Genomic DNA, 115,343 nt, shown 5'->3' with positions numbered 1-115,343 from the left:
ACGCCGTTCACCTGGCCGTTCCAAAGTTATCACCGGCGGAAATTTTCTGGCGTTTACATTTTGCTATCGGCACTTTTGTGTTCACCATGGCATCAAGTAAAGCGCTCAGCGAGATTGCCCTGGCTGATTATCATCAAGACGTTACGGTGCAGGGCATTATTGCCCGACTGATGCCTTACATCTCTGCGGGGGTGGGAGCTCAGGTTGCTGAAACGTCCGTTAATCCATTATTGGATATTGCTTAATAGAAGGTGCAGTCATGTCTATTTTACTGATTTTACTGGTTGTACTCGCCATTGTACTTGGCGTGACAGATATCAGGCGTAACCTGATAACCAAGCCGGTTTTCCAGATCTTTAAGAAAATTCTGCCCCCCATGTCCAGCACTGAACGTGAGGCCATGGAAGCGGGCTCTATTTGGTGGGAAGGGGAGTTGTTCCGTGGTAAACCCGACTGGAACAAACTACATGGCTATGCTAAACCGGCATTGAATGAAGAAGAGCAGGCGTTTCTTGATAATCAGGTTGAAACCCTGCTGAAAATGCTGGATGACTATAAAATCGTCCACGAAGACAAAGACCTGCCTAAGGAAGTCTGGGAATATCTGCGTAAAGAAGGCTTCTTTGCGATGATCATTCCTAAATCTTTTGGGGGTAAAGAGTTCTCGGCTATTGCCAACTCAACCATAGTGTCTCGTATCTCTACCCGGTCATTGAGTGTGGCGGTAACCGTTATGGTACCTAACTCTTTGGGCCCCGGTGAACTTCTGATGCATTACGGTACAGAAGCGCAAAAAGATTACTGGTTGCCTCGCTTGGCAGATGGCACGGATATTCCCTGCTTTGCCCTGACTGGTCCTGAAGCGGGTTCAGACGCAGGTGCCATTCCAGATACCGGTATTGTATGCAAAGGCATGCATGACGGGCAGGAGGTCTTGGGCCTTAAACTGAGCTGGGATAAGCGTTATATCACATTGGCCCCGGTTGCCACTGTGCTTGGCCTTGCGTTTAAAATGTACGATCCGGATGGCTTGCTCGGTGATAAGAAAGACCTGGGTATTACCTGTGCGCTTATTCCCACGTCTCACCCTGGCGTAAATGTTGGCGACCGTCACTTCCCAGTTGCGATGGCCTTTATGAATGGCACCACAAGCGGTGAAGACGTATTTATACCGCTGGATTGGATTATTGGTGGGCCAGATTATGCGGGACGCGGCTGGCGTATGCTGGTGGAGTGCTTGTCTGCAGGACGGGGTATTTCACTGCCGGCACTCGCAACTGCAAACGGTCACTTATCTGCGCGAACCACAGGTGCGTATGCCGCTGTGCGTAAGCAGTTTGGTCTGTCTATCGGCAAGTTTGAAGGTATTCAGGAGGCCATGGGCCGAATCGGTGGTCTGACTTATACCCTGGAAGCCATGCGTACCATGACTGCAGGTGCTATAGACCTGGGTGAGAGCCCTTCTGTTGTAACTGCCATTGCCAAATATCATATGACCGAGATGTCTCGCGAAGTGATCAACGACGCCATGGATATTCATGCGGGTAAAGGTGTGCAGTTAGGGCCTAAAAACTATCTGGCTCACCAATATTTTGGTACACCTGTGGCTATTACAGTGGAAGGGGCAAATATCCTTACCCGCAACCTGATGATCTTTGGCCAGGGGGCCACCCGTTGTCATCCTTATGTATTTGATGAAATGGAAGCAGCAGCCAATCCTGATGCCGAACAAGGTCTGAAAGACTTTGACCAACTGCTGGTTAAACATGTTGCGTTTGCCACGGGTAACTTTTTCGGTTCACTGTGGCAAGGCTTGACTGCCGGTGTTTTCAATCGTGCGCCAGTATCGGGTGAAACGGGTGAGTATTACCAGCAGCTGTCTCGCATGTCTAAAGGTTTGGCCCTTTGCGCAGACTTCTCCATGTTAATCCTGGGGGGCGATCTCAAGCGTAAAGAGATGATTTCTGCTCGATTGGGTGACGTACTCAGTCAGTTGTATATTGCCTCTGCGGTATTACGTCGTTATGAGTCAGATGGCCGTCAGGTAGCTGACCTGGCATTTGTTCACTACGCGCTGCAGCGTTGTCTGCATCGTATTGGTGTGGCGTTTGATGGCTTCTTCCAAAACTTCCCCAGCCGGGTTGTGGCGGTGCTGTTGAAACGGGTCGTTTTCCCTTGGGGTATCAATTACCGCATGCCGCATGATGAGATTACACAGAAGGTTAGCGACAGCTTGATGCAGCCCGGTGTGATGCGCGATCGTTTAACCCACTTGTGCTATATCGGTGAAAGAACAGATGATCCGGTAGGTATGGTGGAAAACGCCTTTATCGCTATGCACGAAGTCGTGCCAATTGAGAAGAAGATCCTCAAAGCACAGAAACAGAAAGTAATTCCGCGTAAGCTTCCTTTCGCAACTACCTTAGCCTTGGCGCTGAAAGAAGGGGTTATCTCTGAGCATGAAGCTGAACAGCTCAAGCGAACAGATGCATTGCGCAAAGAGGCATTAAGTGTCGATAGCTTTGCACTAGGCGAGCTGGAAGGCAAAAATGTGTCTTCCACAAAGGCAAAATCAGTCGCCTGATAAGTGCCTAATGTATTAAAAAAGCCGGTGTAAACCGGCTTTTTTATTGTCTGTAACCCGTCCTAAATAAGGTTGACACTTTCCTAAGCCCGAAAAGGAAAGTGTTTGCTTTGTCATCGGATAACTTCAAGGTATTAGCTAACAAGCTTTTTTTATTGTAAGTACCACACAAACCTTTTTACTCTTGGTGAGAATTTTCAGCCCTTACGGAGTGCCTCTATGCCACGCTTATACCTTCCCCTTGCAGCAATTCTTTGTGGGCTTACATCAGCTAGCGCTAATGCGGACCTCTCTGAGGTACAGAAAAACAAAGTTGATGAGATCTTGAATGTCACGCAATGGGTTTCAGAGCCGGGTTGTAGCGCGGGGGTGTTCAGACAAGGGGAGCTGATTTACCAAACAGCCAGCGGCCTGGCAGATTTAACCACAGGCAGAGCATTAGACCAGAACTCGCGCTTCTATGCCGCGTCGCTTTCAAAGCAGTTCACCGTACTGGGCATTATGAAATTGGTGGAGCAGGGGAAACTTAAGCTTAATGAGACTGTTCAGCAATATTTTCCTGCTTTCCCAACTTATAGCAAACCCATCACTATTAGCATGCTTATCCACCATACCTCAGGTGTCCGTGATGCGCTGGGATTAATGCGCCTTGCTGGTGTTCCGGTTCTAAGCAAAACTAATTTGCAAACTGCCTTAGATTTAATGATGCGTCAGCAAGCCACCGACTTTACCCCCGGTAGCCAATATGCCTATTCCAATGGTGGTTATCTATTATTGGCCGGCATCATCGAACGGGTATCTGGGTTGCCTTTTCAGGATTACATGCGGGATACCATTCTAGCCCCATTGGGCATGCACAATAGTTTTTTTGCAGCCGCACCTATCCCTGATGGGTTTACGGTAAATGGGTATCTTAATGACGATGGTCGCTTTGCTCAGCAGAATGATTTCCCAGCTTTTAGTGGTTCCGGAGGGTTGATTACCTCACTAAGTGATCTGGCTAAATATGAATACGACATTGCTCAGGGACACAAGGTGTGGACCGATACGACCCGACAGGCAATGCAAGAACCAGCCACATTTAATGATGGTCAGGTGGTGCGCGAGCAACATGGTTTGATTTATGGTGGCGGGGTAAAATTCGGTTTTCAGAAAGGGCGCGAATGGATGCAGCATACCGGCGCCTCATCCACCTTTAAGTCTGCTTACGGCCGTTTGCTGGACAGTGGCTACAGCTTTATTGTGTTGTGTAATCGCAGTGATGGTAAACCGGCGGATAAGATGTATGCGCTGGCCGACCTGCTTGGAAACACGGCAGACGAACGCTCAGATGAAAGTAAACGTAGCCATAAAAATCTGCCTGCGCCACAGCCTGGTGATATACCGCCTGCTGGCGATTATTACTCTAAAGAGCTGGATGTGATCTACAAGATAAAGCCTATTGACACTAAGAGCGCCGAAGTCACTATGATCTCAACCTGGCCTGGTCATCAGGAGCCTCCGGCAAAACTGCAATTGGCCAAAGATAAAGAAGGGCTGTTACGGGATGGTAGCCTGATTGTCGAATATCATCAGGGTGACAACGGCTTTAGTGTGAGCCGCGGCAACATTCACGGTATTCGTTTTGTGCTTCAATAAAGATTGTAAGTAAACTATCAATATCTTGGATCCCGGCAGCTAAGGCCGGGATTTTAGTTTGAATGCACTAGGGTAGTGGGGTTACGTTGAATGAAATGCCGCAGGTAGTCGCGCAGACATTTGGCTTTTTCATTCAGTAGGCGACCACTTGGCCACACCAGATAAATTTCACGTTTGTCTCCTTGCCAATCCGGTAAAACTTGTTGGAGCTCCCCTCGCTGCAATTCCTGCTGTACCTCTGTTAACGGCAGCATACTGATCCCTTGTCCATCACAGGCCAGGTGTTTCATCATGGCGGTGTCATTAAACAAGGATTGAAAGCGAGGGAAGAGCTCAAGCGTCTGTTCATTTTGCTTATTGATTAGCAGCCACTTGGTCCAAAGTGTTGTGCCAATTAACCGATGTTCTTTTAATTGCGTTGGATGCTCGGGCTTACCGGCTTGCTGCAGGTAAGCTGGTGAAGCCACCAGAAGTTTGTCTATTTCCCCCAGTTTAAGTTGATAAAGGGTCGAATCGGGTTGTGGGCCGACACGAATGGCTAAATCTGCCTTACTCTTAATGAGATCTTCGCGCTGATTGGCAAGCACCAATTCGAGTTGAATCTGCGGATAGTCTCGGCAGAAGCCCAGCCACATGGGACGCAGATATCCATGGGAAATATTAATGGGAGCCAAGACCTTTAGCTTCCCGTGCAAGTGTTGGTGTGCCTCGCTAAGTTGGCGCTGAGTTTGCTCAAACTGCTCAACCAGATCCGCATAGGCTTGATAATAGATTTCCCCTTCCTGACTTAACACGCATTGGCGCGCTGAGCGATGTAGTAACTTACAACCAAGTTGCTGTTCCAGTTTCTGCAGACGTCGGGTGACAGTTGCTGGCGGAAGGTTGAGGTAGCTGGCTGCTCCAGACAGTCCCCCTTGCTGTACGATATGTATAAAGAGTTGCAGGTCATCTAACATAATTGCGAAAATGGAATTATATATTCGAAATGTGCTTGTATTTTAACTTATGAAACTATCTTAATATCAATCTACCTAGATTGCTGGGGATTTTTTTAGACCAATAGTGCTTGAGGAGAAAAGAATGATACATGCCAAATACAGCCCTTATGTTTTCTCATTTTTTATGGCGTTGCTGATGTCCGGCATAATGTCGCTAGTGATCACCTTGTTTAACATAGGATTGGTGGAGGCTATTGTGGTGCTGTGGCTAAAGGCTTGGTTGTTTGCATTTAGTGTGGCGTTTCCCACTATTATTTTGGTCACTCCCTTGGTGCGACGATTAGTGGCTTTGGTAATACGTCAAGATGCATTAGTTAACTAATAGGGAAGAGCTATGAAAACGGATTTGCTGTTGGATGCAATTATCATAGGTGTTGGAGCGACTGCGGTGATGGATATCTGGGCGTTTTTTCTCAAACGTGCGATGAATATTGCTTCTTTGAATTTTTGTATGGTGGGGCGGTGGCTATGCCATATGCCAGAAGGTCGTTTTACTCATACTGCGATTGGCAAAGCAGAAGCTCGTGACGCTGAATGTTTGGTGGGGTGGGCGGCGCATTATCTTATCGGTGTACTGTTTGCCTTTGTGTGGCTGCTTTGTATAAACGGGATCATACAGATGTCACTGTTTTCTGCGCTACTTTTTGGCGCGGTCACTGTGCTAATCCCCTACTTTATTATGCAACCTGCGCTGGGGATGGGATTCATGGCGTCAAATGCTCCAACCCCGTGGAGGGCCAGGGGAAAAAGCCTAATTACACATCTGGTCTTTGGGTTGGGTATGTATTTATCAGCGCTTATTATTAGGGGAGTTTAGGGGCTGCTTGTTGTGTTTTTAGTGCTTCTGCCGCCAACTTTTGCAAAACAACAGAGAGCTGTTCATCATTAATCTTCCCTTGCTGATATTGCACTTCAATGTCGATAACCCCCAACAAAGAAAATGCCAAAATTGCAAAAACATACAGCATGATAAAAGTCGCTTTCGCGGAAAGGTGAATACAATCGGCGCTGAGTCTAACTGATTTAGTTGCTGTAGGTGATGGCAAGATAACAGGCCGGCACGAGACCGGCCTGCAAAGGTATTTAGCCTGTATTGCGCATGCCAACAGCTATACCTGCAATGGCTACCATCATGGCGCGCTCCAGGATTGGGTTATCCAGCTCAGATTTACGCACCCTGTCTAACAGCTCAATCTGCAGCAGATGCAACGGCTCTAGATAAGCGGCCCGGATCTGCATTGATTCACGCCCTTGTGGATCCTGCTCCAGCGCACTGCTTTGTTTCATTAACTTGAAGATCATCGCTTGGCTTTGTGCCAGCTCTTCTCGCAGGGCTTCGCCAAAGTATTGCAGTGACTCTGGAACTAAGCGCTTATCGTACTCGGCACTGATACGAGGGTCTGCTTTAGCAAACACCATGTCGAGCATGGATAGACGGGTCTTGAAGAATGGCCAGTCATTGATCATCTCTTCCAGCACCACTTGTTTCTTATCGCCATCGAGCGCATGGTCTACCGCCTTCATAACACCCAGCCAGGAAGGCAATACCAGGCGGTTTTGTGCCCAGGCGAAAATCCAGGGAATAGCTCGTAAGCTTTCTACTCCGCCATCTGGCTTGCGTTTAGAAGGACGGCTACCTAAGGGTAATTTGCCTAGTTCCTCTTCCGGTGTAGCGGCTCTGAAATAAGGAACGAAGTTGGCATCTTGGCGCACCACCTGCCGATAGTTATCGCAGCCACGGGAGGCCATTTCATTCATTAAACTTCGCCACTCGGCTTTGGGAGCCGGTGGAGGCAGCAAAATGGCTTCAAGTATGGCGCTGGCGTAAAGTTTCAGGCTTCGATTCGCCAGTGCCGACATGCCAAATTTATAGCGGATGGTTTCCCCTTGTTCTGTTACCCGGAAACCGCCTTTCAGTGAGCCAGGTGGCTGGGAAAGAATAGCAGCATGCGCCGGTAACCCGCCGCGACCTATGGTTCCGCCCCGACCATGGAATAGGGTCAACTCGATACCACGACTATCGGCCAGGGCAACCAGTTTTTCCTGAGATTGATATTGTCCCCAGCCTGCGGCCAGCGCGCCTGCATCCTTGGCAGAATCAGAATAACCAATCATCACGTACTGACGTCCCTGGATATAGCCTCTGTACCAGTCAATATCCAGCAGCTTGGTGGTGACGTCTGCTGCATTATTAAGGTCATCCAGGGTTTCAAACAGTGGGGCAACCGGCATAGGCCAGTTAATACCAGCTTCTTGCAACAACAACTGTACCGCCAACACGTCTGATGGCTGGCTGGCCATGGAGATAATATAGATACCAAAACCATCCTGGCTCTGTGAGGCGATTACTGAGCAGGTATCCAACACCTCCTGAACATCCTGACTGGGTTGCCACTTTCTGGGGAGAAGTGGACGGCGCGAGGCTAATTCACGCAGCAGGAACGACTGTTTGTCCTCTTCGCTCCAACTAAGATAATCACCTATACCCAGATAACGGGTCAGCTCGCTTAGTACCTGACCATGACGCTCCGAATGTTGTCTGACATCCAGCTTAAGCAAGTGAATACCAAAGCAGTGCGCTCGGCGTATAGTATCCAGAAGCTCTGCATCGGCAATGCTCTTTAAGCCTGTTTCACAAAGCGAGTGATAGCAAAGTAGCAGGGGGTTAAGCAGCTCTTCCTGAGATGCTATCCAACGTTGTGGGTTTGCATTGCGGCCATGTAAATAATCATCAATGCCGTCATGGGTTTCTTCCAGTCTGTCACGCAAGGTACGCAGGATTTTGCGATAAGGCTCGCGATCCTGCTCAGCTGCTTTCATCAGCTCGTCTGTACCAACACTCATGGAAAGTTCCACCTGCAGGCGGTTAACATCATTGAAGAACAATCGTGCAGCGCGCTTTCTGGCCAGCAGCAAGACCTGCTCTGTTACTTTGGCGGTGACAAATGGGTTGCCATCACGATCACCACCCATCCAAGAGGAAAATCTGACCGGACAGGCGTCAAGCGGCATGGCCTGGTCAAATTGACTGCGAAATTTATCATCCATTTCACGCAGAAACTGGGGCACGGCATCCCAGAGTGAATTTTCAATCACCGAGAAGCCCCATTGAGCCTCATCAACGGGTGTTGGTCTGACCGAACGGATCTCTTCGGTATGCCAAGCTTGGCAGATAAGCGCAGAAATACGCTTAAGTAGCTGGGCTCGCTCGGTACTCGTCAGGTTGTAGCCGTGTATGGTGGCCAAACAATGGGCCAGTTCGCTGTATTTATGGATCAGAGTGCGGCGTGTGACTTCCGTCGGGTGTGCTGTCAATACCAGATCGATGCGAAGTTGTTGCAGTGCTTGCTGGAAGGTTTTCCCTGCCAGATTGTTTTGCTTTAGCTTGTCACTTAGCTGATCCAGGGGGTCTTCCGAAGGTTGTGAGCTATTAAACTCCTGCTCGGCAATATTGGCCAGGTTTAAAAATTGAGCGAAAGCTCTACCTACAGTAAGCAGGTCGGCGTCATCCAAATCGGCAAATAATGCCTGAAGTTCCTGACCCGCCTTTTCATCCCCTTGTGATGCACTGCGGCCGTGCTTTCTTATGGTCTCAATCCTGTCTAACCAATCTTTACCCAACTGAGCTTCAATGGTTTCGCCTAAGATGCTACCAAGCTCCCTTACTGTATCCATCAATTGATGATCGATTGGCGCTGACATGAGGTCCTCCAACGTGTTGCTGATTTTCGGGATGTCCCGTTAGTTTTTGTAATTTTATTACAATAACCTGATTCGTATCGCTTGTCGAAACTTTGACTTAGAACGGTCGGTTATATAAGAACGGCGGAACATCTTAGATATTCCCCTAAGCATTATGGGGTAAGGGCTTTACGGCAAAGCCCTTACCCCTGAAAGGCGGGCTAGACGGCGATAACGGAGTTATCTTCCAGGCTGAGAGGTGAGGGAACATAGGTATCTGCATCCCAGTCATTCTCCCATACTTTGTCATCAAGCAGATAACGAAACTGGTACTGACTGTCCTTTGGCAGCTCCAATGTGGCAGTAAAGTCCCCATTTTTCAATTTTTTCATGGGCGTTGCGGCGCTATCCCATGCATTGAAATCTCCCAGCAAACGTACGCTTTGGGCATGCCGGGCTTCCTGTTTGGACAATTTGAAGGTCACCTTACAAACGGGTTTAGACTTCAGATATTGCTTCTTGAAACTCATGACGAATGCTCCTTGTTGTTTGTAATTAAATTACATGACGCATAGGCGTACCTATCATCTATACCAGAGATGAGTAAAAATTCACCCATCAACACGGAATATACTGATAACTGCCGGGCATATGCAGTATGAGAGCCCTAGTTTGGCAGACTGGTGTCACATCAACAAAGAGTGTAGCGCTTCTTAGGTCACATGCCTTATTGCTTTGCTGAAACAAGGATGAGAGCACTAACTTGCAAAGAGGGGGATTGAAGAACACAAATAATAAAAAAGCCCCATTTGCAGGGGCTTAATTTCAGCGCAATATCAGAGAATGCTCTCTGATTGTCACTTCTTGTAATTAGAAGCGACCACGGCTGTTAGAGTGACCACCTGTTCTTGGCTTGGGTGGACGAGCTTCGTTAACAACCAGAGCACGACCGGAAACTTCTTTACCGTTCAGACTCTCGATGGCAGCTTCAGCCTCAGCACGATTTTCGAACTCGACAAAACCAAAGCCTTTAGAGCGATTGGTTTCACGGTCTGTGATGATTTTGGCGGAGCTAACGGCACCGAACGCAGCGAATGCTGCTTCCAAATCAGCGTCTGTCATTTGATATGACAAGTTTCCAACATATAGTTTCATTGCAAGTTTTCTCACGGCTGTTAAGTATCTACGCCATCAAGGGAGCCAACAGCCAGAATCGCCCGATGTCGTGCAGCAAGCAACCATTGCTTACTACTTAGTTCAACTCTAGTGTGAGGCAAACAACTCATAAGAGCAACAAAGATTTACGTAAAATCTGATTATTTACTGTGCAATTCAGATTGGCCCAAAAAATTTATCTGCTCAAAGAGGAAATTCAACGCTCTGATTCGGTGATAACTTCGCTTTCCTGCTTGGCATCTTCATACCATTGACGCAGCGGGTGCAACGATAGAACTTGTTCCTGATAACGGCGCAGACGAGCGTTTCTTAACGTCACGCCATAAGTCTTAAAGCGGGTAACCACCGGGGCAAACATCGCGTCCACAATACCAAACTCACCAAACAAAAACGGCCCCGGTTGGTCATGAAGGCAATTTTCCCAGATGTCTTGTATGCGCGTGATATCTTGTTCAAGGTGACTGGTAATATCTATATGCACATGCTGTCGGCGGCAGTTCATTGGCATCTGCTGGCGCAATGTTGAAAATCCACTATGCATTTCAGCGCTTAGGCTACGGGCTCTGGCCCTGGCTTTTTGATCCTGAGGCCAGGCGTGAATGGCCGGGAAGAGTTCGGCCAGATATTCCATAATGGCCAGTGAATCCCAAACAACCAAATCCTGATGATAAAGAATCGGCACCAAGCCAGCTGGCGAACGGGCTAATAAATCCTGTTTGCTGTGTGCTTGATAAAGCGGAACTTGCACTTCATCAAAGGCGATATCGTGCATTCGCATCAGCAACCAGGGGCGAAGGGACCAGGACGAGTAATTCTTGTTGCCAATAACCAGGGTTAAGTTTGCCATTGCTATCTCCATTGCAAGAAGGGGGGAAACAGTATGTCAGCTTTGCTTTGTACTTTGAATGAAACAGCAGTCTACTTTTAGATGGTCAGTGGATACGCCAGTTTGGCTGATTTCTCTGATGCCTGTCCTTGTAAAGGAAGCATCTGCAAAATCCGCACGAATGATGTAGTCTTTGAAATGGCCGAGGGGCGTGGTTAGGTTGTTTCAGTTCTCTTGTCCAATCAATATATGGTGATTTAAGCGGTTTCATCATGGGCGTTGGGATGCGCCCTGTGATAATGATGCTTTGGGACAGCATCAGTGCAGGGTAGTCCTGCAGTACTGAATAAAAACGTAGTGACTCATCATGCTCGACCATGCTTCTTTCTACCGCAGCTTCCTGCAATTTATGCAACGTTCCTGTGAACCTATGCTGTTGCTTAGGCAAGGGCAACTACTAGCTTCAAATCAAGCCTTGCTGGATGTTTTGGGCTATCAGAATGATTTGCTATTACAACAAGTGCCGCTTAGTTCCCTTTGCCGGTCAGCAGAAGGCGATACTCAGATGCATTTCGCGGCTTGTCTTGATGCTGGGCAAGGAAGTTGCAACTGTCAGTGGCGTGCTCTCAACGGTGAATGGTTGGAAGCACAATGCCACTTTACCCGGCTTGCAGATGGTAACGAGGACATCTTGCATGTCAGTCTGCGTTTTCAGGACCAATTTGGTCCTAGTGCCAATGTGCAATTGCAGTTGTATGAACAGGTATTTGATTCCTCCAATGAGGCTGTCGTAATAACAGATAAACACCAGAAAATAGTGTATGCCAATAGAGCATTTTGTGATTTATCCGGCTATACGGTGAACGAATTGGTCAGCCAAGATATTCGCTTGCTACGTTCAGGCAAGCATGATGACGATTTCTTTTTGAATATAACCCTACAACTGATGGAAAAAGGGTTCTGGAGTGGTGAGCTGTGGGATAGAAATAAGCAGGGGCAAGATTTTCTCTGCCAAGTTCGTCTCAGTGCCATTTTGGATGAATACCGCCGGCCTTGTTATTTCGTTGGTGTGTATTCAGATGCCGGTAGTCATACTGGCTCCCTACACCAACTTCGGACACTGGCCTACCAGGATGAATTAACCGGGCTGCCCAACCGTGCCTTGCTGATGCAGTTGATCCCACACCAAATCAACCAATGCCGCCGTGAGGGAGGGAGTTTTGGTCTGATGTTTCTCGATTTGGACAGATTTAAACAGGTAAACGATAGCATGGGGCACGAGGCAGGCGATATGTTACTGCGCATGGTAGCCGAGCGTTTCAGCGCCGTACTGCGCACTAGTGACACTGTGGCTCGCCTCGGAGGCGATGAATTTGTGGTATTAGTGAGTCATGCCAGTGGCCCAGAGTCTGTATCCCGAGTCGCAGAGAAAATTATTCAATGCCTGGAGAAACCATTCCTCATCAGAGGTCAGGCTGTTGAGGTGGGGGCAAGCATTGGTATCAGCCTGTTTCCACAAAATACTGAGCAGGCGGCCGAGCTATTGCATCAGGCCGATATTGCTATGTACAGAGCCAAAAAATCGCCAGAGTCATCTTTTGTATTTTTTTGCGAAGATCTCAATCAGGAATTGGTCCATTACAAACAGGTCGAACAGCAAATCCGTGAAGGCCTGAAACGCGGCGAGTTTATTCCTTATTACCAGCCGCAGGTTGATAGTCTGACCGGACAGTTTGTCGGTGTTGAATGTCTGGCGCGTTGGCGGCATACCTCGAGAGGAATCATTCCAGCCACCGAGTTTATATCGGTCGCTGAGCGCTCGGGGTTGATTCAAGAGGTTTTCTTGCAAGTGCTGGGGCAGGCGATCGCGCATATCGGTCTCTGGAAACAGATGTACGACAGGCAAATTCAAGTGTCAGTCAATATATCCGGGCACCAGTTTTGTGATTACCAGAATATCGAACAGATGTCGGAACTGCTTAAAGAGTCAGGTTTAGCACCGGGATCGGTTAAAACCGAAATCACAGAGAGCTCCCTGATGGACAACGGACAATACTTATTGGAGCGTTTGGCCTGGGTGAAAACAGCCGGATTCAGTATTGCTCTGGATGACTTCGGCAGCGGTTACTCGTCGTTGCGCCAGCTCAATATTCTGCCGGTAGAAACCCTGAAAATTGATCGCTCATATATGTCCAATATGGAAGATGAACCTGGTGACCGCCTTATTATTAAAGCGATTATCCAACTATCTAAGACCCTGGGAATCGGTGTGGTGGCACAAGGGGTGGAACGTCAGGAGCAAGTGACGTTCCTGCAGGAAAATGGTTGTCACGTGATGCAGGGGTATCATTTCAGCAAGCCCTTGCCAGCCGCTGAATTTGAACGCTTACTGGCCACGCAGGCTGGCTGACTGAGGGCGGAATTTATCTACCCACATGGCGGTCGCGCCGCAAATGGCCACCGGCATCACTAAAAAGTTAACAATGGGCACCATGGCAAATAACGTGACAGCCAGACCAAAAGAAAATGCCGTACCCTTTTTGTCACTCAACTGTGCACGCATCACTGGAAAAGGTACCTTGTGATTGTCAAAAGGGTAGTCGCAATATTGAATGGCCATCATCCAGGCCGTAAACAAAAACCAGATAACCTGACCAAAAACTGGCAGCAAAAAGAAAATAATTAAAAAGCCAAGGGCGCGGGGAATATAGTAAACCAGCTTAGTCCATTCCCGGCCCAGAGTGCGTGGTACGTCTTTAAGTATTGCCGTGAATCCACCGTCATCAAAACGCTGACCGGTTAAATGCTGTTCTACACGTTCTGCCAGTAACCCGTTAAAAGGGGCGGCAAGCCAATTGGCGATACTGGAAAAAATAAAGGAAAAGGTGACCAGAATAATAACCACGGCCAAAGGCCAGAGTATCACGCTTAACCAGTCCCGCAGCCAGGACAGCCATTCAGGCACTAAGTCCATCACCCATATGATGGCACCATCAATTTGTTGCAATAAGAAGTAAAATGCCACGGAAAACAGCAGCAAATTGACCATCAGCGGAATAAAAACAAAACGTTTCAGTCCCTTGGTCTGGATAAGTTGAAAACCCTGGAAAAAGTAAGCGACACCGCTTTTGGGCTGTTGGCCTTGCATGAGTCTCCCGGCAGCTTTTATCTTTGAGATAAATAGGTTACCGCAATTGATTGATGGACAGAATTCCTTAATTGTTACACATCTTGAGTTTTGGTAGAGTCGAACCGCGCCTAAGAAGCTACAACAATAATAGGACCCATGCGCTTAAAGAAAATCAAACTGGCCGGATTCAAATCCTTCGTGGATCCTACCAGTATTCCCTTTCCAGACGATATGACAGCCATTGTGGGTCCCAATGGCTGTGGTAAGTCCAATGTAATCGACGCGGTGCGCTGGGTACTGGGTGAAAGCTCGGCTAAAAACCTGCGTGGCGATGCGATGACCGACGTTATTTTTAACGGTTCAACCGCCAGAAAACCGGTTTCCCAATGCAGTGTTGAACTGGTTTTTGATAACAGCAGTGGCCGCATTCAGGGTGAGTACGCCAAGTACAATGAATTGTCGGTCAAGCGCCTGGTCACCCGTGACGGGCAATCGAATTATTTCCTTAATGCCTCTAAATGTCGCCGACGCGACGTAACGGATCTGTTCTTGGGCACCGGCCTTGGGCCGCGCAGTTACGCCATTATTGAACAAGGCATGATATCCCGCCTCATTGAGTCCAAGCCGCAGGAGCTGCGTATCTTTATAGAAGAGGCGGCCGGTATCTCCAAATACAAGGAACGACGCCGTGAAACCGAGACTCGTATCCGCCATTGCCGGGACAATCTGGAGCGGTTAAATGATGTGCGCGGTGAACTGGGACAGCAGTTGGAAAAGTTGCAACGTCAGGCCGCAGCGGCGAAACGATACAAAGAACTCAAGGCTAAGGAACGTAAGTTAAAGGCGGAGTTAGCTGCGCTGCGCTGGCTTAAACACTCGTCCCAGATCACTGAACTTGAACAGGCTATTGCCCAGCGTGAGACCGAAATAGAAGAAGTCGTCGCCAGGCAGCGTGGTGATGAGCGGGGAATAGCTGGCTATCAGGAGAAAGTTGCGGATATCAAACAGCAATTGGCAGATGTACAGCAGCAGGTTTTTCAGGTGGGTAATCAGATTACCCGGTTGGAACAAACACAAATTCATGCTCGCCAGCGCCAACAGCAAATAGCCCAGGAGCTTGAACAGCTTCAGCACAGTTTGCAGCAATTGCAGCAAGAACGCGGGCAGGAACAGGAAAGCCTGGAGCTTATTAGTGCCAGCCTGAGTGAGCTTGAACCCGAGCAGGAACTTCTGCTCGAGCAGCAACATCAGGCACAGCTCGTGCTGCATGATGCCGAGCAACAATGGCAAGACCAGCAGGACACATGGCGACGCCAGGAACAAGATATCTTTGCCCTTAAGCAGCAGGTACAAAGCCGTCAGACACAAATTCAGTCGTTGCAAACCTTGTATGAACGAGAACAGCAGCGTTTAGCCGAGATGCAACGATCGCTGGCTGAGTTACAGGAAAGTAACCAAGATACAGAGCTACAACAACAAGAGAAGATTTTGCTTGAAAGCAAAGCCGCTTTGGAACAAGCCGGACTGCAACTGTCTGAGGCCGAGAAGGCCAAAGATGACGCTGATGTAAAAGTGCAAGAACACAAACAGATGCAGTTAACCCTGTCTGGGCAGCAACAACATTTGCAGGCCAATTTGTCTGCATTGACGGCCATGCAGCAAAGTAGTGGTGGGCGGGATAATGCTGTTCAGGCTTGGTTAGCTGAGCTGCCTGAACAACCCAAATCAGCCTGGCAATGGCTGGAGGTTGAGCAAGGATGGGAAAAGGCCCTGGAAACCGTGATGGGGGACTGGCTCGCGGCTAGTGTTATCGAAGACGGTAAGTATCCTGACATTGACGGCAGTGCGTGGTTGCTGGCGCAGCACATGACCACAGATAAACCCGTGGGTACACTGGCCAGCAAGATCAAAAGTGAGCGGGTGCCGGATTGGTTGACACGGGTACAGATTGCAGATGAAAACCGCGCGCTTGAGTCGCAGCTTGATGGGCTTGCCGAGGGCTATAGCCTGATTAACAAGCAAGGACATTGGTTGGGACTGGGCTGGGTGAGTATAGGCAGCAGAAGCAATCAGCAAGGTATTCTTGACAGAGCAAAACAGATTCAACAGTTGCAAGACGAGTTGAATGCACTGCGGATAAACGCAGAGCAGCATGAAAATGAAATGGCCGAAGCACAGCAAGCGCTGCTTTTGCACCGCGAACAAAGTGAACAGGCTAAACGCTTATACCGTCAATTGGAACGGGATTGTATTGAACTTGAACAGCGTCACCGGCTGTTAATAGAGCAGCGTGAGCTGCGATCTAGCCAAACGCACAGATTGCAGGGCCAGATTGTCCAACTTGAAGAGCAGTTGGATGAAGATAAGATCAAACAAGAAACGCTGGCGGCCGAGCTTGAAGAGTTGCAATTGCAACTGGACTCACAGAGCGACAGTGAACAGGACAACCTAAAGCATCGAGAGGATCTGCAGCGGCAGTTGTCTGTGCAGCGTGCTCAGGTTGATGAGCTGCGCAGCAAGGTGCATCAGATGGCGTTGCAGGTACAAGGCTTACAAAGCCGCCAGCAACATGCTCAGCAAAATTCAAATCGCCTGAACCAGGCGTTGCAAAGTGCCGAACAGCGAAGAGTTGCGCTGATAGAAGAACAAATGCATTGGCAATCCCCCTTTGAGGAGCAGACTGAGCAACTGCAGGAACTGTTAGCTCAGCGTCTGTTGCTTGAAGATCAGCAAGCTGACCTATCTGCGCAATTACAAAATGCCCAGGCCGAACTTGAACAGGTGCAAAAAGGGCAGCAGGGGATCACGGAGCGGATAGGGCAGTTACGCGAGGTTCAACAAAGCCTGAAATTGGAAGCCGAAGGGGCCAAAGTGCGGGCCAATGCAGTGCTGGAGCAATTGCAGGAAATGAACCAGCCTCTTAAGCCTGTACTCGAAACTCTGGATGAGGCGGCGGATGAGAAAGTGTGGCAGGAAGAACTGGATAAAACGCAGGCTTCGGTGTCCCGACTTGGTGCTGTCAACCTGGCAGCAGTGGAAGAGTACGACATTCAATCCGAACGTAAACAGCACCTGGATGAGCAACATGAGGATCTAACCGGTGCCTTGGATACCTTGGAAGGGGCTATCCGCAAGATAGATAAAGAAACCCGCGGTCGTTTCCGGGATACCTTTGATAAGGTTAATGAAGACCTGAAAATGCTGTTTCCTAAAGTGTTTGGTGGGGGTTCTGCCTATCTGGAACTTACCGATGATGATTTACTCGAAACTGGCGTAACTATCATGGCGCGGCCACCCGGCAAGAAAAATAGCACCATTCATCTGCTTAGCGGTGGAGAAAAAGCCCTGACCGCTTTATCATTGGTGTTTGCTATTTTCAGGCTGAATCCGGCACCCTTTTGTTTGCTGGACGAAGTGGATGCACCCTTGGACGATGCGAACGTGGGACGTTTTTGCAAACTGGTTTCAGAGATGTCCAAGACAGTGCAGTTTATTTATATCACCCATAACAAGATTGCGATGGAAATGGCGTCACATCTTACCGGTGTTACTATGGCGGAACCTGGTGTTTCACGTATGGTAGCGGTGGATGTGGATGAAGCTGTCGCGCTTGCGGAATTATAAAAAGATAAGATGGAAGAATTACGTCTGACTTTTCTCGTTTTTGGTGCCCTGGCCATTGCAGGGATCTTAGTTCATGGCCTATGGACGGTTAGGAAGAAAAATGCCAAGAAACGCCAGGACAAACCCGCTTTTTTAGATTATCAAGCGCGTCAGCAAGCTGAACCTCAGTTTGATGGCGATTCGGATTTTGATCCCGACGCCGTTCGCAGTGAACCCCAGTTAAACGACTTTGACGAGCTTGGCTTAGGGCCTGTCAGGGTGGTGAAAAGTGCTGAGAAAAAGGCACCGGAACCTGCCAGCCAGGAACCGCAAGCGCCAGCACCAGAGCCTGTCATTGATGAGGTGGTGATTGCCTGTGACAAACCCGAGTCTGTGCGCGAGGAGTCGCGCGATCAGCACCTTGTACCTGAGCCGCCTAGCTCATTATTACGCAAAGATTTGGCAAAAATTGATCAAGACCTTGCGCAAAGTGCAACTGCTCAACCTGTCAGACAAGAGCCTGTATTAGAACCGCAGATAAGGGTGTCAGAAGCACCTGAAGATAATGTCAATGTCGAGCAACCTGTGGTTGAAACCCCGCCGCTGAAGCCTGGTTTTGCGGAACAGGCACGTAATTTGGTGATGGGCAAAAAGCCTGATGCCACGCCAAAGCGTCGTGAACCGCAGATGCGTAACAGTAAATTGCGTGAAGATCAGATGCGCATCGATTTTGACGATGAACCCGCCGTAGAGCCCAAACCTGAAACCGCTCCAGCTCAGCCTGCCAAGCCGGTTAATCAGGAAGTCTTGGTGCTGAATATTAAGTCACCGGATAACAAACCTATCTCGGGTGCCAGCTTGCTACCGGCCTTGCTTACCCTCGGGTTTAAGTTTGGTGAGCAGGATATTTTCCATCGACACGTAAACAGTAATGGTAAAGGGCCAGTACTGTTTAGTCTGGCTAATATGTTTAAACCTGGCGTGTTTGATGTAGACAATTTGGAAACCTTTTCTACCCAAGGCTTGTCGCTGTTTATGATTCTGCCTATTGAAGGTGATCCACATCAGGTGTTTAACATGATGCATAATGCAGCCCGGAAGCTAGCCGATGAGTTTGGTGCGCAAGTGCTGGACGGTCGAAGAGCTGTGTTAACAAAGCAAAGTTTGCAGCAATACGTAGAGAAAATTCGCGAGTTCGAAAGAAAACGCATGATTAGAAAAGCGAACTGAGCCTAGCTTCGTTTCCAATTGGCCGGTATTGCGTTTTAGAACATCGCAATACCGGTGTGCGGTGGCGGGCCACCATCCATCCTGTACTTCGCTTGTGTGAATAACACTGGCTTAACGCTTCCTGAGATCCTGTGGTGAGAGACAATGCAAAACTCAGTTACTCAACGCCTGGCTGAACTTCGGGCTACCCTCAACGATTACAACTACCAATATTATGTACTGGACGATCCTAGCGTACCCGATGCTGAATACGACAGGGTAATGCAGGAGTTAAAAGCGCTGGAGACTCAGCACCCAGATCTGATTACCCCAGACTCACCCAGCCAGAAAGTCGGTGGGGAGCCCGTTTCCGCCTTTGGTGAAGTGACCCATGAAGTGCCTATGCTGTCTTTGGACAACGCCTTTGATGACCAGGATTTTCAGGCTTTTGTTAAACGGGCTCAGGACAGATTAAAGCGCCCCTTAAACTCAGGTTTTTGCTGTGAACCCAAACTGGATGGCTTGGCGGTTAGTTTACTGTATGAGAATGGCCAGTTAGTCAGGGGCGCGACTCGCGGTGATGGGCGGACCGGTGAGAATATTACCGCCAATGTCAAAACCATAGGTAATCTGCCGCTGGCGTTAAGGGGGAAAGGCTATCCGGCGCGCTTGGAAGTGCGTGGCGAAGTGTTTATGCGCCGTGACGGCTTTGAAAAGCTCAATCAGATGCAGGCTGAGCAGGGTAAAAAGCAGTTTGCTAATCCGCGCAATGCGGCGGCGGGGAGTTTACGCCAGTTAGACTCGCGCATTACTGCCTCAAGACCACTGACATTTTATGCTTATTCTGTGGGCCTGGTGGAAGACGATGTAGAAGAATTGGCCGATACCCACTATGGCCGTTTACAGCAGCTAAAAGCCTGGGGACTCCCCTTATGCCCTGAAATCAGGCTGGTTGATGATAGCCAAGCCTGCAGCGATTTTTACCAGCAGATTCTGCAGAAACGCGATGCGCTGGCCTATGAGATTGATGGTGTGGTCATCAAAATTGACGACCTTGGCGTTCAGCAGGAACTGGGTTTTGTGGCAAGAGCGCCGCGCTGGGCAATTGCCTGGAAGTTTCCTGCCCAGGAAGAGATGACCAAACTTTTGGATGTAGAATTTCAGGTTGGCCGCACTGGTGCTATTACGCCGGTAGCCAGGTTGCAGCCGGTGTTTGTGGGTGGGGTTACGGTTTCCAACGCCACCTTGCACAATCAGGATGAAATTCAGCGTTTGGGCATCAAGATTGGTGATACCGTGGTAATTCGCCGCGCTGGTGATGTTATCCCGCAAGTCGTGTCAGTGGTTGAGGCGAAACGCCCCGACAATGCTCGCGATATTCAATTCCCAGAGCATTGCCCTATCTGTGACTCTCAGGTTGAAAAACTCGAATCCGAAGCTGTGGCACGCTGCACCGGCGGATTGGTCTGTGCGGCGCAGCGTAAAGAAGCGCTTAAGCATTTTGCCTCAAGAAAGGCGTTGGACGTGGATGGCCTGGGCGATAAGCTTATCGAACAGCTTGTGGATATGGACTGGATCCATACGCCCGCGGATTTATTCCGCTTGGATTTGGCTAAGTTGTCCTCTTTGGAGCGCATGGGTGAAAAGTCAGCAGCCAATTTGGTTAACGCGCTGGAGCAGGCCAAACAAACCACCCTACCAAGATTTTTGTACTCCCTTGGGATCCGAGAAGTGGGCGAGGCCACGGCAGCCAACCTGGCGCAGCACTTTTTAACCTTGCCTGCGCTGCGAGAGGCCAGCCTGGAGGCGTTACAACTCGTCCCTGACGTGGGAGAAGTGGTTGCTACCCATATCGTCAATTTCTTTGCCGAGCCGCACAATCAGCAAGTGGTTGATGCGTTGATTGAAGTGGGGATTAATTGGCCAGCCATAGAGGTAAAAGATGCATCTGAATTGCCGTTAGATGGCCAGACCTTTGTGATTACTGGTACTTTGACCAACATGGATAGAAACGAAGCCAAGGCTAAGCTGCAAAGTCTAGGAGCTAAAGTGGCGGGCAGTGTGTCAGCCAAAACCCATTGCTTGGTGGCGGGTGAAAAAGCTGGCTCTAAACTGGCTAAGGCCAGTGAACTGGGTGTGAAAGTGATGAACGAAGAAGAGATGCTGGCGTTATTTGCCGAGCATAACGTTTAAGTTATTCGGTCAGTTAATAGCTTGCCGCGAGAGCGAGAAGAATATGCAGGATATGTTGTTGCAAGTGACACGCTGGTTGTCGCCTTATCTGGCTGAAATTGCCATGACCTTAGTGGCCACTATTCTGGTGGTGTATGGCGATGTGGCCAACAAGCAAATAAAAGCCTTGCTCAGCCCTTACCATTTTGTACTTCGTACCCTGGTGTTTGTGCTGATTTGTGCCTTTGGCTACGGTGCTTTTATCTTGTTTGTGACGCCCTTTATCAAGGATTTACTGGTCATGATCCCAAGTTTGTACCGTGGTGTAGTGATCATTTCGAGCTTCTTGTTACTGGGCTATCTGGCTGAGCAGCGCCGTTACATTTGATGAAGCAGTACAAGGCAATCTTGCCCCTCAAATATTACGACAATGAGGGGCGCATTAAGCCTAGCTGGCCTGTATTTGTTAGCCTTCTAGTGTTAATGCGGGCGTTTTTGGTGTTTATCGCTTCGATTAGCTACCGACCCGACACTGGTTTATTGTTGTCCTTATTCTATCCCGACCGGCATTATTTTTATGCCAGTATGCTGGTTGGGTTACCAGCGTTGTTGGTTATGTCGGCGGTATTGTGGCGCCATTGGTTAAGAGAACATTGGCGCGGGGGATTTTTGCTGCTCAAACCTTTGGTGATGCTGGCCCTGTTGGCTGATTTGCTATTGCACGTGCATATGGCCAACCATGGCCACTGGGCATTTTCATGGTTATTGGCTGTCACTATTCTTGCTGACATGCTGATGCTCATGTATTGGCTGCGCAGCCGTACATTACGAATGATGTTACAGGACTGGCAAAAGATCTGAGATATACCTTCTTGCAGCCGGTTATCCTTGGAACCTTGTAACGGAGAATGCAGTGCCGCTATATCAGTTGTGTGATAAGCCCAACGCGTCCCTTGTTAACATGGCTGACAGACTATTCAAGCTGGTGCCAATAACAGCTACTGTACATTATTGCTCACAGCTTGATCAAAGTAACTTTTCACGCTGATCTGGCTGTCATTTACCAAGCGTTGATAACAAATGCCGGCAAAAGCGTAGGTGTGACCTGCATATTCCAACACTATATAAGGGGCTTCTGGATTGCTTTGGTCGTAGTGCCAGCTTCCACCCACGAGCTTTCTGAAAATTTCACCTACATAGGCACCATAGAGATTACAGACGGTGAATACAATATTGTTTTCCAATGCGGATTCCTGATATTTCTCCAGCCACTTCAGAATCACCACGTCAACTAACGCGACACTTTGCGGGCTGTGATCAAGTTCAATACCGAATTCTTCACGGGTGGTGAGTACCGCATTGTGCGCGGTATCAGACATTAAGCTTGCCAGCTCATCTTTAGTCATTTGCATTATTATTCCTCGGGTCTTGCCCTGAATCTGGGGCTTTCAATTGGCGGTGAGCCAGAATGAGTTCCTGAAGCAATCTGGTGCCAGGGCCCGAGGTATCCGGGCGCGGCAAAACTAACCAATTAATATGTTTACGAAAACTGCTATGGCGTATGGACAGACGAACCAGCTTGCCTTGCTTAACTAAATCTCTTACTTCATGGCAAGGCAGCCAGCAAAAGCCAATACCCTGACAGAGTAAGTCAATGGCAGTTTGAAACTGACTGACGGTCCAGCGTAACTCAGATTTTAGCCAGCCCTGTTTTTCCTGTGGGCTGGCAGACGTGTCTTTAATGACCAGCTGCAAGTGATGCTCCAGTTCATTGGAATCAAGTGGGGAAGGCATCTGTGCCAGAGGATGCGAAGGATGGCATACCGCTTCAAAATATATTTCGCCAATGGCCTCACCCAAATAGCCACGAGGTACACTGCCGCCAATGACCAAGTCTGCCCATCCTTGGGTAATGGCATCTTCGGTACCTGTCAATACGGTATCCAATAGTTTCACCCGGCTGCCGCGACTTTGTGGCAAAAAGTCCGCCAACACTGGGTAAAGCAAAGCTCTGGGGTAGGCTAAATCAACAGCCAGGGTAATCTCCGGCTCCCAGTCCTGGTTGATGCTCTCCGCCAGTGCTTCCAGTTCTTCAACATCCTGAGTAAGGTGGCGGGAGCGGCGCAGCATCACTTCACCGGCTTCGGTTAAGAAGGCTTTGCGTCCCTTAACTTCCAAAAGTTGCACGTTCAACAAGCCCTGCAGTTTGGCAACTGCATGGTTTAGCGAAGACTGGCTTTTGTTCAATTTAGTGGCTGCCTGCGCATATCCACCGTAATCAACAACCGCTTGCAGTATCCGCCACTGTTCTAACGTGGTTTTGGGCCGGTACATGGCTGAATTTTCTATTTTTTAGATAGGTTCCCTATGCTAGTGCTGCATCAGGGGAAAAGCAATGCCATCGAGGCTGAATGAATCACTTCGCCCACACCATTAGTGCAGGCGAAGTAAAGCGCTCAGGGTAGGGAAGGTAACTCGAGATCCGGCGTTTGCGCTGATGGTTGCCTGTCAAACCGGCTATCTGGTGTAGTTTGAGGATAAATAAAGCCACCATTTCTTAGATAGAAAACCTCATTCGTGCTGCCCCCCTGAAAATCCAGACGATTTTCATCGCGCCCTGTAGCATCCACACTAAAGCGCGCGTGGGTCAGCTCATGCCACTGTTCATTGGTATCCCTCACCCATTGATTCTGATACGAGGCTGAGCGGGGTTGATCGCCGTATTGGGTCAGAAAGTTTTCTAAAAAACTATGTAAACGGGTGGCATAGGTGGAGGTTTGTGGTCGTTTGAAGCTCGCGACAAACTGCCATTGGGTTTCTGATGCCACTTTAAACCAGGCACTATAGTCCGTACTGTTGTCCTGATTTGGACTGACGCGTAATAAGAAACTGTAAGTGCTATCAGCCTGCCAATAATGTTTCAAATAGCTTTGTCCACCGGCGCCTTCATTGCCAAACTCACCTGTGTAAACACCATCGCCTTTGGCTAACAGCTGTATACGTTGGTCGGCTGGGATCTGGCTAGGATCATCGGTTTGAAAGGGACTCCAGACCGAGAACAGAACTCGTCGCTCTACGTCAGAATTTACCTGAATACCAAAGTAACCTTCGGCAAAGCCATTGGCCATAAAATACGAGCCAGGTATATCCTGACCGGACGGCACGGTTATTTCTGAATAAAACCATTCAATATCGGCATTTTGAGGCGTGTCATAGTTTAGATGCACTGAGGGACCTCGCCGTCCCCAATAAGGGTTGCTGTGCTCGAGAAAGTTCACTCGGGTTGCGCTATTCGCTGGCCAAAGCCTGAAACTATGCAACTGTGGCGGTGGTGTACCTGCTGTTTCTTTGCTCAGAATACGCACTTTGTGATAACCCGCTGGTAGAGACAATTCCAGCAATGGATAAAGCATGTTGCTGTGTAATGTTACTGGAATGGTGTTGCCGGCGATTTCAATTGCGACCTTGTGTGGGGAGCTACTGTCAGCCTCCAATGCCAGAATCACAGTGTCGCTTCTGTCGGTTGCAAAATAATTGTTCAAAATCTGCTGGTTGTCTTTCCAATCAAGTGTCTCAGGATGGCTGTCATCAACTAATTTCTGGCTTTGTGAGGGGGATGATTCAACCCAGGTATTGTAGCTGATGGGCACCTCAATACCCTGGCTGTCAGGCAGGATCAGCGAGTTGGGTTGTTCAAGTGGTTGCTCAGTATTATCGCTGTTACTTCCACAGCCACTTAGCAAAGCAGAAATGAATAAAACACCGGTTAACAATAGTTTCATGTAATGTCCATATGCGGTTGAAAAAGGCCCGCTTTCGCGGGCCAACAAGGGGATCAGAAGCTGGCTCTTACACCAACCGCGATTTGCCGGCCAAATCTGCTTAAGTAACTGATTTGGTCTTCCACTTTGGTGTATGCCCAATAGCGCTCATTGGTGAGGTTACTGGCCTCTGCAAATACACTGAAGTTGTCATTGAAGTCATAGCTGAAGCTGGCATCCCATTGACCATAGTCAGAGATCCACTCCGGACCACCCCAGGCTTCAGGTTCATTCATATATTTGCTGCGCCAGTTATAGGCAATACGTGCCTGCACGCCATACTGTTCATAGTAGAGTACCGCGTTATAGGAGTTTTTAGACATCCCCCTGAACGGTAAACCTTGCTCTTTTCGCGCAGGATCGTCATAGCTGCTATCTACATAGGTGTAGTTAAATTGCATACCCAGTCCATTGAAGGGTTCGGGTAACCATTCTTCCAGTGACTGCTGGTAGGACAATTCCACCCCTTTGATGCTCGCGCCATACTGGCTCTTAACAGGTCGGTTACCGTAATAACTGATACCATCCACTTCGATAGGGGCTTTTTGATCCTCCAGGAAAGACTGAATGTCTTTAACGAAGATACCTCCGCTTAAAGCACTGCTGTCGCCAAAGTACCATTCCAGAGTTAGATCCGCCTGATTTGCCTCCTCCGGTGTGGAAGCCGGATCTCCCATGTTGATGGTCGGCAGGCCATTTTCCAGCGAGGTAAAGTTAACCGAACGCCAGGGACGCAGATCGTTCAGGCTGGGACGGCTGATGACCTGTGCAGCAGACACCCTGAAAAGCAACTCATCGGTCAGGCTGAGTTTAAAGTTCATGCTCGGTAATACGTTAGAATAATCGGCGCTGTAGTTCACATCGACCGGGGTATCCCATCCGTTGTTAAGCGGCTTACCTTGTTCATCCAATTCAATCAGATCCAAGCGATACACGGAGCCAATGGAGTGAGTTTGGGTTTGTGAAGCGCGTAGACCCAAATTGAGCTTATAGGGCAATTCAAATAGCTCATCTTCAAGAAAGACTTGTACATAAGCGGTTTTCACTTCTTCTTCGATAGTGTAGCTACCGGCTTTGCTTTTCGACGCTATGATGTAATCATTAGCTGCATCGGCGTTGATACCGCGATAGAAGTCAAGCAGGGCATCATAGTCAAAACTTGGCCAAGGATCCGGAGTCTTACTTTTTTCACCGTCCAGGAAGTTATCGAAGTTGGCCGGTCTGAATACAGACTGCGGGATGCGGAACAGCTCAAAGTCTCCTGTGGTAAATACCGAGCTGTTATCAAAGGCATAGCCATCACGGTTCAGGTAGAAGCCTCCTCGACTGAACATGCTGGGATTGCGGGAGGAATACTCATCACGAGTTTTTGATTGCTTCAGGTAGGACGCACCAAACTCGATTCTATTGATGATGCTGTCATCCAGGCGGTATTCGGCAAAGAGTTTGGCATCATCGATTTTATCTTCCACGCCTACGCCGGTGTTACGGCTGTAGTGTGCGCCATAGGGTTGATCAGCCGTTAAACCCGGCGAAAGCGAAACGTCCGGCAGCATATTGCCGGTGTCGTGGTCAATACGAATACTATCAATAAAGCCGCGGGCGACCACAAAGCGGTTGTCACCGGCATTTTCATTTTTAGCTTTAGAGGTGGCGATGTCTGCCACAACGGTTAAGGCATCTGATGCCTGCCATTTGCTGTTGAAAGCCAACTGATAGGTATCGGTTTTACGTGGCTCGGTCAGGTTGAGCAGTTCCACCATGGTATTACCGGTTTGCGTCATGGCCACCACCCGGCCTTGATCATCAAAACTGGCATCGGTGAACACCGGTGTTCCTGGTGTCCACGACTCGTCGTAGTTTACAAACCCAATTTGATAACGATGGCCGTCGGTGTTGTAACGGGAGTAAAGTGCATCAAAGTTGATATCCCATTCATCGCCCGGACGCCATTGAATGGCTAAGGTAGCACCCAGTCGTTCACGGGTATCCTGGGCGTTAGTGAAGTACATATAACTTGGGATCTTTGAGGCGAAAGTTTCATTGTCGTCAATCACCCCATTGCCATTGACGTCAACAGGGACGCCAGCGCTGTCTTCGTCCCAGCCTTCATCAGGGTCAAAAAAGCCCCCGGCTGAATATTCGTCTTCGCGTAGGGTTTTCTTTGAGTAGGCACCGGAGAACAAAATACCGAAGGTTTCGTCCTGATTTTTATCACCTATGATGAACGACCCATGAGGGTTAATATCTTCGGTTCTTGACTCATAGATGCCTTTGGTTGAGGCGCGCAAGGTAAAACCTTCCAGATCCAGAGGTTTACGTGTCTGGATATTCACTATGGCACCTATACCACCTTCGATAAGCCGGGCTTCAGGAGACTTATACACTTCAAGAACATTCACCAGTTCAGAGGCGATGGTATCGTAGTTAAAATCACGGCCTGCGTTGTCTGATGCCAGTTTGCGGCCGTTCAGGGTAGTAATGTTGTAACCGTCCCCCAGGCCCCGGACCAGTATATTCTGACCTTCGCCACCGTTACGGGTAATGGTAATACCGGGTATTCTTTGCAAGGCTTCAGCAAGGTTTTCATCGGGAAATTTACCAATATCATCGGCAATGATTAGGTCGACTACGCTATCGGCATTTTGCTTTTGAAACAGCGACTCGCTAATGCTGCTGCGTAATCCTCTTACCTGAATTTTCTCAACGTCCTGCCCTCTGGCTTGCGTTTCTTCCTGCTCCTGCGAGTCGGCTTGTTGCGCAGCTGTTGGCAAGGCGGTGCCCAACAGAGTGGCGAGTGCCAGCGCAAGTTTGTTGTATCTGGTTTTCATTATTGTCTTGTCCCCTAGATTGACTATTTATTTACCTCAATCAAACGAAGCATTCCGAAACTTGCGAATGGCTTTCGTTGTTTAAATAAAACGCTCTTTTTGTTAATTGATCAAGTAGAAATGAAAAAAAACTTTTAAATGCTTTCGAAGTTGTGCATGATGAATAACAAGTTAGCCCGGCTGCCTCCCTGGGGTAGGAAGCTATCTCACTGAATTTTGGTTGTTTTCTGTATCTGATGCTGACAAAAAGGATTTGCTTTCGTTATCTTTTGAAAGCTTCTGGCTCATGGTAGATTGCTGCCTTGAGTTACAAATGAAAGGAGCGATACATAGTGGATGCGTTCAATAGCATTGAAAGGCAACAAGAGATTCTGCGCATGACACAAGCGCAGGGCAAAGTGTCGGTAAAAGAGCTGGCTGAGCAGTTCAATGTGTCGGAAGTCACGATTCGAAATGATCTCAGTATTCTGGATCGCAAAAAGTTGCTGGTGCGCAGCCGGGGCGGGGCGATGGTCAATAGCCAATTGGGGCGAGAGCTGTCACTTAAGGAAAAAAGTCACCAGAACTCACTGTTGAAGCGCCGTCTGGGGAAGGTGGTTGCAGACCTGGTGCTCGAGGGAGAGCGGATTTTACTGGATTCAGGTACTACTACCCAGGAAGTGGCAGCTTGTTTGGTGGATCGCGAGGACCTGGTGGTAATGACCAACGGCTTGAACATCGCCACTGAGCTGGCCCGCTCGGAATCGGTGGAAGTCATGATGACAGGCGGCTCGCTGCGAAAGAAGTCGATGTCATTTTACGGGGCTGTCGCTGAGCGCAGCTTGCAAAATTATAACTTTAGCAAGCTGATTCTTGGGGTGGATGGTTTTGACCTCCGTACCGGCATAGGCACACATTTTGAAAAAGAAGCCATTCTCAATCGTTTAATGTGTGAGATGGCAGAGGAAGTGGTGGTGGTGACTGATTCGTCAAAGTTTGACAAGCGGGCCTTTCACGTTATTTGTGCGGTGAAGGAAATCCACACCTTGGTTACCGATTCTGGGATCCCCCAGAACTACATTGAAGAGTTGGATAAGTTAGGCATCAACCTGCATATCGTTGAGCGTACTGATCAATAGGAGTAACACTTATGTCTGAGTTTAATCGTCGATATTTTCTTAAAGCTGCCGCTGCTACTGCAGCAGCAGGCGCAGTAGCAGCCTGTAGCAGCACGGGTAAAAGTGCCAACACACCAAAGGCCCTGGGCAAAAGCGTTATGGGGCTGACTGTCGCGCCAATGCAAACCGTGCGCGCCGCGATTATCGGTGTAGGCCAGCGAGGTGTTGGTTTTGTCCGCCACTTATGCAATATCGACGGTGTTGAACTTAAGGCAGTGTGTGATATTGATAGTGAAGTCACAGCGCGTGCGGTGAAACTTGCCGTCGAAGAAGGGCGTCCGGCCCCGGATGTGTATGGTAAAAATGATTTTCACTATCGGGACATGTTAGCCCGAGATGATTTGGACATAGTGATTATTGCCACGCCCTGGCGTTGGCACCACCCTATGGCCAAGGACACTATGTTGGCCGGTAAACATGCTTTCGTGGAAGTGCCTATGGCTACCACTATGGAAGACCTTTGGGATCTGGTGGATACCTCAGAGGCGACCCAGAAAAACTGCATGATGATGGAAAACGTCTGCTACGGTCGCGATGAATTGATGGTACTGAACATGGTACGTCAGGGCGTATTTGGTGACTTATTGCACGGTGAAGCGGCATACATTCACGAACTGCGCTGGCAGATGAAGGAAATTGACCGTAAGACAGGTTCATGGCGCACTTATCACCATACCCGTACCAATGGTAATTTATATCCCACTCATGGTTTAGGCCCGGTTGCACAGTACATGAACATTAACCGTGGCGACAAATTTGAGTATATGAGCTCCATGAGTTCGCCAGCCCTGGGCCGCGCTGCTTATGCTAAACGCGAGTTCGCTGCAGATCATGAGCGTAATCAACTGCATTATATTACCGGCGATATCAATACCAGTATTATAAAGACCCACCTGGGCCGCACTATCATGGTTCAGCATGACACCACTACACCTCGCCCCTACACGCGTTTGAATCTGATTCAGGGCACCAATGGTGTATTTGCCGGCTTCCCGAATCGAATAGCGCTAGAGCAGGGCGGGTCGGGCAGCTTCCATGAATGGGACTACGATATGGAGAAATGGTACAAAAAGTACGACCACCCACTTTGGACCCGCATGGGACAGGAAGCTGAGCGTAACGGCGGTCATGGCGGAATGGACTTCCTGATGGTATGGAGGATGATTTATTGTCTGCGTAATGGCGTACCTTTAGACCAGGATGTTTACGACGGTGCTGCCTGGTCGGCAGTGTTCCCGCTATCGAAAGAGTCGGTGGCCGACCGCGGTAATTCCAAAGACTTCCCTGACTTTACCCGCGGCCAGTGGCAGCATGGCAAGCCACTGGGTATCGTAAGCTGATATTTCTTAATCCGGTTAGTTGTGGCTGACCGGCTATCGCTAGTTTTCTAAGTGCTGCAATGGCATACAGGCTGTTGCAGCCGGTTTTTACTCAGAAATGAGGAAGGTTTTCATGCGTCTTCTCCGTGAACTTTTTGCTGCCAACCGTGGTGGGAAAGCGTGCGGTATCTATTCAGTGTGCAGCGCACATCCGCTTGTGCTTAAAGCTGCCATACTGCAGGCCAAAAAGGACAACTCTCTGTTGCTTGTAGAAGCAACAGCTAATCAGGTTAACCAGTTCGGTGGCTATACTGGTATGCAGCCGGCTGATTTCATCAAATTTGTTCGAGATATGGCTGATGAGCTGGATCTTAGTCCTGAACGGCTGGTTTTTGGTGGTGATCATTTAGGGCCGGTATGCTGGACAGATAAGCCCGCGGATGAAGCCATGCAGCTGTGTGAGGGATTGATTCAAAGCTATGTGGAAGCGGGCTTTGAGAAGATACATTTGGATACCAGCATGCCATGTGCGGACGACCCTGAGGCTCTGAGCGACGATACTATTGCCTCGCGTGCGGCAAGATTATGCCAAGTAGCGGAGCAGGTTTCTTCACAGTTAGGGCGAGACCTTTGTTATGTGGTGGGAACCGAAGTGCCGCCGCCGGGAGGGGTCGATGAGCTTGAAGAACATTTAGCGCCCACTCCCGTTGCCAATGTTATGCATACTCTGGCGGCGCACAAAGAGGCATTTACGGCCAGGGGACTGAAAGAGTCTACTTGGGACAAAGTGGTCGCCATCGTGGTACAACCTGGCGTGGAGTTCGATAACAGCAAAGTGCATGATTTTGCTGCTGGTCTCGCATCTGACTTGTCCGGGGCCATTGAATCCGTACCTTCATTAGTTTACGAGGCTCACTCTACCGATTATCAATCTCAGTGCGCACTTTGCAAACTGGTCCAAGGCCATTTTGCCATTCTTAAAGTGGGGCCGGCCTTGACCTTTTCCCTGCGTGAGGGATTGTTTGCTTTATCTCATATAGAAGATGCCTTAATTGCCCCTGAGAAGCGCTCTAATCTAAGAGAAAAGTGTGCAGAACAGATGCAGGAGCAGCCCAAATACTGGCAGAAGTTTTATCCCAATGCCGTGCAGCAGCCCTGGCTGCGTTTTTTCAGCTACAGTGACAGAATTCGCTATTACTGGAGCCAACCGGATTTGCAAACCGCGCTGAGTCAGCTTATTGCTAACCTTTCTGACGTGGTAATTCCTTTGCCTCTCCTAAGCCAATATTTGCCTTGTCAATATCAGGCTGTGCGCAGCGGCCAGTTAAATGCTGAGCCCGAAGCGTTGTTGTTACATAAAATTGCTGATGTGCTGAATGATTACGCGCAGGCATGCCATTTCCAGAATTAAGTAGGAAGTACTATGACCGACCAGGTTTATCTCGGCTTTACCCACGCAGAGCTTGAGCAAAAAAACGCCGTCTGGACTGCAAAAGAAATCAGCCAGCAGCCTATGCTGTGGCAGGTGTTATCTGAAATCTTTGCCCAGCGTAGAACGCAGTTAGATAGCTGGCTTGCGCCAATCCTGGCGGAGCCTGCGCTTAGGATCATTATGACAGGGGCTGGCACCTCTGCTTACATAGGCGAAGCGCTGCAGCCGCATCTGCAAAAGTACATGCCGTTAAGCCCAGGGCAAAGGGTCGAGGCGGTGAGTACCACTGATATCCTCAGTAACCCTGACATGTATCTGCAAAGTGATGTTCCGACCTTACTGGTCTCTTATGGTCGTTCAGGCAATAGCCCTGAGAGTAAAGCGGCGGTGCAACTTACCAATCAGTTAGTGGACAAATGCTGGCATTTAGTGGTGAGTTGTAATGCCCAAGGAGCATTGGCAAAAGCCTGTGAGGGAAATGATCGTTATCAGCTAATGTTAATGCCGGATGAAGCGCACGATCAAAGTTTTGCCATGACCAGTAGCTTCACCTGCATGATGTTATCGACACTCATGCTGTTTGCACCTGACCAACATCAGTTTGAGCGTATGCTTGCGCTATCCTCAGGGATTTTACGTGAGGATGTAAGCGCCATTAGCCAATTAGCTGAACTTGCTACAGAACGCTTGGTTTTTCTCGGTGCTGGTCCGCTACAGGCCATTGCCAGAGAAGCCGCACTTAAGGTGCTGGAGCTTACGGCCGGACAACTGCCCAGTTTCTACGAAACCCCACTGGGGTTCAGGCATGGCCCGAAGTCGTTAATCAACTCTGCTACTCAGGTGGTATTGCTACCCTCGGCCAATCCTTATACCAGCCGTTACGACACCGACCTGCGCCTGGAACTGGAGAAAGATGCCCAGGCCTTAGATATCGGTATACCACTGCCTTTGTCAGAAATTCAGCAACTTGAAGATGCCTGGCTTGGCTTTCCGTACATTTTGTATTGCCAGATCCTGGGCTTTTTCAAAGCATTGAAATATGGAATAAGCCCGGATAATCCATGCCCAACGGGTGAGGTTAATCGTGTCGTTCAAGGTGTCACGCTTTACCCTTTTACTCGGGACTGATTATGCATTACGGCTTGGATATTGGTGGAACCAAGATGGAGTTGGCGGTATTTGATGCCAGCTTTGTGTGCTTGGAACGAATACGCCGTGAAACACCTACCGATGATTATCCAGCATTTCTGCAGGCGATTGCAGAACTCGTGGAAACAGCGGACAGCAAGTTTTCATGCAATGGCTCTGTGGGCATTGGATTACCCGGTATTGTCAGTACAGATGGATTAGCCTTATCCAGCAATGTCCCTTGCCTGACTGGTCAGGCTGTCGCAGCAGACTTGACCCTGACCTTGAACCGTCCCGTGGCGCTGGGAAACGATTGTCGTTGTTTTGCGCTTTCAGAGGCAGTTCTTGGTGCAGGGAAGGACTACTCAAGGGTGTTAGGGGTGATTATCGGCACGGGGCTTGGCGGAGGTCTTTGTGTTGATGGAAGACTTTACGCCCCAAATAGTCAGTTGGCCGGTGAATTTGGTCACCTGGGTTTACATGCCGCCGTGGTAGCGCGCTGGCAGTTGCCGATTATTCAATGTGGCTGCGGGCTGAGTGGCTGTGCGGAAACTTTTGTGTCCGGCACTGGGCTGGGCAGGCTGTATCAGCACTTTGGCGGTCTTACCTGTGACACCTATCAGTGGCTGAGCGCCTATCGGCAAAGTGAACAACAGGCAATAAGCACCTTTGATTGTTTTATCGATGCCTTAGGCTCAGTGATCGCCGGACAAATGTTAAGCCTGGATCCAGATGTCATCGTATTAGGTGGTGGTTTGTCGAGCATTGATGAAATTCGCACCCAACTGCCAGGGGCGGTCCAAAAACATTTATTCGCTAATGCCCCCATGGCGCCAGTTAGGGTTGCCGAGGGTGGCCCATCCAGTGGCGTACGCGGTGCTGCGCTGCTTGGCGCTGAGCTAGTCAAAGGACAATGTCTATGAACCCAGATAACTGTTGGCTGGCTGCCGAGAAAGCCTTGATTGGTAGCGCATGGCAAAGCTCGGTTTACCTGCATATTGTTGATGGATGCATTGAGGCTATCCGTCATCAACCGCCCGCCGAGGGACATGTGCAACCTGCAGGCGAGGGCGTACTAGTGCCCGGTTTTATTGATGTTCAAGTTAACGGCGGTGGCGGGGTGTTACTTAATGATAGCCCGTCCCTTGAGGGCATTCGCCAGATCTTTGCAGCGCACGCGCAGTTTGGCACCACGGCCATGCTGCCGACGTTAATTACCGACAGTGTCGAGGTGATGCAGCAAACCGCCGAGGCAATTGCGGCAGCGATTGCCAGCAACGAACCCGGCATAGTCGGTGTGCACTTTGAAGGGCCACATATGTCGCTGGCAAAGCGCGGGGTGCATTCACCCGAGCATTTGCGCGCGCTAAGCGATGCAGAAATGGCGGTGTTTGCCCGTCAGGATCTGGGTGTAAAGGTCATCACTGTGGCGCCAGAAGTGGTCAGCCCCGAGCAAATCCGTCAGTTGGTTGGTCTGGGTGTACGGGTCTGTCTGGGCCACTCCGATGCCACTGCCCAGCAGGTACAGGCAGCACTAACTGCCGGTGCCAGCGGCTTCACCCATCTGTACAACGGCATGTCGGCCTTGACCTCTCGCGAACCCGGTATGGTGGGGACGGCACTGGCCGATGAGCACAGTTGGAGCGGCCTGATTCTGGATGGCCATCACGTCCATCCGCTGTCCGCCAGACTAGCGATTCGCGCTAAGGGCATAGAGAAGATTATGTTAGTCACTGATGCCATGCCGCCGGTGGGAACTACACAGTCCGATTTTGCCTTCTACGGTGAGCGAGTTGTGCGCCATGGCACTAAGCTAATCGCGCCCTCGGGCTCCTTGGCAGGCTCGGTATTGGATATGGCGGGGGCAGTGCGGTATGCGGTGCAAACCTTGCAGCTGCCGCTTAGTGAGGCCGTACAAATGGCATCGGCCAGTCCAGCGGCCTTTTTGGGGCTGAGCGCAAAATTAGGCTCGCTGGAGATAGGCAAACGGGCAGATATGCTACTGCTTGACGACGACCTTAACGTCAAAGGCTACTGGCTAGCTGGCCGCCCATTTAACTGAGGATTTGCGTATGAATAAACCGTCCAACACCGGCAACCAGCAGATTTGGTTGCCCATGCTGATTATATCCATTCTGTTTTTCCTGTTCGGTTTTGTGACCTGGTTAAATGGCTCACTCATTCCCTTCTTACGCATTGTCTGTGAGCTAAATGAGTTTCAGGCGCTGTTGGTGACTTTTGCCTTTTATATTGCCTATGTGGTGATGGCCTTACCCATGTCGGCTTTACTGGATCGCATTGGTTACAAAAACGGCATGGTGGCTGGGCTGGCTATTATGATTGCAGGTGCGCTGGCCTTTATTCCGGCCGCGCTGAGTGCGCAGTTCGGCTTGTTTCTGATTGCACTTTTTGTGCTGGGTACTGGCCTGACTATCTTGCAAACAGCATCTAATCCTTATTTGGTGTTGCTGGGGCCGCCACAAAGCGCTGCCATGCGCATCTGTGTCATGGGCCTGCTGAATAAAGGCGCAGGTTTTATTGTTCCCATCATTTTTACCGCCATTATTCTGACCGGCATGGACAGTTATACCCCGGATGCCCTGGCCGGACTATCTGACGCCGAACGCGAAGTGGCGCTGGATAAACTGGCCCATCGTTTAGTTGATCCCTACTTATGGATGGCAGGCATGCTGCTGCTTTTGACCCTGATGGTAAAATTCGCGCCGCTCCCCGAGCCGGGTGAAGAACTGCGGGGGGGAGAAGGGCATAAGGTGCGTCGTCGCGAGGTATTGGCTCACCCACAGCTTGTTCTGGGGGTTATCGCGCTATTTTTCTATGTCGGTGTTGAGGTGATAGCCGGGGATACCATTGGCCTGTTTGGCCAGCAGTTGGGTGTTAGCCACTTCGGCGCGCTAACCTCCTATACTATGGCCTTTATGATGCTTGGCTATGTGTTGGGTGTGGTGACCATTCCCCGTTTATTGACTCAGGCTCAGGGCCTGCAGCTATCGGCCGTGGCCGGTGTGGCACTAAGCGTGGCGGTGGTGACCTCTGACCCGGCTTCACCGACGGTATCTCTGCTATTACTGGGCTGGCTGGGTGTGCCAGCCGTGCCTGACCCGGTATTTTATGTAGCCCTGCTGGGCCTGGCCAATGCCTTGGTCTGGCCCACAGTATGGCCTTTGGCGTTGCAAGGGCTTGGTAGACATACCGCTACAGGCTCTGCGCTGCTGATTATGGGCATTGCCGGAGGCGCGCTATTGCCCCTGGCTTACGGTTATCTGGCCCATCATGAATTTGGCAGTCAAAATGCCTATCTACTGCTGATCCCTTGTTATGGTTTTATTCTCTACTATGCGTTTAAAGGCCACAGCTTAAGAAGCTGGAAATGAGCGAGCTGGGGCCTAGTGCCCCCGAAAGCTTCTAATCGAATTTTATAATTCGATGGATTGAATCAATCAATTATCAAGATTAAATTGCATTGGCTACACTTCTCCTCGTCTTCAAGGCAATCTTTTTAAACAATGGAGAATTCATCAATGAGTCAATCACTTATCAACACTAAAATCCTGCCTTTCAATGCTACTGCTTACCACAATGGCGAGTTTGTACCTGTTTCTGATAAAGATCTGGCAGGCAAGTGGGCTGTAGTGATGTTCTACCCGGCTGACTTTACCTTTGTATGTCCGACCGAACTGGGTGATCTGGCTGATTACTACGACAGACTGCAAGCCTTGGGTGTGGAAGTATACTCAGTATCTACCGATACACACTTCACGCACAAAGCCTGGCACGATGCGTCTGAGACTATCAAGAAAATCAAGTTCCCTATGATTGGTGACCCAACTGGCCGCATCAGCCGTAACTTTGGTGTGATGATCGAAGAAGAAGGTCTGGCCCTGCGTGGTACTTTTGTGATTAACCCAGAAGGTGAAATCAAAGTGGCTGAAGTGCATGACCTGGGTATTGGCCGTAGCGCCGCTGAATTGTTCCGTAAGGTACAAGCTGCACAATATGTTGCCAGCCATGACGGTGAAGTATGTCCAGCTAAATGGCAGCCAGGTGAAGAAACCCTGTCTCCTTCTTTGGATCTGGTTGGCAAAATCTAAGCCCTGATCCCGGGGCCTGCATCAGGCCCCTTACTTTCCCTATATGTTGAACTGCACGGGCATCCTTATGCCGGTGACAGGATAGTTTTGCCCAGTGACTGTCGAGGTAAAGATGTTAGACAATAATTTAAAAGACCAACTAAAAACCTATTTAGCCAACCTGAAGCGCCCGGTGGAGTTGGTTTTGGCCACCGACGACAGCGAAAAATCCCAACAACTGTTGGCGCTGGCGCGGGACATTGAAGAATTATCCGATCTGGTGAGCTACAGCCAGATTAGCGACGCTGCCCGTATACCCTCTATGCAGGTCACCAGCCCTGACACAGGCACATCCATGACCTTTGCTGGTCTGCCCATGGGCCATGAGTTTACCTCGCTGGTATTGGCGCTATTGCATAGCGGTGGACACCCAATTAAACAAGAGCAGGCCATTTTAGATCAGATTAAAGCGCTGCCTGGTCCACTGCACTTTGAAACTTACGTGTCGCTGAGCTGCCAGACCTGCCCAGGCGTGGTACAGGCGCTTAATCTGATGGCGGCAGTTAATCCTCAGATCACCCATGTGATGGTAGATGGTGCGCTTTTCCAGGATGAAGTCAGCCAACGTAATGTGATGGCCGTTCCCAGTGTATTTTTAAATGGTGAGAGCTTTTCTCAAGGCGCTATTAACTTAGAGAAGATCCTCTCTAAAGTGGATACTAATGCGGCTGCACGTCAGGCCGAAGTGTTAAAAGACAAAGCGCCATTTGATCTGTTGGTTGTCGGTGGTGGCCCTGCCGGGGCTTCGGCGGCAATCTATGCAGCACGAAAAGGTATTCGTACTGGCCTGGTGGCCGACCGCTTTGGTGGTCAGGTGGCAGACACTGTCGGTATTGAGAACTTTATTTCGGTTAAGAAAACCGAAGGCCCGAAACTGGTGGCCAGCCTTGAAGAGCATGTGCGTGATTATGACGTAGACATTATGGCCAACCAGCGCGTGGTGAATGTGCGAGAAGGGGACATCCTGGAGATTACCCTGGAAAACGGCGCCGTGTTGAAAAGTAAGAGTTTAGTGTTAGCCACTGGCGCCCGCTGGCGTGAAATGAATGTGCCTGGCGAGCGTGAATACCGAGGTAAAGGCGTGGCTTACTGCCCACACTGTGACGGCCCGTTGTTTAAAGGCAAAAAAGTTGCGGTTATCGGTGGCGGTAACTCGGGCATTGAGGCTGCCATTGATCTGGCTAACATAGTAGAGCATGTCACTGTACTGGAATTTGACAGCAAGCTGCGCGCCGATGAAGTACTAGTGCGCAAGGCCCGCTCTATGGCCAATATCAACATTATATTGAATGCGCAGACCACGGCCGTAAATGGCGACGGGCAGCGTGTAAACGGCCTGAGCTATAAAGACAGGGTATCCGGCGAAGACAAACAGTTGGAACTGGCAGGTATCTTTGTGCAAATCGGTCTGGTGCCCAATACCGAATGGCTAAAAGGCAGCGGCGTTGAGCTAACCGCCCGGGGTGAAATTATTACTGCTGCAAATGGCGAAACCTCGTTAAAAGGCGTGTTTGCTGCCGGTGATGCCACCACAGCACCCTTTAAGCAAATCATTATTGCTATGGGCAGCGGCGCGACGGCCAGCCTTGGGGCCTTTGATTACCTGATGCGCTCCTCTGCACCGGCTTGATAGCCATACCAATAGAAAAGGGCCTTTGTTGGGCCCTTTTTCGTTAACCGTTGTAAATAGGCCCACCGCGGGCGAGGTAGTCGGTTAATACTGCTTGGGCTTCTGACCTTAATATCTGTCGGTCTACTTGAATACCGCCTTTTTGAAGATAGTCATAGCTTTGTGCAAACACTGGTCCTTCGTCAAAGCCAATGGCTCTGGCATCGTCACCTGTGGCAGCACATACCAGACGCTTCACACCGCTCCAGAATATGGCCCCTAAGCACATGGCACAAGGTTCACAGGAGGTGAAAAGCTCGCGGCGTGCATGATTATCTGACAAACAAAAAGATTTAAGGCGTTTCTCTGCCAGCATAATGGCCATCACCTCAGCATGCAGACAGGAGTTGCGGGCTGCCATCACCTGATTTACGCCCACTGACAGCAGCTGGCCGCTATCCATATCAAAAATGGCCGAGCCAAACGGGCCACCAGTGCTACGTTGGACATTTTGTCTGGCCAGTTCCACGGCCAGGGCCATTTTGTCTTCATCACTATGATAAGGTGTTGACCATTCCAGGCTATGCATTGCCCAGTCTGGCAGTTGGATCTCTGTACTTGGTTCTGCGACGCAGGACACCCAATGCGGTTTGCTCATTTTACCTCCATGCTCAGTCACAGCTTAGGTAACATCCGTTGCTGCGTAAAGTGGCCAAAAGTGGCATAATGCGCGCCCGCTACTCAACAAGAGAAAAACATGTCTATAGAACAAGCCCTGACTGAGCGCGCTGGCGCCAAGTGTGAATTATGTGCCGCTACCGATAATCTACAAAGTGTGGCCGTGCCACCTATTGATCAGGTCAGGGTAGATAACCATATTCTGGTTTGTCAGACCTGTAAGTCTCAAATTGAGGGCGCTGAATTGGATACCAACCACTGGCGCTGTTTGAATGACAGCATGTGGAGCCAAGTACCCGCGGTGCAAGTGATGGCCTGGCGAATGCTCAAACGCTTATCCTCTGAAACCTGGGCACAGGATTTGTTAGATATGTTGTATCTTGACGAAGAAACCAGCACCTGGGCGCAAAAAGGCGATGACTCAGATCGGGAACCGACCCTGGATAGCAACGGTGCCGTGCTAAGTGCTGGCGATACCGTGGTATTGATTAAAGACCTGGACGTGAAAGGCGGGGGCTTTACCGCTAAACGTGGCACAGCGGTGCGTGGCATCAGTCTCACAGACAACCCTAAACATGTGGAAGGACGGGTTAATGGCGTGAGGATTGTGCTGGTGGCAGAGTACCTGAAAAAAGCCTGATTTTAATAGCGACTGGCGGCGCAGTTAATCTGTTGATGTCTCACTTGCGTGACACGGTTTTCTGCGCTGTCTCTATTGGCAAATAGGGCTTATGTCCAACCAGCCCATCTGTGGTATTTGCTGTCTTTCTAAGAGAATAATCTTTTAATTCAAGACAACCTTATTGTGATAAATAGGTCGCTAGCCGTTAGGGTTAAAAGCTAAATCATCCGTAACGCGTAACGTCAAAAATGCCTTACCTAAGCTTTTTCGTATCGGTAGAACCTAAGTGCCTGAAAAAACAGTAAATGTCAGCCTCAGGCCCGCTTGCGTAAATTATCAATGCGCACTGGTGCAGCCGGCATACAAGCAGAGTAACACTAAGACTGTGTTACTCAGGGTAGGTTATCTCGGCGTCAGTGTCGGGAAGGCGGTAGTCAAATACATAGCTATGCCGTCCTGACGTTATGTTGATTAGCATGCGACCCGTTAGGCCTTGCAATTCACCGGTAGCTGAATGGGGCAGCACTTCCAGTACCAGATGTTGGTTAGCGCCTTGCATGGTGCCGTAATGCTGCATCACAAAACTGCCTTCGCGCCCATCCAGGGTGCCACTAATCTGTTCAATGGCCACATAACCGGCAGAGCTCTTATCGGAATTCTTGGCACTGAGCATTTCGCCTTTGCTTTTTCCCTCCAGACCGCCACTAAAGACCTTATCGATGGACATTCTGCCCAGGCTTACACCTTCTTTACCTTGTGTGTAGCTAGGTAGAGACTGAACCCTGACCTCAAATTCCCCTCTGGCTTGCATGTTGTTTTCCTTGAAAACTTTCTTGTTGTTTTGAATAAGTTAATCGGAAAATTTCCGCGATTTTTGCCCATGTTAACAATGCCAAGGGGGAAATGACATGCTTTAAATTTGCTCAGCCAAATTCCTTATGCTTGCCCTCACATCTGGAAAGTCTCTATGATTCATTGAGGTACATAGAAGAGTAACTGGCATGCAGCATGTGGTGTTTGGTGCAGGATTAATTGGGGGTTATCTGGGCGGTGTACTCGCTCATCGCTCACAGAGTGTTAGCTTGGTTGTGCGTGATTCAGCGCGCGAGCGCTGGCAGCAAGGGGTGAGACTCAGTGACTATCAGGGTCACCAGGCTGGGCCCTTATATCCCCGGCTACTCGGTAGCAATTGGCGCGCTGATGCTAAACCCTGCGATGTGCTTTGGTTAACCGTGAAATGCACGCAACTTGCGCAGGCTGCAATGGATGCTCAGCCGTTGATTGGCCCGCAGACAAAGATTTTTTGTTGCCAGAATGGCGTAGGAAGTGAGTCCCTGGTCAAAGCCATTTATCCTCACAATCAGGTACGAAGGGTGATTGTTCCTTTCAACGTAGTGGAGTCTGCACCTGGTTGCCTGCATCGGGGTTCCGAAGGGCAGCTCACGCTGGAATGTCTGTCTGAGAAAGATGAGATTGGCGAACTGGTCACGTTGCTGGACTGCGCCCTGATGCCAGCGGGGAGTGCCGAGGACATGCTGGCCCTGCAGTGGGCGAAATTGCAGTTAAACCTTGGCAACGCGGTTAATGCACTGGCCGATATACCGGTAAAATCCATGCTGGAAGAGCAGGGGTATCGGCTAATATTGGCGGCACTTATGGATGAGTTGCTGTCGGTTTGTAAAGCCAGGCAGCTACGGCTGCCCAAGCTAACCAAGGTGCCAGCGCGGTGGTTGCCATTTGTTCTTCGTTTACCTAACTGGTTATTTTTGCGTGTTGCATCGGCAATGCTGGAGATAGATCCTGGCGTGCGCACTTCAATGTGGTGGGATCTGAAACAAGGAAAGGACTCAGAAATTGCTTATCTCAACGGCGCAGTAATAGAGCAAGCGCTTAGCTTAGGGCTGGATTGTAAGGTGAATCAGGTTATTGTGATGCTGGTTCATCAGGTAGAGCAGGGTAAGCTTAAGATAGGTATGTCTGCACAGCAGTTACAGGAATGCATTGGGTTAAAAGGCGGTCGCTCACACTGAAGGCCAGCGTTTAACCTGGTTTAGATTAAGGACGATACCAGTAGCGCTCCTGCTCAAGTGGGGTGAGTTGTGGCAATAGGGGGTTCCACAGCGGTAACACTTTTCGCTCGAACAGTCTGGCCTTATCGATGGCCTGTTGATGATAGGCCGTAAACAAACGATCGAATTCGCCGTTTGCCAGCATCTGCTTTAAGCCTGATTTTATCCCAGCAGCTAGCACAGTATCTGTAGGTCGGAAGAAGAAGTAAATGGCGGTGGGATAAAACAGGGCTAGTTGCTTTTCCACCACCAGATCGCTTTGATAGTTTTCTTGTTCGGTCCAAATCTCAAGGATAGAGCGTGGAAAGGCAATCCCCCGGTCTCTAAGCAGCATTTCGAACAAATCATGGGTCTGTGGCGTACCTGATACCCTCAGGCCGTTGGCTTGTAGCACGTAAGTATCCGGCCAACCTTGCCCTTGTAATAGTGGGATGGCCGCTAGTGCAGAAACTGAATCAATGTGATCCAGTTTTGACTGTGACGACGCTTTGATCATCAACAAGCGCCATCCGTACAATCCTTTAAAGATGGGTATTCTTACCGGCAGTAATTGCTTTTCCCTTTCTACGCTGGTCATGGTCCAGACCACATCTATGCCGTCGTTGGCTTTCAATTGCCGTAAGGCTCGGCTTTGCACTATCGAATCCGCAGAAGGGCGAAGGTGATAATCTAATCCAGCGGTCTGTAGCGCTTTAGCGAGTAACACTTGCGGATAATCGGAATCGTTTGCCTGGGCTGGCTGAGGGTAAATGAGTGGCGGTGACGCGGATAAGGTCAACGAGTAAACACTCAAGAATAAGAGCAAAGAAAAAAAGTATTGACGCATGTTGCGGCTCTCCTTGCTTGTTGCACTTAGGAACTATGGCGAGGTGAGCGGTTTCCCTGTGCTTTGAATTGCCGTTGGAGTCGAGTTTGCGTAGACTCGCCCCACTGTAAAATAAGCACATAACGACAAATGAAACAAGGATTCAAAGTTCCTCATACGCTGATACTGCTGCTGGGGATGATGCTGGTTGCTTTTATTGCGACCTGGATTGTGCCGCAAGGCTTCTTCGATACCGTAACTGCTGAAAACGGCAGGCAAATGGTGGTACCTGGTACCTTTACCCTAAGCGAAGGACGCAGTTACCTCACTCCATGGGATTTTCTAACTGCGATTCCCCGCGCCTTAGCTGCCGCGCAGGACGTCATTTTCTTCGTATTTATTGTCGGCGGTGTGCTGTCCATAGCAAGGGCCACCGGTACTATTGATGCGCTGATCGGGCGCATGCTGGAACGTTTCGGCCATAAGCCCAACCTACTGATATTTATGGTGGTGTTTTGTTTTGCCATGGCATCCGGTGCCATAGGTACGGCAGGCGAATACATTCCTTTTGTGTTGATTCTGGTGGCTTTATGCAAAGCCATGCGCTTGGATGCTATGACGGCTGTGGGCATGATTGTGGCCGGTTATGGTATTGGCTACGGCGTATCAGCATTTAACCCTTTTACCGTGTTAATTGCCCAGCAAATTGCCGGTGTTCCTGTGTACTCCGGACTCGAGTGGCGACTGGCGATTTTTGTGCCATTTGTACTTATCGGATTTCACCATGTATGGTCATATGGCAAGAAGGTACTGGCGGATCCTAACCAATCTTTAACCCGCGATTTGCCCTGTCCCTTAAGTGGCTCGGTTCAAGGAGATTACCCTAAGCTAAACCGCCGCCATCAGTTGATTTTACTTGGTTTCGTTGCAGCTCTGGTAACGGCGGTGTGGGGTATTGCGACTAAAGGTTGGTATTTGTACGAACTGGGGGGGGTATTTATCGCTTGGGGTATGTTCACCACAGTGGTGGGCAAGATTGCGGTGGATGTGGCTGCAGATCGTTTTATCGAAGGGGTTAAAGATCTGGCGACTACGGCCATGTTGATTGGGGTGGCAAGGGGCATAGCCCTGATATTGGAAGACGGCCAGATCTTGCATTCACTGGTCTACGGTATGTCACTGCCGTTGTCTTACCTGGGGGCTGAGTTGGCCTCAGTGGGTATGTTGGTCATCCAGACTATTCTGAATCTGTTTATTCCCTCTGGAAGCGGGCAGGCCTATGTAACTATGCCCTTGATGGCACCGGTTGGTGATTTGATTGGGGTAACACGTCAGGTAGCTGTACTGGCTTATCAGTTTGGTGACGGCTTCTCGAATATGATCATTCCAACCAACGCGGTATTGATGGGCATTATCGGTATGGCTGGCGTGCCTTATCACTTGTGGTTCAGATTCTGCCTGCCACTTTTAGCCAAACTCATGTTGGCCGCCGCTATTGTGTTGGTATTGGCGGTCACCTTCGGCTATGGTGAAGATGTTCAGCCAAAAACAGTAGAACAGAGTGAGCAAAGCTAAGGGAGTCTCTTTCCAATCACCTGAGACTTCAAGGTTGATGGAGCGAGTGTGCTAGGCATTATCTTTACCAGTTTTGTAGATATGGTTGAGGAGCGCTTTCCTGAAATTCAGGTTGAGCGCTTGCTCGAGACCGCCGCCCCGCAAGGGGGCGGCGCTTACACCGCGGTTGGCTACTATGCATTTGAAGAGTTACAGTCTCTGGTCGTCACTTTATCAAACATGACAAACCGGCCAGTTAAGACCCTGCTTTATGATTTCGGTGTGTATTTATTCGATGTACTCAAGCAGAGTCATGAAAGCCTGCTGTGGAGTAAAGAGCATCTGTTTGACCTGCTCGCTTGCCTGGATACTGAAATTCACCGGGACGTCATGTCTCTCTATGCTCAGGCTAATCCGCCACGATTTACTGTCATAGAACGCGATGAACAAAAAATTGTATTGTTGTATGAGTCGGCACGTCATCTCGAAGCACTTGCACATGGTCTTGTCGTTGGGGCTGCCAGTCACTATCAACGTAACGTGTCGGTTGATATACAACCGTCATCAACAGCGTTGGGCTCGTTTATTATCGTGCGCTTACTCTGAAACTTAGTGGTGTTTTGCTGCTAACCGCATGACTTTGCTTTTGGCGTCCAGCAAAGAAAAATCTTGAGAGGATGCCAGTGGAAAAAACAGTACCTTGAGAGGAAGCTGCCAAAGCACAGACCTCCGGCTTGTGGTTTCATTTCCATAGTGGGCTTCCAGCGCTGCTGCATACTCATACTGCGTCTATTCAGCTCCGCATAGATGGCCAGCGCTCGCCCTGTGCACTGGCGGTCATCAACGCGCTCAAACATATCCATTTATTCGTCGGTACTGAGTGTCGTCAGTTCATTCATCATTGTCAGACTTCCTTTCCGACTAACGGCCAACTGTGTCTCTTGACTAAGTAAACGGCCATTTAATCCTGGGGTTCGCCATCCGTAAATGGCGGTTCGTGCATGATCTCATCCTGGTCAGTATCGAGTTCTTCTTCAAACGCAACCCTAGGCTTTTTTCGAACTAATACTTTGTCACCAATCTCAACACCAGACATGGTATTAACCCGCTTTTTCTTGGGTTTGGCTTGTTGCCATACATTGTCTCCCTGACCTGATGAGGATGGCCCTTTGCTCTGTTTGGCCGGACGGGGAGGGCGAAGGCCCTTAAATTTACCGGCCAGACCTTCTATGACCTCAAATTCAATACTTTGCTCCAGCAGTGCTCGAACTGCTACGAAGCTTTGCCAATCCTTAGGGCCAACCAGTGAGACTGCATTGCCTTTATTCCCCGCTCGACCTGTTCGACCGATACGGTGTACGTACTCTTCTGGTAGCTTTGGCATATCAAAGTTCACGACCAATGAAACTTTAAGCAGATCCAGACCCCGCGACGCCACATCTGTGGTGACCAGAATCTGATGATGTCCCCGGGCAAATTCATTCATAATATTGCTGCGCTGGGACTGACTAAGTTCGCCGGATAGGGCGATGCTGGTAAGTCCCCAATCCTTGAGCAAGCTTGCCAGTCGCTCCGTGTCAGCGCGGGTAGCAGTAAACAAGATAGCCTGCCGATAGTCCTGTTTTTCCAACAGGGCCTTGAGTAATGCTTCTTTATGTTCAATATGGTCAGCCAGAATAAAACGCTGCTCTATATCAGCGTGTTGCTCGCCAGCACTACCCAGACTAATACGCTGTGGGGCTTTAAGCAGCGTCTGGGTGAGATAATGCAGTTCGGCGTTATCCAAAGTAGCGGAGAACATCATGGTCTGACGTTTACGGTGATCGGCCTTGGCATGAATATGTTTTAGCTGCGGAGCAAAACCGAGGTCCAGCATACGGTCAGCTTCATCCAGAATCAGAAGTTCAAGACCATTTAGGAACAGTGATTTATCCGTTAGGTGATCGGCTACCCGGCCGGCAGTACCAACGATAAACTGCGGACTGCGCTTTAGCGCTTTAACCTGGTCGTTAAAATTCTCGCCACCGAGAATCAGGGCGACATTAGCACCTGGACCATCCAACAGGGCGCGAAGTTGTAAAAATACCTGCTTGGCCAGTTCACGGGTAGGCGCCAGGATCAATACGCGAGGATCTTTTTTCGATAACGGCTTGGTTCTCAGCACGCGCTGAATCGCGGGTACCAGATAGGCCAGCGTTTTTCCCGAGCCGGTCTTGGATGACACGATCAGGTCTTTGCCGAGCAGCGCGTGGGGCACAGCCTTAGCCTGGATTTCAGTGGCCTGGTTAAAACCTTTCAGTTGCAGCGCGTTTTGTAATCTGTGATCAAGGGGCAGGTCGGAAAAAAGCAATGATATGATCCGGTGGCAAATTTGCCGCAAGTATACGCTGTTGCTCAGCGATGAGCCAGAAAAGGCCGACAATGCATGCCGGCCTTATGCGTCTTAAGCGGAAATTTCCGATTTGAGGTATTTCAAAAATGCTTCACTTACCTTGGACAGTGGACGATTATCCAGGTACAGGCCATTGATCTTAAAAGTCAGAGGCGGGGCAAAGGATGCCATACCGACTTTATCTGATAAATTACCCAGCGCGGTAAACTTGTCTATGGTACAGCAGCCCAGTCCCTGCGCCACCATGCGTGCGGCAACATAGTAGGATGTGACCTGGAGATTGCTTTGTACTTGTACACCGTCATTGGTTAGACGGTCATACGCCAGTTCACCCAGTGGGCCGCTATCCCAGATGCCGATTAACTCTGTTTTAGCCAGTTGTTCGGGGCTCAGCACTTTAGGCTCATCAGGAAATTGCGCTTTGGGGTACAGGATAACGATTTCCCCTTCACCACATTCTATTTTGGTGACACCAGGCATGGGCGGAGAAGAGTAGAGAAGCGCCAGGTCGCAGCGGTGTTCGGTCAGGGCTTGCAGAGCCTGATCGTTGTGGGTGGTTTCCAGATCAAAGCGAATATTAGGGTGCTCTTCTCGAAACTTAGCTAATGCCTTCGGTACTACTTCAAAGCCCAGTGCTGGCGTGAATGACAAGTTAATTTGTCCGAAGTCGTTACGTTTGATATTTTCCGACATCTTGCGAATAGAGCGTAGCTGCCGGTAGGTTTTATCCACTTCGCTAAACAGCATGTCTGCTTCAGGGGTGGGGATTAGTTGTCCTTTGTTACGATGGAACAGCTGAAAACCCAGCTGCATCTCTGCATGGGCCAACACTTTACTAACGGAAGGTTGTGAGACAAATAGCAGCTTGGCGGCACCCGTAATGGAGCCGGTGGTGTATACCGAGTGAAATACTTCTATATGTCGTAGCCGCATGCTTAATACCCTCGAAAAGAAAACCCGGTCACCGCAAGAGGTGGCAGGCTACCACTAACTTCCAGCGACATACTGTAACGAAACTACCTAGCCCCATAAACCAGGGTTATGGGGTTTGCAAATACTACCCGTATTTCTGCATATATTGATGTGCATTTAACTTGATTAGTTGTCACTTTAGCGCGTCAAGTGGCTGGTTTACTTAAGCTGTGGCATAGTCCGGCACCACGCCAAGTTTGCATAACTCCAGGTTATGGGGTGTCGATTTTCTTTTAATTGCACTTAGACAATATATTCAGGATTGTGTAAGCACCACAACAATAAGGTCCGATAGTGGGGGCCAAACTCAAATGGGGATAGTCATGAAAACATCCAACAGCAACAAGTGTAACCTGAGCCCATTGGCTCTGTGTATTCTTACCGCGCTAGGGAGTAGCGCGGCAGTCGCTCAGCAGACTACTGGTGTAGAACGCACTGAAGTCGCTGGCGCACAAGTTCAGAACACGGAGAGTACTGCTGCTAAGCTGCAAAAAGAGCAAGAGCAGGATTTAGAAAAGGTAATAGTGGTAGGTTCAAGCATCAAAGGCCTGAACGTAACGGGTGCATTACCTGTTTCACTAATGGATCAGAAAGATATTGATGCTATTGCCGCCACCTCGGGTGCGGATTTGTTTGCTGCGATTCCTTCTAACGGCAACGTTAACTTCAATGGTAACGATGTGGTCAGCGGCGTCTATGCGTCTCGTGGTGACGTAGCTTCTATCAACCTGCGCAGTATCGGTACCGGTAATACTCTGGTATTACTAAATGGTCGTCGTCTGGTTCAACACCCAGGCTCGCAGACTGAAAACTCTGTACCTGTAACCACAGTTAACATGAATGCTATCCCTGTAATGGGCATTCGTCGGGTTGAAGTGCTGCATGACGGTGCTGCGGCAATCTACGGTTCTGATGCCGTTGCAGGTGTAGTAAACAGCGAAATGCGTAGCGACTTTGACGGCTATCGTTTTGACGTCCAATACGGCGATGCAGAGAACATCAGTCGTTCCAAACTGAATATGAATATGTTGGGTGGTTGGTTCCTGAATGACCAGGCAACCAATCTGACCTTGTCCATGAACTATTACAAAGCCAGCGAAGTGATGGCGTCTGAGTTGCCATATTCGGCTGACTCTGACCTGCGTCCTTTCCTGGAAGGTACCGATTGGGAAGGTGACACTAACTTCCGTAATACCTCAAGTACAACGCCTTGGGGCCGCTTTGTAGCTAGCCAGCGGGTAGCTGGTCTAACGACAGCTGCGGGTCAGTTTCACATTGAACCTGTAGATGGCTCAGATTTTAATCAACAGTGCGTGTTGGCCAACGGTCTGTGTATCGACAGTGGTTCAGTAAGCTCGGACCAATATTTCAATACTAATGGTAGCCGTACTTTGCTGCCGGAAACCGAGCGTGCCAATGCTTTCTTGTTCATCAATCATGAAATGGAAAGTGGCACAGAACTTTATGGTGAGCTGAGCTACTACTGGGCTGAGTCGAATTCACAGCGTGGTGAAACGGCTACTCTGACATCTGCGCCTGTTACTATTTCCAAAGACGCTCATTGGAACCCGCTGGGCTCTGGGATAAACCGTGTAGCAGGTTACGATATCCCCGCCGAAGGTTTGGATATCACTATCGACTCTTACCGCGTAGTAGATGCTGGCGTACGTCAAATTAATGTGGTTAACACCACTTACAGAGGTTTAGCCGGTGCGCGTGGTAACTTTGGTAACTGGGATTGGGACAGCGCGGTACTTTACTCTGCGGCCAAGACCGACGATACCACTTACAACCGAACCAGTCTGACTAAGTTCCAACAAGCAGTGAACCGCACTGACGCCAGCGCATACAACCCTTTCTGTGGCGCAACCTGTAACAGTCAGGCCAGCATGGAGCCTTTCCTGGTTAATATCAGCCGTGTCGGTGAAACCGAATTGGCCTTGGTTGACTACAAACTGTCTAACCCCAACTTGTTCAGTCTGCCTGCTGGTAATGTCGGTGTTGCCTTTGGTACCGAGTGGCGTTATGAGAGTTTTGAAAACGACTATGATGATCGTTTGGACGGTACCACTGTGTATACTGATGCGGTAACGGGTACTGTGTATGAAACCGACGTAATGGGTTCAAGTGGCCAGCCAGATGCAGATGGTTCACGTAACGTATTCTCAGCTTTCGTTGAATTAGCCGGTCCGTTAATCAGCCCTGAGATGGATATTCCATTGGTTGAAAAACTGGACTTCCAGCTGGCTGGTCGTTACGAGCGTTACAATGATGTTGGCAGTGTATTTAAGCCCAAGGCAGTGTTGTCATGGTACCCGGCGCAAAGTGTACAAATTCGTGCATCTTATGCAGAAGGTTTCCGCGCACCTAACCTGGAACAGCTGCATACAGCCCGTACCAACCGTGTTAACTATCCTATTGACTACTACCGTTGTCAGGCCAGTGTTAACAAGGGCGATATTGCTAACTTGAGTGCTTGTAGCGGCACCGACAGTATCGAGAACATCCGTTTAGGCAACCCTAATCTGAAACCAGAGAAGGATTACAACTACGGTTTTGGTATGGTGTATACCCCGGCATTTGTTGACAACCTGACCCTGACCGCTGATTTCTGGCGTATTGAACAGGAAGACTTGGTTGGTATTCGTTCTTTCCAGAACATCGCCGACTTGGATTACCTGTATCGTATGAATGGCTCCAGCAATCCAAACGTCATTCGTTCAGCGCCAACTGCTGATGATATTGCTTTCTTCGCAGGTTCTGGCCTGGAAGCTGTGGGCGATATGATGGACATCTATGGTTTGTTTGAAAACCTCGACTCTCGTACTACCGAAGGTTTGGATCTGGGTATTTACTACAAACTGAATCGTACGTCTTTCGGCGACTTTGACTTTAAACTTAACGGTGCCAAGTTGCTGAAGTCCTACCAGAGCATTGATGAAGAGTCTGCCAAGCTGGCAGCACTGGGCATCACTCTGGATGATGTCGGTGACATGATTCAAATGGATGGTCGTCCTGAGTGGCAGGCGTCTGGTACTGTGACCTGGCGTTACGACAACTGGGGTGCAGGTTTGCATGCCAAGTATGTCGGTGACTATTACGACACCAGTGCTGTGCATGATGAGACCGGTGATTTCTGGCATGTATCTTCCTGGAATACCGTGAGCCTGTACGGTCAGTACAGCTTCGATGAAGGCGCGATGGATGGCATGCGTCTGCGCGTAGGTGTGCGTAACCTGTTTGATCGTGAGCCACCTTTGGCTGACGAGACTTATGGTTATGATGCCAGCTTACACAGTTCAGAAGGTCGATACTTCTACGTATCACTGCAAGCCAACTTCTTCTAAGTTGAGCGAATTATCTTAAAAAAGGGCGAGTTATCGCCCTTTGTTTTTTCAGGAGTAAGCCAATGAGCAATGATTTTTCACGTTTAAGTCCGTTAATGGGTGCGTTGCTGGCTGCCGGCTTGTTAGCCGGGTGTTCCGGTAGCCCCGAACAAAGTGCTGATTATCTAATAAGCAGCCAACACATTTATACCGGTAATGGAACTCAGCCCATGGCGGGTGTGATCCTGGTTAAAGACGGCAAGATTGTCGATGTACTGCCCGAAGCCCCCAAAAATCTGCGCGTGGCAAAGCATATTGATGCCAATAATTTGGTCGTAGCACCAGGGTTTATCGACCCTCACACCCATGCCTGTAATGACTTTGACAAAGGTCAACCTAACCTCAATGCCAACTATCTGACCCAGGGCGTGACAACGGTATTTTGTGGTAACGATGGTGGCGGTGATGTTGAAGTCGGTGCCACTTTTGATTTGTACGAAAAACAAGGTATTGGCAGCAATGTGGCCTTGTATGTGGGACATGGTGCTGTGCGCACAGAAGTCATGGGCCGGGAGAACCGTAAAGCCAGTGCTGCAGAGCTTGAACAAATGAAGGCCTTGGTTGAAAAAGCCATGCATGAAGGCGCATTGGGTCTTTCAACAGGGCTCTACTATGTACCAGGTAATTACGCTGATACGGCCGAAGTGGTGGCGCTGGCTAAGGTGGCTGCCCAGTTTGGCGGGGTGTACGACAGCCACATTCGTGACGAAAGCAGCTACCATATTGGCCTGATAGCGGCGGTACAGGAAGTCTTGGATATTGCCCGGGACGCAGAGATTCCTGTGCATCTGGCGCATCTAAAGGCATTAGGGGTGGATGTATGGGGGGAAAGTCAGACCATTATTAAGATGGTGGACGATGCCCATGCTAAAGGTTTGCATGTGACGGCGGATCAATATCCCTGGAAGGCCTCTGGTACCAGCGTTGCCGGTGCACTGATGCCACGCTGGGCATTGGCGGGAACCGAAGAAGAGTACCACGCAAGGCTGAAGGATCCCGCGCAATTGCCCGGAATCAAGGTAGAGATGCAAGACAACTTGCGTCGCCGGGGAGGGGCAGATTCCTTACTGATTAGTGACCCTACATCCGGTGAGTTACGGGGTAAAACCTTGGCACAAGTGGCAACCGAAAGAGGCGTTGATCCTATTGAGGCGGCATTGCAAATCATCTTGGCAGGCAATGCCAGAGTGGCAAGCTTTAATATGTCTGAGCAGGATATCGAAGCTTTGGTTCAGCAGGATTGGGTGGTGACATCTTCCGACGGTAGCCCTGGGCATCCGCGCAAGTATGCGTCTTTCCCTAAAAAGTATCAGGATTTTGTTCAGAACAAACCGCTACTGACACTGGGTGAGTTTGTTCTGCGCAGCAGCAGTAAGACCGCTGACATTTTTGGCCTGGATAACCGCGGTAAGCTACAAGCAGGTTATGCCGCAGACCTAGTGTTATTTGATGCAGCTAAGTATGCGCCGCGCGCTGACTATATGCATCCAGAGGTGTTGAGCGAAGGCGTGCAATGGCTGTTTGTTAACGGCGTCGCCGCCATCGAAGAAGGAAAACTGACCGGTGAGCTTGCCGGCCAGGCCCTACGTAAAAAACCATAATAGAAGTTGAGCTACAAACACATGTTGATGAGAACCCTTCCCCATACCCTGAAAGTGGGCTTGATAGTGGCTGGCTCGGTATTTTGTCTGTCAGTACAGGCAGACGTCCGGGACACACAAGCCTTTTATCCGCAGGATATTGGATTTAATCCTGATATTCCTACACCGGAAGCGTTTCTGGGCCACCCACTGGGTGAAAGGATGGCCCGCAATGACTTAATGGTGGCTTATCTCAAGCTGTTGGCTGAAAAATCAGATCGTATTCAGTACGAGGTCATTGCCCACAGCCATGAAAAACGCCCAATTGTGACGCTAACTATCAGTAGCCCTGAAAATCTGGCGCGTCTTGAACAGATCCGCAGTGCTCACCTGGCTTTGCAGAAGGCCGGTAGCAAGCAGGCCATCAGTCAGGACATGCCAGTGGTAAGCTGGGTCAATTATGGCGTGCATGGGGGAGAGGTTAGCTCAACTGATTCAGCTATGCCGGTGGCCTATCATCTGGCCGCCGCCAGTGGTGCACAGATAGAACGGATTCTAAAAGACAGCGTGATCCTGCTTACGGCCAGCTTTAACCCGGATGGCAACAGCCGTGAATCCGCGTGGAACTGGACCTTTGGTTCAGAAGTGCCGGTAACAGACGGCGTGAATGCCTTACATGGCGAGCCTTGGCCATCAGGACGTACTAATCACTATTGGTTTGATTTGAACCGTCAGTGGATGCTACAGCAGCATCCTGAGCCGGTAGGTTGGGTCGCTAAATTCCATCAGTGGCGCCCCAATATGGTGGCTGACTTCCACGAAATGCATTCGCATAAGTCTTATTATTTCCACCCTGGAGCCCCTGATAGGGTCTTTCCTTTGATCGGTCAGGATGCCATGGCGCTACTCAGCGATGTGGTGCAAGGACCCCGTGATTTCATGGATAGCGAAGCTCGCTTGTACTTCAATGAAGAGTCGTACGACAACTTCTATATAGGCAAAGGTGCCACCTATCCACATTTGTACGGTAGTTTAGGCATCCTGTTTGAGCAATCCAGCACGTCAGGTTTACTGGATACCCCGCGTGGTTTGTTGTCATTCAGAGACAACATCCGTACCCAGTATCGCGTCGGTATTTCATTGCTGGATAGTGCGGCGGCAAAACGTGAGTCATTGCTGAGTTTCCAGCGAAAGTTTGCCGATGCCACCAAAGCATTGGCACAGGATGATAAAACTAAAGCCTATGTATTCTCTGTGCCTGGTGATGAAGCGCGGGCCTTCCACTTCCTGGAACTTTTGCATCGTAACCAGATTGAAGTAAAGCGTCTGGCACGTGATGTCAAAGTAGATGGCCAGTTTTTTTCTGCCAGCAATGCCTTTGTGGTGGAAACAGACCAACCTACCTACCGGATGATCAAAGGCATGTTTGAGCGTATCACCAGCTTTGAAAACAACACATTCTATGATGTTTCAGGCTGGACCATACCATTGGCTTTTGGTGTGCAGTATGCGGCACTAAGCAGTCGTTCCTACAAGGCCGGTGACAGCGTGTTGCCAGCTTTCCCCAGCCAGAACGCACCGGCTAAAGCCGATGTGGCTTATGCCTTTGACTGGAGCCACTACTATGCACCGCGTGCCTTGTACCGTTTGCTTAAGGCTGGCTATCGTCCGCGCGTAACCACTGAGCCTTTCACCACAAATTCTGATAAAGGGAAAGTGACCTTGGGCCGTGGCAGTATTGTGATGTCGGTTGGCTGGCAGGGCGGTGCAAAACCCGATGAACTGCATAGTTTGATGAGCCAAATTGCCAAAGAAGATGCTGTGCCTGTTTATGCTGTGGGGACCTCTTATACAGCCAGTGTTGGTATGGATCTGGGCAGCAATCTGATGCTTGAACTCGACCAGCCAAAGGTACTGCTGGTTATTGGCGAGGGCATTTCTCAATACGACGCAGGTGAAGTGTGGCACTTATTGGACAAGCGTATGCAGATGCCGGTGGTATTGCTACATAAAGATAAATTGTCCTGGGTGAATCTTAAAGATTACAGCCATTTAATTATGGTAGGCGGAAGCTATGCTGATCTGGCCGATAAAACCGTGCAAAAGATTGACGGTTGGGTGAAAGACGGTGGTACTGTGGTGGGGATCCGTGACGGCGCCAAGTGGGCTGGCCAGAAGCTTCTGGATTTGAACCCGATTAAATTTAGCAAAGGTAGGTTAGCCAGCGCCCCCCGTATTGATTATGCCAATAAAGAGAATGCGGAAGCGCAGGATATCATCGGCGGCGCGATTATGGCGGGCGACCTGGATATCACCCATCCATTGGGATTTGGCTATCAAAGTCGAGACATTGCCAGCCAGCGCAATACATTGCTCGCGTTTGAACCGCCGAAAAATCCCTTTGCGACTGTAGTGAAAATAGCGGATAAGCCCTTGCTAAGTGGTTTTGCCTCACCTGAAAACCAGCAGCAACTGGCAGGTAAGGCGATGTTGGTGGCAGAGCGCAAGGGTAAAGGGTCGGTTATCCTGTTTACCGATAATCCAAATTTCCGTGCCTATTTCTATGGCACAGAAAAGCTCTTTATGAACAGTTTGTTTTTCTCTAAAGCCTTCAACAAGCCTCGCGCTTAACACCAATCAAAAGCCCTGGTTTCCGGGGCTTTTTTTTTGCCCGAACAAAAGAGTATGTCTAATGGGATGAATCCTGGTTTCCCCTGGTGCAGTGGTGCCTGATGTCGATCCCTATGTCTCTGTCTCGGCCCGGTGGTTGTTCGTTTCTGCTATAGCTGGGAGATATAACTTGGCTTAACTGCACATTCGAATAAGAGGGCGTTAAGGTTAAGTCTCTACCAGAAGATTAGCGCTTCATAACGATATTTATCGTGTGTTAGAGCAGAGAAAAAAATAAAGGCACCCAACTTGGGTGCCTTTAAACTCAGTTGAGCTTATCAGAGTTCGCAGGGCAGGCAGAATGCATAAGCACCGCGTGGGTCGTTGAACTTGGCAAACACATCAAATTCAGCCACTAACTGCTTAACCAATCCCATTAACTCGCCGTCACTTTGACTCTTCAGTGCTTCACCGAACCATACCGACGCCACACCGAAGAACTCGTTCCAGAATTGCTCTTTGGGGCTCAGATCACGCTGAACATACTTAGTATCGTATTGCTCAAGCCCTGCGCGCTCAGCGGCCGCACTAACGGCATCATCTAAATAACCGAGTTTATCCACCAAACCCAATTCCAACGCAGTCTGACCAATCCAGACGCGGCCCTGGGCAATGCTGTCAACCGCGGCTTTATCCATTTCACGCTCATTGGCAACCAGTTCAATAAACTGGTTATAGCCATGTTCAATATTGCGCTGAATCACTTCGCCGATCCTTGGATCCAGTGCTCGAACCGGGCTCATTCCGGCAAACTCGGTAGTACCTACACCATCGGCGTGCACGCCCAGGTAATCCAAGGTGTTTTCATAGGTCATAAACATACCAAAGATACCAATAGAGCCGGTAATAGTGCTGGGGGCCGCCCAAATCTCATCGGCGCCAGCTGAAATCCAGTAACCACCTGAAGCCGCGTAGGTGCTCATAGAGACCACCAGGGGTTTGCCAGCGGCTTTGATATTCTCTACTTCCTGACGAATCACCTCAGAGGCAAAGGCGCTACCACCCGGTGAGTCGACGTAGAGCACAACAGCTTTGACGGTATCATCCAAACGCGCTTTACGCAGCAGTGCCGCTGTACTGTCACCACCAATGGTGCCGGCCTTTTGCGTGCCGTTTAAAATAGTACCGCTGGCGACTACTATGCCTACATGGTCGGCATCTTTATGCACTGGCAGGTAAGGACCATTGATGACTTGCAGATACTGTTTAAAGTTGATGTGTTTGTAGCCTCGAGCAGATTTATCTTCACCTACCAGAGCAGTCAATTCGCTGCGAACTTCTTCGCGGTTGCGCAAACCATCTACCCAATTGTTCTCTACCGCATACTGGGCGAAATCACCGCCAACTTTGGAGAACTTAGCCAGGAAGCTATCCAGTTTCTCATCGAAATTGGCAATGTCCATGCCTCTGGCGGCGGCCACATCCGCCTTGTACTGGCTCCACAGGGCATCTAACCAGGCTTGGTTAGCTTGCTTGGCAGCGTCAGACATGTCGTCACGGATAAAAGGCTCAATGGCTGATTTAAAGGTGCCAACCCTGAATACATGGGTGGTTGCCTTGAGTTTTTCCAGCATGGATTTGAAGTACAGGCGATAACGGCCGTAACCATCAAGAATCATCCAACCCATGGGATTCATATACAGATGATCAGCATGGGCTGCCAGGTAGTATTGATCCTGGCTGAAATAATCACCGATAGCGTAAATGGGCTTTTCGCTTTCTTTGAAGCTATCCAGCGCATCACCCACTTGCTGCAACTTGTCCAGGCCACCTTGTTGTAAGCCATGCAGATCCAACACCAGGGCTTTGATTCGACGATCGTGCTTGGCGTTGTCGATAGCAAACAGCACGTCACGCAGCAATACTTCCGGATTTTCTTCCTTCTCTTCGAAGGCTTCCTGCATAAACTTAGCAAAAGGATCAACAGCGGTTTTTTCAATCACCAGTCTGCCGTTGAGGTTTAATACCAGTGCCGAATCTTTTGGCACCTCGACTTTACCTTCCTCTGAGACGATAGCGATGATCAGCGCCACCAGAATAAAAATGAATATCAGATTGAAAAACAGCTTTCGCGAAAAATTCAATACCGACCACACCCCTCCAGCGAGGGTGCGGAACATACCTTTTTGAGTTGCCATAACTACTGCACATTACTATTACGATATGTCTATCCTATCCAATGTCGGGCAGAACAAGAAACTGCAAATGTAATTTTTTATGATCCCTTACAGGGATTGCAGTTAATTCGGGTTTTTGCATAGGTTGGACCTGAATTATCGAGCGGTTTACCCGTTGCTGTACTATTAGCAGGTGAATTCTTTGTTAATATTGCGGTAGACTCACAACAGATTAGACCAGTTGAGAATAATATGAATAAACATCCTCTGTACCCGCACTTGCTCAGCCCACTTGATTTGGGATTCACCAGTCTGAAAAACCGCGTATTAATGGGCTCTATGCATTTAGGTTTAGAGGAAGAAAAAGGTGGCATAGAAAAACTGGCTGCTTTTTATGCTGAGCGCGCCGCTGGCGGTGTAGGTCTAATAGTCACTGGGGGTATTAGCCCAAATAGGCAGGGCTGGGTGTTTCCATTCGCATCTCGCATGACCAATAGCGCTCATGCTAAGAAGCATCAAATTATAACCCAAGCGGTACATCAACATGGCGGCAAGATTTGTATGCAAATCCTGCATACCGGACGCTATGGCTATCACCCCATTAATGTAGCGCCGTCGGCGATTAAAGCGCCAATCAACCCATTTAAACCGCGCGCCATGTCAGGTCGGGGGATCCGCAGCACCATTAAGGATTATGCCAACTGTGCAGCCATGGCCAAGTTGGCTGGCTACGATGGTGTGGAGATCATGGGGTCGGAAGGTTATCTGATTAACCAGTTCTTGTGTCCCCGCACTAATCAGCGAGACGACGAGTGGGGAGGGAGCTTTGAAAACCGGGCGCGTTTCGCTATTGAGATAGTCAAAGCGGTAAAAGCCAAAGTGGGCGCGGAATTTATCATTATTTTCCGCCTCTCCATGTTAGATCTGGTCGAAGGTGGCAGCGAATGGCAGGAAGTTGTGGCTCTTGGCAAGCTGTTGGAAGAAGCCGGTGTTACCATCATTAATACCGGCATTGGCTGGCATGAGGCCAGGGTACCCACTATTGGCACTATGGTTCCCAGAGCAGCTTTCACCTGGATCACCCAGCGAATGAAACAAGAACTGTCGGTGCCACTGATAACCAGTAACCGCATTAACGATCCGCAGGTTGCTGAACAGGTACTGGCTGAAGGACATGCCGATATGGTGTCTATGGCTCGGCCATTTTTAGCCGATGCCGAATTCGTCAATAAAGCTGAGCAACAGCGGGCTGACGAAATTAATACCTGCATAGCCTGTAACCAGGCTTGCCTTGACCATGTATTTAAGAAAAAACGTGCCAGTTGTTTAGTTAATCCCCGTGCTGGTTATGAGACAGAGTTAAATTTCCCTCTGACGCATCACAAGAAGAAGTTGGCCGTGGTTGGGGCAGGCCCAGCCGGTTTGGCGTTCAGTTGCTATGCCGCCGAACGTGGCCATGAAGTGCATTTATTTGATAGAGCCGCAGAGATAGGCGGACAGTTTAACTACGCTAAGCAAATACCGGGTAAGGAAGAGTTTTATGAAACCTTGCGATACTTCTCAGTCAGGCTGCATAAAGCCGGGGTGAACTTGCATCTCACCACGGAAGTAGATGCAGAGCTCTTACACCAAGGGCAATTCAACGAGGTGATATTGGCGACCGGTATCATACCCCGACAGTTAAATATCCCGGGTATAGAGCATAACAAAGTATTTAGCTATCTCGATGTGCTGCGAGACCACAAGGCGGTTGGGCAAAAAGTGGCGATCATTGGTGCGGGAGGCATAGGCTTTGATGTCGCTGAATACCTGTTGGAGCAACCCTCATTAACCACTCAACCTTTGCAGTGGTTACAGGCCTGGGGCATAGATAAGCAGTATTCCGCCAGGGGCGCCCTGACCACACCTATATCTCATATGCCTAATCGTGAAGTGTACTTGCTGCAACGTAAGCCAACTAAAGTGGGCAAAGGACTTGGGCCAACCACAGGATGGATCCACCGGGCATCACTGCTCAATAAAAAAGTTCAGATGCTGCCTGGTGTAAACTACCAGCGTATTGATGATGATGGACTGCATATCGACATCGAAGGTAAATCCCGCTGCCTAGCTGTGGATACCGTGATTATTTGCGCAGGGCAGGAGCCTCAACGAGCCTTGCAACAGGCACTTGAGCAGTCAGGCATAATCGTGCACCTTATCGGTGGTGCGGATGTAGCAGCAGAGCTAGATGCTAAGCGGGCAATACGCCAGGGAGCGGAACTAGCTTCAACTATATAATCCTCGCTTTTCGGGGTTATTTGCGTGGCGACTCATTCAGCCAGAGCTGGATGAGTTTCGCAATACGCTGGTGATCCTCCTCGGCGAAGGTTTTTAGCAGTCTTGTTGTAGTAGGCTTTGCGTTTATTTTAGCCTGCTGTTTGATAAACAAACGATGGAAGGCGCCTTTTTGCTCTGCATTGCCTTCATTCGTCGTGTTTGGGAGTTTTTTTCGCATAGCGCCCCTTGTAAATTGGCTAATCCTTTTCTAATTTAGCGCCAGAGTCCATCCTTTCAAACTTGTTATGCACGCATTAGAGCTGTTATTAAATCGTACCTCTCAACCCAGATTGCAAGAGCCGGCCCCTGCTGGTGAGATTCTTGAGAACATTATGCAGGCCGCTTTGCGCGCGCCTGATCATGCTGCCTTGACGCCATGGCGCTTTGTGGTGTGTCAGGGACTAGGATTGAACCGTCTGGGTGAAATATTAGAACAGGCGGCCATCGCCTCGGATATGTCAGAAAAAGATATAGAAAGGGCGCCACAGTTGCCGCTCAGAGCGCCTATGGTGATCGTCGCCATCGCCAAATATCAGGACAACCCCAAAGTACCTTGGGTGGAGCAGGTGGCATCGACAGCCTGTGCAGTGCATTCCATGCAAATGGCGGCGTTGGCACAAGGCTTTAATGGTATTTGGCGTACCGGCAGTTATGCGCAAAATGATGAAGTCAAGAAGGCCTTTGCTTTACAAGAGCAGGACGAGATAGTTGGGTTCTTGTACCTGGGTACTCCGCAAGCAGAGGCATTGCCGCGTAAACCCAAGTCCAGCGCCGATTATTTTGAATTCTGGAACGAATAAGCTGCCGTCAGATTTAACAGGCAGCTAAACAATAAGGATGATGCGATGAACAAAGCCTGGTTATTGCTGCCGTTATTGTGGGTAAATCACAGCTTGGCAGCCGAAGAATCACCTAAGGACAGTTGTGAACTGGCTGGCAAACTATATGCAAAAGGCGATCTAGACGGTGCGCTGGAGGAAGCGCGCTGGTGTGTTACCTTGTTGGAACAGGAGCAGAACAATGTGGTGGCTGCACTGTTTAAAGATGAGATTGCTGGTTTTGCCGGAGGCGATATAAGCCATCGGCAGGCCTTTGGCTTTACCAGCCTGGAACGGGACTACCAAAAAGATCAGCTTAAGGTGAATGTTAGTCTGGCTGGGGGCGCTGCCGGGGGATTGGTCGGCGCGTTAAGCGTATTCAGCCAATTAGGATTGCAAAGCGGGCAGGGGCAAGCGCTGCGCATTCAGCGCCGCAATGCGATGGTGATGCAAGAGTCCGGCAAACAAGTTCTGCAGGTGTCGCTACGAAGTGGGGGCATTCTGAGTTTTACTTCCGAGCAGTTGGATGCCGAGCAATTAAAAGCCTTTGCCAACGAATTTCCGGTCACTGAACTGGATGACGCTTTACAATAAAAACGGGCCACTTGGCCCGTTTTTTGTTTTTCTGCTTTTATTAGTAACTAGCGTTACCCGGCGTGCGCGGGAAGGGAATAACATCACGCACGTTCTGCATGCCTGTTACATAGGCGACCAGACGCTCGAAACCCAGACCGAAACCTGAGTGTGGCACTGACCCATAACGGCGCAAATCTCTGTACCAACTGTAATCTTCTTTGCTCAGGCCCATTTCATCCAGGCGTTGATCGAACACATCTAAACGCTCTTCACGTTGCGAGCCACCAATGATTTCACCAATGCCAGGGGCCAGTACATCCATGGCCGCAACCGTTTTACCGTCGTCGTTGGCGCGCATGTAAAAGGCTTTAATATCTTTGGGGTAGTTTTGCATGATGATAGGCGCGCCGACATGTTCCTCAGCCAGGTAACGCTCATGCTCAGAGGAAAGATCCACACCCCACTCAACCGGGAATTCAAAGGCTTTGCCGGAGTTTTTCAGGATCTCGATAGCATCGGTGTAGTCCATGCGCACAAAATCCTGGCTGATGACTTTCTCAAGACGGCTGATGGCATCTTTATTGATACGATCAGCAAAGAAGGCCATATCGTCGCCACGCTCTTGCAAAACTGCCTTGAAAACATACTTGAGTAAATCTTCTGCTAATTGGGCAATGTCACTCAGATCTGCAAAGGCCACTTCCGGTTCAATCATCCAAAACTCAGCCAGGTGACGGCTGGTGTTGGAATTCTCTGCACGGAAAGTAGGGCCAAAGGTGTAAATTTTTGACAGTGCACATGCATAGGTTTCGCCATTTAACTGGCCAGAAACGGTCAGGAAGGCCTCTTTACCGAAGAAATCCTGGCTGAAATCCACCTCGCCCTTATCGGTTTTGGGGACGTTAAGCATATCCAGAGTAGATACCCGGAACATTTCACCTGCACCTTCGGTATCACTGGCTGTCACAATAGGAGTGCTTACCCACAGATAACCTTGCTCGTGGAAGAAACGGTGAATAGCTTGAGACAAGCAGTTACGAACACGGGCAACCGCGCCAATCACATTAGTGCGAGGACGAAGATGGGCGTGTTCACGTAAAAATTCGATACTGTGGCGCTTAGCCGCCATAGGATAGGTGTCCGGGTTTTCTACCCAGCCCACAACCTCGATAGCCGTGGCATTAATTTCCAGCGCCTGGCCTTGACCTTCAGAAGCCTTAAGAGAGCCTGTTACGGCGACCGAGCAACCGGCAGTCAGTTTCAGCACATCGTTGTAATTCTCAAGGTTATTCAGTGCAATAACCTGCACAGCGTCGAAGCAGCTGCCATCATGCACGGCAATGAAGGATAAACCTGCTTTTGAGTCGCGACGGGTGCGAACCCAGCCTTTGACAACAACGTCAGCACCAACCTGATGCTTACCTTTGAGAATTTCTACCACGGGGGTGTGTGCCATCTAACCTCTCCAGACGATCCATGCACGGATCTCATATATGCTCTACAGTATTGTTTACAGGGGAATCCCCGGCACTTGGTGCGCAAAAAGCGCCAGGATGGCAACGATCTAAAATCGTGCGTCCCGGACGGGGTGTGTAATCTTACTTGGCTGACAGCCAGACTCAAGAAAAATCCTTTATGCCGACACTCTCGCAGCGAAAATCCGGAATTGAACGCAGACGCTTGCCGCCTGAACAGGATTGGCTGTTTCGCAGTTTGATTGCCGGCAGTGTTGTCGGTTGGTTGTTGTTTGTTGCAGCCATGCTGCTGTTCCACTATGCCAGGCCGGAGTTACAAACAGGTTTTATGCAGGCGCTAGGTATCAACACTGAGCAGGGTTGGCATCATTCACTAACTGGGTGGTTGTTATTGACGCTGGTCGTCACTGTGCTACTTAGTTTGGTTGCCTTGTTTGTGCGTGGGCGCCGCTCCCGGCGGCGCAATGATGGTCTGTGGTTAAATCTGATGTTATTGGCGCTGCTTTCTGCCAGCAGCCTTGTTTGGTTGCTGGCGTTTGCAGGTTAACTCTTGCTTAATCCATCAGGGCAAAGGTAATGCCTTCCACTAACTGACTGAGCTGTGCTTCATTAATAATGTAAGGCGGCATGATATATACCAACTTGCCGAATGGGCGCACCCAAATCCCGCGGCTGATGCAGCGGCGCTGAAAGGAGGCTACATCCACTGGCGCTTTACATTCCACCACACCAATGGCCCCAAGCACCCGGGTATCCGCAACCGAAGCGAGTTTGTTCAAGGGTAACAACTGCGCTTTTAGCTGCGCTTCTATGCTTGCGACCTGAGACTGCCAGTGTCCTTGCTGCAAAATGGATAAGCTGGCATTGGCCACCGCACAGGCCAGCGGATTACCCATAAAAGTAGGGCCATGCATAAAAACCCCTGGCTGGCCCTGACAAACACCAACCGCCACATCCTCACTACAGAGCGTCGCAGCTAACGTCATCATGCCGCCGGTCAGGGCTTTACCCACACACAGAATGTCCGGACTGATATCCGCATGTTCGCAGGCAAACATTTTACCGGTACGGCCAAAGCCGGTGGCAATTTCGTCGGCAATTAATAGCACATTGTACTGATCACAAAGCTGACGGGCACGACGCAGATAATTAGCATGGTAAATACGCATCCCCCCGGCTCCTTGTACAACAGGCTCAAGGATCAGGGCGGCAACTTCGTGATGATGACGTTCCAACAGCTCGGCCAGTGGCTGCACATCATCTTCGTTCCAAAGCTGGTCGAAACGAGTTTGTGGTGCGGGAGCAAAGTGTTGCTGTGATAACACCTGCTTAAATAAACTATGCATGCCGGTAACGGGATCGCATACGGACATGGCATTGAAGGTGTCACCATGGTAACCATTTCTGAGTGTCACAAACTTATGTTTACTCTGGTTACCCTGACAGGCCCAGTATTGCAGGGCCATTTTCATGGCTACCTCAACCGCTACCGAACCTGAGTCTGCCAGAAATACCCGGTTGAGTCCTTGTGGTGCTATGTCCAGCAAGGCTTTACATAAGTTTATGGCGGGTTCATGGGTCAAACCACCAAACATGACATGTGGCATTTGCGCAATCTGTGCATGAGCAGCCTGGGTCAAAGCAGGGTGGTTGTAGCCATGGATAGTAGACCACCAGGACGACATACCGTCGATTAACGCCTCGCCACTTTCCAGGTGGATATGCACACCTTCAGTGCGTTGCACCCCATAACAAGGCAGTGGATTAAGAGCGGACGTGTAGGGATGCCAGATATGCTGGCGATCAAATTCAATATCCATGGTTAAATAATGCTCAGTTGTAAAGCCTGAAAAATGCTAGCGGTTGACAAGTTATGCGCCGCGCATAGACTACTCAAGCTAAATCCCAGTGTAAAGGAATCCCCATGCAGGCCTCTGCTGCTATCCGTCATGATTGGACGGTTAAACAAGTGCGCGATTTGTTCGCTATGCCCTTTAATGATCTGTTGTTTCAGGCGCAGGTTACACACCGCCAGCATTTTAACCCTAATGAAGTTCAGGTCAGTACCTTGCTGTCGATTAAAACCGGCGCATGTCCGGAAGATTGCAAGTATTGCCCACAGAGTGCACGTTACGACACAGGTCTTGAAAAAGAGCGTCTGATGGAAGTGGAAAAGGTACTGGAGCGAGCTAAGGAAGCGAAAGCCGTAGGCTCCACGCGCTTTTGTATGGGCGCGGCCTGGCGTAATCCTAAAGACAAAGACATGCCTTATGTGATTGAAATGGTCAAAGGCGTGAAAAAGCTCGGCATGGAAACCTGTATGACGCTAGGGATGCTGTCCCGCGAGCAGGCCATGATGCTTAAAGACGCAGGTTTGGATTACTATAACCACAATCTCGATACCTCACCTGAATTTTACGGTGAGATCATCAGTACCCGTACATACCAGGATCGTTTAAACACCTTAGAGAATGTGCGTGCTGCGGGTATGAATGTGTGTTCAGGCGGGATTGTGGGGATGGGGGAAAGCGATAACGATAGAGCTGGTTTGCTGGTGCAACTGGCTAATCTGCCGCAGCACCCTGAGAGCGTGCCAATCAACATGTTGGTAAAAGTGCAAGGTACGCCACTGGATGAAGTGGACGATCTCGACCAGTTTGAGTTTATCCGCACTATTGCCGTGGCCCGTATTATGATGCCTAAAAGCCATGTGCGTTTGTCGGCTGGGCGAGAAGCCATGAACGAACAAATGCAGGCCCTGTGCTTTATGGCAGGTGCTAACTCGATTTTTTACGGGTGTAAGCTGCTGACAACCTCCAATCCGGAAACTCATGCCGATGTGAAGTTGTTCAGAAAGCTGGGTATCAATACGGAGCGCACGCGTCAGTTTTCCGATGAAGCCCATGAAGCGGTGCTACGTGATGCCGTCAAGGTGCAGCAAAGCGAAGAGCTGTTTTACGACGCCAGTTTATAAACCATGGCCTTTGAGTTTATTGTCTCAGAGCTGGCGGCACGGCGCGCTGCCAGTTTGTTGCGCCAGCGCCAAATTATTGAACAAGTTGATGGCCGCACGCTGTTGGTGGACGGCCAGCCTTACCTGAATTTTTCCAGTAATGATTATCTTGGCATGGCGCATAGCGACGACCTTAAGCTAGCGGCTGCGCAGGCAGCGCCTGACTGGGCAGCGGGAAGTGGGGCGTCACCTTTGGTAACCGGCCATAGTCAGGCTCATGCCAAACTGGAAGCACACCTGGCGGAACATTTAGGTCGTGAGCGTGTATTGCTGTTCAACAGTGGGTTTGCTGCCAATCAGGCGCTGATTCAAACGCTGATGAGCCATGGCGGCCATATTCTAGCTGACAAGCTGAGCCATGCTTCTATGCTTGACGGGGCATTGGCCAGCAAAGCCAAACTGCAGCGATTTCGCCATAATGATATGTGCCATCTTGCCGGTCTGCTAGCAAGTGCAGCCGGGGATAAGCTGGTAATCAGTGAAGGGGTTTTCAGCATGGATGGTGATGCTGCACCTTTGCTAGACATCAGCGCTCTGTGCCAACAACATCAAGCCATGTTGTATATTGATGATGCCCATGGATTTGGCGTAAACGGTGATTTGGGCTTAGGCGCGGGCTCGATGCTGGAACCAGCCCAATTGCCCTTACTGATGGCCACCTTTGGTAAAGCCATTGGCACGTCAGGGGCATTTTTGGCGGTGCCAGAGGATATTTACGCCTATCTGGTTAACTTCGCTCGTCATTACATATACAGCACTGCCATGTCGCCTTTACTGGCCGCTATCACTTTAACGAGTTTGAAACTGTTACAAAAACAGCCATGGCGGCGGGAAAAACTAAAAGAAAATATTCAGTTATTCCGCGAAAAAGCAAGGCAATTGGCACTACCCCTGATGGATTCACAAACGGCTATCCAGCCGCTGTTAATAGGTGATGCACAGCAAAGCCTGACGCTATGCCAAAAGCTCAAAGCACAAGGCATTTGGGTGACAGCGATTCGTCCACCTACGGTGCCGCAGGGGAGTTCAAGGTTACGCGTGACCATCTGTGCCTCACATACCAAGGCGGATATAACGGCACTACTAGATGCATTAGCTCGAGGGATGGGTAATGATGCCTGAGCCTCAAATACAGTTAAAGCAGCGCATTGCCAGACAGTTTAGCCAAGCGGCCATACGCTATGACAGGCTAGCGGATGTGCAGTGGCATATCGGTGTGGATGCAGTAAATGCCATGCCTGACACGCAGGGGCTGGTGCTGGATATTGGCTGTGGAACCGGGCGCATTACCCAGCTATTGGCAAGGCGTTGTGAGCAGGTGATAGGCATGGACCTGGCCGAGGGCATGGCAAGATTCGCCGCTCAAGCCCATGCTAACAGTGCGCATTTTGTGGTTGCTGATGCAGAACAATTGCCTTTGGCCGATAACAGTCTGGACGGCGTATTTTCCAGTATGGCACTGCAGTGGTGTCTACCGCTTACCCAGGTTTTTAAGGAATTAGCTCGGGTGCTGAAACCCGGTGCCAAGGGGCTGTTAACTATTATGGTGGATGGTTCGCTTAAGGAATTGCATCAAGGTTGGCAGGCGATTGGTGAGCCTGCCCATGCTAATCGATTCTGTTCATCGCAACATCTGCTTGAGAGTGCTCATAAAGCCGGGCTTTTTTGCACTATTGAAGAGAAGCTTTACCAGACCTGGCATAACAATCTGCATGAGGCACTGCATTCCATAAAGGATATCGGCGCAGGCGTGGTCCTTAATGGGGCTAAGACCCGGCTATCACGTCAAACCCTGGCCCATTTGGACAGATACTACCAAAATGAATTTGCCATAAATGGTCAACTGCCTATTAGTTACCAGGTGGCTTTTTTGGAGATACAAAAGTGAAGTGCTTCTTTGTAACAGGTACGGATACCGAGGTCGGAAAAACCTTTGTATCGCGCGCAATGCTCACACAGTTAAAAAACCGACGTTTAAAAACAGCGGCCTATAAGCCCGTTGCGTCCGGCTGTGAACTGACCGAACAAGGGCTTCGCAATGAAGATGCCTTAACCCTGCAGGCTGCATCCACATTCAACATTGAGTACGCATTGGTAAACCCCTACGCCTTTGCTCAGCCAATCGCACCGCATTTGGCGGCGGCTCAGACTGGGGTAAATATTGAGCTTTCTACACTGGCTGACACCCAACAGCAGCTCCAAGCATTACAGCCCGATGTGCTGCTGGTAGAAGGTGCCGGTGGGTGGCGTTTACCTTTGGGTCAGGGTCAGTTTATGTCTGACTATGTTAAGCAACAAAAGATGCCCGTCATTCTGGTGGTGGGTATGCGACTTGGTTGCTTAAACCATGCCTTGCTGACAGCAGAAGCCATTCGCCGTGACGGTTTGGAACTGGCTGGTTGGGTTGCTAATCAGGTTGAAACCAACATGCCGCTACTGGAGGAGAATCAAGCCTTTTTGCAGGCACATCTGGATGCACCTTTATTAGGTTGTATTCCCAGATTGTCAGATACTGAGATGGCTTCGCAGTATTTGGATCTCACCCCAATCATATAAATTTCTTACTTGGTCATCTGGTCTAACCAGTGGTAATCTGCAGTGATTATTCGCTGTACTGTAAGAAATGACATGAAATTACTAACTAAAGCCAATTGGGGATTAAAGCTGTTTGCCTGGCGTTATATTCCCTTAATTGGCTTTTGCTCCCCACGTATTGAGCGCATGGATGGACAGGCGCTGGAAGTCAGTATTCCGCACACCTGGAGAACTAAAAACCATCTGGGCAGCGTGTATTTCGGTGCGCTGGCTATTGGGGCTGACCTGGCTGGGGCATTTTTAGTCTTTCACAAGGCTAAAGCCCGCGGGGTTAACGCCAATTTCGCTTTTAAGGATGTACAAGGAGAATTTCTAATGCGCCCCGAGGCGAGGGTGCATTTTATCAGTGAAGATGGCGCCTTGATTGATCAGATGCTGGATGAGTCTATCGCCACCGGACAACGGATCAATCGCACTGTGAGTGTTCGGGTCACTTGCCCGTCTCTACATGGGGACACGCCCATGGCCACATTTCGGCTTACGTTGTCAGTAAAAGCAAAGCCCCGGTAAGGGGCTTCTAATAAGATTACTTAGTGCCAAACAGCTTATCGCCAGCATCACCCAGCCCAGGCAGAATATAGCCCTGTTCATTGAGTTTTTGGTCTATAGAAGCGGTAAAAAGCTCAACATCAGGATGAGCCTTTTCTAGCGCTTTTATGCCTTCTGGTGCCGCCACCAACACCAGCGCCTTGATGTGTTTACAGCCGTTGGCTTTCAACAAATCAACAGTGGCGATCATAGAGCCGCCCGTGGCGAGCATGGGGTCCACGATAATAGCCAAACGCTGATCTAAATCGGCGGTCAGTTTTTGAAAGTATGGCACCGGTTGCAGGGTTTCTTCGTTACGATACATGCCCACCACGCTAATTCTGGCATTGGGGATAAGTTCCAGTACACCATCCATCATGCCCAGACCGGCTCTTAGGATGGGCACTATAGTGACTTTCTTACCCTGGATCTGGTCAATCTCTATATCGCCACTCCAGCATTGGATATGGGTTTTTTCGGTCGGCAGATCGGCAGTTGCCTCGTAAGTCAGCAAACTGCCAATTTCTCTAGCCAGAGTACGAAATTCACGGGTACTGATACCGGCATCCCTGATCAGGCCAATCTTATGCTTGACCAGCGGGTGCATCACCTCAACTACTTTCATGGGGACAACTCCTATAGTAGATGTGACAGATCCTGCCCGGATGCAATGTCTTGCTGCTCACCGCCCAAGAATAGGATACCAGAGTGTGGACCTACCAAGGTCAGTTGATTATCCACTCTCAACAATGCACTGCCTTCACGAATGGCGACTATCGGCATAACTGGGTTTAGCACCATAAACTCAGCCAGGCGCTGAGCGCGGGTTTCGCCGTTATGGCCGGGCGGTTGATAGTCAGTATAGTGAGGATTAATTTGAAACGGCACTAACTGCAAAGCGTTAAAAGAGGGGGGTTCAATAATCGGCATATCATTGGTGGTGCGAATACTGTTACCACATATGTTAGAACCCGCGCTCCAGCCAATGTAGGGCAGCCCTTGAGTTACCTTGGCACGAATCAGTTCCAGCAAATCCTGTTTATAAAGCTCGGTGAGTAGATTAAAGGTGTTACCGCCACCTACGGCTATGGCTTGTGCAGATTCTACAGCCTGCTTGGCATTGCTGGTCTGATGAATACCGGTCACCTTCACTTCAGGCAGTGCGGTCTGAACTTTTTCAACATAGTCGTCCCAGCCTAGGGTGACACCGGCGAAGGGCACGAACAACAGTTCGTCAATACCGGCAAGGTGGTTCAAAATTGTAGAGCGGGCGGTTTCCAGATAGCCATACTGGCCTTCTCTGGAACTACTGAGCATCAATACTTTCATCTGATTTTCGTTTTTAAAGTAGGGAGCCGCCAGTATAAGATAATCTGTCTGTGCTGATAATAACTACAAAAAGCGGGGCCTTCTGCTTAGCCTTTTTGTTTTAATTCAAGCCGCCAAATTTCCAGTACACAAATATACACACTTTGGATGATTGAAAAATCTGCTTTAGCCCACAAAATAAGGGCGAGATAACTTTATTGGAGACGCTATGAAACGTGTGCTGTTGTTTGTCGCTACCAACCTGGCTGTGGTGCTGGTGTTGAGCATTGTGATGAACCTGGTATTCAGTTTCCTTAATATCGACCCTCGCGGCATGGGCGGTTTGCTGGTGTTTGCCAGCATATTCGGCTTTGGTGGGGCGTTTATTTCACTGTTGATGTCTAAATGGATTGCCAAACGGTCAGTGGGGGCGCATGTCATTGAGCGTCCAGCTAACCATACAGAGCAGTGGTTGGTTGACACTATTGCTCGCCTGGCGAAGCAATCAGGTATAGGTATGCCCGAGGTGGCTATCTATCATTCACCAGATATGAATGCTTTTGCTACCGGCGCCAATCGCAATAATGCATTGGTTGCAGTGTCTACCGGCTTGCTGGAAAACATGCAACAAGATGAGGTAGAGGCGGTACTGGCACACGAAGTCGCCCACATCGCGAACGGCGATATGGTAACCATGACCTTGCTCCAGGGCGTGTTGAACACCTTTGTTATTTTCCTGGCACGGGTGATAGCCAACATTATTGACAATGCCACTCGCAGTAACAACAGCGAGGGGGGCTTAGGTGGTCTGGCTTATTTTGCCATCGTCTTTGTATTGGAGATCGTGTTCGGTATTCTGGCCAGCATTATTGTGATGGGCTTCAGCCGCTATAGAGAGTATCGCGCTGATGCAGGTTCGGCGTCGCTGGTTGGTCGCAATAAAATGATTGCCGCCCTGCAACGTTTGAAATACAGCCAGGAGTCTAAACTAGACGGTAACCTGATGGCCTTTGGTATACGTGGTAAGTCAGCGATGGCTGAACTATTTTTGAGCCACCCACCGCTGGAAAAACGTATTCAGGCACTGCAACAAGGTCGTTAATGGCGGCAATAGTTGACTGAACCTGCAAATCTGACAGACTAATGGCCACTTTTTTGTGGCCATTTTTTTGTTATGAACCCGCGTACTCCTTCTGTTCTGTTCGTTTGTCTTGGTAACCTGTGCCGCTCTCCCACTGCACATGCTGTATTTCATACTATGGCTTTTGAGCAAGGTGTTGATGTGTTTGTGGACTCAGCAGGCACCGCGGGTTACCACAAAGGCAGTTCGCCAGATCAACGAAGTGTGGATGCTGGGCAAGCGCGGGGTTATAGCTTTAAGGGGCAGCGCTCGCGCCCCGTATTAATGGATGACTTCGAAAGATTTGATTTGGTATTGGCGATGGACAGTAAGAATCTTCGGGACTTACTAGCCATGTGCCCACCTGAATACCAGCATAAGGTAAGTTTGTTTCTGGAATACGCGGATCACGACGAGTCTGAAGTGCCAGACCCTTATTATGGTGGTCGTCAGGGATTTGAACTGGTGCTGGACTTGATTGAGCAAGGCTGTGCGGTATTGCTTCGAAAAGTGAAGCAACTGCCTTGCTAAGGAAGCACGCCTGGTGTATCGCCACTCTGATTGTCGTTTTACTTGGTTTAGCAGCGTTGACGGCCATGCAAGGTTTGCAGTGGTCTTCAGCGGTTGACCAACAGATACTGCTGCATTTGCGCGTCCCTCTAGTCGGCAGCGCTATCTTAGTCGGGGCCTGTCTGGCTGCCAGTTCAGCTATTTTACAGGTGATGCTGCGTAATCCGTTGGCTGATCCGGGCCTTATCGGCATTACCAGCGGAGCCAGTCTTTTTGCTGCTATTTACCTCCTTGCCGGTGGCGCAACACTGACTGGTCTGGCTGCCTATGGCTTACCTCTGTTCAGTTTTATCGGGGCCTTGCTCTCAACCTTACTTATTTATGCTATCGCCAAACGTTTGGGGCTGGAGTCGGGGACCGGTGTGATTCTTGCCGGTATTGCCATATCGACATTAAGCGGTGGGGTGATAGCTTGGTTATATTTCCTTGCCGACGCCCAATCACTGCGTAATTTAACCTTTTGGTTATTGGGTAGTTTGCATCAGGCGGATCTCAAGCTGGTAAGCTTTGCCGCGCCTTTAGTGGTTGCCCTGCTTATCTATGTATTGCGTCAGGGCCAACCTTTGAATTGGCTCTACTTTGGCAACCAGGCAGCCCAATTGAGGGGACTGAATGTTGCCCGTTATTACCCTCGCATGTTACTGGCCAGTGCGCTTTTGGTTGGTATTGCCGTGTCGCTGGCCGGTTCAATCGCTTTTATCGGTTTGTTAGTGCCACACTTGCTCAGAAATCTGTTTGGACACGACAATCGATTCGTTTTACCTGCTTCAGCCTTACTCGGCGCCATTTTATTGTTGGTAGTTGTGGCTATCTCCAATGGGTTTGGAGGCGTTGTGGTGCCTGTGTCTATGTTAACCGCGACCTTAGGCGGGCCGGTGTTCCTGTACTCGGTAGTACGGTTGGCAAGGACCTAACATGTTAGCGGCGAAACACATTCAGTTGCATGGTCGACTCCAGAATATCAGCCTTAACCTGGCAGCTGGCGAGGTGGTGCACATTCTCGGACCTAATGGTGCGGGTAAGTCCAGTTTGTTGTCGGTTCTGGCCGGTTTACTTACGCCAAATAGTGGTGATGTGCAGTTGAAGGGTAAGAAACTACAGGACTATAGCCTGGTTGAGCTTGCCCATTGCCGAACATTAATGGAGCAACAACTGCATAGCGCCTTTGCTCTGTCGGTGCAGGAAAGTTTGTCGTTTTACAGTCAGCGCCCGAAGATCCCCCCTGAGCTTGAGCATGCTCTGGAGATAACTGACTTCTTATCCAGACCACTTAACCATCTATCCGGTGGTGAACGGCGTCGGGTGCAGCTATGTCGCAGTCTGATGCAGATATGGACTGCCATAGAGCAGGGGAATGCCTTGATTCTGCTAGATGAGCCCGTGCAGGGACTGGATTTTGCCCATCAGCATAAGCTCTGTCAGCTCATTAACCTGTTGGCAACGCACGGCAACATGGTGGTGGTAAGCCATCATCAGCTTAATCTGGCGCAAATGTATGCTCACCGGGTTTGGCTGATGTCGTCACAGCAGCTGGTTGCCGACGGACTAACAGCGGACGTGTTACAGCAAGAAACACTGGAAAGGGTATTTCAATGCAGGGTACGCATTGCCTTCGACTCAGAACAAAATAAACTAATTCAGACTTATTTGGACTACTAACCCGCTGCTGTTGGCAAATCACCGCCGTTTTCCGTGAATCCTGGGTTCAAATTGCCCAATAAATCAGCAATCTTTAGTTTGCTGTGTGGTTTATGGGTTTGCCAATAATTGCCCATTGAAATTTTCTTTCAGAAACCGTAAGTTTCGGGGTGACAAAGCAGGCGCAATGTCGCCCCTGCAGTTCTAACCGAAAGAAGGAAAATCAGTGACACAATGGCAACCCGATAGCTGGCGCCAACTGCCCATTTTGCAGCAGCCCATCTATGAAAATAAACAACAGCTAGAAGATGCAGAGAAACGCCTGGCCAAATACCCGCCGCTGGTATTTGCAGCTGAGACGCGTGAGTTGTTTAGACAGTTGGGTGAGGTTGCCAAAGGAAATGGCTTTTTACTGCAAGGTGGTGACTGCGCTGAGTCCTTTGATGAATTCAATGCGCCTAAAATCCGCGATACCTTTAAGGTTATCCTGCAGATGGCCATAGTGCTGACCTTTGCTGGCCGCTGCCCGGTAACTAAAGTTGCCCGAATGGCAGGACAATATGCCAAACCTCGCTCAGACAATCTTGAAACCATAGATGGCGTGTCGCTACCTAGCTACCGTGGCGATATTATCAACAGCTTTGAATTTACCGAGGCGTCCCGTCAGCCCAATCCTGAGCGTATGATTGAGGCTTATCATCGCTCCGCGGCAACCCTGAACCTGCTTCGCGCCTTTGCGCAAGGCGGTCTGGCGGATTTGCATCAGGTAAATCGCTGGAACATGGCGTTTGTGGAAAATAATCCTCTTAAAGAACGCTATCAGGACGTGGCCAAGCGTATTCAAGATGCCCTGTCTTTTATGGAGACTATTGGTATCAATGCCGCCAATCACCGCGAATTACATGAGACGTCGCTGTTCACCTCGCATGAAGCCTTATTGCTGAACTACGAGCAGGCCCTGACACGCAACGATACGTTGACCGGTAAATGGTATAACTGTTCGGCGCATATGCTGTGGATTGGTGAGCGTACCCGCCAGTTGGATCATGCTCATGTGGAGTTTTTCCGCGGTATTCATAACCCGATCGGGGTCAAGGTTGGGCCGTCTATACAGGAAGACGAACTGATTCGTTTAATTGACGCGTTAAACCCGCAAAACGAAGCCGGTCGCTTGACCCTGATTACCCGTATGGGGGCGAATAATCTGGGCGATAAGTTGCCGACATTGCTGCGTAGGGTGAAACAGGAAGGCCGTCAGGTGGTCTGGAGTTCAGATCCCATGCACGGCAACACAGTCAAAGCATCCAGCGGTTATAAGACCCGTAACTTTGATGACATTTTGCGTGAGATCCAGCATTTCTTCCAAGCCCATCAGGCGGAGGGTACCCATGCTGGTGGTATTCACCTGGAGATGACCGGCCAGCACGTTACCGAATGTGTGGGCGGAGCCTACGGAATTGGCGAAGCAGACCTGGGTCAGTGTTACCAGACCCAGTGCGACCCGCGTTTAAATGCCGATCAGGTACTGGAACTGGCGTTTTTGGTTGCGGATTACCTGAAAAAGGATATCTGACAATGCCATTACCCGGACTGACTTCTGTGTAGTCCGGGTAATACTTCCATCAGTACTTCTTACGCTGCAATCCCGTTTCGGCCAGGATCTTGGCCGAAATTTCCTCTACAGAAAACTTGGTACTGTTCAAAAAAGGAATAGATTCCCGGCGGTACAGATTTTCTACTTCCCGCAGTTCCATCCGGCATTGGCGCATTGATGCATAGCGGCTGTTGGCGCGGCGCTCAGAACGAATCTGATGCAAACGTTCGGGGGCGATGGTCAAACCAAACAGCTTACTTTTGAAGTGTCTGAGCCTGGCAGGCAGCCTTAACATGTCGCCCATGTCTTCTTCGGTGAAAGGGTAGTTCGCCGCCTTAATACCGTATTGCAAAGCGAGGTACAGACTCGTCGGGGTTTTGCCGGAGCGTGATACGCCAACCAGGATAATATCGGCTTCGCCATAATTATCCAGATTTGCTCCGTCATCGTTTGCCAGCGCGTAATTTACCGCTTCAATGCGAATGTCATAGGTTTTTTCATGAATACTGTGGGTGCGGTGTTTTTCCGGCTTAGCAGGAATACCCAGAATTTTTTCCAAGGGCGCCACAAATTGGTCGAGAAAGTTGTAATTTATCCCGACCGAATTAGAAATGATTTCCCTGACATCTAAATTGACGATGGTATAAAACACCAAAGGTCGTTCACCTGTTTCCTTAAATTTCTTGGCAATTTTGTCATTAACCTTTTCCGCTTGTTCTGCCGTTTCTACGAAAGGAATGGTGATATGGTTGAATTCTACGGGAAATAGAGACAATAAGGCATGGCCGAACACCTCTGAGGTAATGGCGGTGCCATCAGAAATATAAAATGCGGTGCGCACAACAACTCCTTAACAATGTCGTAATTTAATTACGAAAATAAATAAAGTTTTACTTTTTTATTACCGACATTCTAAAATCCTCAGCGAAAAAAGCCAGCAGCCCAAATTACTTAAGGGATTGGGGCGATTTGAAAAACATGCTAATTCGGAGGCATTCGCGGTGCAGAAATACGTTTTGTGGTATCAGCAGTTAGGCATGCATGATGTGGAAAAAGTTGGAGGGAAAAATGCATCTCTGGGTGAGATGATTTCCAATCTGGCCAATGCCGGTGTGATGGTTCCTGGTGGTTTTGCCACAACGGCAGAAGCCTTTAACGAATTTCTGGAGCAAAGCGGTCTAAATAAGCGTATCCATGATGCGCTGGATGTACTGGATGTTGACGATGTTAACGCCCTGGCCAGGACCGGTAGTGAAATTCGTCAGTGGATTATTGACACGCCATTCCAATCAGAACTGGAAGTGGCCATTAAAGATGCTTACGCACAACTCCAGCAGGAAGCTGGTGGTGAAGCGTCATTCGCCGTTCGTTCTTCTGCGACAGCCGAAGATATGCCCGATGCCTCGTTTGCCGGACAACAGGAAACCTTCCTGAACGTTAAAGGCCTGGATGCGGTGATGACCGCCATCAAGCATGTTTTTGCCTCCTTGTTTAATGACCGCGCTATCTCTTACCGTGTACACCAGGGCTACGATCACAAAGGTGTGGCACTGTCTGCTGGTATCCAGCGCATGGTACGCTCGGATTGCGCCTCATCAGGCGTGATGTTCACTATCGATACCGAGTCTGGTTTTGAAGACGTGGTATTTATTACTTCTTCTTACGGCTTAGGTGAAATGGTGGTACAGGGTGCGGTGAACCCTGATGAATTCTATGTACACAAGCCGACGCTCAACAAAGGTAAACCCGCTGTGGTGCGCCGCAATCTCGGCAGTAAGCTGAAGAAGATGATCTACTCTGCGGATGTAGGCCATGGCAAGCAGGTTGAAATTGTTGACGTGGACACTACGGACAGTCACCGTTTCTCTCTGTCGGACAGCGAAGTAATGGAGCTGGCCAAGCAGGCGCAGATCATTGAGAAACACTATCAGCGTCCCATGGATATTGAATGGGCTAAAGACGGCACCGACGGTAAGCTTTACATAGTTCAGGCTCGCCCTGAGACAGTACGTAGCCGCGAAGATGCGCAAACTATCGAACGTTTCCACCTGAAAGGCAAAGCCAAGATCGTCTGTGAAGGTCGTGCCATAGGTCATAAGATTGGCAACGGTGTGGCTAAGGTACTGAGCTCCATTGATGAAATGGACAAGATCCAGCCCGGCGATGTGCTGGTGACAGACATGACGGACCCGGATTGGGAGCCGATCATGAAAAAGGCCTCAGCCATTGTGACCAATCGTGGCGGTCGTACCTGTCACGCTGCCATCATTGCGCGTGAATTAGGGATCCCGGCTGTAGTAGGTTGCGGTGATGCCACAGACAGCATCCAAACCGGTGACAAGGTCACGGTATCTTGTGCCGAGGGCGATACCGGTTACATCTACGGTGATGTGCTGGACTTCGATGTTGTCACTTCTCGTATCGATGCCATGCCTGACCTGCCGCTGAAGATTATGATGAACGTGGGCAACCCGGATCGCGCTTTTGATTTCGGTCGCCTGCCACACGCTGGTGTGGGTCTGGCGCGCCTGGAATTTATCATCAATCGCATGATTGGCGTGCACCCCAAAGCACTGCTTAACTATGCCGGGCAGCCGGACGAAGTGAAAGCCGAGATTGATGAGATGATGGCTGGCTATGAGTCGCCTCGTGAGTTTTACATTCAAAAGCTGGTCGAAGGTATTTCCACCATCGCTGCAGCCTTTGCGCCAGAGAAAGTCATCGTTCGTATGTCAGACTTTAAATCGAACGAGTACTTTAACCTGGTGGGCGGTTTCCAGTACGAGCCACACGAAGAAAACCCCATGCTGGGTTTCCGTGGTGCCAGCCGTTATGTGTCTGAAGATTTCCGTGAGTGTTTCGCACTGGAATGTGAAGCCATCAAACGCGTACGTAACGACATGGATTTTACCAATGTTGAAGTCATGATTCCTTTTGTACGCACACTGGAAGAAGGACGTAAGGTCGTTGAACTACTTGCCGAACGCGGCTTGAAGCAAGGTGAAAACGGGCTACGCGTGATTATGATGTGTGAGCTGCCGTCTAATGCATTGCTGGCCGATCAGTTCCTGGATATCTTTGATGGATTCTCCATCGGATCGAATGACCTGACACAGTTGACTTTGGGTCTGGACAGAGACTCCGGCTTGATTGCCCATCTGTTTGATGAGCGTAATGAAGCGGTCAAGGTGTTGCTGGCAATGGCTATTAAAGCAGCCAAGGCGCGCGGTAAGTACGTAGGCATTTGTGGTCAGGGACCATCAGATCACGAAGACTTAGCAGCCTGGTTGGTAGAACAGGGTATTGATAGCGTCTCGCTCAACCCCGACACTGTAGTGGATACCTGGTTGTATCTGGGTGAGAAACACGGCATCTAATCGCTAGTGTTGTTAAAAGGCCGACATATGTCGGCCTTTTTTTGTGCCTGAAACTATGAATGTAAGCTGCTCAGGGGACTAACAAGTGCCGAATATCAAGTAGATCTGATTTTCCTTCGGCGAGCTCTTGTGGGCTTAGCCCGCTGATTTCATGGGGAAACACCAGCCATTCATTGCTTTCATGCACGTAAAAGTCAGGTACCAGGTTGGTTTTGTTGTTCTCTGGCTTATACCAGGGACAAGCAATACGAATATCATGGGGCACATTGCGGCGGGACAGTTTGCGGATCTGGGCCAGTAACGCCTCTACGCTGCGCCCTGAATCAAACACATCGTCGACAATCAGCAGGCTGTCTTCGGCATTGGCATTTTCAATCAGATAATGCAGTCCGTGAACGCGAATTTCCTTACTTTGTTCACCTATGCGTTGGTATGAGGATGTGCGCACAGAAATATGGTCTGTCTCAACACCCTTAAAATCAAAAAACTCCTGAACTGCAATACCAATGGGTGCGCCACCTCGCCAGATACCAACGATAAATTGTGGCCGTAAACCACTGTCATAAATTTTAGCGGCGAGCCTGAAAGAATCCTGTAGTAACTCCGCGGCACTAATAAAACGTTTATGCATCAAGGCTCACTCCTTTTTTGATTAACAGTAGATGTTATTTCGCTTTTGAGGCAAACCATTGGCGGAATATTTATGCCTAACCATCGAATACCCCTTGTGTAAATAGGGGCTTATCGAACAAGATGGGTGAAGGAGCCCTGTGGAGTCGAGCCGGTGGTTGTAGATGAACAGACATTGCTGTATTCCCGCTTAGTCCTGGCTGATGGTCAGGTGGTTGAATTCCGTCCCATTGGGCCTGACGATGTAATGTTAGAGCGAGATTTTATTCACCACCTCTCAAGCCAAAGTAAGCATTTTCGTTTTATGGGCAATATCAAAGAGTGCTCCTCCACTATGCTGTATCAATTCACGCATCCAGACCCTAAGCAAGAAGTGGCTATTATAGGGCTGGTGAAACAAGAACATGAGCAAGAAATTGCGGTGGCAAGGTTTGCTGTATTACCGGATCAGAAAAGCTGTGAGTTTGCCATTGCGATAGCCGATGCCTGGCAGCGACAGGGCATTGGACGTTATTTGCTTAAGCAACTGATGGCTATAGCCGCAAACCGGGGTTTGACACAAATGCGCGGACTGGTGCTGTCAGATAATACCGGCATGCTGACACTGTGCAAAGCCTTAGGCTTTCGCATTTTCGCAGAGCCTACCGATCATCAGACTATGGTCGTGATTAAAAGCTTGGATAAAGCGTTACCCTAGCAATAGAGAAGTATTCATTCGATAGCCAACTTAGGAGCCGTTGTGTCACACCGTTCACACTTGTTTTCATTACGTATCGGGCATGCCTTTCGGGAAACCTGTCTAAGCGGTGAATACGGCAAAGGGCAATTTCGACAGGATCTGTTTGCTGGGATCAGTGTCGGTATTATTGCAATACCTTTAGCCATGGCGCTTGCTATTGCCAGCGGTGTTGCCCCTCAGCATGGACTATATACCGCAATTATTGCCGGTTTTGTGATTGCCTTAAGTGGCGGTTCAAGGCTTAGCATTTCAGGTCCCACGGCGGCCTTTGTGGTCTTGCTTTTTCCCATTACCAGCCAATACGGTATAGCCGGACTGCTCGTCGCCACGTTGGGCGCTGGGCTCATTTTGATCATGATGGCCTTGCTCAGGTTGGGGCGATTTATCGAGTATATTCCAGAGTCAGTGGTACTTGGCTTTACCTGTGGAATCGCCCTGGTTATAGCGATATTGCAGATAAAAGATGTTTTCGGCTTACCTATAGCGCAGCTCTCTGACCAATTTTTGTATAAAGTACCGCAGCTTATTTTGGCTCTGCCGGATTTAGATTGGCCGAGCCTGGCGGTTGCCGCGACGACTTTACTTATTATGTTGCTATGGCCTCGTTTGCGGCTCCCTGTGCCAGGGCATCTTCCCGCACTTCTCGCCGCCAGTCTGCTCGCGTGGGGATTGGTTCAGGCAGGGTTTGAGGTAGATACCATTGGTAGCCGTTTTTCGTATATTTTGGCTGATGGCAGCCAGGGAATGGGGATCCCTTCGGTACTACCTGCATTTCAGTGGCCCTGGATGTATGTAGAAGAAGGGCAGCCCGGACTGACATTGAGCTGGCAACTTGTTAAAGATCTCCTCCCAGCGGCTTTTGCAATTGCCATGCTTGGGGCAATAGAGTCGCTGCTGTGCGCTGTCGTGTTGGATGGTATGACTGGACAGCGACACAGCGCAAACAGTGAGCTTCTGGGGCAGGGTATAGGTAACTTAGTCGTGCCTTTTTTTGGCGGTATTACTGCCACTGCAGCACTGGCACGTTCGGCTGCCAATGTGCGCGCGGGAGGTGTCTCTCCCATGTCGGCCATGCTACATGCCTTGACGGTATTAGCGGCGCTAATGCTGTTTAGCGATATTCTGGCATTTGTTCCCATGTCAGCAATGGCCGCACTATTATTAGTGGTTGCCTGGAATATGAGTGAAGCACACAAGGCGCTTCACTTACTTAGAACCGCGCCAAGAACGGATATTTGGGTGTTTCTGACCTGTTTCTTACTGACGGTGGCACTTGATATGGTCATCGCTATTACAGCCGGCATCTTGTTAGCCGCCATGCTGTTTGTGAAAGACATCGCGGAGATGACCAAGATCACCGACATCACCCAAAGCAAGCGCTTGATAGGCAAACCGCTACCCCAAGGCTGGTCGGTATTTAAAATCAACGGACCGCTGTTTTTTGCTGCTGCAGACCGAGTTTTTGGCGAGTTATCAACCTTATGCGAAGACCGTCAGGGTTTTGTTTTGTATATGGACGGCGTCACCTTATTGGATGCCGGGGGGCTTGCTGCATTGAACAAACTAATCAGTCAGTGCCAGCGCAAAAACACCCAGATATGGATTGCTGACCTACAATTCCAACCGCTGCGCGCCTTAGCAAAAGCAGGGGTTAAACCTATACCGGGCGTCATTGCCTTCTACGCCAGTTTGGCCGACGCACTACAAGACTTGGCGGATGCTGATGCACAGAAGCAACAGGCATCAGAGTAAACAAAGTGTGATTGGTTAAATATTCCACAGTTTACTGTGTGAATTGCGGTATAATGCCGCGCTTTTTTCCAACCGGTAGTGCCCTTTGTCAGTTCAAGCCACCATTAAAGCCGAACGTTCACTGTTCTCTTACCCCAAATATTGGGCGCATTGCTATGGCACTGCGCCGTTTTTGCCCATGAGCCGGGCCGAAATGGATGAACTTGGCTGGGATAGCTGCGACATCATTCTGGTTACCGGGGATGCCTATGTGGATCACCCTAGTTTTGGCATGGCGGTAATTGGCAGGGTGCTGGAGTCACATGGTTTTCGTGTCGGTATTATTGCGCAGCCGGACTGGACCAGCAAAGAGCCCTTTATGGCGCTGGGTAAGCCGAATCTGTATTTCGGTGTCACGGCCGGTAACATGGACTCGATGATTAACCGCTATACCGCGGATAAAAAGCTGCGCCATGATGATGCCTATACACCAGGTAATGTTGGCGGAAAACGCCCAGACCGGGCAGTGACCGTCTATTCACAGCGCTGTCGCGAAGCGTATAAAGATGTGCCGATCATCATTGGTGGCATTGAAGCCAGCCTGCGTCGTATTGCGCATTATGATTACTGGTCTGAAAAAGTCCGCCGCAGTATTTTGTTTGATGCCAAAGCCGATTTGCTGATGTACGGCAATGCTGAACGCCCCTTAATTGAGGTAACGCACCGTTTGGCCGCCGGTGAAAATATTGCCGATATACAGGATGTCCGAGGCACGGCCATTATCGTTAAGCAGGCCTTGCCTGAGTGGCAGGGCGTAGACTCTACCCATCTGGATACACCAGGAAAGATTGACCCAATTCCCAGCCCTTATCAGGTGGAGCCTGAGTGTGATTCACAAAAGTCCAGTCCAGAAGTGACCGATGATGGTGTGGTGATTCAGCAGGTTGAGGCTAAGCCCATTGTGATTCAGCCGGATAACCGCCGTAAGCCCTGGGAAAAGGTATACGTTAAGTTACCGGCCTTTGAAGTGGTGCGGGACAACAAGTCCTTATATGCCCATGCGTCCAGAGTGCTGCATCAGGAGGTTAATCCCGGCTGTGCGCGGGCCTTGCTGCAGCGCCATGGTGACCGGCACATTTGGATCAATCCTCCGGCCATGCCGCTGGAAACCGAAGAAATGGATGCGGTATTTGACCTGCCATACCAGCGGGTTCCGCATCCGGTTTACGGCGATGCGAAAATACCCGCCTACGACATGATCCGTTTCTCTATCAATATCATGCGCGGTTGTTATGGTGGTTGTTCATTCTGCTCCATTACCGAGCATGAGGGACGGATCATTCAAAGCCGTTCGGAAGATTCTATTATTCGTGAAATCGAAGAGATCCGCGACAGAGTACCTGGGTTTACCGGGGTTATTTCCGATCTAGGTGGCCCCACGGCCAACATGTACAGATTACGTTGTAAGAGCCCTAAAGCCGAAGCAACCTGCCGCCGGCCGTCCTGTGTCTACCCATCAATCTGCGCGCATATGGATACTAACCATGCGCCGACCATTAATCTGTACCGGCGGGCGCGTAATCTCAAGGGCATTAAGAAAATCCTGATTGCCTCCGGGGTGCGTTACGATCTGGCGGTAGAAGATCCTGAGTATGTGAAAGAGCTGGCCCTCCATCATGTGGGAGGCTATCTGAAAATTGCTCCTGAGCACACCGAAGACGGCCCCCTGTCAAAGATGATGAAGCCGGGCATGGGAAGCTATTATCGTTTTAAAGAGTTATTCGATAAATACTCGGCTGAAGCAGGTAAAAAGCAATATTTGATCCCGTATTTTATTGCTTCACATCCGGGTACCACTGACGAAGACATGCTGGCCCTGGCGATTTGGCTAAAGGAAAACCGCTTCCGGTTGGATCAGGTGCAGAACTTCTATCCCTCACCCATGGCCAGTGCCACGACCATGTACCACAGTGGTGTGAACTCGCTGAAAAAAGTCAGTAAGGATTCAGAAGCAGTATTTTCGGCCAAAGGTGAAATTCATCGACGTCTGCACAAAGCCATGCTGCGCTATCACGACCCTAAGAACTTTGCGCAAATTCGTGAAGCGCTTAAGAAAATGGGCAGGGAAGACCTTATTGGTCGCGGTCCTCAGCATTTGGTTCCGCCAGAGTCAGGCGATGAGCGCAAGCAGAAACCGGCCAAGGGTGGCCAGCGTGCACTGACCAAACATACCGGCTTGCCACCACAACCTAAGTGGAAAAAGCACAAGGGCAAAGCACAAGCGACAGATGCTAAGGGAAAAGATAGTCAGCGAAACCGACAGCGCTAACTTAGCCAGCCACGTTAAAAAAGCGCCTACGGGCGCTTTTTACTTTGCAAAGCCAAGCCAATCAGTCAAGCTTGTAAAAGACCACCAAGTTGTATCCAAGTGGTTGTTTGATAAGGACAGATATGCCGCAGCCAGACAATAAACATCATTCCACCAGAGTGAAACCAGTTAAAAAATATATGCAGGGCGAACCCCTGGCTCCCTGGCGTGAATCGCTGCATGAAATTATCTTCGAAGCGGAAACACCTGCTGGCAAATGGTTTGATATTGCACTGATCCTGGCAATAGCGGCCAGCATTCTGGTGGTGATGCTGGACAGCGTGGCAGCCATTAATCTTAACTACAAGACTTGGCTTTTTGCCGCCGAGTGGTTTTTCACCATCTTGTTCAGCATTGAATATCTGCTGCGTTTGATTTGTGTCAGACGGCCCCTTCGTTATGCCACCAGTTTTTTTGGCATTGTGGACTTAATTTCCATCTTACCCAGCTTCCTAGCGCTGTTTTTCACCGGTGCACAAACGTTATTGGTTGTGCGCGGTTTAAGGGTGCTGCGCGTCTTCAGAATTTTCAAATTGGGAGAATACCTGGGGGAAGCACATGCTTTGATCCGGGCGATGCGCAATAGCCGCGCTAAAATTGCGGTATTTCTGTATACCGTGTGCGTATTTGTGGTGATTTTTGGCGCTGCCATGTACCTGATTGAAGGACCGGAACATGGCTTTACCAGCATTCCACAATCCATGTACTGGGCGGTGGTGACCTTAACCACGGTAGGATACGGCGATATCTCCCCGCAAACACCGCTTGGGCAGATGCTGGCATCTATGGTGATGATTCTCGGCTATGCCATTATTGCTGTACCTACCGGCATATACAGTGCCGAGCTGGCAAGGGAATATCGACGCGATGTTACCCGCTTTGCTTGCAGACATTGCGGCGCAGAAGGTCACGATAATGACGCTAAATTCTGTAAGTACTGTGGCGGCACTGTGCCTTAGCCTCTAGGCCTGCCAAAACGACAATCCCAGCCCTACCAATGCGGCACTAAGCAGAGGAATAAACACCCGCAACAACATACCTTGACCAGCAATCGACACGCTCATGCCGGCTTTAACCAGGGTATTGGTACTGCATGCGAGGATAATACCTGTTACCGCAGAAGACAGCGGGATCTGCTCCACACTCATCCGGGATAAGGTCAGGTTAACCGGATCTACGTCGGCAATGCCGGATACTACAGCGAGCAAGTAAATGCCGCTATCGCCAAAATATTCGGTAAGTGCTCTACCAACCAGTAAGATGGTAGTTAGCAGCACGCCAAAGCCAATGGCAGACTTCAGTTCCAGTGGATTGACCAGATGTTCAATGGTTGCCTGGGGTGTGAGGTTGCGCTTAAACCAAAAGATCAGTGCAAAAGACAAGGTGACCAAGGTCATGGCCGCTATGGGTAATATAAGTTGACTGAACAGTGAAGGATTAATCAAGGAGGCCACTAAAAGCACCCTTGGAAACATAGTGCAGCAGGCCAATAGTATGCCCACCGCCAATGCCCCCTGTAACAAAGGCTGTTTCTGGCTAAGTCTGGAATAGTTGAGGGTGAGGGCGGTTGAAGACGCCAGCCCCGCGGTGACCGCCGTAAGTAAAATGCCTTTATCGGCACCGGCTAACTTGATACTGATGTAGCCGACAAAAGAGATGCCTGCTATCAGCACCACCATCAACCAGATTTCATAAGGATTGAGTACCTGCCAGGGGCCGTATCCCTGATTGGGTAGCACCGGCAGTAACACCAGCGAAATCAGTAACAACTGTAGTACGGCTTGCAGCTCCCGTTCTTCCAATCGCTTTAACCAGGCATGTAACAGCTCTTTATAGCGCAGCAGAAGCGCCGTTACTATGGCCGCAGACACGGCTAACTCGGTCATTTTCAGCGTAGCAAGCGCGCCCAGCACCAAAGTTAGCAGCAGGGTGACCAGACTGGTGGCGCTGGCGTCGCGATTATCGTCCCGTCTAGCCCAATAGGCTAAACTGACAGCCAGAGCAAAGCCGATAAATATAACCGCAAAAGCGGACATGCCAAGAATAGCGCTCAGCAGCCCGGCACAACCGCCGAGCATGCCGGTAAGGCCGAAAGTGCGCAGTCCTGCGACTCTGGTCCCTTCCGCTTGCAAGCGAAAACGCCAACCGCGTTCTACGCCGATAAGCAGTCCAATTGCCAGGGAAATACCCAATGAAATCAATGGGGTGGTAGTGTCCAGATCCAGCACTTTGTATCCTAACGAAGCTTTTTCACAGCTTAATCAAAAGCAGCGAAAAGGTGAAGCTTCAAGTATTTTCTATTCTCTGGGTCAGACGGGATAGGGCTTGAGTAATCTATTGGCAATAGACAAGGCCAGTGAAATTGGCAACACCAGCGACAGGCAAAGCAGCAAAAACGTCAGCATGTCGCCCTTTATGCTTCTGACAACCAGATAATCGCTGACTTCGACAAGCAATTAATGTCCAGTAAGACCGAATACGTGAAATAGATGTGAAATGAAAAACGCCCTGATGACAGGGCGTTAATTAAAAAATTAAAGTTTGATAAAGATTTTTCGCTTATACAGCCAGGCAGACAGCAGGTAAAGCAAGCCCACGGCTATCAAGGCGAACAGTAAGGAAGCGTTTTTCTGCGACATAAAGCCGCTGAAAAACTCGAAAGTCCACTGATAGGCACTGGTGGTCTTGCCGTCTACCTCAAAGAGAATGACCTGACCAAGTGTTGCGGCATATAACCAGGACAATACATAGATAAACAGCGGGTTGCTGCCGTAAACCTGTGCCCAATGAAATCCTTTCTGCCACTGGCGGATATCGTGGCAGTACACAATCAGTGCCAGAGTTAGCCAGGCAAATGCGGCTGTTACCAATACGTACGACCCCGTCCACAGGGCTTTATTGATGGGCTGTAAAGGATGCCACAATAAACCGGCTAGCAGGGCAATGGCAGCCCAGGTGAGCAAGTTCTTAATTTTAGCCTGATTGTTGGAACAACCGGATAACATGCTGGAAGTAAGGTAACCGGCCAACAGCGTCACCGTTGCAGGAAGGCAGCTTAGCAACCCCTCTGGATCAAAAGCCAATCCAAAGCCCTGATACAGATGGTTAGTGCCAATAATTGCCATATCCAGTTGGCGAACCAGGTTGTGCTCCAGCGACCAGGGATCGGCATTAATTTGCATAAGCAACCAATAACCAATCAATATGCCAGCGCTGGCCAGCCATATGCCGCGGGTATTGAGGGTCAAGATAATCAGCGCGCCGACAAAGTAACAAAGGGCAATGCGTTGCAATACGCCCATAACACGCCAGTTTTCCGGGTCGCCGGTAAAGGGATAAATGTTCAGTGCAAAGCCAATTATGAACATTAACAAGGTACGTTTAATGATCTTAACCCAGGGGATTTGGCCCTTAGGAATACGTCCCATGGAATGAAACATGGCCGCGCCGACGATAAACAAAAAGAATGGGAAAATCAGATCCGTTGGCGTTAGGCCGTGCCAACTTGCATGTAATAGTGGCGCATAAACATGTGACCAGCTTCCTGGGGTATTGACCAAAATCATGGCGGCCAGGGTAAGTCCCCTGAAAATATCCAGACTCAATTCTCTTTTCATTGAATCACCTCTTAACATTGATACAAAAAAGCGCGCCATATAGAGCGCGCTCTTTTGATTTGAATTGCTTACCAGCTACGCTTTTTGTGACCGGCTACCGCGAAGTACAGAATAAACAGATAGCAAGGTACGAGTACGATGTAGCCAAACTGCTGACCGGCTGCATCACCTGAGCCGCTCAGCAGGCCCCAAAACATAGGACCGAAAGCGCCTCCGGCAATACCCATAACCAATAAACCAGATGCAACGCTAGTCAGCTTGCCTAAGCCTGAAAGTGCCATAGGCCACACAGCTGGCCACACAATGGCATTGGCTAAACCCAGCACAGCAATGAGCAACAAGGAATTTGGTAGCTGCGCACCACCAAAAGGTACCAGCAAGGCATCTGCAAGGGCGGTTGATTCAGCACTGCCAAATACTATGGTCAAAGACAACAGAATGCCCAGTACGGCCGAGAAGGTTAGCGCTTTTTGCTGGGAAATAACCCGTGGGATCAGGATGATCCCAAGTACATAACCCACCACCATGCACACCATAGTGTAGGAGGTCATGACGCTGTAGTTTTCTACGCCTAAAGACAGTGCGTAGGCACCGATAGTATCAGCCGCGATAACTTCGGCTGCGACGTAGAAAAACAGCGACAGCACGCCCAGAACCAGATGAGGGTGGCGCAGTGCTTCTTTTACTGTGCCTTGTTCGCCGGTCTCTTCATCACCATCTTCCAGCTCAGGAATAGGGGAGAACTTAACAGCCAGGGCAATAACACCAAAGAAAGCAGCCATGCCCAGATAAGGCAGAATCAAGCTGTCCGCCATCATGGTGACTTCTTCGGCGGTCAGTTCTTTACCAACCAGGCCGGCAAATTGAGCGGCAATCAGCGCGCTGAACACCAGGGGGGCGACGACACCGGCACTCTTATTCAGAATACCCATGATACTGACTCGCACCGCGGCAGACTCTTCAGGACCTAAACGCACCACATAGGGGTTAACTGCCGTTTGCAGAAGCGTTTGGGCAATACCCATACAAAGCTGGGCAAACAGGAAGAGGCCGAAGGTTTGGGTTTCAGCAGCCGGAATGTATAGCAGGGCAGCTAATAACATGCCACCAATGGCCAGTGCCATGCCGTTCTTATAACCAACCTTGCGAATAACCCAGGCTGAGGGAATGGCGGTAAAAGTGACGGCAATATAAAAGTTGCCCAGAATTAACGCTGCCTGAAAGGGAGTCAGGTCAAAAATTTGTTTTAAATACGGCATTAACGAGCCGTTTAGCCAGGTTGCAAAGCCCAATATAAAGAAAAGACCAGCAACAATGGCCATGGGAATGGCATTGCTTTTGGTCAGGTCGCGGCTACTCATTGTGGTATCCATCTTATTCTCACTTTGATTAACGCCAGGCCGAAGCACCGGCACACTTGTTGATGCCGGCGGCTCAGAGCATTGCCTGACCGCCAATCCAGTTTTGTTTTACATGCTGATTTTCATCCAGCAGTACCATATCTGCCTGGTAACCTGGGAGCAACTTACCAATTTTGTTATCAAGTCCAAGGTAACGCGCTGGCGTCAATGAGGCCATCAGAATGCTGTCGCTAATGGTAAAGCCCAGATCACGATGGCAATTGCGTACCGCACTGGCCATATCCAATGCCGATCCTGCAAGTGTGCCGCCGGGTATGGTCAGCATGTCACCGTCGCGGCGAATGGTGGTGTCAAAAAACGGCAACTCATTCATCTCGGCGCCCACATGCGCCATGGCGTCAGTAACCAGCATAATGCGCTCAATACCTTTGGCTTTAATGGCCGCTTTAGCACTGATGGCATGTACGTGGTAGTGATCCAGAATTAAGCCGCAGTAACTGTCACTGGCCAAAGCGGCGCCAACCATGCCTGGTTCACGACTGGTCATGGCTGACATAGCGTTAAACAGGTGGGTAAATCCATCCGCACCGGCTTCTATGGCCGCCAAGGTGGTATCTACGTCTGCATTGGAATGACCCAAACAGACCTTAACGCCACGTTGAACCAGTTCACGGATAATGTCTGCAGGCACATTCTCTGGTGCCAGGGTGACCAGCACTTTACCCAAGTCACTGCGGCAAAACTGTTCAAGTTCTGCATCAGTGATAGGGCGGATAAACTGTTCCCTGTGTATACCCTTTTTAGGTTTACTCAGGTGGGGGCCCTCAAAGTGAATACCATGAATGCCTGGCGTATTGGCGGCAATCGTTTCGGCCATGCCGTCCGCGGCACGACGGATTATGTCCAAGCCGTCGGTAATCAGCGTAGGTAACATAGCGGTAGTACCAAAGCGGGCATGGGCTTGCAACATAGTAGTCAGGCCCTGAACAGATTGGTCGGTGTTAAATAACACACCGCCACCGCCATTAACCTGTACATCCACAAAGCCGGGGGCCAGCAGGCCGTCCACTTCGACAGTTTCGGCCCCAGCCTGCGGAGCAAGCGAAACCACTTTGCCATTTTCTACTGTGACACAGGCATCCTGATGCAACTGCTCACCATCGAAAAATAATCTGCTTAAGTAACTTACCGCCATGAATATCCCTTCTTACAATGTTTGCGTTACTTTATTCAAACCAACAGGTGAGTCTGGGTCGTAACCCAATTCTTGTGCTACCTGTTCAACATCTAAATAGAAACGTTGCAGTAAGGTTAATGGGGCCAGGCGAGGGTGGACATCCTTAGATGTTTGGTTCATATGGCACAGTACGGCGCCGCGACGACCTACTTCTTCGATTTGTTGACGATGGGCCTCAACTGATTCGTCTTCAATAGTCAGGTCAACCACGGCCAGTTTCTTCTGTACCAAAGTGACTGGACCATGCAGGAATTCGGCACTGGAGAAGGCTTCAGCATGCACGCTGCATACTTCTTTAAGTTTCAGTGCCAATTCACGTGCGATGGCGTAACCAAAACCACGCCCCAATACAACGCAGTGTTTGAGGTCACGGACAAAATCCACAGTCAACTGAACAGGCGCTTCGATGGCTTGTTGCAGGGCGTCTGGCAGTTGCTCCAGCGCGGCAATCAACTCTTTATCCTGTTTCCAGTAGGCCACCATTTGCAACAAGGCACTCAGAGTACACAAATAGCTCTTGGTTGCTGCCACGGCTTTTTCTGCACCAGCATTTAAAGGCAACACGAAATCGACCAACTCAGCCAGAGGAGAGGTGGTGTCATTGACCAGAGCCACCACCAAACCACCGGCATTTTTGGCTGCTTTAGCCTGGGCCAGGATATCCGGGCTACGACCAGACTGAGAAATAACAATGACCAGGGCTTGCTTAAGCTTCAGTTCTTTACCGTAAACACTAGCCACAGAGGGGGCGGAAGCGGTAACAGGTGTACCTGTTTCGATTTCAATCAGGTATTTGGCAAACACGCCCGCGTGATCTGATGAACCACGTCCCACCATCAACACAAAGGCAGGATCAAACAAGCGGATACGTTGACCTAGCTGATAGCAAGCCTCCTGATTATCCACTAACTGACTTCTGACACGATTGGGGGTTTCAGCGGCTTCTTGAGCCATGATACTGGTTGACATTAAGCTTTCTCACTTACTAAGGCTTGTTGTTGGGCAAATAAAATAGCTCCGTTTTCCGGAGGCTGCTTGGCGGGCTCGACTCGTTCGCGAACATCTTCGTCCAGCCAAGGTTGGATGCGTGGTGCCAGACCGCCGATCATCGACAATCTGGGCGGGTTGTAGGTTAACAGTTTTCGCGCTAAACGGCTGATGTAATCCGCCCCGTTTAATACGATGTCCAGCGCCAGGGTGTCTTTAACGGCGGCCTGTTCAATAACCAAAGGGGCCAGCTTGGCATAAGCGGATGGCTTAAGATTCGCCATTTTCTGGGCCAACTCCTGGGCATTGTTGCATTGGGTAAAATCTAATACGCGCTGCGATAGTTCACTATTTGGTAACAAGCCATCCAGGGCTTGCAAGGTCTGCTTGATAGCGGTAATGCCCATCCAGGCGCCGCTACCTTGATCGCCGACACTAAACCCGTAGCCGCCAAATTCGTGGGTATGGCCGTTAACATTAACCATACCTATTGAACCGGTACCGGCGATAATAACAGCACCATCCATGCCGTTATGTGCGCCGATGCAGGCAATTTGTAAGTCGGTGGTAATGTGGAACTGAGCGAACGGGTGGTCCCACTGCTCCAGCATCACGCGATATTTGGGCAGGTTAACACCGGCCAATCCTGCGCCTACAATAAGTTGATCAACCGTACTTGAAGCTAGGCCTGCCGCATGCAGGGCTTGTTCAGTGGCATCCATAATGGAATTGATGGCTAAGTCCAGACCCTGATTTGGGTTGGCCGGACCAGAGATACCTGTACCGAGTGCCTGTCCCTGTTCATCTGTTAGCAGCACTTTGCATTTACTGCCACCACCGTCAATACCGAGGTAGAGATTTTCCAGCCTCTTCATTTACACATTACCTTCTAACAAATCGGAACAGGTCATGCCCATTACAGGTTGACCAGCGAAACCGTAGCCTACCAAAGAAATGACAGCGTTGTCATTTTGTTTTGTAATCATTTGGTAAAGTTTTTTCATCTTTAATTCACCAGTGTGATGCGACTACTGCGTTGCATACCTGGTAAGCGAGAGCGCAGTTCCACTTTACCCTGAACATTGACCGGCCCTTGATAGACCGTCCATACACCATTAACTTGGCGATACTCAATTTGTAACCCCGGCCACAAGGTATTGGCATGCAAAGTACCCTCAACCACTTTGGCACCCGGAGGGGGCAATCGGAACATCACTTTGTCGACCATCGCCGGAAGGTATTTGCTTACCAATGCCTGACTGAAGCCAGCCCAATCCTGACGTAAGCCCGCTTCCTGTGCACTGCCAAAGTAATCAGTAGTGGGGCCGTATTCTCGTCCTGCTTCGTAGGCCAATTCCCAATCTGCTTTGTGCCAAGCGCGTTCGGCCATGGCATGCAGGCGCGGATAAATCATAAATTCGGCACGATTGTCGTCCCTTACGGTTTCACTCCAAAGCTGCCCCTGCATGCCTAAGAAACTGGCACCCGGCTTGAGAGGTGAGTCGTCTTTGGCGGTAAAAGGGGTACCCATTCGGTTTGGCCAAAACTCTGCGTGGGCAGGTAGGTTATCCGGCATAAAACGGAACACTTTAAAACTGTCGGTATTGCGTGAGGCCCAGTAATAACCAGGTTCTAGCGGATCCAGTGCATAAGGAAAGTCAAAATATAAGGCGTCAGGAATGGACAGCACCACGTCCCAGCCGCGGTTAGCGAAATCCTGCGCGCGGTTGTGACCTTGCCAGAACAGCGCATCCCATATGTTAGCCTGAATACGTGGTGCCAGCTTTTCCTGCTCAACATGGCTTAAGCCATCGCTCCAGGCGCCTGCGGTGATACCCATGGCATTAACAATCTTGGTCACCTTTTCTACGAAATAGGCCGTTAACTGCTCGGGATCATCCATATTGTTTTCAGCGATGATATCAGCACAGGCCGGGGACTCTTTCCACGCACCGGCGGTCTCATCGGCACCAATATGGTAGCGATTGAGAGGCATTCCTGCGTCCTGATGCATCTTGTTAATTTCATTCAGCACCTTGCTGACGAAGCGATAAGAAGAAGGCAAGCAGGGGTTGATAGTGTTGTCATTGTAAAACTGCACCGATGAATAGACTGTGGTGTCTTGTAAGTCGGTGAGTAAATATTCATTGGCCAGTTCAGGCTTTTCCTGCTGCATAAATTTATTGTATCTGGCCATCATGGAGCGAGTTGCGGCGCGGGAATGGCCCGGCATATCTAATGAAGGAATGACTTCGATATGACGTGCTTTAGCGTAAGCCAATATTTCCTGGTAGTCGGCCACACTGTAATAGCCATTACCCGGTGCATCCCGGTTTGGTCCTGCACCCAATTGGGGCAGCAGACACTGTGTTTCTGTTGGGTCGTAACAGCGATAGGCGCCGATGTCCGTCAGCTCAGGTAACCCAGGAATTTCCAAGCGCCAGCCTTCATCATCTGCCAGGTGGAAATGCAGTTTGTTAAGCTTAACGCTGGCCATTTGGTCCAACAGTCTTAGTACCATGTCCTTACTGTGGAAGTTGCGTGATACATCAAGGTGCATTCCGCGGAATGGGTATCTGGGCTGATCCTGATATTGGCCGCTTGGAACCTTAGCATCCTGTGCCAGGGTAGCCAGGGTGATTAAGGCGTAGTAGCGACCGCTGCCACTGGCTGAGGTCACCTGAATACCCTTGTCGCTAACCTTAAGATGGTAAGCATCGGTAGCAAGACTTTGATCATCGACAAAACTAACCGCAACACCATTCTGATTGACGGTAATACCACGAGCATCAAGATATTCTAAGGCATGCGCAATGACGTCGGATTGCTTAATCGCGATACCACCGCTTAGGTCAACACTTGCACCGTCTAATTGTACGGCACTGATGGCAGGGATAATCCTTGCTGCGTGCGCAGGAGACTGAGCAGAATTGACATCCTCATAATGGTTGTAAAGCCACTGGGCGTCAGCCAAGGGCAAGCTATCCTCCTGGCTACGTCGATACTGCTCAGGTTTGCTAAGCGGCGCCACATGTTGATTGTAGGTAAGCTGACTATCCTGATCTTTGATTTCCCTGGTGCTTTCAATAATGGCTGGCTTTAAGCCATCGGCTACCACAAAGTAGTTGGGCATCTGATCGGATGCCGATGCATGCCAGAAAGTGCCTTTAAGAGGAATATCGTAAACCTGACCGGCTTTAAAACCTTTGAATGCAGTTGAAGGCCTGATGATATGCAAGTCACCATTGACATGGGTGATATCAAACAGCTCACTGCTATCCTTTTGAATAGGGGTAGTGTGGCTGAAGTAAAGCTGCCAGTCTGCTGCGGAGAAATCTTGTGACACCTTCAAACTAATGCGAGCATCAAAACACTTACCGCCGCCAAACTTATCGTCGCAACCTCCAGCATTTACATTGTCAATAACCTGGTAACTAACCTGCAGATCTTGAGCAAGATTGTTTAGCTGTGCTTGGTTCAACGTGGATGTTTGTGCGGTTGCGACGCCGCCAAGCATAGAGAGACCAATGGCAATTTGAGATAGTTTAAATCCAGACAAGAGACAATCCTTTATGTTGCTATTCAACCCGACTCAGGCTGTATATTCTTTGTTTATGACAACGCTGTCATTTATGTTAACAAAGATGTATTGTGTTGCAAATGTTTTGTTCGATAGGGATGTTTCGCAGGGCTGATTTAGGGCTTTACTCGGAATATGGAGTCATAGACTAATTGGTGTCCTATGCATGATGGTTTCATAGCTGTATGTAAGCCCAATAGCAGTCAATGGGCTGTTCATAACAACTTCCAGATATTCTCAGCACCGCTTTTAATCTGTGACAGCGTTGTCATTTATGTTAGAAATATGTTTCCTGATGTTGTATTTGAGGTAAAGAGCAAAGACTTCGTAGCCTACGTAAGTAATAAAATACTCACCAGTTATACGAAACCTTTGAAACCTCAAACAGTTAATGAACTAAGCAAGGGCAGAGACTTTTTTTGGAAATCTGCACAGACACTTATCCAGATGGCGTTGTATATCTCTCTATTAGGCGACGAATAAGCAATGAATAGTATAAAAAATATAGTAATTGCCGGTGGCGGCACAGCTGGTTGGATGACGGCTGCGAGCTTAGCCAAACATTTTCCACATCTATCAATCTGTTTAGTTGAGTCGTCTGAGATTGGAACTATTGGCGTGGGAGAGGCAACCATCCCAACCATTAGACATTTCAATCGCGCCTTGGGTTTGTCTGATCAACAGGTAATGAAGCGCACCGGTGCGACTTGTAAACTGGGAATTCAGTTTAACGGTTGGCACACTGAAAGTAGTTCCTTTATCCACCCATTTGGGGTGTACGGCGAGTCATTAAATGGCGTAGGTTTTCATCATTATTGGTTAAAAAATAAAAAATTAGGTGACCCACATCCACTTGAAAGTTATTCAGTAGGGGCGCAACTTGCTAAACATGGCAAGTTTGCATTGCCACCAAGTAATCCTGCTTCGTCTTTGGCAGTGTTTGATTGGGCATTACATTTGGATGCAAGCAAGTATGCGCAGTTACTCAAAGAAGTCGCGACGGACGCTGGAGTGAAGAGGGTTGACGCTAAAATTATTGATGTAATCTTGCACCCAGAAAGTGGCCATATTGATTCATTGAATTTGAGTAATGGTCAACAAGTACATGGTGATTTTTTCATTGATTGTACAGGCTTTTCATCGCTGTTATTAGGGCAGGCCCTCAAGGTTGATTATAAGGATTGGAATAACTGGTTATTGTGTGACCGTGCAATAGCAGTGCAAAGTGAGACGGATGTCATACCTAATCCTTACACCGAGGCCAACGCTAAAACGGCTGGTTGGCAATGGCGGATTCCTTTGCAACATAGGCAAGGAAATGGCCATGTATACAGTAGTCAACATACCTCTGATGAGGCAGCATTGGATAGTTTACTTGCAGACATTAATGGTGAACCAATCAGTGAGCCCAAGTGTATTCGCTTCAGGCCTGGATGCCGTGAGCGTTTCTGGGTTAAAAACTGCGTGGCACTGGGTTTGGCAGCAGGTTTCTTTGAACCAATAGAGAGCACTAATATCGCTTTAATTGAGACCGCCATAGAGCGGTTGAAACTATTTTTTCCTTACAACGGTATTCATTCATCAGCGGTGGAAGAGTTCAATGTCAGAACAACAAAGGAATATGAAAGTGTCAGAGACTTCGTATTGCTGCACTATTTGCTAAATGCCAGGAAAGAGCCATTTTGGCAAGATTACCGGAATATTTCATTGCCAGACACGTTATTGCACAGAATGTCGCTGTATCAGACGAATGGTATTTTGATTAGACAGCGACATGAAATATTTCAACCAAACAGTTGGTTGGCTATTTATGATGGGTTTCATTATTTACCCACCCGCCATGACCCTTGTATTGATAAAGTCGAGGATAACTATATACGTCAGGGGCTTGCACAGATGCGAGAGGGAATCGCAAAGGCGGTATCAGCCACCCCTGCGCATCAGAACTTTTTGAATCAATTATAAAATCGATAAAAAGGGCCAGCTTAAATGCTAGCCCTTTTTATTAGTAAACTTCCCAAGTTGTTCACGATGTGGGTCAAAATTTAAGCTACATCGATGTAGAAAATCGTTAATCAACGCCATATTTACCTGGGTTTCGTTTGGATAGGGCGGGCGCAGTTGACTTTGTGCAGGAAACACACCCATACCCGCCAACAAACAGTGCCAAGATACTGAGGTGTAGTATTTTGTAACGCCTAAACGACGCAATTCCGCCGTTAGATCTGCGCCCTTATTCCATATCTCCAGAATATGCTTCAACGTATCTGATTGCCCGTCATGGTTGTTTTGGCAATCCAGCCAGTACTGACTATCAGTACGGGAATTCGTGTAATAATGTGCGGCAATATAATCCCTGATACCCTCAAAGTAGCCGTTGATAGTATCGTTATAACTGTCTTGATTGGTATCAGTAAATTGCCCGTGTTCAAATGCATCCGCAAATAACGCAGCTGACTGCTGAACAAGGAACAAGGCTGTAGCCTCTAACGGTTCAATAAACCCCTGTGACAAACCTATTGCAAGACAGTTCTTGTACCAATGCTTTTCAATACGTCCAACTTTCATTTTTAGATGCCGCGCTTGAACATCAGAATCAAGCAGTCCCAAATCTCGCCTGAGCTCGGTTTCAGCCTGCTCTGGGCTACAATAATTGCTACTGTAGACGTAGCCGTTGCCAAATCTGTTGGTTAGTGGAATCTTCCAGCGCCATCCGAATTTCATTGCGGTGGAGCGGGTCTCCGAGGGAATATTCCCTCCAATCTCACTTGGAATCGCAATGGCTGAATCATTGAATAAGTTTGACGCAAAGCTTTTAAAGCCAACTTTAAGTGCGCTTTGCATTAACACCGAGGAAAAACCTGAGCAGTCAACAAAAAGGTCGGCATGATACTTTGCGCCACTTTGAGATACGAGCGCACTAATGCAATCGTTACCATCCAATAAAACCTCTTCGATCTTATCCTCAATGTGACGAATATTTAATTGTTCAGATCTTCTTTTTAAAAACTGTCCAAGTAACCCCGAATCAAAGTGATATCCATAACTAGGCTCGAACGGAAAGTTGTAATGGGGAATAGGCGCAAGATTCTTTTCGACCAACAAGGGGCTAAGGAAAAATGGGTTGGGATGTGCGGGAATATCAACGCCTTGCCTTCTCATCTGGATAGAGTGAAAAAAAGCTTGGGAGAACTGCTCGTCCAGTCTGAATTTAAAGGGATGAAAATACTCGGTGAAGCCCGGTTTTGTTGACCAAGCATCAAAGGTAATACCGGCCTTGTAGGTGGCATTGCACTCCGGCATCCATTCCTCTTCACCTATACCCATGCTACTAAAAAATGCTTTGAGTGCTGGTGTCGAACCTTCCCCTACACCAATGATACCAATGTCCTGGGATTCGAGAACCGACACTTCAAATCCATGCTTGTTGAGCTTTTTAGCCAGTATCATGGCGGTCATCCAGCCTGCGGTTCCACCACCGAGGATTAAAATTTGTTTGGCTTGTGTGCTGTTATTTTGCATCAGCATCCCCACTTTTTTAACTTGAGTTCAGTATCGGATTTATTGACTCTAGAAAAAAAAAGTCCCCGAAATCGAGGACTTTTTTAACTTACCTAGTTGTTACCAACGTCCACGCACACCCACGGTCAAACGACGCTCGTAGATATCCTGAGCGACAGTGTAATCTTCCCATTGGAAATATTGGTCCTCAAACTCTTTGGTCAGATTGCTACCAGAGAAGTATACGCTAACATTGTCATTGAAGTCGTAGCTGGCAGACATATCCACGTAAGTAGTTGGCTTAGCATATAGCGCTAGACCACCGCCACCAAAGTTACGGCCATTTTGACCGATAAAGCGCTCACTGCGATAGTTAGCGGCAATACGGAATTGCCAACCGTCCTTCTCATACCACAGTACCGCGTTGCCCGAATTTTCAGAGTTCTCGGCCAGGGGTAGTTCGTTACCTTCGAAGTCCAGCGTGTCAGAAGTGCTAGGCGCATAGGTATAGTTCAAGCCTGCACCGAAACCACTCCAGAAACCAGGTAAGAAATCAAAGCCTTGCTGATAGGCAAACTCCCAACCCTTAATACTGCCACCGTCACCATTAACTGGACCGCGAACATCTACTTGGCGACGAACTACGCCATCGGATGGGTCTGGTACATACTCTCTAGTGACATCTGTTCCAATGTAGGACTCAACATCCATCTTAAACCAAGCGACACTTAGCAAGGCGGAATCTGTAAAGTACCATTCCAACGTCAGGTCATGATTGGTTGCACGAGTAGGCGCCAAGTTAGGGTTACCGCCACGATTCGCTTCAACGGCGTAACGCTCACCAACCGGTACATCGCTGACTTCACCTTGGTTAATCGTACTATTTACTGTCATACCAGCACCCAGGTTACGGGTGTTCAAACGAGTCATCGTTTTACCGTAACTGGCACGCGCGATCAGTTCATCAGTCAGATTCAGTTTGAAGTTAACAGACGGTAGCGTATCGCTGAATGAACGATCAGTCACTACGTCACCCACATCAGCTACTATACCTGGACAGGCGCGACAGATAACGTCGGAACCCAACAGGTTCTGAGCGACAGTCAGGTCAGTCTTAATGTATTGCAAGCCGACATTAGCTTTATATGGCATTTCACCTAACTGGCCATCCAACTTGACATTAAAATAAGCAGACTTGGTGTTTTCCTGTACTTTATAACTATCACCTGGCTGAGATGCTTTGAAGTTACCGGGGTACAGTTCATTTTGGAAACCGATATGGTCATCCAGTATTTCTGGGTTGATAAAGTAGAAGTTACCTACATTAACTGGACCAAAGTCACCAGACTGAATAACCCAAGATGAAGGTAAGTTGGCAAAATTTAAGTAATTGTCATAACCAATAGTTTTGTCACCACCGGCACGACTGAACTCACCATCACCGTTTGTATCGTTTGCGACTTCACCCTGGTCTTTCCACATTACATCGTTTGACAGACCATCTTGATTGATCGGGGCAAGCAATACATAAGTGTCTCGGGTAACATCACGTTTACCTTTACGCACACCAAATTCTACGGCACGTAGGTGACTGGTATCGAATTCGTAAGTACCGTCGGCACGCAACACATCAAGAGTGGCCTCTTCGTAATAGTTTTCTTCAGAGTAGGTAGAAACTATTGCGTAATCGCTCATCCCACCACCCAATGAGGGCAGCTTTAATTGCGGATGTTTACCAGAAAAGTCTCTTTCAATAGGCACTAGATCAGAATAGCCTTCAGGATGCACTGGTATTTCACCAGTACCATCGTTACGGAACAGATTCTGCTTGGAACCATCAGTCAAGAACGCCTGAACGATATTATGTGTAGTTTCACGCTGCCCTTCACCGTGTAAATAACGCACCGAACCGCTCAATGGGCCACCATTGTCAAAGGTGAACTCAAGATTCATGTTCAGAGAGTCACGATCATTAGTGCGGCTTTCTGATGTGGAAGCTACGCGAGGTGCGTACAAGGTGCCTGTATTCGCCGTATACAGATCTGCACCGGCAAGACCACCATCACTGATGGTACCGCGCTTGACCAAATCGCTACCATGCTCTTCCCAGCCGAAATAACCCCATGCGTTATCTGCTACCATGCCAATAGAACGATCGGCGTCATCCATTTCGGTGTAGAAAACGTCAGCAACCATTTGGATGGAATCGCTTAACTGAGCTTGCAATGTAGTTACAACACCTAAACGTTCACGTTCAGATTGACGTCCCATGTTGCCGTAACCGATAAAGGTCACCAATGCATCGTCTTTATCGCCGTCGCCTGTGCGGTCTTCACCGATGCCATCCCACGCATCACCTTCAGTTTGTGCACCAGACCAACCAATATTTGGAGTGCCTAGGCGATAGTTTGCTAGCGTGTTGGTATCCCAGGAAATAGAAGCTGTTACGCCAAATTTTTCGTCGTTGTAACCAAAGAATGAGGTAATTTTCTTGTCATTCTCTTTAGTGTAGTTACCACGGGTTAACTCAGCGGAACCAACGTAGGTAAATCCTTCTTTGAGATCGAACGGACGTATAGTTTTCAGGTCCAAAGTACCTGAGATACCACCGGCCAATATTTTAGAAGTAGGGGACTTGTGAACATCGATTCCACTTACCAACGAAGAAGAAATATCAGAGAAGTTAGGCTGAACCGTGGTAATAGAGCCCGCACTCAGGAACTGCTCACCATTCAATAATGTGCCAACTTCGCCTACACCACGAATATTCACTGCAGAACCTTCACCTGCAGAACGTGTAATCTGCACACCTGCAACGCGCTGTAATGTATCAGCTAAGGTTAAATCTGGCAGCTTACCAATGTCTTCAGCAGTAATACTGTCAAGAATACCATCAGCAAAGCGTTTGTTGTTCAAGTCTGCTTGAGTTGATGCGCGCAAACCGCGAATTTCGATGGTTTCAACACCTTCGGCTTGCTGTGCTTCCTGTGCGGTCACTTGTTGAGAACTGATAGTCGCGCCCACGACCAGAGCCAGCTTAAGCCCCTGCGTGATCTTATTGAGTTTGGTTGATGTCATGATGCCCTCTCATGAAGCTGAATTGTATAAATGACAACGTTGTCATTTGTTTTTATTTAAAATGACAAGCGCTGTAATAACTGGATGACAGCGTTGTCATCGGTTAAAGCTACATGAGAATTTTGAGCATAGCAACCAGTTTTTTTACAATGTGGTTACAAGTGGGGGCTTCTCAATGTAAATACAAAGTAACGGGAAGGCGGGTGACGTGATAGTTCATCCATATTGTCAAATTAATTAGAAAAAAAAGTAATAAGTTAGTTATCTTAAGTTCCCCAGTTAGTGATTAAAGGCAACGGTGCGAAAGATCTCTAAACAAGGGTAGCAAAGCACTGGCATTTATTGCATACATCATGTTTACTAACGGCCAATCGAGCCGAGAGAAACCAAATGAAATCAACAATTAAAGATGTCGCCCAATTGGCCGGCGTATCAATAAAAACGGTTTCCAGAGTTATTAACAAGGAAGCGTCTGTTCGCGCAGATACGGTGGAAAAGGTTTCGGCTGCCATTCGCGAGTTGAAATATGAGCCGAATTTGGCTGCCAGAAATTTGGCTGGAACTCGCTCTTACACTATGGGCTATGTATACGACAATCCAAATGCCTATTACGTCATTGATATGCAGAATGGTATTCTGGCCGAGTGTCGTGACAAGGGGTATGAGCTGATCATTCACCCTTGTAATGCCAGTTCGCCGACAATATGCGAAGAACTAAAAAACATGGTGACCAAATCACAGTTAGCAGGTTTGGTTATTTCACCGCCCTTGTCTGAAATGCCTGAGGTCATGAGCACACTGGCTGAAATGGACATTCAGTTTGTGCGCATTATTTCTGGCTCAGGACATAAACCCGAGGCCACCCCTTGTATTTTTGTTCATGACCATGAGGCGGCGTATCAAATTACCAAACATTTACTTGAGCTGGGTCACCGTGATATTGCATTTATCAGCGGTGACAAAGGACACCGTTCTACAGACGAGCGCCTTAACGGTTATCGGGCCGCTCTCGAAGACGCGGGAATTGAGATTGTTCCTGATTACATATTTGACGGACAGTACTCGTTTGAATCAGGGGTGAAAGGCGCGAAACATTTATTAGCGCTGGATAAACCGCCAACCGCCATTTTTGCCTGTAACGATGAAATTGCAGCCGGTGCGCTATTTGCTTCCCGCTTATCTAATGTGTCGGTTCCTGAACAGTTATCTATTGCCGGATTCGAAGACAGCCCGTTCTCACGTCAGACCTGGCCAAAGCTAACCACTGCCGCCCAACCTACCAACCTGATAGCCAAGAAGGCGGCCAGCCTACTGATATCACAAATCATGTTGCAGCGTGCTGGAAAAGGCAAAGTAGAGACAGTACACCAGCACTTTGAACCGGAATTGGTGGTCAGAGAGTCAACACAACGTCACGCAGTATGAAGTACAAAAATATTGTCGTCCTTACCGGCGCTGGGATTTCCGCTGAGTCCGGTTTAAAGACATTTCGCGATAATGATGGCTTATGGGAAAACCATCGGGTAGAAGACGTCGCCACCCCAGAAGCATTCGCGGCAAATCCACAGCTCGTCTATGCGTTTTATAATGCCAGACGTCAACAGTTGTTAACGGGTGATGTGTTACCCAACGCGGCTCACCATGCTTTAGTTAACTTGGAAAAAGGCTGTAAGGGCCAGTTTTTACTAATTACTCAGAATGTTGATAATCTTCATCAGCAGGCTGGCAGTCAAAATCTACTAGCCATGCATGGCGAACTGTTGAAAGCCAGGTGTACTCATAGTCAGCAAATAGTTGACATGCATCGCACCTTTAATGGTGATGATCGCTGTAGCTGCTGCCGACCGGCCCAGCCCTTGCGGCCACATATTGTATGGTTCGGTGAAATGCCGCTGTTTATGGAACAAATAATGGATGCCATATGGAATGCTGATCTTTTTATTTCCATTGGTACCTCAGGTAATGTTTACCCCGCTGCTGGCTTTGTAGAAGAAGCGATTCACGCCGGGGCGCACACCGTTGAACTGAATTTAGAATCCAGTCCCAGTCAGTTTGCTGAAAAGCGTCAGGGACGAGCAACGCAGTTAGTACCAGACTATGTGTCAGCATTATTGGCCGGCCAGATGTAAGAGCGATATACCATGTTAGAGCAGTTACAACCTTATTGGTTGGAGTTCATCACCATCGCCACTGTGCATTTACTCGCAGTAGCCAGTCCAGGGCCAGATTTCGCGATAGTGTTAAAACATAGTGTTAGCTACGGCAGACGTACCGCTATATTCACCAGTGTCGGCATAGGCCTCGCCATTCTCTTGCACGTTGCTTATTCCTTACTTGGTATTGGTCTTCTAATCCAAACCACTCCCTGGTTATTCACTGCGCTTAGTTATGCGGCCGCTGCCTATCTTGCCTATATAGGTATCAGGGCAATGACAAGCCACAGCGGGAAAGCTGCTGAAGCGCAGGCAAAGTCGGGTCACTTGTCAGATAAAAAGGCTTTTGTTATTGGCTTTATTACCAATGGATTGAATCCCAAAGCCACCCTGTTTTTCTTATCCCTTTTCGCTGTGGTTATCTCAGTGACGACACCTCTGCAAGTTAAGCTGGTTTATGGCCTGTATCTGGCGTTGGCCACCGGTCTGTGGTTTGTGGCGTTGTCCTTCCTCTTGGGCTCCGGTGCGGTCAGAACCTTTTTGCAAAGTAAAGGCTACTGGTTTGATCGCATAATGGGCATTTTGTTGATTTTGCTGGCTGTGCGTTTGGTGGTGGCTGGCTAAACAATGCTTGTTGCGCTTTTGAGTGATGGAAATTCGTACAATCAGGCATTGATTCTTCGAAGCCCTTCGCCCCAACAGGCGAACAACTGGTATCATAGTCAGGTTTTTCTGAATTAAAGGTTAAGACGCTTGGAAGAGAAGAAAACACTGATACTTGGGGGTAGCCTGCAAAAGGCCATGGCTGGCGATTTTGCCCTGGATCTTAAAGGCTTGATAAATGAAGCTTGGGCGCTAACACAGAAAACCAAATGGGTCATGGTACAGGCCATGTTGCTGGTGTTTTCTTTGGCCTTACTGGCAGTGTTGATACTGGCTAACTTAGCGCAATTTAAAGGTCTGGATTTAATGGCGCCAAATGTTCAGTTGATGACAGAAATTCTGCTGACCTTGTTAACCGCTCCCCTGATCACCGGACTGATGATGATGGGCATAAATCATGCGGTAGGAGGGCAATCCCGTCCCTCGCATTTGTTTCATTTTTTGCCCAAGGCCTTGATCCTCTCGCTAAGTGCATTGCTAGTTAGCTTGTTAGTAGAGTTGGGCTTACTGTTATTTATTGTGCCCGGCTTATTCTTAATGATTGCTTGCAGTTTTACCTTGCCGTTAGTTATAGAGAAAGGCCTGACGCCGATGCGCGCAATTTTTGTGTCGATTCGCGTTGTCAGCTTTAAGTGGCAACAGTTTGTCTTGCTTTATTTGCTTTTTGCCTTGCTGTTTGTATTAGTTATTGCCACCTTCGGTATTGCATTTATTTGGGTTGGACCTTTTTACTACAACATGAAAGGCGTGCTATACAGGGATATATTCGGCGTTGCTGTCCGCTTGACGGGACAAGATGGAGCATCTCAAAATGGCGAATCGATCTTTCATGCCTGACAAAGGTAAACTAATACAAGGCGTGTTTTTTGCCCTTGTGGGCTTTGCGTTGCTTTACCCTTTTTTACAGCGCGAGCCTGAAGCCCTTATTCCTGCCCCCGAACAATTGCATCAGCCTGTGCCTGATTTTGATCTCTACACTGATGTGGATGAAAAAAAACAGGCATTTTTCGACTATCTTCGCCCGGCAGTGGAATATCACAATCAAATCATTCTCAATGATCGCAACTTATTACAGGCAATACGTCAGAAAATGATCGATGGGCAGCCTCTGAGCCGCTATCAAAAGAACAAGCTAACAAAACTCAGCCAAAGTTATAAGTTGGACGCTTTGCCCCATGATGTTGATGGCATTAATCGTTTGTTGCGTCGCGTAGATATTGTTCCCGTCGAGCTAGTCTTAGTTCAGGCCGCCAATGAATCCGCCTGGGGGACGTCTCGTTTTGCCAGGCAGGGGTTTAATTTTTTTGGCATGTGGTGCTTTCGAAAAGGTTGTGGCTTTGTACCGAAACAACGGGATGACGATGCCGGTCACGAGGTAGCAAAATTCAAGGATTTGTCGCATGCAGTGAAAGCTTACCTGGCTAACATTAATAGCCATTATGCTTACAGCGAGCTGCGCGGGATCCGCGCCAGCTTGCGCCGTAATCAGCAATCTGTCACCGCTGAATATCTGGTTGAGGGGTTGATGAGTTACTCAGAGCGTGGTCAGGATTACATCGATGAATTACTGCATATGATTCGCACAAACAGGAAATATTTAACTTCATGAGAATGATGATTGCTGGCCTGCTGGCCGTATCCGCTGCATTGCCTGCGTTAGCTGAGCCTTTGGAACTGGATTATTCCACCCTATATAGCCATACCCGTAAGCTGGACAAGGACGAGTTGTCCGCCTTGCAGTTTGCCTTTGGGTTTATGCACCATCAAACCAAACAGATGTGTCTTCTTGAGTCGGCTTATCTGCATACCCAAAAACAAGATATTGCTATTGAAATAACGCCAGAACAGCGCTTTACCGTGCCATCCGAGAAAGCCTTGAGTTTGGCTAAGGCCGTGGCCCGTTTTGAACTCCGCGAGCCGGTCAATCAGTGTGATATGTCGGTTCAGCTTGAAACTAAGCCAGCCTATTTGAAATCCAGCTATGATCTGGCGGAATTAAAGGCGGTCAACGAACAATACACAGAGTTTTTTGACAGTATGGGCAGCTTCTTGTCTTTTATGATGCCCTCAGTCAAAGGCATTGTGTTGCATTTTCCTCCACAGACTGAAGGTTCGGTGCGTGTCGACGGTATGATTGAGCCGTCTCTTCGTATTGAAAAAGGGGAGCTAAGCCTGGATGAGCAGTGGTTGAATAAATCTCAGCGAATTGAGTTTCCAACCAAACCCTATCGCATCACGGCAATCACCAAGTAGACAAGCGTCGGGGGAGGGGATCCTCCCCAACCAAATCAGTTTAACTGTACAATCTGTACTAACTGCTCTTCATCCCTATTGCGCTGAAGTTCTATTTGAGGCTCGTCAAAGCCAATATCCCCGCCTTCATAAGGCTGATCCTGGGTCTTTAGACCGACAAAATCAAATAGGTTAGGATCGGCCAGATGAGATGGCGTAACGCTTTGCAGGGCGCGAGCCATGTTTTCAATGCGGCCCGGATGTTGTTTGTCCCACTGCTGCAGCATTTGCTTAATGACCTTGCGCTGCAGATTTTCCTGCGAACCACATAAATTACAGGGAATGATGGGGAAGGCCATCATATCGGCATAGCGTGTTAGGTCCTTTTCTGCACAGTAAGCCAATGGCCTGATCACCATTTGTTTGCCGTCGTCGCTTACTAACTTAGGCGGCATGGATTTCAATTTGCCACCATAAAACATATTCAGAAACAGGGTTTCCAGCATGTCATCGCGATGATGGCCGAGCGCAATTTTGGTTGCCCCCAACTCGGTCGCCGTACGATAAAGAATGCCGCGACGTAACCTTGAACACAGTGAGCACGTCGTTTTACCTTCTGGGATCTTCTCTTTCACTATGCTGTAGGTATCTTCATTGACTATCTTGTAGTCAACGCCTTGGCTGTCCAGATACTCAGGCAATACATGCGCAGGAAAGCCAGGCTGCTTCTGATCCAGGTTTACTGCTATCAGCTCAAAATGAATGGGCGCCACTTTTTGTAAGTAACGCAAAATATCCAACATTGCATAGCTATCTTTCCCGCCAGACAGGCACACCATCACTTTGTCACCATCTTCGATCATGTTGAAATCGTCAATGGCTTTTCCGGCACAGCGCCGCAAGCGTTTTTGGAGTTTGTTGAAGCTGTATTTTTGCTTTGCGCTTAATTCGTCTAATCGGGTCATAGGCCACCTCTGCAATGAGGGCGGGATTATACCTAGCTTGACCACAAGTTACATATTTTCTGTGTCTGGAGGAGGGGATAGCTTAGCGGCGGGTCTGAATAATTAGGGTAAAAAAAAGCCGCCAAACTGGCGGCCCTTACTATCTTCATTTTTGTAACGGACTAATAAAACCATCAGGTTTAACCGCCAATACATCACAATCGAGCATATCGATAACATGCTCAGCGGTATTGCCTATCAAGGCGGCAGATATACCATGACGACCAACAGTGCCAATAACCACTAATTCAGCATCTACGTCAGCAGCAACGGTGGGTATCACATCCTCAGGCAAGCCTTCTTTGACAAAGCAGTGCTGGGGCGCAATACCATGATTGCTGGCGAAGGTCTTCATCGCCTCGGTGTGGTGATTGCGCACCGATTCATTGAAACTGCCCGGATCAAACTCTGGTATTTCGATGGCAATATTCACTGGCGTACCGGGGTAGGAATTAACCAGGTTGACCTGGCCATTAAGTGTGCGGGCAAAAGCCAATGCGGTATGGGTCACTTTCTGGTTGAGCGAACTATGCTCTTCATCTGCTGTACCCACATTAACCGCAGCAATAATCTGACCTTGCTCGGGCCAGGCATGTTCTTTCACCAACAGCACAGGTACGGGTGCTTTGCGCATCAAATGCCAGTCGGTTGGGGTGAATATGACCGATTTAAGACCACCATGCTCATGGGTGCCTTTAACTATCAGGTCATAGCCATGCTCAATAGTCTCATAAATAATGCTTTCAAAAGGTCTGTTGTGCCACACCACCTTGGCATCTAACGCCAAAGCGGCATTATTGACTTGTTTACTGAGTAATTCGGTCAGCCATTCGGTTCTGTCGTCCACCACGGCCTGGCGCATGGTTTCACGCTCGTCAACCGATAACATTGTGGTCATTTCGTATGAGAAATCGTAAATAGACAAAAAGGCCGTAATGCTGGCCCCAGTTTTCTCCGCAATTAGCAGAGCTCGCTTTAGGGCTTTTTGCTGCTCGGTGGTTGGGTCAATCACTACCAACAATTTTTTGTAGTTCATCATTGCCTCTTCGCTTTTACTCCGACTAGCTTAAGTCTAGTTTAGTTAACCTTATTAGCCTTTGTGCCAGATCAAAGCCAGTTTATCTAACTGTTAACTGACAGTTGTGTATTTTCCTGGTGTTCTCTTAACTGCTTAGGGTCAACCAAGGTAATGAATTTTCCATCCACCTGAATTAAGCCTTGTTTCTGGAACTTAGTTAGCAGGCGGCTGATGGTTTCAACCGTCAGCCCCAGATAATTGCCAATTTCAGCGCGGGTCATGCTCAGTCTAAACTGACTACCGGAGAAACCACGATCATGGTATCGCTCCCCCAAATGCGCGAGGAAATGTGCCAACCGCTGATTAGCAGTGCGCTTATTCAGCAACATAAACATATCCTGATCCGCCTGAATTTCGTGGCTCATCAGACGCATCACTTGCTGACGCAAGCGCGGCAGATCCCCTGACAATACTTCCATAGTTTGGAAGGGGATTTCACAGACCATAGACGTTTCTAACGCTTGGGCAAAACTCTTGTGCACTTGGTGATGAATTGCATCAAAGCCGATAATGTCACCAGGCAGGTGAAAGGCTGTTATTTGTTCTTCACCGTCAGGCGCCAAAACAAAGCTTTTAAATGATCCGGAACGCACAGCATATAAGCTATTCAGCTTGTCCCCTGATTGAAACAAACGCTCGTTCTTCTGGAAGGGGCGTTTACGCTGAATAATGTTGTCCAGTTTATCCAGTTCGTTGTCATTCAGGGTAAAAGGCAGACAGAGCTGACTAATACTGCAATTTTGACAACTAATAGTACATTCGCGGTGTTGATTCATAGTAGACACGGCTTAACATGCAAACAGGCTGCTAGCTTAGCATTTTTTGCACTTGGTTAAAGCGAATTCGAATTTATGGCGGGTTAGCCTATAGCTTTGACAATCAATGGCGATAGCAGCAACCAAGCTGCAAATGCCGCGAGGACAATGGAAATTACCAGCCGGCTACGCGGATTATTCAAAAGTGGTCTTATGTGTTGACTGAAGCGCCCAAGTGTTAAAAGACCAGGTAATGTTCCAAGCCCAAAAGTGAACATGGTCAGGGCGCCGGTTAAAGAGGAGCCACTGGCCATACTCCAGGTGAGAGTAGAGTATACCAAGCCACAGGGTAGCCAGCCCCAAATCATACCGTAGGGGATAGCAGCAACAGGGTGTTTAAATGGAATAAAGCGCTTAGATAATGGCACGAGCGGTTTCCATAATCGGGCACCTTGTTTTTCCAACCATGACAAACCACGCCACCAATTCCCAATATACAAAGCCATGGCTAACAAAAAAAGCGCACTGAGAGTTGTCAGTAAATGAATGCCCCCTGCGACTTGATGGGAAAAAAGCATCCCGAGTCCACCAGTGATGGCCCCTGCGCAGGTATAACTAAATAAACGGCCGAAGTGATAGCCAAGTTCATAGGGAAGTGGGCGTTTTTTAGGCGGAATGGAAAAGCTTAACGCCCCGACAATGCCGCCGCACATGGCCACACAATGAACGCTACCAGCCAATCCCAATAATAAGGCTGACAGTAGATTTAGTTCAGTCACGTGACTGATTTGCCTTATTTTTCTGTTCTTTGTCGTCGTCGAACAAAATATTGTGTCCCTGACGTTCCAGATCTTCAAACTGGCCGGCTTTTACTGCCCAAAAGAAAATCAGAATAGCCACAGTCACAATCACAATGGCCAGAGGAATTAGGATATACAGAATGCCCATTATGACTCCGCTTTGAGTAGTCGCACCGAATTGGCCACTACGATAATTGAGCTAAGCGACATGCCTATCACGCCCAACCAAGGGGTAAGATAGCCAGACACCGCAAGAGGCAGCACCAGTACATTGTATCCTAAGGCCCACCCCATGTTTTGCATAATCTTCTGTTTGGTGCGCTGAGCCATTTTGAACAATTCGGGCAGCAACGTCAGGGTCGGGTTGATCAATATAATATCGGCGGCATTTTTTGCTAAGTCTGTCGCTCCGCCAACGGCAACTGATACCTGGGCGGCTGCCAAGACCGGTGTGTCATTGATGCCATCGCCTACCATTAACACATGGTGACCCTTTTCTTGCAGGGTTTTCACCGTATTTAGTTTCTGTTCCGGTCGACACTGACTGTACATTTTGGTTATCTGCAGCTGTGCGGCAATCTTTTCAACATTGTGCTGACTGTCACCACTAATAATACAGCGCTCATATCCTTTCAGGTCACTAAGCATATTCAGGGCATCACTTCGTACTTGGTCAGTTAGCACGAATCCCGCTAATACTTGCTGCTTGTCAGCCAATAACACATTGCATTCCTTTAGGGCTGTAGGAATCTCATGTTTAATCAGGTGCGAACTGCCTAACTGATAATGTACGCCGTTGACCTCTCCGCAGAGACCTAATCCGGCGATAATCTCGACCTGAGTGGCGGGCTCTACCTGATAAGCATTGAAAGCTTTAGCTAACGGATGCTCTGAATGCTTTTCTAGTGCCGCGGCAATCTCAAGAATTTGATGTTCAGGCAAGGTCGACAGATTCACCACTTGCTGAATGCTGAATTTTCCTTCGGTCAGCGTGCCCGTCTTATCAAAAGCCAGCATATTGACCCCAGTGAGAGACTCAAGCAAATCGGCCCGCTTGAGTAAAATGCCTTGCCGGTTAAGTCTTGCCATCGCGCAGGTTAAAGCAGAAGGTGTGGCCAAACCTAATGCACAGGGGCAGGTGGCTACCAGCACTGAGGCTGTGATCCAGAAGGCGTCCACATTACCCTGAGCGTGCCAGTACCAAAAGGTCAGGGCAGATATAGCCAACACGGCCACTACAAAATAGCTGGATATTCTGTCTGCCAATTGGGCGATGGCTGGCTTATTGAGCAAGGCTTCGTCTTGTAAACGCAGGATTTGGCTAACCATGGCTTCTTTAAGTGGCCTTAACACTTTAATGGTTAAACTACCGCTTTGATTTAGCGCGCCGCCAAATACTTCGTCACCGGCTTTTTTGTTTACGGGTTCAAACTCGCCGGTCAGCATGGATTCATCGACGTGGCTGCCACCCTCAATCACCACGCCATCCACGGGAATGGTTTCGCCGGCCTTGACTAATACCAGTTGGTCTACCCTAAGCAGTTTTGCCAGTATGTCCGTGGCTTGCCCATTTTCAAGCAGGGTGGCGGTGACGGGAATGTACTTACTCATGTTCGCCGAAATCTGGGCGGCTTTGTGTCTGGACTTATGCTCGAGGAATCGGCTGATAAGCAGCAGAAAAATAAACATACAGACCGATTCGAAAAAAACTTCGCCCTCGGCGATGATAGTGGCCTTGGCGCTGGCAATAAACAGGGCCCAGATAGCCACAGATATGGGTACATCCATATTTACCGAACCAGAGCGCAGTGCACGCCATGCCCCTTGGTAAAAGATAGCGCCGGAATACAATACTACCGGTACCGATAGGGTCAGGCTCACCCAATGCATAAACTGGCGGATGTCATCATCCAGATTGCCAAACAGACCAAAGTATAAGGCAATGGCGATCATCATCACCTGCATGGTCATCAAACCGGATAGACCAATACGTTTTAAGTAGGATTGTTCGGTCTTTTTAAATTGCTCTTCCTGCTGTTTGGGGTGGAAGGGCTGTGCGTGATAGCCAATGTTTTCAATAGCAGCCAGGATACCACTTAAAGCAAGTTGATCGGGGTACCAGCTTACCAGTGCACGTCTGGCACTCACATTGACCGCAATTTGTTTAATGCCAGGCAGTTTGGCCAGCTTCTTCTCAATAAGCCAGGCACAAGCCGCGCAACTGATGCCATCCAGGCTTAGCTGAACCTGACTGTCCTTGCCTTTGACCAGGACAAATTCTTCCTGCAATTCCGGTTGGTCGAAAAGTTTCAGCTTCTCAAGGATGTCAGACTGCATCCCATCTGCCCGCTCAGCAGGCTCGGTGCGAAACTTATAATAATCTTCCAGACCATTGGCAACGATTGCCTCTGCAACAGCCTGGCAACCAGGGCAACACATTGCTTGTTGTTCGCCTAAGACTAAAGCTTGGTAACGCCCTTGTTCCGTTACCTCTTGGTGACAATGAAAACAGATCAATGACGTTACCTATTTATTCAAGGACGAAAAACAATGGGAGAAGATTGTGGTAAACCAATATCCTGGTATACGCGCCAGCTCTTATCAAATGGCTCTAATGTGACTTTCCATTTACCCTGTATGGGCTCTGTCAGCACGCCGCTGAACACCCCAGAGGCATTCTGAGTTAGCAGTAACTGAAAGTCCTTATCAGCCAGTGTAGGATGCTGGAAATACATGGTCAGTGCCGCGCCAGATTCTGGTTTACCCGCAGCAAATGCCAACTGAACGCTCTCATCACTGAACTGCAGGCGAATATCAATACCCAGATCTCTGGCATGCTGGATTTTATCCAGATTCATATTGATACCTTTACCTTCCTTGTAATAGTCATCTATTACCATGCTGTCGTTACCGCCAAGGGCCAGCATCAGCATCTTTGTGCTAAGGATTATTGAAGTAACGGGGATGGCAATTAAAAACCATGGCCAAAACTGTTTATACCAAGGGGGAGGAGTTTGACTCATAACGTCTCTAGTTGGTTGGATTAGTTACAAATTCACGCCGGCATTCTACTTAGGGTTCATTGAACCATCATGCGCCAGGTCAATAAAAGCGGCATTTTACCTGCCAGGGTTAAAAAGATCTGCCTTTAAAATACAAAAAAGCCCCACATTAGCGGGGCTTAACTTAGATAATAAGACGGAGCTTACTTGTCATGGGACAAGCTGTAGACATAAGCAGTGACCAGGTGGATCTTGTTCTCGCCCAGAATGTCTTTCCAGGCAGGCATGACACCGTTACGACCATGCATTACTGTCTCAGTAACGGCCATTTCAGTGCCACCATACAACCAAATGTCGTCAGTCAGGTTAGGCGCACCAAAAGCGTAATTGCCTTTACCATCCTGACCGTGACAGGCTGCACACATAGCGTACTTAGCCTGACCGGCATCTGCTAGCACAGGGTCAACCTTACGACCACTTAAAGAAAGGGCATAAGCTACCACTTCCTTCACACCTTGCTCACCCAAAGAATCACCCCAGGCTGGCATCGCAGCGTGGCGACCTTGCAAAATGGTTTCTTTGATCTGTGCAGGGCTGCCGCCATACAACCAATCATTATCGGTCAGATTCGGGAAGCCGCGCTGGCCGCGGGCATCTGAACCATGGCACTGTGAACAGTTTTGCAGGAACAAACGCTGGCCGACTTTCAGGGCTTCCTGATCGGTAGCCAAATCTTCAACACTACGCTGAGCGTAAGCTGCAAAGATGGGGCCGAAGCGCTCTTCTGCCGCCGCGATAGCTCGGCTGTACTCGTTCAGGCTGCCATTAGCCAAATCTTCCTCGTGGGCTGCTTTGGATTCAGCCAGGCTACGAATATCCTGGTTCGAACTTTCCCAGCCTAACAGGCCTTTAAAGTTACCTAAACCAGGGTACAGTGCCAGGTAGACAAAGCCCCAGATGATGGTGGCATAGAACATAATGGTCCACCAGCGAGGTAACGGGTTGTTGATTTCAACAATACCGTCAAACTCGTGGTGCATATCGTCACCTTCTTTTACACCGGTCTTATTTTTAAGGCACCAGCGCAGTAAAAGGAAACACCCCAGAATGGACCCCAAAGTAATGACGGAGATCCAGATACTCCAAAAGCTACTCATTGTTAGATGACTCCCGCTTTTTGTTTGCCTCGGCTGATGGCTTGTCGTCGTCAAACACCAGGTTTGCCGCCTCTTCGAAGCCTTTTTGGGCACGTTTACTGTAGGCCCACAGCACAATGGCAATAAATATAACTAATATGGCCAAAGTCCAGATGATATTGACGGTTATCTGGTCCATGTTATTTCAGTGCCGTGCCTAACGATTGCAGGTAAGCAATCAAGGCTTCCATTTCGGTCTTGCCTTTTACAGCAGCCTGAGCACCAGCAATATCTTCATCTGTGTAAGGCACGCCAAAATCGCGGAAGACTTCCATTTTCTTAGCGGTCAGCTCACCGTCCAGAGTGTTTTCCGCCAGCCACGGGAAAGCGGGCATGTTGGACTCTGGTACCACAGCGCGTGGGTCCATCAGGTGAACACGGTGCCATTCGTCACTGTATCGTCCGCCAACGCGCGCCAAGTCAGGACCGGTACGCTTTGAGCCCCACAGGAAGGGGTGTTCCCACACGGTTTCACCAGCAACAGAGTAGTGACCATAGCGCTCGGTTTCTGAACGGAATGGACGAATCATCTGGCTATGGCAACCAACACAACCTTCACGGATGTAGATGTCACGTCCTTCCAACTGCAGTGCAGTGTAAGGCTTAAGACCTTCTACCGGCTCTGTGGTCTGACGTTGAAACATCAAGGGGCTGATTTCAACCAGGGCACCGAAGCTGATTACGATCAGAATCATAACCACCATCAGGCCGGTATTTTTTTCTACTAACTCATGTACGTTTTTCATAATACTGCGTTTCCTTATGCTGGTTGTGCTTCAGCTTGCAGACTGCCTTTAGGCGCCTTAATGGTGCGATAGCAGTTGTAGGCCATAATCAGCATACCCGTAACAACGAATACACCACCCAGGAAACGAACAAAGTAGAATGGCTTGGAAGCTTCAATACTCTCAATAAATGTATAGGTCAGCGTTCCGTCAGTGTTCACTGCACGCCACATCAGGCCTTGCATAACACCAGAGATCCACATGGCTACGATGTAAAGCACTACACCGATAGTTGCTAGCCAGAAATGCACGTTAACCAATTTGGTTGAGTACATCTTAGGTTGACCGAACAAAATCGGAATCAAGTGATAGATAGAGCCAATGGATACCATCGCAACCCAACCCAAAGCACCTGAGTGTACGTGACCTACAGTCCAGTCAGTGTAGTGAGACAAGGCATTTACTGTCTTAATCGCCATCATCGGGCCTTCGAAGGTTGACATGCCATAGAAAGACAGAGAAACAATCAGGAAGCGCAAGACGGGGTCAGTACGTAGTTTGTGCCACGCGCCGGACAGGGTCATGATACCGTTGATCATACCGCCCCAGCTGGGAACAAACAGGATAACTGACATTACCATACCAACAGACTGCGCCCAGTCAGGCAG

At 49.1% G+C, this 115,343-nt stretch carries 99 protein-coding genes (1 of these 99 running past the window's edge); 53 read left to right on the top strand and 46 right to left on the bottom strand.

Features of this window, described 5'->3' with window-relative positions; all coding sequences use genetic code 11:
* The 3 genes from psrA to J0A65_RS12695 form a co-directional block, all read left to right on the top strand.
* On the top strand, positions 1 to 245 hold the 3' end of the coding sequence (gene psrA, locus J0A65_RS12705) for a TetR family transcriptional repressor PsrA (protein WP_206594561.1). It extends 418 nt beyond the left edge of the window; the window shows 245 of its 663 coding nt (coding positions 419-663); its start codon lies off the left edge, out of view; its stop codon occupies positions 243 to 245.
* Between the two features lie 14 nt (positions 246 to 259).
* A complete protein-coding gene (locus tag J0A65_RS12700) occupies positions 260 to 2,584 on the top strand; it encodes an acyl-CoA dehydrogenase (protein ID WP_206594560.1) in 2,325 nt (774 codons plus the stop codon).
* Positions 2,585 to 2,803: 219 nt separating this feature from the next.
* Positions 2,804 to 4,222 (top strand): serine hydrolase domain-containing protein, encoded by a 1,419-nt coding sequence (locus tag J0A65_RS12695; RefSeq protein ID WP_206594559.1) that lies wholly within the window; start codon positions 2,804 to 2,806, stop codon positions 4,220 to 4,222.
* A 53-nt stretch (positions 4,223 to 4,275) separates the two neighbouring features.
* Here J0A65_RS12695 and J0A65_RS12690 read toward each other — a convergent pair whose 3' ends face one another.
* On the bottom strand, positions 4,276 to 5,178 hold the full coding sequence (locus tag J0A65_RS12690; protein WP_206594558.1) for a LysR family transcriptional regulator: 903 nt from the start codon (positions 5,176 to 5,178) through the stop codon (positions 4,276 to 4,278).
* A gap of 124 nt (positions 5,179 to 5,302) precedes the next feature.
* On the opposite strand from J0A65_RS12690, the gene J0A65_RS12685 reads away from it, so the two are divergent.
* Positions 5,303 to 5,542, top strand: a complete 240-nt coding sequence (locus tag J0A65_RS12685) for a DUF2798 domain-containing protein (protein ID WP_206594557.1) — start codon at positions 5,303 to 5,305, stop codon at positions 5,540 to 5,542.
* Between the two features lie 12 nt (positions 5,543 to 5,554).
* A complete protein-coding gene (locus tag J0A65_RS12680; protein WP_206594556.1) occupies positions 5,555 to 6,037 on the top strand; it encodes a DUF2938 domain-containing protein in 483 nt (160 codons plus the stop codon).
* Here J0A65_RS12680 and J0A65_RS12675 read toward each other — a convergent pair.
* The 5 genes from J0A65_RS12675 to J0A65_RS12655 form a co-directional block, all read right to left on the bottom strand.
* On the bottom strand, positions 6,024 to 6,188 hold the full coding sequence (locus J0A65_RS12675) for a hypothetical protein (RefSeq protein WP_206594555.1): 165 nt from the start codon (positions 6,186 to 6,188) through the stop codon (positions 6,024 to 6,026). The genes J0A65_RS12680 and J0A65_RS12675 overlap by 14 nt on opposite strands.
* Before the next feature lie 115 nt (positions 6,189 to 6,303).
* Positions 6,304 to 8,922: a phosphoenolpyruvate carboxylase gene (gene ppc / locus J0A65_RS12670; protein ID WP_206594554.1), complete on the bottom strand. Its 2,619-nt coding sequence runs from the start codon at positions 8,920 to 8,922 to the stop codon at positions 6,304 to 6,306.
* Between the two features lie 200 nt (positions 8,923 to 9,122).
* Positions 9,123 to 9,431: an isoamylase early set domain-containing protein gene (locus tag J0A65_RS12665; protein WP_206594553.1), complete on the bottom strand. Its 309-nt coding sequence runs from the start codon at positions 9,429 to 9,431 to the stop codon at positions 9,123 to 9,125.
* Between the two features lie 340 nt (positions 9,432 to 9,771).
* Positions 9,772 to 10,056: an RNA recognition motif domain-containing protein gene (locus J0A65_RS12660; protein ID WP_102795213.1), complete on the bottom strand. Its 285-nt coding sequence runs from the start codon at positions 10,054 to 10,056 to the stop codon at positions 9,772 to 9,774.
* Positions 10,057 to 10,273: 217 nt separating this feature from the next.
* On the bottom strand, positions 10,274 to 10,924 hold the full coding sequence (locus J0A65_RS12655; RefSeq protein WP_206594552.1) for a glutathione S-transferase family protein: 651 nt from the start codon (positions 10,922 to 10,924) through the stop codon (positions 10,274 to 10,276).
* 346 nt (positions 10,925 to 11,270) lie between these two features.
* Here J0A65_RS12655 and J0A65_RS12650 point away from each other — a divergent pair, with 346 nt between their 5' ends.
* Entirely contained in the window at positions 11,271 to 13,313 is a 2,043-nt protein-coding gene (locus tag J0A65_RS12650; RefSeq protein WP_206594551.1) for a putative bifunctional diguanylate cyclase/phosphodiesterase, read from the top strand.
* Here the strand turns inward: J0A65_RS12650 and cysZ are convergent.
* A complete protein-coding gene (gene cysZ, locus J0A65_RS12645; RefSeq protein ID WP_206594550.1) occupies positions 13,290 to 14,051 on the bottom strand; it encodes a sulfate transporter CysZ in 762 nt (253 codons plus the stop codon). The genes J0A65_RS12650 and cysZ overlap by 24 nt on opposite strands.
* A gap of 138 nt (positions 14,052 to 14,189) precedes the next feature.
* Between cysZ and smc the strand changes: the two genes are divergently transcribed.
* From smc to J0A65_RS12620, 5 genes are all read left to right on the top strand, one after another.
* Positions 14,190 to 17,657 carry a chromosome segregation protein SMC gene (gene smc / locus J0A65_RS12640; protein WP_206594549.1) on the top strand — a complete coding sequence of 1,156 codons (3,468 nt, stop codon included), beginning with the start codon at positions 14,190 to 14,192 and terminating at the stop codon, positions 17,655 to 17,657.
* A 9-nt stretch (positions 17,658 to 17,666) separates the two neighbouring features.
* Positions 17,667 to 18,866, top strand: coding sequence for a cell division protein ZipA (zipA, locus tag J0A65_RS12635; RefSeq protein ID WP_206594548.1), 1,200 nt, complete (start codon positions 17,667 to 17,669; stop codon positions 18,864 to 18,866).
* A 144-nt stretch (positions 18,867 to 19,010) separates the two neighbouring features.
* A complete protein-coding gene (gene ligA, locus J0A65_RS12630) occupies positions 19,011 to 21,038 on the top strand; it encodes an NAD-dependent DNA ligase LigA (RefSeq protein ID WP_206594547.1) in 2,028 nt (675 codons plus the stop codon).
* 43 nt (positions 21,039 to 21,081) lie between these two features.
* A complete protein-coding gene (locus tag J0A65_RS12625) occupies positions 21,082 to 21,405 on the top strand; it encodes a DUF3392 domain-containing protein (RefSeq protein WP_206594546.1) in 324 nt (107 codons plus the stop codon).
* Positions 21,405 to 21,878 carry a DUF2919 family protein gene (locus J0A65_RS12620; RefSeq protein WP_206594545.1) on the top strand — a complete coding sequence of 158 codons (474 nt, stop codon included), beginning with the start codon at positions 21,405 to 21,407 and terminating at the stop codon, positions 21,876 to 21,878. The genes J0A65_RS12625 and J0A65_RS12620 overlap by 1 nt, the downstream gene beginning before the upstream one ends.
* A 137-nt stretch (positions 21,879 to 22,015) precedes the next feature.
* Here the strand turns inward: J0A65_RS12620 and J0A65_RS12615 are convergent, their stop codons facing one another.
* From J0A65_RS12615 to J0A65_RS12600, 4 genes are all read right to left on the bottom strand, one after another.
* On the bottom strand, positions 22,016 to 22,429 hold the full coding sequence (locus J0A65_RS12615; protein ID WP_206594544.1) for a hypothetical protein: 414 nt from the start codon (positions 22,427 to 22,429) through the stop codon (positions 22,016 to 22,018).
* On the bottom strand, positions 22,416 to 23,351 hold the full coding sequence (locus J0A65_RS12610) for a LysR family transcriptional regulator (RefSeq protein ID WP_206594543.1): 936 nt from the start codon (positions 23,349 to 23,351) through the stop codon (positions 22,416 to 22,418). Before J0A65_RS12610 ends, J0A65_RS12615 begins: the two co-directional genes overlap by 14 nt.
* Before the next feature lie 122 nt (positions 23,352 to 23,473).
* Positions 23,474 to 24,799, bottom strand: a complete 1,326-nt coding sequence (locus tag J0A65_RS12605) for a DUF3472 domain-containing protein (RefSeq protein ID WP_206594542.1) — start codon at positions 24,797 to 24,799, stop codon at positions 23,474 to 23,476.
* Between the two features lie 53 nt (positions 24,800 to 24,852).
* The gene (locus J0A65_RS12600; protein ID WP_206594541.1) at positions 24,853 to 27,669 is read right to left on the bottom strand and encodes a TonB-dependent receptor; all 2,817 of its coding nucleotides are present in this window, start codon (positions 27,667 to 27,669) and stop codon (positions 24,853 to 24,855) included.
* 332 nt (positions 27,670 to 28,001) lie between these two features.
* Between J0A65_RS12600 and agaR the strand changes: the two genes are divergently transcribed.
* The 9 genes from agaR to ahpF all read left to right on the top strand — a co-directional run bounded on the left by agaR (position 28,002) and on the right by ahpF (position 38,483).
* Positions 28,002 to 28,787, top strand: coding sequence for a transcriptional repressor AgaR (gene agaR / locus J0A65_RS12595; RefSeq protein WP_206594540.1), 786 nt, complete (start codon positions 28,002 to 28,004; stop codon positions 28,785 to 28,787).
* Between the two features lie 11 nt (positions 28,788 to 28,798).
* Positions 28,799 to 30,166, top strand: a complete 1,368-nt coding sequence (locus tag J0A65_RS12590) for a Gfo/Idh/MocA family protein (RefSeq protein ID WP_206594539.1) — start codon at positions 28,799 to 28,801, stop codon at positions 30,164 to 30,166.
* Between the two features lie 112 nt (positions 30,167 to 30,278).
* Positions 30,279 to 31,556, top strand: coding sequence for a D-tagatose-bisphosphate aldolase, class II, non-catalytic subunit (locus J0A65_RS12585; RefSeq protein WP_206594538.1), 1,278 nt, complete (start codon positions 30,279 to 30,281; stop codon positions 31,554 to 31,556).
* 12 nt (positions 31,557 to 31,568) lie between these two features.
* Positions 31,569 to 32,705, top strand: a complete 1,137-nt coding sequence (locus J0A65_RS12580; RefSeq protein WP_206594537.1) for an SIS domain-containing protein — start codon at positions 31,569 to 31,571, stop codon at positions 32,703 to 32,705.
* Between the two features lie 2 nt (positions 32,706 to 32,707).
* The gene (locus J0A65_RS12575; RefSeq protein WP_206594536.1) at positions 32,708 to 33,628 is read left to right on the top strand and encodes an ROK family protein; all 921 of its coding nucleotides are present in this window, start codon (positions 32,708 to 32,710) and stop codon (positions 33,626 to 33,628) included.
* Entirely contained in the window at positions 33,625 to 34,767 is a 1,143-nt protein-coding gene (nagA, locus tag J0A65_RS12570) for an N-acetylglucosamine-6-phosphate deacetylase (protein ID WP_206594535.1), read from the top strand. Before J0A65_RS12575 ends, nagA (J0A65_RS12570) begins: the two co-directional genes overlap by 4 nt.
* A 10-nt stretch (positions 34,768 to 34,777) precedes the next feature.
* Entirely contained in the window at positions 34,778 to 36,097 is a 1,320-nt protein-coding gene (locus tag J0A65_RS12565; protein ID WP_206594534.1) for a sugar MFS transporter, read from the top strand.
* A 147-nt stretch (positions 36,098 to 36,244) separates the two neighbouring features.
* On the top strand, positions 36,245 to 36,814 hold the full coding sequence (gene ahpC / locus J0A65_RS12560) for an alkyl hydroperoxide reductase subunit C (protein WP_206594533.1): 570 nt from the start codon (positions 36,245 to 36,247) through the stop codon (positions 36,812 to 36,814).
* Between the two features lie 112 nt (positions 36,815 to 36,926).
* Positions 36,927 to 38,483: an alkyl hydroperoxide reductase subunit F gene (gene ahpF / locus J0A65_RS12555; protein WP_206594532.1), complete on the top strand. Its 1,557-nt coding sequence runs from the start codon at positions 36,927 to 36,929 to the stop codon at positions 38,481 to 38,483.
* 43 nt (positions 38,484 to 38,526) lie between these two features.
* Here the strand turns inward: ahpF and J0A65_RS12550 are convergent, their stop codons facing one another.
* A complete protein-coding gene (locus tag J0A65_RS12550) occupies positions 38,527 to 39,120 on the bottom strand; it encodes a nucleoside deaminase (RefSeq protein WP_232849924.1) in 594 nt (197 codons plus the stop codon).
* A 99-nt stretch (positions 39,121 to 39,219) separates the two neighbouring features.
* Between J0A65_RS12550 and J0A65_RS12545 the strand changes: the two genes are divergently transcribed.
* Complete coding sequence (locus tag J0A65_RS12545; RefSeq protein ID WP_206594531.1) at positions 39,220 to 39,780, top strand: PhnA domain-containing protein; 561 nt, start codon at positions 39,220 to 39,222, stop codon at positions 39,778 to 39,780.
* Positions 39,781 to 40,150: 370 nt separating this feature from the next.
* Here the strand turns inward: J0A65_RS12545 and J0A65_RS12540 are convergent, their stop codons facing one another.
* On the bottom strand, positions 40,151 to 40,573 hold the full coding sequence (locus J0A65_RS12540) for a DUF3224 domain-containing protein (protein WP_206594530.1): 423 nt from the start codon (positions 40,571 to 40,573) through the stop codon (positions 40,151 to 40,153).
* Between the two features lie 190 nt (positions 40,574 to 40,763).
* Here J0A65_RS12540 and J0A65_RS12535 point away from each other — a divergent pair, with 190 nt between their 5' ends.
* Positions 40,764 to 41,792, top strand: a complete 1,029-nt coding sequence (locus J0A65_RS12535; protein WP_206594529.1) for a 2-dehydropantoate 2-reductase — start codon at positions 40,764 to 40,766, stop codon at positions 41,790 to 41,792.
* Between the two features lie 25 nt (positions 41,793 to 41,817).
* Here J0A65_RS12535 and J0A65_RS12530 read toward each other — a convergent pair whose 3' ends face one another.
* Positions 41,818 to 42,657, bottom strand: a complete 840-nt coding sequence (locus J0A65_RS12530) for a transporter substrate-binding domain-containing protein (protein ID WP_206594528.1) — start codon at positions 42,655 to 42,657, stop codon at positions 41,818 to 41,820.
* Positions 42,658 to 42,786: 129 nt separating this feature from the next.
* Here J0A65_RS12530 and J0A65_RS12525 point away from each other — a divergent pair, with 129 nt between their 5' ends.
* Together J0A65_RS12525 and J0A65_RS12520 are read left to right on the top strand one after the other, a co-directional pair.
* On the top strand, positions 42,787 to 44,211 hold the full coding sequence (locus J0A65_RS12525; RefSeq protein WP_206594527.1) for a YfcC family protein: 1,425 nt from the start codon (positions 42,787 to 42,789) through the stop codon (positions 44,209 to 44,211).
* A 48-nt stretch (positions 44,212 to 44,259) separates the two neighbouring features.
* Entirely contained in the window at positions 44,260 to 44,796 is a 537-nt protein-coding gene (locus tag J0A65_RS12520; protein ID WP_206594526.1) for a heme NO-binding domain-containing protein, read from the top strand.
* A gap of 355 nt (positions 44,797 to 45,151) precedes the next feature.
* Here the strand turns inward: J0A65_RS12520 and J0A65_RS12515 are convergent, their stop codons facing one another.
* Together J0A65_RS12515 and J0A65_RS12510 are read right to left on the bottom strand one after the other, a co-directional pair.
* Positions 45,152 to 46,540, bottom strand: coding sequence for a DEAD/DEAH box helicase (locus tag J0A65_RS12515; RefSeq protein WP_206594525.1), 1,389 nt, complete (start codon positions 46,538 to 46,540; stop codon positions 45,152 to 45,154).
* Between the two features lie 93 nt (positions 46,541 to 46,633).
* Entirely contained in the window at positions 46,634 to 47,515 is an 882-nt protein-coding gene (locus tag J0A65_RS12510) for a LysR family transcriptional regulator (protein WP_206594524.1), read from the bottom strand.
* Positions 47,516 to 47,877: 362 nt separating this feature from the next.
* Here J0A65_RS12510 and J0A65_RS12505 point away from each other — a divergent pair, with 362 nt between their 5' ends.
* The 3 genes from J0A65_RS12505 (at position 47,878) to J0A65_RS12495 (ending at position 55,151) form a co-directional block, all read left to right on the top strand.
* Positions 47,878 to 50,901: a TonB-dependent receptor domain-containing protein gene (locus tag J0A65_RS12505; RefSeq protein WP_206594523.1), complete on the top strand. Its 3,024-nt coding sequence runs from the start codon at positions 47,878 to 47,880 to the stop codon at positions 50,899 to 50,901.
* A gap of 62 nt (positions 50,902 to 50,963) precedes the next feature.
* Positions 50,964 to 52,541, top strand: a complete 1,578-nt coding sequence (locus tag J0A65_RS12500) for an N-acyl-D-amino-acid deacylase family protein (protein ID WP_206594522.1) — start codon at positions 50,964 to 50,966, stop codon at positions 52,539 to 52,541.
* Between the two features lie 21 nt (positions 52,542 to 52,562).
* Positions 52,563 to 55,151 (top strand): M14 family zinc carboxypeptidase, encoded by a 2,589-nt coding sequence (locus tag J0A65_RS12495; protein ID WP_206594521.1) that lies wholly within the window; start codon positions 52,563 to 52,565, stop codon positions 55,149 to 55,151.
* A 317-nt stretch (positions 55,152 to 55,468) separates the two neighbouring features.
* On the opposite strand, the gene sppA is transcribed toward J0A65_RS12495, so the two are convergent.
* Positions 55,469 to 57,328 (bottom strand): signal peptide peptidase SppA, encoded by a 1,860-nt coding sequence (sppA, locus tag J0A65_RS12490; protein ID WP_206594520.1) that lies wholly within the window; start codon positions 57,326 to 57,328, stop codon positions 55,469 to 55,471.
* Positions 57,329 to 57,559: 231 nt separating this feature from the next.
* On the opposite strand from sppA, the gene J0A65_RS12485 reads away from it, so the two are divergent.
* Positions 57,560 to 59,587 carry an NADPH-dependent 2,4-dienoyl-CoA reductase gene (locus J0A65_RS12485; protein WP_206594519.1) on the top strand — a complete coding sequence of 676 codons (2,028 nt, stop codon included), beginning with the start codon at positions 57,560 to 57,562 and terminating at the stop codon, positions 59,585 to 59,587.
* Between the two features lie 16 nt (positions 59,588 to 59,603).
* On the opposite strand, the gene J0A65_RS12480 is transcribed toward J0A65_RS12485, so the two are convergent.
* Positions 59,604 to 59,804 carry a hypothetical protein gene (locus J0A65_RS12480; RefSeq protein WP_206594518.1) on the bottom strand — a complete coding sequence of 67 codons (201 nt, stop codon included), beginning with the start codon at positions 59,802 to 59,804 and terminating at the stop codon, positions 59,604 to 59,606.
* Positions 59,805 to 59,871: 67 nt separating this feature from the next.
* On the opposite strand from J0A65_RS12480, the gene J0A65_RS12475 reads away from it, so the two are divergent.
* On the top strand, positions 59,872 to 60,426 hold the full coding sequence (locus tag J0A65_RS12475) for an NAD(P)H nitroreductase (protein WP_206594517.1): 555 nt from the start codon (positions 59,872 to 59,874) through the stop codon (positions 60,424 to 60,426).
* Between the two features lie 45 nt (positions 60,427 to 60,471).
* Complete coding sequence (locus J0A65_RS12470) at positions 60,472 to 61,038, top strand: hypothetical protein (RefSeq protein WP_206594516.1); 567 nt, start codon at positions 60,472 to 60,474, stop codon at positions 61,036 to 61,038.
* Between the two features lie 40 nt (positions 61,039 to 61,078).
* Here J0A65_RS12470 and asnS read toward each other — a convergent pair whose 3' ends face one another.
* The gene (gene asnS, locus J0A65_RS12465; RefSeq protein ID WP_206594515.1) at positions 61,079 to 62,476 is read right to left on the bottom strand and encodes an asparagine--tRNA ligase; all 1,398 of its coding nucleotides are present in this window, start codon (positions 62,474 to 62,476) and stop codon (positions 61,079 to 61,081) included.
* A gap of 179 nt (positions 62,477 to 62,655) precedes the next feature.
* On the opposite strand from asnS, the gene J0A65_RS12460 reads away from it, so the two are divergent.
* Positions 62,656 to 63,042, top strand: coding sequence for a hypothetical protein (locus J0A65_RS12460; protein WP_206594514.1), 387 nt, complete (start codon positions 62,656 to 62,658; stop codon positions 63,040 to 63,042).
* A 7-nt stretch (positions 63,043 to 63,049) separates the two neighbouring features.
* Here the strand turns inward: J0A65_RS12460 and bioA are convergent, their stop codons facing one another.
* Positions 63,050 to 64,315 carry an adenosylmethionine--8-amino-7-oxononanoate transaminase gene (bioA, locus tag J0A65_RS12455; protein WP_206594513.1) on the bottom strand — a complete coding sequence of 422 codons (1,266 nt, stop codon included), beginning with the start codon at positions 64,313 to 64,315 and terminating at the stop codon, positions 63,050 to 63,052.
* 104 nt (positions 64,316 to 64,419) lie between these two features.
* Here bioA and bioB point away from each other — a divergent pair, with 104 nt between their 5' ends.
* The 5 genes from bioB to J0A65_RS12430 all read left to right on the top strand — a co-directional run bounded on the left by bioB (position 64,420) and on the right by J0A65_RS12430 (position 68,613).
* Entirely contained in the window at positions 64,420 to 65,469 is a 1,050-nt protein-coding gene (gene bioB, locus J0A65_RS12450) for a biotin synthase BioB (RefSeq protein ID WP_206594512.1), read from the top strand.
* 3 nt (positions 65,470 to 65,472) lie between these two features.
* Positions 65,473 to 66,630 carry an 8-amino-7-oxononanoate synthase gene (bioF, locus tag J0A65_RS12445; RefSeq protein WP_206594511.1) on the top strand — a complete coding sequence of 386 codons (1,158 nt, stop codon included), beginning with the start codon at positions 65,473 to 65,475 and terminating at the stop codon, positions 66,628 to 66,630.
* Positions 66,620 to 67,396 (top strand): methyltransferase domain-containing protein, encoded by a 777-nt coding sequence (locus J0A65_RS12440; RefSeq protein ID WP_206594510.1) that lies wholly within the window; start codon positions 66,620 to 66,622, stop codon positions 67,394 to 67,396. The genes bioF and J0A65_RS12440 overlap by 11 nt, the downstream gene beginning before the upstream one ends.
* Positions 67,393 to 68,064, top strand: a complete 672-nt coding sequence (gene bioD, locus J0A65_RS12435) for a dethiobiotin synthase (protein WP_206594509.1) — start codon at positions 67,393 to 67,395, stop codon at positions 68,062 to 68,064. Before J0A65_RS12440 ends, bioD begins: the two co-directional genes overlap by 4 nt.
* A 72-nt stretch (positions 68,065 to 68,136) precedes the next feature.
* A complete protein-coding gene (locus J0A65_RS12430) occupies positions 68,137 to 68,613 on the top strand; it encodes a DUF4442 domain-containing protein (protein WP_206594508.1) in 477 nt (158 codons plus the stop codon).
* 16 nt (positions 68,614 to 68,629) lie between these two features.
* Here the strand turns inward: J0A65_RS12430 and upp are convergent, their stop codons facing one another.
* Both upp and pepE read right to left on the bottom strand, forming a co-directional pair.
* Positions 68,630 to 69,256, bottom strand: coding sequence for a uracil phosphoribosyltransferase (gene upp, locus J0A65_RS12425; RefSeq protein WP_206594507.1), 627 nt, complete (start codon positions 69,254 to 69,256; stop codon positions 68,630 to 68,632).
* 11 nt (positions 69,257 to 69,267) lie between these two features.
* Positions 69,268 to 69,960: a dipeptidase PepE gene (pepE, locus tag J0A65_RS12420; protein WP_206594506.1), complete on the bottom strand. Its 693-nt coding sequence runs from the start codon at positions 69,958 to 69,960 to the stop codon at positions 69,268 to 69,270.
* 208 nt (positions 69,961 to 70,168) lie between these two features.
* On the opposite strand from pepE, the gene htpX reads away from it, so the two are divergent.
* From htpX to J0A65_RS12395, 5 genes are all read left to right on the top strand, one after another.
* Positions 70,169 to 71,041, top strand: coding sequence for a protease HtpX (gene htpX / locus J0A65_RS12415; protein WP_206594505.1), 873 nt, complete (start codon positions 70,169 to 70,171; stop codon positions 71,039 to 71,041).
* 72 nt (positions 71,042 to 71,113) lie between these two features.
* Positions 71,114 to 71,590, top strand: a complete 477-nt coding sequence (locus tag J0A65_RS12410; protein WP_206594504.1) for a low molecular weight protein-tyrosine-phosphatase — start codon at positions 71,114 to 71,116, stop codon at positions 71,588 to 71,590.
* Entirely contained in the window at positions 71,584 to 72,543 is a 960-nt protein-coding gene (locus J0A65_RS12405; RefSeq protein WP_206594503.1) for a FecCD family ABC transporter permease, read from the top strand. The genes J0A65_RS12410 and J0A65_RS12405 overlap by 7 nt, the downstream gene beginning before the upstream one ends.
* 1 nt (position 72,544) lies before the next feature.
* On the top strand, positions 72,545 to 73,288 hold the full coding sequence (locus J0A65_RS12400) for an ATP-binding cassette domain-containing protein (protein ID WP_206594502.1): 744 nt from the start codon (positions 72,545 to 72,547) through the stop codon (positions 73,286 to 73,288).
* A gap of 205 nt (positions 73,289 to 73,493) precedes the next feature.
* A complete protein-coding gene (locus tag J0A65_RS12395) occupies positions 73,494 to 74,840 on the top strand; it encodes a class II 3-deoxy-7-phosphoheptulonate synthase (protein ID WP_206594501.1) in 1,347 nt (448 codons plus the stop codon).
* Positions 74,841 to 74,889: 49 nt separating this feature from the next.
* Here the strand turns inward: J0A65_RS12395 and ppsR are convergent, their stop codons facing one another.
* A complete protein-coding gene (gene ppsR, locus J0A65_RS12390) occupies positions 74,890 to 75,702 on the bottom strand; it encodes a posphoenolpyruvate synthetase regulatory kinase/phosphorylase PpsR (RefSeq protein WP_206594500.1) in 813 nt (270 codons plus the stop codon).
* 160 nt (positions 75,703 to 75,862) lie between these two features.
* Here ppsR and ppsA point away from each other — a divergent pair, with 160 nt between their 5' ends.
* Positions 75,863 to 78,238, top strand: coding sequence for a phosphoenolpyruvate synthase (ppsA, locus tag J0A65_RS12385; protein ID WP_206594499.1), 2,376 nt, complete (start codon positions 75,863 to 75,865; stop codon positions 78,236 to 78,238).
* 70 nt (positions 78,239 to 78,308) lie between these two features.
* Here ppsA and J0A65_RS12380 read toward each other — a convergent pair whose 3' ends face one another.
* On the bottom strand, positions 78,309 to 78,869 hold the full coding sequence (locus J0A65_RS12380) for a phosphoribosyltransferase (protein WP_206594498.1): 561 nt from the start codon (positions 78,867 to 78,869) through the stop codon (positions 78,309 to 78,311).
* Positions 78,870 to 79,022: 153 nt separating this feature from the next.
* On the opposite strand from J0A65_RS12380, the gene J0A65_RS12375 reads away from it, so the two are divergent.
* The 4 genes from J0A65_RS12375 (at position 79,023) to J0A65_RS12360 (ending at position 84,665) form a co-directional block, all read left to right on the top strand.
* Complete coding sequence (locus tag J0A65_RS12375; protein WP_206594497.1) at positions 79,023 to 79,565, top strand: GNAT family N-acetyltransferase; 543 nt, start codon at positions 79,023 to 79,025, stop codon at positions 79,563 to 79,565.
* 42 nt (positions 79,566 to 79,607) lie between these two features.
* Positions 79,608 to 81,359 (top strand): C4-dicarboxylic acid transporter DauA, encoded by a 1,752-nt coding sequence (gene dauA, locus J0A65_RS12370; RefSeq protein ID WP_206594496.1) that lies wholly within the window; start codon positions 79,608 to 79,610, stop codon positions 81,357 to 81,359.
* 193 nt (positions 81,360 to 81,552) lie between these two features.
* The gene (locus J0A65_RS12365) at positions 81,553 to 83,667 is read left to right on the top strand and encodes a YgiQ family radical SAM protein (RefSeq protein ID WP_232849930.1); all 2,115 of its coding nucleotides are present in this window, start codon (positions 81,553 to 81,555) and stop codon (positions 83,665 to 83,667) included.
* A gap of 122 nt (positions 83,668 to 83,789) precedes the next feature.
* Positions 83,790 to 84,665 carry an ion transporter gene (locus tag J0A65_RS12360; protein ID WP_332874339.1) on the top strand — a complete coding sequence of 292 codons (876 nt, stop codon included), beginning with the start codon at positions 83,790 to 83,792 and terminating at the stop codon, positions 84,663 to 84,665.
* A 3-nt stretch (positions 84,666 to 84,668) separates the two neighbouring features.
* On the opposite strand, the gene J0A65_RS12355 is transcribed toward J0A65_RS12360, so the two are convergent.
* From J0A65_RS12355 to J0A65_RS12320, 9 genes are all read right to left on the bottom strand, one after another.
* Positions 84,669 to 85,934, bottom strand: a complete 1,266-nt coding sequence (locus J0A65_RS12355) for an MgtC/SapB family protein (protein ID WP_332874337.1) — start codon at positions 85,932 to 85,934, stop codon at positions 84,669 to 84,671.
* 81 nt (positions 85,935 to 86,015) lie between these two features.
* Positions 86,016 to 86,162, bottom strand: coding sequence for a hypothetical protein (locus tag J0A65_RS12350; RefSeq protein ID WP_206594495.1), 147 nt, complete (start codon positions 86,160 to 86,162; stop codon positions 86,016 to 86,018).
* Positions 86,163 to 86,240: 78 nt separating this feature from the next.
* Positions 86,241 to 87,323 carry an acyltransferase family protein gene (locus tag J0A65_RS12345; protein ID WP_206594494.1) on the bottom strand — a complete coding sequence of 361 codons (1,083 nt, stop codon included), beginning with the start codon at positions 87,321 to 87,323 and terminating at the stop codon, positions 86,241 to 86,243.
* Between the two features lie 68 nt (positions 87,324 to 87,391).
* Entirely contained in the window at positions 87,392 to 88,684 is a 1,293-nt protein-coding gene (nagP, locus tag J0A65_RS12340) for an N-acetylglucosamine MFS transporter NagP (protein ID WP_232849923.1), read from the bottom strand.
* A 73-nt stretch (positions 88,685 to 88,757) separates the two neighbouring features.
* Entirely contained in the window at positions 88,758 to 89,879 is a 1,122-nt protein-coding gene (nagA, locus tag J0A65_RS12335) for an N-acetylglucosamine-6-phosphate deacetylase (RefSeq protein WP_206594492.1), read from the bottom strand.
* A gap of 12 nt (positions 89,880 to 89,891) precedes the next feature.
* On the bottom strand, positions 89,892 to 90,890 hold the full coding sequence (gene nagB-II / locus J0A65_RS12330; RefSeq protein WP_206594491.1) for a glucosamine-6-phosphate deaminase NagB-II: 999 nt from the start codon (positions 90,888 to 90,890) through the stop codon (positions 89,892 to 89,894).
* Entirely contained in the window at positions 90,890 to 91,783 is an 894-nt protein-coding gene (nagK, locus tag J0A65_RS12325) for an N-acetylglucosamine kinase (protein ID WP_206594490.1), read from the bottom strand. The genes nagB-II and nagK overlap by 1 nt, the downstream gene beginning before the upstream one ends.
* The gene (locus J0A65_RS27685; protein WP_269814665.1) at positions 91,784 to 91,912 is read right to left on the bottom strand and encodes a hypothetical protein; all 129 of its coding nucleotides are present in this window, start codon (positions 91,910 to 91,912) and stop codon (positions 91,784 to 91,786) included.
* 2 nt (positions 91,913 to 91,914) lie between these two features.
* Positions 91,915 to 94,467 carry a family 20 glycosylhydrolase gene (locus J0A65_RS12320; RefSeq protein ID WP_206594489.1) on the bottom strand — a complete coding sequence of 851 codons (2,553 nt, stop codon included), beginning with the start codon at positions 94,465 to 94,467 and terminating at the stop codon, positions 91,915 to 91,917.
* Positions 94,468 to 94,974: 507 nt separating this feature from the next.
* Here J0A65_RS12320 and J0A65_RS12315 point away from each other — a divergent pair.
* On the top strand, positions 94,975 to 96,453 hold the full coding sequence (locus tag J0A65_RS12315; protein WP_206594488.1) for a tryptophan halogenase family protein: 1,479 nt from the start codon (positions 94,975 to 94,977) through the stop codon (positions 96,451 to 96,453).
* A gap of 27 nt (positions 96,454 to 96,480) precedes the next feature.
* Here the strand turns inward: J0A65_RS12315 and J0A65_RS12310 are convergent, their stop codons facing one another.
* Positions 96,481 to 98,010: a tryptophan halogenase family protein gene (locus J0A65_RS12310; protein WP_206594487.1), complete on the bottom strand. Its 1,530-nt coding sequence runs from the start codon at positions 98,008 to 98,010 to the stop codon at positions 96,481 to 96,483.
* Positions 98,011 to 98,109: 99 nt separating this feature from the next.
* Positions 98,110 to 101,067, bottom strand: coding sequence for a TonB-dependent receptor (locus J0A65_RS12305; protein ID WP_206594486.1), 2,958 nt, complete (start codon positions 101,065 to 101,067; stop codon positions 98,110 to 98,112).
* Positions 101,068 to 101,409: 342 nt separating this feature from the next.
* Here J0A65_RS12305 and J0A65_RS12300 point away from each other — a divergent pair, with 342 nt between their 5' ends.
* The 6 genes from J0A65_RS12300 to J0A65_RS12275 all read left to right on the top strand — a co-directional run bounded on the left by J0A65_RS12300 (position 101,410) and on the right by J0A65_RS12275 (position 106,136).
* Complete coding sequence (locus J0A65_RS12300) at positions 101,410 to 102,492, top strand: LacI family DNA-binding transcriptional regulator (protein WP_269814664.1); 1,083 nt, start codon at positions 101,410 to 101,412, stop codon at positions 102,490 to 102,492.
* On the top strand, positions 102,489 to 103,196 hold the full coding sequence (cobB, locus tag J0A65_RS12295) for a Sir2 family NAD+-dependent deacetylase (RefSeq protein ID WP_206594484.1): 708 nt from the start codon (positions 102,489 to 102,491) through the stop codon (positions 103,194 to 103,196). The genes J0A65_RS12300 and cobB overlap by 4 nt, the downstream gene beginning before the upstream one ends.
* Positions 103,197 to 103,208: 12 nt before the next feature.
* Positions 103,209 to 103,844 (top strand): LysE family translocator, encoded by a 636-nt coding sequence (locus J0A65_RS12290; protein ID WP_206594483.1) that lies wholly within the window; start codon positions 103,209 to 103,211, stop codon positions 103,842 to 103,844.
* A gap of 129 nt (positions 103,845 to 103,973) precedes the next feature.
* The gene (locus tag J0A65_RS12285; RefSeq protein ID WP_206594482.1) at positions 103,974 to 104,720 is read left to right on the top strand and encodes a hypothetical protein; all 747 of its coding nucleotides are present in this window, start codon (positions 103,974 to 103,976) and stop codon (positions 104,718 to 104,720) included.
* Positions 104,695 to 105,492 (top strand): glucosaminidase domain-containing protein, encoded by a 798-nt coding sequence (locus J0A65_RS12280; RefSeq protein ID WP_232849922.1) that lies wholly within the window; start codon positions 104,695 to 104,697, stop codon positions 105,490 to 105,492. The genes J0A65_RS12285 and J0A65_RS12280 overlap by 26 nt, the downstream gene beginning before the upstream one ends.
* The gene (locus J0A65_RS12275) at positions 105,489 to 106,136 is read left to right on the top strand and encodes a DUF2987 domain-containing protein (RefSeq protein WP_206594481.1); all 648 of its coding nucleotides are present in this window, start codon (positions 105,489 to 105,491) and stop codon (positions 106,134 to 106,136) included. The genes J0A65_RS12280 and J0A65_RS12275 overlap by 4 nt, the downstream gene beginning before the upstream one ends.
* Before the next feature lie 35 nt (positions 106,137 to 106,171).
* On the opposite strand, the gene ttcA is transcribed toward J0A65_RS12275, so the two are convergent.
* From ttcA to J0A65_RS12220, 11 genes are all read right to left on the bottom strand, one after another.
* On the bottom strand, positions 106,172 to 107,080 hold the full coding sequence (ttcA, locus tag J0A65_RS12270; RefSeq protein ID WP_206594480.1) for a tRNA 2-thiocytidine(32) synthetase TtcA: 909 nt from the start codon (positions 107,078 to 107,080) through the stop codon (positions 106,172 to 106,174).
* A gap of 145 nt (positions 107,081 to 107,225) precedes the next feature.
* Complete coding sequence (gene uspE / locus J0A65_RS12265) at positions 107,226 to 108,158, bottom strand: universal stress protein UspE (protein WP_206594479.1); 933 nt, start codon at positions 108,156 to 108,158, stop codon at positions 107,226 to 107,228.
* 83 nt (positions 108,159 to 108,241) lie between these two features.
* A complete protein-coding gene (fnr, locus tag J0A65_RS12260; RefSeq protein ID WP_206594478.1) occupies positions 108,242 to 108,973 on the bottom strand; it encodes a fumarate/nitrate reduction transcriptional regulator Fnr in 732 nt (243 codons plus the stop codon).
* 83 nt (positions 108,974 to 109,056) lie between these two features.
* Positions 109,057 to 109,731, bottom strand: coding sequence for a sulfite exporter TauE/SafE family protein (locus J0A65_RS12255; RefSeq protein WP_206594477.1), 675 nt, complete (start codon positions 109,729 to 109,731; stop codon positions 109,057 to 109,059).
* Positions 109,724 to 109,900 carry a cbb3-type cytochrome oxidase assembly protein CcoS gene (gene ccoS / locus J0A65_RS12250; protein WP_206594476.1) on the bottom strand — a complete coding sequence of 59 codons (177 nt, stop codon included), beginning with the start codon at positions 109,898 to 109,900 and terminating at the stop codon, positions 109,724 to 109,726. The genes J0A65_RS12255 and ccoS overlap by 8 nt, the downstream gene beginning before the upstream one ends.
* Positions 109,900 to 112,269: a heavy metal translocating P-type ATPase gene (locus J0A65_RS12245; RefSeq protein WP_232849921.1), complete on the bottom strand. Its 2,370-nt coding sequence runs from the start codon at positions 112,267 to 112,269 to the stop codon at positions 109,900 to 109,902. The genes ccoS and J0A65_RS12245 overlap by 1 nt, the downstream gene beginning before the upstream one ends.
* A gap of 17 nt (positions 112,270 to 112,286) precedes the next feature.
* A complete protein-coding gene (locus tag J0A65_RS12240) occupies positions 112,287 to 112,775 on the bottom strand; it encodes a FixH family protein (RefSeq protein WP_206594475.1) in 489 nt (162 codons plus the stop codon).
* Positions 112,776 to 112,957: 182 nt separating this feature from the next.
* Complete coding sequence (ccoP, locus tag J0A65_RS12235) at positions 112,958 to 113,911, bottom strand: cytochrome-c oxidase, cbb3-type subunit III (protein WP_206594474.1); 954 nt, start codon at positions 113,909 to 113,911, stop codon at positions 112,958 to 112,960.
* Positions 113,904 to 114,089, bottom strand: a complete 186-nt coding sequence (locus J0A65_RS12230) for a cbb3-type cytochrome oxidase subunit 3 (protein ID WP_188694520.1) — start codon at positions 114,087 to 114,089, stop codon at positions 113,904 to 113,906. The genes ccoP and J0A65_RS12230 overlap by 8 nt, the downstream gene beginning before the upstream one ends.
* A 1-nt stretch (position 114,090) precedes the next feature.
* Positions 114,091 to 114,696, bottom strand: a complete 606-nt coding sequence (gene ccoO, locus J0A65_RS12225) for a cytochrome-c oxidase, cbb3-type subunit II (RefSeq protein ID WP_206594473.1) — start codon at positions 114,694 to 114,696, stop codon at positions 114,091 to 114,093.
* Positions 114,697 to 114,710: 14 nt separating this feature from the next.
* Positions 114,711 to 115,343 (bottom strand): cbb3-type cytochrome c oxidase subunit I (locus J0A65_RS12220; RefSeq protein WP_206594472.1); only part of this gene is annotated, 633 nt, incomplete at its 5' end.

The sequence above is a fragment of the Bowmanella yangjiangensis genome (genome assembly GCF_017255015.1).
Taxonomy (GTDB): domain Bacteria; phylum Pseudomonadota; class Gammaproteobacteria; order Enterobacterales; family Alteromonadaceae; genus Bowmanella; species Bowmanella yangjiangensis.
Note: the sequence above shows the minus strand (reverse complement) of the source record. Positions and strands in the feature narration are given on the sequence as shown.

What these genes read in the sequence shown, in the direction of transcription:
- bioA (WP_206594513.1), bottom strand. Translation starts at nt 64,315, where the DNA reads ATGGATATTGAATTTGATCGCCAGCATATCTGGCATCCCTACACGTCC.
- J0A65_RS12365 (WP_232849930.1), top strand. Translation starts at nt 81,553, where the DNA reads ATGGATGAACTTGGCTGGGATAGCTGCGACATCATTCTGGTTACCGGG.
- J0A65_RS12620 (WP_206594545.1), top strand. Translation starts at nt 21,405, where the DNA reads ATGAAGCAGTACAAGGCAATCTTGCCCCTCAAATATTACGACAATGAG.
- bioB (WP_206594512.1), top strand. Translation starts at nt 64,420, where the DNA reads ATGCAGGCCTCTGCTGCTATCCGTCATGATTGGACGGTTAAACAAGTG.
- J0A65_RS12470 (WP_206594516.1), top strand. Translation starts at nt 60,472, where the DNA reads ATGAACAAAGCCTGGTTATTGCTGCCGTTATTGTGGGTAAATCACAGC.
- J0A65_RS12305 (WP_206594486.1), bottom strand. Translation starts at nt 101,067, where the DNA reads ATGACATCAACCAAACTCAATAAGATCACGCAGGGGCTTAAGCTGGCT.
- J0A65_RS12530 (WP_206594528.1), bottom strand. Translation starts at nt 42,657, where the DNA reads ATGCGTCAATACTTTTTTTCTTTGCTCTTATTCTTGAGTGTTTACTCG.
- J0A65_RS12550 (WP_232849924.1), bottom strand. Translation starts at nt 39,120, where the DNA reads ATGAGCAAACCGCATTGGGTGTCCTGCGTCGCAGAACCAAGTACAGAG.
- J0A65_RS12500 (WP_206594522.1), top strand. Translation starts at nt 50,964, where the DNA reads ATGAGCAATGATTTTTCACGTTTAAGTCCGTTAATGGGTGCGTTGCTG.
- ttcA (WP_206594480.1), bottom strand. Translation starts at nt 107,080, where the DNA reads ATGACCCGATTAGACGAATTAAGCGCAAAGCAAAAATACAGCTTCAAC.
- nagP (WP_232849923.1), bottom strand. Translation starts at nt 88,684, where the DNA reads ATGAGTAGCCGCGACCTGACCAAAAGCAATGCCATTCCCATGGCCATT.
- J0A65_RS12675 (WP_206594555.1), bottom strand. Translation starts at nt 6,188, where the DNA reads ATGCTGTATGTTTTTGCAATTTTGGCATTTTCTTTGTTGGGGGTTATC.
- ccoO (WP_206594473.1), bottom strand. Translation starts at nt 114,696, where the DNA reads ATGAAAAACGTACATGAGTTAGTAGAAAAAAATACCGGCCTGATGGTG.
- J0A65_RS12540 (WP_206594530.1), bottom strand. Translation starts at nt 40,573, where the DNA reads ATGCAAGCCAGAGGGGAATTTGAGGTCAGGGTTCAGTCTCTACCTAGC.
- J0A65_RS12690 (WP_206594558.1), bottom strand. Translation starts at nt 5,178, where the DNA reads ATGTTAGATGACCTGCAACTCTTTATACATATCGTACAGCAAGGGGGA.
- J0A65_RS12240 (WP_206594475.1), bottom strand. Translation starts at nt 112,775, where the DNA reads ATGAGTCAAACTCCTCCCCCTTGGTATAAACAGTTTTGGCCATGGTTT.
- J0A65_RS12475 (WP_206594517.1), top strand. Translation starts at nt 59,872, where the DNA reads ATGCACGCATTAGAGCTGTTATTAAATCGTACCTCTCAACCCAGATTG.
- J0A65_RS12230 (WP_188694520.1), bottom strand. Translation starts at nt 114,089, where the DNA reads ATGGACCAGATAACCGTCAATATCATCTGGACTTTGGCCATATTAGTT.
- nagA (WP_206594535.1), top strand. Translation starts at nt 33,625, where the DNA reads ATGAACCCAGATAACTGTTGGCTGGCTGCCGAGAAAGCCTTGATTGGT.
- J0A65_RS12410 (WP_206594504.1), top strand. Translation starts at nt 71,114, where the DNA reads ATGAACCCGCGTACTCCTTCTGTTCTGTTCGTTTGTCTTGGTAACCTG.
- nagK (WP_206594490.1), bottom strand. Translation starts at nt 91,783, where the DNA reads ATGAAGAGGCTGGAAAATCTCTACCTCGGTATTGACGGTGGTGGCAGT.
- uspE (WP_206594479.1), bottom strand. Translation starts at nt 108,158, where the DNA reads ATGATGAACTACAAAAAATTGTTGGTAGTGATTGACCCAACCACCGAG.
- fnr (WP_206594478.1), bottom strand. Translation starts at nt 108,973, where the DNA reads ATGAATCAACACCGCGAATGTACTATTAGTTGTCAAAATTGCAGTATT.
- J0A65_RS12680 (WP_206594556.1), top strand. Translation starts at nt 5,555, where the DNA reads ATGAAAACGGATTTGCTGTTGGATGCAATTATCATAGGTGTTGGAGCG.
- J0A65_RS12460 (WP_206594514.1), top strand. Translation starts at nt 62,656, where the DNA reads ATGCCGACACTCTCGCAGCGAAAATCCGGAATTGAACGCAGACGCTTG.
- J0A65_RS12345 (WP_206594494.1), bottom strand. Translation starts at nt 87,323, where the DNA reads ATGAAAAGAGAATTGAGTCTGGATATTTTCAGGGGACTTACCCTGGCC.
- ahpC (WP_206594533.1), top strand. Translation starts at nt 36,245, where the DNA reads ATGAGTCAATCACTTATCAACACTAAAATCCTGCCTTTCAATGCTACT.
- J0A65_RS12360 (WP_332874339.1), top strand. Translation starts at nt 83,790, where the DNA reads ATGCCGCAGCCAGACAATAAACATCATTCCACCAGAGTGAAACCAGTT.
- J0A65_RS12480 (WP_206594518.1), bottom strand. Translation starts at nt 59,804, where the DNA reads ATGCGAAAAAAACTCCCAAACACGACGAATGAAGGCAATGCAGAGCAA.
- J0A65_RS12695 (WP_206594559.1), top strand. Translation starts at nt 2,804, where the DNA reads ATGCCACGCTTATACCTTCCCCTTGCAGCAATTCTTTGTGGGCTTACA.
- J0A65_RS12315 (WP_206594488.1), top strand. Translation starts at nt 94,975, where the DNA reads ATGAATAGTATAAAAAATATAGTAATTGCCGGTGGCGGCACAGCTGGT.
- J0A65_RS12685 (WP_206594557.1), top strand. Translation starts at nt 5,303, where the DNA reads ATGATACATGCCAAATACAGCCCTTATGTTTTCTCATTTTTTATGGCG.
- ccoS (WP_206594476.1), bottom strand. Translation starts at nt 109,900, where the DNA reads ATGGGCATTCTGTATATCCTAATTCCTCTGGCCATTGTGATTGTGACT.
- J0A65_RS12440 (WP_206594510.1), top strand. Translation starts at nt 66,620, where the DNA reads ATGATGCCTGAGCCTCAAATACAGTTAAAGCAGCGCATTGCCAGACAG.
- ligA (WP_206594547.1), top strand. Translation starts at nt 19,011, where the DNA reads ATGCAAAACTCAGTTACTCAACGCCTGGCTGAACTTCGGGCTACCCTC.
- pepE (WP_206594506.1), bottom strand. Translation starts at nt 69,960, where the DNA reads ATGAAAGTATTGATGCTCAGTAGTTCCAGAGAAGGCCAGTATGGCTAT.
- J0A65_RS12280 (WP_232849922.1), top strand. Translation starts at nt 104,695, where the DNA reads ATGGCGAATCGATCTTTCATGCCTGACAAAGGTAAACTAATACAAGGC.
- J0A65_RS12655 (WP_206594552.1), bottom strand. Translation starts at nt 10,924, where the DNA reads ATGGCAAACTTAACCCTGGTTATTGGCAACAAGAATTACTCGTCCTGG.
- J0A65_RS12290 (WP_206594483.1), top strand. Translation starts at nt 103,209, where the DNA reads ATGTTAGAGCAGTTACAACCTTATTGGTTGGAGTTCATCACCATCGCC.
- ahpF (WP_206594532.1), top strand. Translation starts at nt 36,927, where the DNA reads ATGTTAGACAATAATTTAAAAGACCAACTAAAAACCTATTTAGCCAAC.
- J0A65_RS27685 (WP_269814665.1), bottom strand. Translation starts at nt 91,912, where the DNA reads ATGAAAAAACTTTACCAAATGATTACAAAACAAAATGACAACGCTGTC.
- bioF (WP_206594511.1), top strand. Translation starts at nt 65,473, where the DNA reads ATGGCCTTTGAGTTTATTGTCTCAGAGCTGGCGGCACGGCGCGCTGCC.
- J0A65_RS12625 (WP_206594546.1), top strand. Translation starts at nt 21,082, where the DNA reads ATGCAGGATATGTTGTTGCAAGTGACACGCTGGTTGTCGCCTTATCTG.
- smc (WP_206594549.1), top strand. Translation starts at nt 14,190, where the DNA reads ATGCGCTTAAAGAAAATCAAACTGGCCGGATTCAAATCCTTCGTGGAT.
- J0A65_RS12580 (WP_206594537.1), top strand. Translation starts at nt 31,569, where the DNA reads ATGACCGACCAGGTTTATCTCGGCTTTACCCACGCAGAGCTTGAGCAA.
- J0A65_RS12565 (WP_206594534.1), top strand. Translation starts at nt 34,778, where the DNA reads ATGAATAAACCGTCCAACACCGGCAACCAGCAGATTTGGTTGCCCATG.
- J0A65_RS12600 (WP_206594541.1), bottom strand. Translation starts at nt 27,669, where the DNA reads ATGAAAACCAGATACAACAAACTTGCGCTGGCACTCGCCACTCTGTTG.
- J0A65_RS12430 (WP_206594508.1), top strand. Translation starts at nt 68,137, where the DNA reads ATGAAATTACTAACTAAAGCCAATTGGGGATTAAAGCTGTTTGCCTGG.
- J0A65_RS12605 (WP_206594542.1), bottom strand. Translation starts at nt 24,799, where the DNA reads ATGAAACTATTGTTAACCGGTGTTTTATTCATTTCTGCTTTGCTAAGT.
- nagA (WP_206594492.1), bottom strand. Translation starts at nt 89,879, where the DNA reads ATGGCGGTAAGTTACTTAAGCAGATTATTTTTCGATGGTGAGCAGTTG.
- J0A65_RS12310 (WP_206594487.1), bottom strand. Translation starts at nt 98,010, where the DNA reads ATGCAAAATAACAGCACACAAGCCAAACAAATTTTAATCCTCGGTGGT.
- J0A65_RS12700 (WP_206594560.1), top strand. Translation starts at nt 260, where the DNA reads ATGTCTATTTTACTGATTTTACTGGTTGTACTCGCCATTGTACTTGGC.
- J0A65_RS12495 (WP_206594521.1), top strand. Translation starts at nt 52,563, where the DNA reads ATGTTGATGAGAACCCTTCCCCATACCCTGAAAGTGGGCTTGATAGTG.
- J0A65_RS12650 (WP_206594551.1), top strand. Translation starts at nt 11,271, where the DNA reads ATGCTCGACCATGCTTCTTTCTACCGCAGCTTCCTGCAATTTATGCAA.
- htpX (WP_206594505.1), top strand. Translation starts at nt 70,169, where the DNA reads ATGAAACGTGTGCTGTTGTTTGTCGCTACCAACCTGGCTGTGGTGCTG.
- J0A65_RS12485 (WP_206594519.1), top strand. Translation starts at nt 57,560, where the DNA reads ATGAATAAACATCCTCTGTACCCGCACTTGCTCAGCCCACTTGATTTG.
- J0A65_RS12660 (WP_102795213.1), bottom strand. Translation starts at nt 10,056, where the DNA reads ATGAAACTATATGTTGGAAACTTGTCATATCAAATGACAGACGCTGAT.
- upp (WP_206594507.1), bottom strand. Translation starts at nt 69,256, where the DNA reads ATGAAAGTAGTTGAGGTGATGCACCCGCTGGTCAAGCATAAGATTGGC.
- J0A65_RS12665 (WP_206594553.1), bottom strand. Translation starts at nt 9,431, where the DNA reads ATGAGTTTCAAGAAGCAATATCTGAAGTCTAAACCCGTTTGTAAGGTG.
- J0A65_RS12615 (WP_206594544.1), bottom strand. Translation starts at nt 22,429, where the DNA reads ATGCAAATGACTAAAGATGAGCTGGCAAGCTTAATGTCTGATACCGCG.
- nagB-II (WP_206594491.1), bottom strand. Translation starts at nt 90,890, where the DNA reads ATGTCAACCAGTATCATGGCTCAAGAAGCCGCTGAAACCCCCAATCGT.
- J0A65_RS12380 (WP_206594498.1), bottom strand. Translation starts at nt 78,869, where the DNA reads ATGCATAAACGTTTTATTAGTGCCGCGGAGTTACTACAGGATTCTTTC.
- J0A65_RS12585 (WP_206594538.1), top strand. Translation starts at nt 30,279, where the DNA reads ATGCGTCTTCTCCGTGAACTTTTTGCTGCCAACCGTGGTGGGAAAGCG.
- ccoP (WP_206594474.1), bottom strand. Translation starts at nt 113,911, where the DNA reads ATGAGTAGCTTTTGGAGTATCTGGATCTCCGTCATTACTTTGGGGTCC.
- cysZ (WP_206594550.1), bottom strand. Translation starts at nt 14,051, where the DNA reads ATGCAAGGCCAACAGCCCAAAAGCGGTGTCGCTTACTTTTTCCAGGGT.
- asnS (WP_206594515.1), bottom strand. Translation starts at nt 62,476, where the DNA reads ATGGCACACACCCCCGTGGTAGAAATTCTCAAAGGTAAGCATCAGGTT.
- J0A65_RS12275 (WP_206594481.1), top strand. Translation starts at nt 105,489, where the DNA reads ATGAGAATGATGATTGCTGGCCTGCTGGCCGTATCCGCTGCATTGCCT.
- ppc (WP_206594554.1), bottom strand. Translation starts at nt 8,922, where the DNA reads ATGTCAGCGCCAATCGATCATCAATTGATGGATACAGTAAGGGAGCTT.
- J0A65_RS12535 (WP_206594529.1), top strand. Translation starts at nt 40,764, where the DNA reads ATGCAGCATGTGGTGTTTGGTGCAGGATTAATTGGGGGTTATCTGGGC.
- J0A65_RS12510 (WP_206594524.1), bottom strand. Translation starts at nt 47,515, where the DNA reads ATGCGGCTACGACATATAGAAGTATTTCACTCGGTATACACCACCGGC.
- J0A65_RS12610 (WP_206594543.1), bottom strand. Translation starts at nt 23,351, where the DNA reads ATGTACCGGCCCAAAACCACGTTAGAACAGTGGCGGATACTGCAAGCG.
- J0A65_RS12505 (WP_206594523.1), top strand. Translation starts at nt 47,878, where the DNA reads ATGAAAACATCCAACAGCAACAAGTGTAACCTGAGCCCATTGGCTCTG.
- zipA (WP_206594548.1), top strand. Translation starts at nt 17,667, where the DNA reads ATGGAAGAATTACGTCTGACTTTTCTCGTTTTTGGTGCCCTGGCCATT.
- J0A65_RS12545 (WP_206594531.1), top strand. Translation starts at nt 39,220, where the DNA reads ATGTCTATAGAACAAGCCCTGACTGAGCGCGCTGGCGCCAAGTGTGAA.
- cobB (WP_206594484.1), top strand. Translation starts at nt 102,489, where the DNA reads ATGAAGTACAAAAATATTGTCGTCCTTACCGGCGCTGGGATTTCCGCT.
- J0A65_RS12525 (WP_206594527.1), top strand. Translation starts at nt 42,787, where the DNA reads ATGAAACAAGGATTCAAAGTTCCTCATACGCTGATACTGCTGCTGGGG.
- J0A65_RS12590 (WP_206594539.1), top strand. Translation starts at nt 28,799, where the DNA reads ATGTCTGAGTTTAATCGTCGATATTTTCTTAAAGCTGCCGCTGCTACT.
- J0A65_RS12400 (WP_206594502.1), top strand. Translation starts at nt 72,545, where the DNA reads ATGTTAGCGGCGAAACACATTCAGTTGCATGGTCGACTCCAGAATATC.
- sppA (WP_206594520.1), bottom strand. Translation starts at nt 57,328, where the DNA reads ATGGCAACTCAAAAAGGTATGTTCCGCACCCTCGCTGGAGGGGTGTGG.
- J0A65_RS12575 (WP_206594536.1), top strand. Translation starts at nt 32,708, where the DNA reads ATGCATTACGGCTTGGATATTGGTGGAACCAAGATGGAGTTGGCGGTA.